73 protein-coding genes and 1 pseudogene are annotated in these 81,750 nt (G+C 57.7%); 45 read left to right on the forward strand and 29 right to left on the reverse strand.

Going from position 1 to position 81,750, the window contains the following annotated elements:
• Window positions 1-244 precede the first annotated feature (244 nt).
• Together rhtA and IEQ42_RS25055 are read left to right on the forward strand one after the other, a co-directional pair.
• Window positions 245-1,132 carry a threonine/homoserine exporter RhtA gene (gene rhtA / locus IEQ42_RS25050; RefSeq protein WP_210705889.1) on the forward strand — a complete coding sequence of 296 codons (888 nt, stop codon included), beginning with the start codon at window positions 245-247 and terminating at the stop codon, window positions 1,130-1,132.
• A 168-nt stretch (window positions 1,133-1,300) separates the two neighbouring features.
• Window positions 1,301-1,582: a hypothetical protein gene (locus IEQ42_RS25055; RefSeq protein WP_042560187.1), complete on the forward strand. Its 282-nt coding sequence runs from the start codon at window positions 1,301-1,303 to the stop codon at window positions 1,580-1,582.
• 1 nt (window position 1,583) lies between these two features.
• Here IEQ42_RS25055 and IEQ42_RS25060 read toward each other — a convergent pair whose 3' ends face one another.
• Window positions 1,584-2,147: a TetR/AcrR family transcriptional regulator gene (locus tag IEQ42_RS25060; protein WP_210705890.1), complete on the reverse strand. Its 564-nt coding sequence runs from the start codon at window positions 2,145-2,147 to the stop codon at window positions 1,584-1,586.
• 92 nt (window positions 2,148-2,239) lie between these two features.
• Here IEQ42_RS25060 and IEQ42_RS25065 point away from each other — a divergent pair, with 92 nt between their 5' ends.
• Together IEQ42_RS25065 and IEQ42_RS25070 are read left to right on the forward strand one after the other, a co-directional pair.
• Window positions 2,240-2,968, forward strand: coding sequence for an SDR family oxidoreductase (locus IEQ42_RS25065; RefSeq protein ID WP_150593217.1), 729 nt, complete (start codon window positions 2,240-2,242; stop codon window positions 2,966-2,968).
• A gap of 37 nt (window positions 2,969-3,005) precedes the next feature.
• A complete protein-coding gene (locus IEQ42_RS25070) occupies window positions 3,006-3,602 on the forward strand; it encodes a 2-hydroxychromene-2-carboxylate isomerase (protein WP_210705891.1) in 597 nt (198 codons plus the stop codon).
• A gap of 47 nt (window positions 3,603-3,649) precedes the next feature.
• On the opposite strand, the gene IEQ42_RS25075 is transcribed toward IEQ42_RS25070, so the two are convergent.
• The 5 genes from IEQ42_RS25075 to IEQ42_RS25095 all read right to left on the reverse strand — a co-directional run bounded on the left by IEQ42_RS25075 (window position 3,650) and on the right by IEQ42_RS25095 (window position 8,385).
• On the reverse strand, window positions 3,650-5,458 hold the full coding sequence (locus IEQ42_RS25075; RefSeq protein ID WP_210705892.1) for an aminopeptidase P family protein: 1,809 nt from the start codon (window positions 5,456-5,458) through the stop codon (window positions 3,650-3,652).
• 54 nt (window positions 5,459-5,512) lie between these two features.
• Window positions 5,513-6,679, reverse strand: a complete 1,167-nt coding sequence (locus IEQ42_RS25080) for an aminotransferase class V-fold PLP-dependent enzyme (protein ID WP_210705893.1) — start codon at window positions 6,677-6,679, stop codon at window positions 5,513-5,515.
• 205 nt (window positions 6,680-6,884) lie between these two features.
• Window positions 6,885-7,499, reverse strand: a complete 615-nt coding sequence (locus IEQ42_RS25085; protein ID WP_210705894.1) for a LysE family translocator — start codon at window positions 7,497-7,499, stop codon at window positions 6,885-6,887.
• Window positions 7,500-7,598: 99 nt separating this feature from the next.
• On the reverse strand, window positions 7,599-7,868 hold the full coding sequence (locus tag IEQ42_RS25090) for a hypothetical protein (RefSeq protein ID WP_210705895.1): 270 nt from the start codon (window positions 7,866-7,868) through the stop codon (window positions 7,599-7,601).
• 151 nt (window positions 7,869-8,019) lie between these two features.
• Window positions 8,020-8,385 (reverse strand): antibiotic biosynthesis monooxygenase, encoded by a 366-nt coding sequence (locus tag IEQ42_RS25095; RefSeq protein WP_150603411.1) that lies wholly within the window; start codon window positions 8,383-8,385, stop codon window positions 8,020-8,022.
• 93 nt (window positions 8,386-8,478) lie between these two features.
• On the opposite strand from IEQ42_RS25095, the gene soxR reads away from it, so the two are divergent.
• The 10 genes from soxR to IEQ42_RS25145 all read left to right on the forward strand — a co-directional run bounded on the left by soxR (window position 8,479) and on the right by IEQ42_RS25145 (window position 16,106).
• Window positions 8,479-8,931 carry a redox-sensitive transcriptional activator SoxR gene (gene soxR, locus IEQ42_RS25100; RefSeq protein WP_210705896.1) on the forward strand — a complete coding sequence of 151 codons (453 nt, stop codon included), beginning with the start codon at window positions 8,479-8,481 and terminating at the stop codon, window positions 8,929-8,931.
• A 112-nt stretch (window positions 8,932-9,043) separates the two neighbouring features.
• Window positions 9,044-9,502 carry a VOC family protein gene (locus IEQ42_RS25105; RefSeq protein WP_210705897.1) on the forward strand — a complete coding sequence of 153 codons (459 nt, stop codon included), beginning with the start codon at window positions 9,044-9,046 and terminating at the stop codon, window positions 9,500-9,502.
• A gap of 340 nt (window positions 9,503-9,842) precedes the next feature.
• Window positions 9,843-11,042, forward strand: coding sequence for a PepSY-associated TM helix domain-containing protein (locus IEQ42_RS25110; RefSeq protein WP_210705898.1), 1,200 nt, complete (start codon window positions 9,843-9,845; stop codon window positions 11,040-11,042).
• Entirely contained in the window at window positions 11,039-11,581 is a 543-nt protein-coding gene (locus tag IEQ42_RS25115; protein ID WP_210705899.1) for a thiamine pyrophosphate-binding protein, read from the forward strand. The genes IEQ42_RS25110 and IEQ42_RS25115 overlap by 4 nt, the downstream gene beginning before the upstream one ends.
• Entirely contained in the window at window positions 11,578-11,919 is a 342-nt protein-coding gene (locus IEQ42_RS25120) for a hypothetical protein (protein WP_047302285.1), read from the forward strand. Before IEQ42_RS25115 ends, IEQ42_RS25120 begins: the two co-directional genes overlap by 4 nt.
• Window positions 11,916-12,491: a DUF6162 family protein gene (locus tag IEQ42_RS25125; RefSeq protein ID WP_210705900.1), complete on the forward strand. Its 576-nt coding sequence runs from the start codon at window positions 11,916-11,918 to the stop codon at window positions 12,489-12,491. The genes IEQ42_RS25120 and IEQ42_RS25125 overlap by 4 nt, the downstream gene beginning before the upstream one ends.
• Window positions 12,492-12,526: 35 nt before the next feature.
• Entirely contained in the window at window positions 12,527-13,456 is a 930-nt protein-coding gene (locus tag IEQ42_RS25130; RefSeq protein WP_210705901.1) for a metal ABC transporter substrate-binding protein, read from the forward strand.
• Complete coding sequence (locus IEQ42_RS25135) at window positions 13,453-14,301, forward strand: metal ABC transporter ATP-binding protein (RefSeq protein ID WP_228732038.1); 849 nt, start codon at window positions 13,453-13,455, stop codon at window positions 14,299-14,301. The genes IEQ42_RS25130 and IEQ42_RS25135 overlap by 4 nt, the downstream gene beginning before the upstream one ends.
• Entirely contained in the window at window positions 14,301-15,200 is a 900-nt protein-coding gene (locus tag IEQ42_RS25140) for a metal ABC transporter permease (RefSeq protein WP_007917717.1), read from the forward strand. Before IEQ42_RS25135 ends, IEQ42_RS25140 begins: the two co-directional genes overlap by 1 nt.
• A complete protein-coding gene (locus tag IEQ42_RS25145) occupies window positions 15,201-16,106 on the forward strand; it encodes a metal ABC transporter substrate-binding protein (RefSeq protein ID WP_210705902.1) in 906 nt (301 codons plus the stop codon). It abuts the gene before it with no gap.
• A 198-nt stretch (window positions 16,107-16,304) separates the two neighbouring features.
• Here the strand turns inward: IEQ42_RS25145 and IEQ42_RS25150 are convergent, their stop codons facing one another.
• The 5 genes from IEQ42_RS25150 to IEQ42_RS25170 all read right to left on the reverse strand — a co-directional run bounded on the left by IEQ42_RS25150 (window position 16,305) and on the right by IEQ42_RS25170 (window position 20,757).
• Window positions 16,305-16,529, reverse strand: a complete 225-nt coding sequence (locus IEQ42_RS25150; protein ID WP_042560205.1) for an MbtH family protein — start codon at window positions 16,527-16,529, stop codon at window positions 16,305-16,307.
• An 83-nt stretch (window positions 16,530-16,612) separates the two neighbouring features.
• Complete coding sequence (locus IEQ42_RS25155) at window positions 16,613-18,025, reverse strand: aspartate aminotransferase family protein (protein WP_210705903.1); 1,413 nt, start codon at window positions 18,023-18,025, stop codon at window positions 16,613-16,615.
• A 143-nt stretch (window positions 18,026-18,168) separates the two neighbouring features.
• A complete protein-coding gene (locus IEQ42_RS25160) occupies window positions 18,169-18,654 on the reverse strand; it encodes a GNAT family N-acetyltransferase (RefSeq protein WP_210705904.1) in 486 nt (161 codons plus the stop codon).
• Between the two features lie 100 nt (window positions 18,655-18,754).
• Complete coding sequence (locus IEQ42_RS25165) at window positions 18,755-20,077, reverse strand: ATP-binding protein (protein WP_210705905.1); 1,323 nt, start codon at window positions 20,075-20,077, stop codon at window positions 18,755-18,757.
• Complete coding sequence (locus tag IEQ42_RS25170) at window positions 20,077-20,757, reverse strand: response regulator (protein ID WP_042560210.1); 681 nt, start codon at window positions 20,755-20,757, stop codon at window positions 20,077-20,079. The genes IEQ42_RS25165 and IEQ42_RS25170 overlap by 1 nt, the downstream gene beginning before the upstream one ends.
• Window positions 20,758-21,030: 273 nt before the next feature.
• On the opposite strand from IEQ42_RS25170, the gene IEQ42_RS25175 reads away from it, so the two are divergent.
• From IEQ42_RS25175 to dsbG, 4 genes are all read left to right on the forward strand, one after another.
• Entirely contained in the window at window positions 21,031-21,720 is a 690-nt protein-coding gene (locus tag IEQ42_RS25175) for a hypothetical protein (protein ID WP_210705906.1), read from the forward strand.
• Between the two features lie 95 nt (window positions 21,721-21,815).
• A complete protein-coding gene (gene dsbD, locus IEQ42_RS25180; protein ID WP_150686740.1) occupies window positions 21,816-23,549 on the forward strand; it encodes a protein-disulfide reductase DsbD in 1,734 nt (577 codons plus the stop codon).
• Complete coding sequence (locus IEQ42_RS25185; protein WP_210705907.1) at window positions 23,549-24,430, forward strand: prolipoprotein diacylglyceryl transferase family protein; 882 nt, start codon at window positions 23,549-23,551, stop codon at window positions 24,428-24,430. Before dsbD ends, IEQ42_RS25185 begins: the two co-directional genes overlap by 1 nt.
• A complete protein-coding gene (gene dsbG, locus IEQ42_RS25190) occupies window positions 24,406-25,176 on the forward strand; it encodes a thiol:disulfide interchange protein DsbG (RefSeq protein WP_210705908.1) in 771 nt (256 codons plus the stop codon). The genes IEQ42_RS25185 and dsbG overlap by 25 nt, the downstream gene beginning before the upstream one ends.
• A 70-nt stretch (window positions 25,177-25,246) precedes the next feature.
• Here the strand turns inward: dsbG and IEQ42_RS25195 are convergent, their stop codons facing one another.
• Both IEQ42_RS25195 and IEQ42_RS25200 read right to left on the reverse strand, forming a co-directional pair.
• On the reverse strand, window positions 25,247-26,068 hold the full coding sequence (locus IEQ42_RS25195) for an alpha/beta fold hydrolase (protein ID WP_210705909.1): 822 nt from the start codon (window positions 26,066-26,068) through the stop codon (window positions 25,247-25,249).
• Between the two features lie 158 nt (window positions 26,069-26,226).
• Window positions 26,227-39,225: a non-ribosomal peptide synthetase gene (locus tag IEQ42_RS25200; RefSeq protein WP_210705910.1), complete on the reverse strand. Its 12,999-nt coding sequence runs from the start codon at window positions 39,223-39,225 to the stop codon at window positions 26,227-26,229.
• A 366-nt stretch (window positions 39,226-39,591) separates the two neighbouring features.
• On the opposite strand from IEQ42_RS25200, the gene IEQ42_RS25205 reads away from it, so the two are divergent.
• Complete coding sequence (locus tag IEQ42_RS25205; RefSeq protein WP_042560216.1) at window positions 39,592-40,146, forward strand: RNA polymerase factor sigma-70; 555 nt, start codon at window positions 39,592-39,594, stop codon at window positions 40,144-40,146.
• A gap of 111 nt (window positions 40,147-40,257) precedes the next feature.
• Here the strand turns inward: IEQ42_RS25205 and IEQ42_RS25210 are convergent, their stop codons facing one another.
• From IEQ42_RS25210 to IEQ42_RS25220, 3 genes are all read right to left on the reverse strand, one after another.
• The gene (locus IEQ42_RS25210) at window positions 40,258-41,271 is read right to left on the reverse strand and encodes a GNAT family N-acetyltransferase (RefSeq protein ID WP_210705911.1); all 1,014 of its coding nucleotides are present in this window, start codon (window positions 41,269-41,271) and stop codon (window positions 40,258-40,260) included.
• A gap of 86 nt (window positions 41,272-41,357) precedes the next feature.
• Complete coding sequence (locus IEQ42_RS25215; protein WP_210705912.1) at window positions 41,358-42,155, reverse strand: substrate-binding periplasmic protein; 798 nt, start codon at window positions 42,153-42,155, stop codon at window positions 41,358-41,360.
• A 92-nt stretch (window positions 42,156-42,247) separates the two neighbouring features.
• Window positions 42,248-42,871 (reverse strand): TetR/AcrR family transcriptional regulator, encoded by a 624-nt coding sequence (locus IEQ42_RS25220; RefSeq protein WP_042560220.1) that lies wholly within the window; start codon window positions 42,869-42,871, stop codon window positions 42,248-42,250.
• A gap of 183 nt (window positions 42,872-43,054) precedes the next feature.
• Here IEQ42_RS25220 and IEQ42_RS25225 point away from each other — a divergent pair, with 183 nt between their 5' ends.
• From IEQ42_RS25225 to ppnP, 8 genes are all read left to right on the forward strand, one after another.
• Window positions 43,055-44,845, forward strand: a complete 1,791-nt coding sequence (locus IEQ42_RS25225) for an acyclic terpene utilization AtuA family protein (protein WP_210705913.1) — start codon at window positions 43,055-43,057, stop codon at window positions 44,843-44,845.
• Window positions 44,846-44,857: 12 nt separating this feature from the next.
• Window positions 44,858-45,727, forward strand: coding sequence for an SDR family oxidoreductase (locus tag IEQ42_RS25230; RefSeq protein ID WP_210705914.1), 870 nt, complete (start codon window positions 44,858-44,860; stop codon window positions 45,725-45,727).
• 3 nt (window positions 45,728-45,730) lie between these two features.
• Window positions 45,731-47,347 (forward strand): acyl-CoA carboxylase subunit beta, encoded by a 1,617-nt coding sequence (gene atuC, locus IEQ42_RS25235; protein WP_210705915.1) that lies wholly within the window; start codon window positions 45,731-45,733, stop codon window positions 47,345-47,347.
• Window positions 47,348-47,377: 30 nt separating this feature from the next.
• Entirely contained in the window at window positions 47,378-48,535 is a 1,158-nt protein-coding gene (gene atuD / locus IEQ42_RS25240) for an acyl-CoA dehydrogenase family protein (RefSeq protein ID WP_210705916.1), read from the forward strand.
• Entirely contained in the window at window positions 48,532-49,329 is a 798-nt protein-coding gene (locus tag IEQ42_RS25245; protein ID WP_210705917.1) for an enoyl-CoA hydratase/isomerase family protein, read from the forward strand. The genes atuD and IEQ42_RS25245 overlap by 4 nt, the downstream gene beginning before the upstream one ends.
• A 109-nt stretch (window positions 49,330-49,438) precedes the next feature.
• Window positions 49,439-51,400 carry an acetyl/propionyl/methylcrotonyl-CoA carboxylase subunit alpha gene (locus tag IEQ42_RS25250; RefSeq protein ID WP_210705918.1) on the forward strand — a complete coding sequence of 654 codons (1,962 nt, stop codon included), beginning with the start codon at window positions 49,439-49,441 and terminating at the stop codon, window positions 51,398-51,400.
• A gap of 70 nt (window positions 51,401-51,470) precedes the next feature.
• Window positions 51,471-52,013: a 3'-5' exonuclease gene (locus IEQ42_RS25255; protein WP_042560227.1), complete on the forward strand. Its 543-nt coding sequence runs from the start codon at window positions 51,471-51,473 to the stop codon at window positions 52,011-52,013.
• A 103-nt stretch (window positions 52,014-52,116) separates the two neighbouring features.
• The gene (ppnP, locus tag IEQ42_RS25260) at window positions 52,117-52,401 is read left to right on the forward strand and encodes a pyrimidine/purine nucleoside phosphorylase (protein ID WP_003183665.1); all 285 of its coding nucleotides are present in this window, start codon (window positions 52,117-52,119) and stop codon (window positions 52,399-52,401) included.
• 72 nt (window positions 52,402-52,473) lie between these two features.
• Here ppnP and IEQ42_RS25265 read toward each other — a convergent pair whose 3' ends face one another.
• On the reverse strand, window positions 52,474-53,280 hold the full coding sequence (locus IEQ42_RS25265; protein ID WP_210705919.1) for an MOSC domain-containing protein: 807 nt from the start codon (window positions 53,278-53,280) through the stop codon (window positions 52,474-52,476).
• 193 nt (window positions 53,281-53,473) lie between these two features.
• Window positions 53,474-54,409, reverse strand: coding sequence for a chemotaxis protein CheV (locus tag IEQ42_RS25270; RefSeq protein ID WP_042560229.1), 936 nt, complete (start codon window positions 54,407-54,409; stop codon window positions 53,474-53,476).
• A 453-nt stretch (window positions 54,410-54,862) separates the two neighbouring features.
• On the opposite strand from IEQ42_RS25270, the gene IEQ42_RS25275 reads away from it, so the two are divergent.
• The 3 genes from IEQ42_RS25275 (at window position 54,863) to IEQ42_RS25285 (ending at window position 57,366) form a co-directional block, all read left to right on the forward strand.
• Window positions 54,863-55,333 carry a hypothetical protein gene (locus tag IEQ42_RS25275; RefSeq protein ID WP_210705920.1) on the forward strand — a complete coding sequence of 157 codons (471 nt, stop codon included), beginning with the start codon at window positions 54,863-54,865 and terminating at the stop codon, window positions 55,331-55,333.
• Between the two features lie 486 nt (window positions 55,334-55,819).
• Window positions 55,820-56,713, forward strand: coding sequence for a sensor histidine kinase (locus IEQ42_RS25280; RefSeq protein WP_210705936.1), 894 nt, complete (start codon window positions 55,820-55,822; stop codon window positions 56,711-56,713).
• Window positions 56,710-57,366 carry a response regulator gene (locus tag IEQ42_RS25285; protein ID WP_210705921.1) on the forward strand — a complete coding sequence of 219 codons (657 nt, stop codon included), beginning with the start codon at window positions 56,710-56,712 and terminating at the stop codon, window positions 57,364-57,366. The genes IEQ42_RS25280 and IEQ42_RS25285 overlap by 4 nt, the downstream gene beginning before the upstream one ends.
• On the opposite strand, the gene yegS is transcribed toward IEQ42_RS25285, so the two are convergent.
• Window positions 57,350-58,267 carry a lipid kinase YegS gene (yegS, locus tag IEQ42_RS25290; protein ID WP_210705922.1) on the reverse strand — a complete coding sequence of 306 codons (918 nt, stop codon included), beginning with the start codon at window positions 58,265-58,267 and terminating at the stop codon, window positions 57,350-57,352. The genes IEQ42_RS25285 and yegS overlap by 17 nt on opposite strands.
• 311 nt (window positions 58,268-58,578) lie before the next feature.
• On the opposite strand from yegS, the gene IEQ42_RS25295 reads away from it, so the two are divergent.
• Window positions 58,579-58,878: a hypothetical protein gene (locus IEQ42_RS25295; protein WP_210705923.1), complete on the forward strand. Its 300-nt coding sequence runs from the start codon at window positions 58,579-58,581 to the stop codon at window positions 58,876-58,878.
• A gap of 61 nt (window positions 58,879-58,939) precedes the next feature.
• Here IEQ42_RS25295 and IEQ42_RS25300 read toward each other — a convergent pair whose 3' ends face one another.
• Together IEQ42_RS25300 and moaB are read right to left on the reverse strand one after the other, a co-directional pair.
• On the reverse strand, window positions 58,940-60,166 hold the full coding sequence (locus IEQ42_RS25300; protein WP_210705924.1) for a molybdopterin molybdotransferase MoeA: 1,227 nt from the start codon (window positions 60,164-60,166) through the stop codon (window positions 58,940-58,942).
• Entirely contained in the window at window positions 60,150-60,689 is a 540-nt protein-coding gene (gene moaB, locus IEQ42_RS25305) for a molybdenum cofactor biosynthesis protein B (protein WP_042560237.1), read from the reverse strand. The genes IEQ42_RS25300 and moaB overlap by 17 nt, the downstream gene beginning before the upstream one ends.
• An 81-nt stretch (window positions 60,690-60,770) precedes the next feature.
• Here moaB and mobA point away from each other — a divergent pair, with 81 nt between their 5' ends.
• Both mobA and IEQ42_RS25315 read left to right on the forward strand, forming a co-directional pair.
• The gene (gene mobA / locus IEQ42_RS25310; RefSeq protein ID WP_210705925.1) at window positions 60,771-61,373 is read left to right on the forward strand and encodes a molybdenum cofactor guanylyltransferase MobA; all 603 of its coding nucleotides are present in this window, start codon (window positions 60,771-60,773) and stop codon (window positions 61,371-61,373) included.
• A 78-nt stretch (window positions 61,374-61,451) separates the two neighbouring features.
• Window positions 61,452-61,673 carry a YgdI/YgdR family lipoprotein gene (locus tag IEQ42_RS25315; protein ID WP_016770600.1) on the forward strand — a complete coding sequence of 74 codons (222 nt, stop codon included), beginning with the start codon at window positions 61,452-61,454 and terminating at the stop codon, window positions 61,671-61,673.
• 80 nt (window positions 61,674-61,753) lie between these two features.
• Here the strand turns inward: IEQ42_RS25315 and IEQ42_RS25320 are convergent, their stop codons facing one another.
• The 3 genes from IEQ42_RS25320 to IEQ42_RS25330 form a co-directional block, all read right to left on the reverse strand.
• Window positions 61,754-62,644 carry a pseudouridine synthase gene (locus IEQ42_RS25320; protein ID WP_150593173.1) on the reverse strand — a complete coding sequence of 297 codons (891 nt, stop codon included), beginning with the start codon at window positions 62,642-62,644 and terminating at the stop codon, window positions 61,754-61,756.
• Between the two features lie 71 nt (window positions 62,645-62,715).
• The gene (locus IEQ42_RS25325; protein WP_042560239.1) at window positions 62,716-63,033 is read right to left on the reverse strand and encodes a transcriptional regulator; all 318 of its coding nucleotides are present in this window, start codon (window positions 63,031-63,033) and stop codon (window positions 62,716-62,718) included.
• Between the two features lie 111 nt (window positions 63,034-63,144).
• Window positions 63,145-63,381, reverse strand: coding sequence for a glutaredoxin family protein (locus tag IEQ42_RS25330; RefSeq protein ID WP_042560240.1), 237 nt, complete (start codon window positions 63,379-63,381; stop codon window positions 63,145-63,147).
• Window positions 63,382-63,588: 207 nt separating this feature from the next.
• Between IEQ42_RS25330 and IEQ42_RS25335 the strand changes: the two genes are divergently transcribed.
• On the forward strand, window positions 63,589-65,301 hold the full coding sequence (locus IEQ42_RS25335) for a cation:proton antiporter (protein WP_200616714.1): 1,713 nt from the start codon (window positions 63,589-63,591) through the stop codon (window positions 65,299-65,301).
• Here IEQ42_RS25335 and IEQ42_RS25340 read toward each other — a convergent pair.
• Window positions 65,298-66,506, reverse strand: coding sequence for an ammonium transporter (locus IEQ42_RS25340; RefSeq protein ID WP_210705926.1), 1,209 nt, complete (start codon window positions 66,504-66,506; stop codon window positions 65,298-65,300). The two genes, IEQ42_RS25335 and IEQ42_RS25340, sit on opposite strands and share 4 nt — an antisense overlap.
• A 307-nt stretch (window positions 66,507-66,813) precedes the next feature.
• Here IEQ42_RS25340 and IEQ42_RS25345 point away from each other — a divergent pair, with 307 nt between their 5' ends.
• The 8 genes and pseudogenes from IEQ42_RS25345 to IEQ42_RS25380 all read left to right on the forward strand — a co-directional run bounded on the left by IEQ42_RS25345 (window position 66,814) and on the right by IEQ42_RS25380 (window position 75,422).
• Entirely contained in the window at window positions 66,814-67,128 is a 315-nt protein-coding gene (locus IEQ42_RS25345) for an ElaB/YgaM/YqjD family protein (RefSeq protein ID WP_042560243.1), read from the forward strand.
• A 2-nt stretch (window positions 67,129-67,130) separates the two neighbouring features.
• A complete protein-coding gene (locus IEQ42_RS25350; RefSeq protein ID WP_042560244.1) occupies window positions 67,131-67,517 on the forward strand; it encodes a phage holin family protein in 387 nt (128 codons plus the stop codon).
• Entirely contained in the window at window positions 67,514-67,852 is a 339-nt protein-coding gene (locus IEQ42_RS25355; RefSeq protein ID WP_210705927.1) for a hypothetical protein, read from the forward strand. The genes IEQ42_RS25350 and IEQ42_RS25355 overlap by 4 nt, the downstream gene beginning before the upstream one ends.
• Before the next feature lie 123 nt (window positions 67,853-67,975).
• Window positions 67,976-69,139 (forward strand): EAL domain-containing protein, encoded by a 1,164-nt coding sequence (locus tag IEQ42_RS25360; RefSeq protein WP_210705928.1) that lies wholly within the window; start codon window positions 67,976-67,978, stop codon window positions 69,137-69,139.
• Window positions 69,140-69,209: 70 nt separating this feature from the next.
• A complete protein-coding gene (locus IEQ42_RS25365; protein WP_042560247.1) occupies window positions 69,210-70,538 on the forward strand; it encodes a deoxyguanosinetriphosphate triphosphohydrolase in 1,329 nt (442 codons plus the stop codon).
• Window positions 70,539-70,927: 389 nt separating this feature from the next.
• Entirely contained in the window at window positions 70,928-71,554 is a 627-nt protein-coding gene (locus tag IEQ42_RS25370) for a response regulator transcription factor (protein WP_047302336.1), read from the forward strand.
• Window positions 71,555-71,562: 8 nt separating this feature from the next.
• A pseudogene (locus IEQ42_RS25375) lies at window positions 71,563-73,767 on the forward strand (transporter substrate-binding domain-containing protein); the annotation flags it as partial.
• 59 nt (window positions 73,768-73,826) lie between these two features.
• Window positions 73,827-75,422, forward strand: a complete 1,596-nt coding sequence (locus tag IEQ42_RS25380) for a recombinase family protein (protein ID WP_078473470.1) — start codon at window positions 73,827-73,829, stop codon at window positions 75,420-75,422.
• Window positions 75,423-75,484: 62 nt separating this feature from the next.
• Here IEQ42_RS25380 and IEQ42_RS25385 read toward each other — a convergent pair whose 3' ends face one another.
• Complete coding sequence (locus tag IEQ42_RS25385) at window positions 75,485-77,038, reverse strand: EAL domain-containing protein (RefSeq protein WP_210705929.1); 1,554 nt, start codon at window positions 77,036-77,038, stop codon at window positions 75,485-75,487.
• A 22-nt stretch (window positions 77,039-77,060) separates the two neighbouring features.
• Between IEQ42_RS25385 and IEQ42_RS25390 the strand changes: the two genes are divergently transcribed.
• The 3 genes from IEQ42_RS25390 (at window position 77,061) to IEQ42_RS25400 (ending at window position 80,341) form a co-directional block, all read left to right on the forward strand.
• On the forward strand, window positions 77,061-77,297 hold the full coding sequence (locus tag IEQ42_RS25390) for a hypothetical protein (RefSeq protein ID WP_210705930.1): 237 nt from the start codon (window positions 77,061-77,063) through the stop codon (window positions 77,295-77,297).
• A 23-nt stretch (window positions 77,298-77,320) separates the two neighbouring features.
• A complete protein-coding gene (locus IEQ42_RS25395) occupies window positions 77,321-79,108 on the forward strand; it encodes a hypothetical protein (protein WP_210705931.1) in 1,788 nt (595 codons plus the stop codon).
• Between the two features lie 213 nt (window positions 79,109-79,321).
• The gene (locus tag IEQ42_RS25400) at window positions 79,322-80,341 is read left to right on the forward strand and encodes a replication initiation protein (RefSeq protein ID WP_210705932.1); all 1,020 of its coding nucleotides are present in this window, start codon (window positions 79,322-79,324) and stop codon (window positions 80,339-80,341) included.
• A gap of 112 nt (window positions 80,342-80,453) precedes the next feature.
• Here the strand turns inward: IEQ42_RS25400 and IEQ42_RS25405 are convergent, their stop codons facing one another.
• The 3 genes from IEQ42_RS25405 to IEQ42_RS27825 form a co-directional block, all read right to left on the reverse strand.
• Window positions 80,454-80,714 (reverse strand): hypothetical protein, encoded by a 261-nt coding sequence (locus tag IEQ42_RS25405; protein WP_210705933.1) that lies wholly within the window; start codon window positions 80,712-80,714, stop codon window positions 80,454-80,456.
• 74 nt (window positions 80,715-80,788) lie between these two features.
• Window positions 80,789-81,085 carry a hypothetical protein gene (locus IEQ42_RS25410; RefSeq protein ID WP_210705934.1) on the reverse strand — a complete coding sequence of 99 codons (297 nt, stop codon included), beginning with the start codon at window positions 81,083-81,085 and terminating at the stop codon, window positions 80,789-80,791.
• Window positions 81,086-81,317: 232 nt separating this feature from the next.
• Entirely contained in the window at window positions 81,318-81,722 is a 405-nt protein-coding gene (locus IEQ42_RS27825) for a type 4 pilus major pilin (RefSeq protein WP_210705937.1), read from the reverse strand.
• Window positions 81,723-81,750 lie beyond the last annotated feature (28 nt).

The following is an 81,750-nucleotide window of genomic DNA, read 5'->3' on the forward strand; positions in this document are numbered from 1 at the left end:
TGAACTGAAGCGACCCGCTCTCGAAACCTACTTAACTCATTGAATCTCAAGGAGTTTTCCGTTTCGACTGCGCCGGAAGTGGGGCGAATTATAGACGTCTGGAATCTGCCGTCAACCGCTATTTTCGTTTTTATCGAAACTTCCGAAAAACCTGCTTATATATAGACGTCAGAGACATGAATGCGCAATATATTGCCCATTACCTACAACAATACCCCGCTCTTACCTTGGACGATGCCGCGCAATGAATGACCAACCCCGCTCTCTCGCCTCAATGCTATTCCCGGTTGGCCTGCTATTAATAGCCATGGCATCGATCCAGTCCGGTGCATCGCTGGCCAAAAGCATGTTTCCAGTGGTGGGCGCTCAGGGGACGACAACCCTGCGCCTGATTTTCGCGAGCGTGATCATGCTGTTATTGCTGCGCCCCTGGCGAGCAAAGCTGACAGCCAAGTCGCTACGTACGGTGATCGTCTACGGCATGGCGTTGGGAGGCATGAACTTCCTCTTCTATATGTCATTGCGCACAGTGCCGCTGGGCATCGCCGTTGCTCTCGAATTTACCGGCCCATTGGCCGTAGCTATATATGCATCCCGGCGTGCCATCGACTTTCTGTGGATCGGCCTGGCCATAGCCGGCCTGGTGCTATTGATACCGACGGGGGCGACAACCGCGGGAATTGACTTGGTTGGGGCCGGATATGCATTGGGTGCCGGGATCTGCTGGGCGCTATACATTCTGTTTGGTCAGAGGGCCGGTGCTGATAACGGCGTCACGACCGCAGCGTTAGGCGTGATGATCGCGGCGCTGTTCGTGGCTCCCATCGGCATCGTGCATGCCGGCGCAGCGCTATTCACACCCTCGCTGATCCCGATTGCGATCGGCGTCGCCATCCTGTCCACCGCCCTGCCCTACACACTGGAAATGGTTGCTCTCACCCGAATGCCCGCGCGAACCTTCGGCACATTGATGAGTATCGAACCGGCATTCGGCGCGCTGTCGGGCCTGCTGTTTTTGCAGGAATACCTCACGCTGTCACAATGGATGGCGATCATGTGCATTATTCTGGCTTCCGTTGGCGCGACCATGACCATGGGCAGCGCCGCCAAGCCTGCCATAGCGGCAGATTGAAACAGGATTTGACGAAGGTCTGGCAATTGGCGTTCATTTAGGCCATGTTTAGGCTCGCAACCCAATGCCAGATATGGATTTTTTCCGACAGGGATTTCGAAACGCCGAGAGCGCAAGCGAATACAGGCAGACCGGAGCATCAGACTCGCGGCCGCTATAAGGACGGTAATGAAACGAATTTTGATATTGATCGCCGTACTCGCAGTTGCGGGTTGTGCGGCGACCTCGAAGACCCAGGTGAAGCACGGCAAGAAAGGGCTGCACATCAACTGTTCGGGACTCTCGTCCTCTTGGGACAAGTGCTATACCAGCGCAGCCAACTCCTGCGCCCCGAAAGGCTACAAGGTCATCGCCAAGTCAGGGGATTCCGTAGAGGAGCCCGGCGACTATCCATTCGGTCTCAATCCCGCTGGCTACACTAGCCGCAGCATGATCGTCATCTGTAAATAGATCACGGCTGCCGGGAGATCTGACGCCCAATTTCGTCGCGGCTGGATTCCAGCACCTTGCGCTGAACGTCCGGCGTGGCCAGCATTCGCGCCACTACCAACGCGCCAACGCACTGCGACAGAATCGACCACGCTAGGCTGTCGCTCCCAAGTATCTGCGCCCAACTGTCCTGAAGTCTGCAGATCCACATCTGGGCCTGCTCACGCACCTGAACATCCGAACGGGCGATTTCCGCGCCTAACGACGGCAAAGCACAGCCGGATTCAGGTTGTTCTACGTGAGCCATGCTCAAATAGTGTTTGAGGCAACGCTCCAACCGCTCACGATCCTGCCCCCCCTGCCCGCCCAGCCGCTCAAGACTTTGCCCCAACTCCCGCTCGACGATGGCAGTGAACAACGCATCCTTGGATGAGAAATGACTATAGAAAGCGGCACCGCTCAGCCCTATAGCCTTCATCAAACCATCGACGCCGACCGTGGAAAACCCGGAGCGCTTGGCCGACAGCGCACTGCTCTGCAAAAGTTTTTCCTGGGTTTCCTGCTTGTGATTGGCGGAGTAACGCATGTTGTTTGCCCTCGAATTGACCACCTTGACGCTGGCCGAATCCTAGCATAACGTTCGTTCACTTAACGATCGTTTACCAAAGGGATTCACCCATGAATAACAAGAAGGTCGTATTGGTTGTCGGTGCGGGTGATGCCACAGGTGGCGCGATTGCCAAGCGCTTTGCCAAGGAAGGATTCGTTGCGTGCGTCACGCGGCGCAGTGCCGATAAATTGCAGCCGCTGGTAGACGCGATTCAGGCCGAAGGCGGCGAAGCTCACGGCTTTGCTTGCGATGCGCGCAAGGAAGAAGAAGTCATCGCGCTGATCGAAGACATCGAAGCCCGCCTCGGCCCGATTGAAGCTTTTGTCTTCAACATCGGTGCCAATGTGCCGTGCAGCATCCTTGAAGAAACCGCTCGCAAATACTTCAAGATCTGGGAGATGGCTTGTTTCTCAGGTTTTCTCAATGCCCGTGAAGTGGCCAAACGCATGGTAACGCGTAAACGTGGAACCATTCTGTTTACCGGCGCAACTGCCGGACTGCGCGGCTCATCGGGTTTCGCCGCATTCGCCGGCGCCAAGCATGGCATCCGCGCGCTCGCACAAAGCATGGCTCGCGAATTGGGCCCGATGAACATTCATGTTGCCCACATCGTGGTTGATGGTGCCATTGATACGGATTTCATCCGCAACAGCTTTCCCGAGAAATACGCCACCAAGGATCAGGACGGCATCCTCAACCCCGAGCACATCGCCGAAAATTACTGGTATCTGCACAGTCAGCCACGCGATGCATGGACGTTCGAGCTGGATCTGCGCCCCTGGAACGAACGCTGGTAAACCCACCGCCCATAACAATAAATAGAGAGCAGCGAAAATGACCAAAACCGTGGAGTTCTATTTCGACCTCGGCAGCCCTGCCACTTATCTGGCCTACACCCAATTACCCAGAATCTGCGCAGAAACCAATAGTCAGCTGACCTACATTCCGATGCTGCTGGGCGGTGTGTTCAAAGCTACGGGCAACGCTTCACCGGCAATGATCCCGGCCAAGGGTCGTTACATGTTTCAGGATCTGGACCGCTACGCCAAACGCTATGGTGTAGCTCTCAATTTCAATCCGCACTTTCCGATCAACACGCTGCTGTTGATGCGCGCCGTCACCGGCATACAACTGCGCCAACCGGAACGCTTTCAGGCGTTTGTGGATTGCTTGTTCACGGCGTTGTGGGTGGAGGGCAGAAATTTGAGCGACCCGACGATTGTGGCTGCCGTGTTGAGCGAACACGGGTTTGCGCCCGATGACGTCCTGGCGCTGACCAACGACGAAACAGTCAAGGCTGCGCTGAAGGACAACACCGAAACCGCCATCAAACGAGGCGTTTTCGGTGCTCCGACCTTGTTTATCGGCAATCAGATGTTCTTCGGCCAGGATCGTCTCGACTTCGTCGAGGAAGCATTGCGTCAGGTCTAGATCGAAAGAAACACGCGGGCGCTGATTTCAGCGCCCGCACATGCCGATCAGATTGCAACAGTACGCGTATTCAGCCACTCCAGCGCCGCACCGTCGAGCAACGGGCTCAAGCGCTCACGTACCTCAGCGTGGTAGGCGTTGAACCACTGTTTTTCTTCCTGACTCAGCAAGTCTGGCAGCAGACAACGCGTATCGATCGGGCACAGGGTCAAGGTTTCAAACTTGAGGAAATCGCCGAACTCGCTGCTGCCTGCCTCACGGTTCATCGCCAGGTTTTCGATGCGCACGCCCCAACGGCCCGGACGATAAGTGCCCGGTTCGATCGAAGTAATCATCCCCGGTTGCATCGCGGTCTGTGGTGCCGGCGCTGCCTGATAGGCAATCACTTGCGGGCCTTCGTGCACATTGAGGAAGTAACCCACGCCGTGACCGGTGCCGTGGCCGTAATCCACGCTTTCAGCCCAGATCGGCGCGCGCGCGATGGCATCGAGCAGTGGAGACAGAATGCCTTTCGGGAACTGTGCCCGCGACAGCGCAATCACGCCTTTCAACACGCGAGTGCAATCGCGCTTCTGTTCTTCAGTCGGCGTACCGACCGGCACCATGCGCGTGATGTCGGTCGTGCCGCCGAGATATTGACCACCGGAGTCGATCAGCAACAGACCGTCCCCCTCGATCACCGCGTGCTCTTCTTCAGTAGCGTGGTAATGCGGCATCGCGCCATTGGCATTGAAGGCAGCGATGGTATTGAAACTCAGCGACACATAATCCGGACGACGCTCGCGGGCAGCGGTGAGTTTCTCGTCGATGGTCAGCTCGGTAATGCGCTCACGACCCCAGGCCGATTCCAGCCAGGCGAAGAACTCGCAGAGTGCCGCGCCGTCCTGCTCCATCGCTTTACGAATATGCGCGGCGTCGGCTTCACTTTTTTGCGATTTGGCCAACGTGGTCGGGTTCAAGCCTTCGACCAGTGTTACGCCATTGTCGAGGTTATCCAACAGACCGCTGGTGACACGCGCCGGGTCCACCAGAAGGCTCGCGCCGCTCGGCACGGCGCGCAAAGCTTCGGACACTTCGCTGTAGTCGCGCAGTGTCACGCCGTCCTGTTCCAGCACTGCACGCAACGGCGCATCAACTTTGCTCAACGCAACGAACAGCGTCGCTTGTTGCTGATTGATCAGAGCGAAAGAGACGAACACCGGGTTGAACGACACATCGCCGCCGCGCAGGTTGAACAGCCATGCGATGTCGTCGAGGGTGGCGATGAAGTGCCAGTCGGCGCTGCGCTCCTGCAGGGTTTCACGCAGTTTGGCGAGTTTTTCGCCGCGGCTTACAGTCGCTTGTGGTGGTAGATGTTGATAAATCGGCGCGTTTGGCAGAGTTGGCCGGTCGCTCCAGACTTCCTCAAGCAGATCGATATCGGTACGCAGACTCGCGCCACGTGCTTCGAGCTTGCCGCTCAACGTACGCGCCGAAGCCACGGCCATCACAGCCCCGTCTACTGCAACCACGCCACCTTCAGGAGTCTGTTCAGCCAGCCAGTCCAGCGGACTCGGCTGCCCTGGTTGCAGCTTGACCAGTTCGATACCGCTGCCATTGAGTTCCTTGGTCGCCTGCTCCCAGTAACGACTGTCGGCCCAGACACCGGCGAAATCGAGGGTGACAATCAGTGTGCCGACCGAACCATGAAAGCCCGACAGCCACTGCCGTCCCTGCCAGTAACCCGGCAAATATTCCGACAGATGCGGGTCGGCAGAAGGCACCAACAACGCATGAATGCCTTCACGGCGCATCAGTTCACGGGTGCGCGCCAGGCGCTGGGGCACCGATCCTTCGGTCAAGGTCTGGGTACTCATCATGTCTCCTGCTAATCACTTATTCGTTATTGTTCGTAGCCATCGTTCGGCTGGTTAAAGCCCTGTCGCCCAGAATGCCGGAGCACTGGCGCAGGCGGTCTTGATCAATTCGCAAGCCTTGTCGACATCTTCTGCGGTGGTGAAACGGCCGAGGCTCAAGCGAATGGTACGTCCCGCCAGCCGCGCGTCATGCCCCAAGGCCAGCAGCACGTGGGATGGCGCGTTGCTTGCGGAGTTACAGGCTGAGGTCGCGGAAAACGCGATCGAATGGCTCAGCGCCGCGCTGTTGAATTCGCCCTCGCTGAACGTCAGGCTCAAGGTGTGCGCAATGCGCTGACTGGCACTGCCATTAAGACGTACGCCGGGCAGACTCAGCAATTGTTCGAGCAAACGTTCGCGTAACGCGACGATGGATTTTTTCTCTTCATCGAAAACGCCTGCAGCCAAAGCGAATGCAGCGCCCATTCCGGCAATCTGATGAGTCGCCAGCGTCCCGGAGCGCAAACCGCTTTCGTGTCCGCCACCATGAATCTGTGCCTGCACGCGTTGTTGCGCCCGTGGGCCGACGTACAACGCGCCAATGCCTTTGGGGCCGTAGAGTTTGTGCGCCGAGAACGACATCAGATCCACTGGCCACTGCGCCAGGTCGATCGCCACTTTGCCGGCGCCCTGAGCCGCATCGACATGGAAGAGCGCCTCGCGACCGCGGACGATTTCACCGATGGCCGGGATGTCGTTGACAGTGCCGAGCTCGTTGTTGACCAGCATCAGCGAGACCAGAAAGGTGTCATCGCGCATCGCCTCGCTGACCGCCTTCGGCGTGATCAAGCCATCAGCGTCCGGCACCAGATAGGTCACGGCAACGCCGGCGTCCTGCAACTGGCGGGCGGTATCGAGGATGGCTTTGTGTTCGATCTGGCTGGTAATGATGTGGCCGCCGCAGACACCGCGCGCCTGGGCAACGCCTTTCAGCGCGAGGTTATTGGACTCGGTGGCACCGGAGGTCCAGACGATCTGTTCGGCTTGCGCCCCGACCAGTTCGGCGACTTGCCGGCGGGCCTGCTCGACCGTCTGTCGAGCCTGCTGGCCAAACGCGTGGGAGCTGGAGGCCGGGTTGCCGAAATTACCGTGGAACCCCAGACACTCGATCATGACCTGGATGACCCGCTCGTCCACCGGGGTGGTGGCGGCGTAATCAAAATACAACGGACGTGTGTTCATAAAAGACTCGCAGAGCGTGTTCCGGGATCAGGAGGCTCGTGTCTGCAAACGGCACTGCGCAGCCTTGTGGGCTGCGCGTCGGTTCGAGAGCGTCATCAATACCTGATCGGATGCCGTTAAAGAAGAACAACTTCATTTAAAAGTGCGTAGGAACGCTCCTGAAGCCGAGCTTAACAGGCATCGGGTCGGCGGTTGAAGCAACGCGTCAGCTAAAGCTTTCAAGAAGTAACGGATACAACGAAATCACCAGCAATGCCGCCATGCCCCAGTTGAATACGCGCAACCAGCGCGGTTCCTTCAGCACATTGCGCAGCAACGTGCCACACGCGGCCCAGACGCCGACGCTCGGCAAATTGATGATCGCGAACACCGCGGCGATCACCACGACGTTGGTGAAGTATCCCTGCATCGGCGTGTACGTGCTGATGGCACCAATGGCCATGATCCACGCCTTGGGATTGACCCACTGGAACGCCGCGGCGCCCAGGTAGCTGATCGGTTTGGCTTCGCCCTGGGTATTATCACCGACCGGCCCCGAATGGGCGATCTTCCATGCCAGATACAACAGATACGCCGCGCCGACGTAGCGCAGGACCGTATAAAGAATCGGATAGGACTGAAACACTGCGCCCAGACCAAATCCCACGGCGACCACAAGGACGAAGAATCCACAGGTGATGCCGAGCATATGCGGGATGGTGCGGTTAAATCCGAAGTTGACGCCCGATGCCAGCAACATGGTGTTGTTCGGCCCCGGCGTAATCGAGGTGACAAGGGCAAACAGGGCAAAGCCCAGCAGTAAATCAAGCGAGAGGTTCATGGTGCAGTCCGTCAGGGTCATTCAGGTGTAGACCCTACCCCACGCGGCCCGGCAAACCCACGGACAGTTGGCTAATACTTCAAGCAGTACAGTTTGTTTTCAGCTAGGGCGCCCATGCAGCTGTACGGCACGTTCAGCACTCATCTCGCCCTGCTTGTCAAAACCGAAGGCCTTCTGTGGCTGACCAAGTAATCGGGCTTTTTTTGCATGGTATTCGTCAAACGACAAACCGCTGCGGTTCAGTGCCTCCATGGCCAGTTCCCGGGATTCTTCTGCCGAGTAGGGCCGCAATTCCGGAGAAACATGGCTGACACATCCGGCGAGTACGGAGACGGCGAGCAACAGCGAGACAGTCAGTAAATGATTCATGAGAGCGTCCTGGCGAGCAATATGGGGTCGATGGAGAAAGGCTACGCCCCGACACGCATGCGCAGAAATCAACGCTCTCAATAGTGGCTATCAGCAAATCGTCACCAAACCGCATATCTCTCCAAAGTGAGCGCCTGACAAAGCTGTCGATCTAACCGACCAGGTTGCAGTGCAACGCATCGTCGTGACTGCGGGCGATGCTGCTCAGTACCTGAAACGAATTGAAGGTCACTGTTTTCGCCTGATGGGCGCGGATCAACTCCCAGAAATCCTGCTCACCGCTTTCGAAACTGCGGAACGCCGCCTCCCCCGCCTCGCGAGTCTGCCATTGCAGCAAGCTCAATACCCGCCGACCATCGTCGCTGGCTTGCACGCTCGCGCTGACAAAACCCTGGTAGCGCTGGGCCAGGCGTTCAGTCTGCATCGACAGCGCCGAGACCAGTCCCGGTTGCTGCCGAGGCTCGATCTCGAATTCGATCAATTGGGTGAAGCTGCGGTTTTTCGCTGATGCTTGCATGAAATTCCCCACTTGGCTGTAAGGCGAATCTTGCGACTCGAAGAAGCGCAGGGTAAAACCTCTAGTTAAGTCAAGGTCAAGAGCAATTTCACCATGGTCACCAAGGAAAACCTGCACAAGCCCCTCACCGTCGGCGAAGTCGCGGCGCGCAGCGGTGTTGCGGTCACGGCCCTGCATTTTTATGAGTCCAAGGGTTTGATCAAGAGCCAGCGCAATGCTGGCAATCAGCGACGTTATGCGCGCGCCGTGTTGCGTCGAGTGGCATTGATCAAAGTTGCGCAGCGTCTGGGGATTCCGCTGGCGGAGATTGGCGAAGCACTGAAAGTCCTCCCCGACGATCGCGCACCGACGGCGGCGGACTGGAAGTTTCTATCGGAGCAGTGGCGCCGGGAACTGGATGAACGGATCAATCAACTGACGCTGTTGCGCGACCGGCTCAATGGCTGCATCGGTTGTGGCTGCCTGTCGATGGAGGCGTGTCCGTTGCGCAATCAGGGCGATGTGCTGGGTGAGCAAGGGCCGGGGGCGCACTTTTTGGATACGTAATGTGAGCTGCTGCTCGTCGGGCGAAATTCCTGGCCAGGAAGACAGTTCTATAGTGATTTTTCCGGGAATCCGGTGAAGCAACATTTCGGAAAATAAAAACAGGGAGAACGTCATGAGCGTCAAACCCATCCCCGAGGGGTATCACAGCATTACCCCGTATCTCGGCATCCAGAAGGCCGTCGAGGCCATCGACTTCTACAAGAACGCGTTCGGCGCCACCGAGGTCATGCGCCTGGCCATGCCCGATGGCAGCATCGGCCACGCAGAGCTGCGTATTGGTGACAGCGCAATCATGCTCGGCTCGCCGTGCGATCAAGGGCCATTGAGCAATCCGGAGCAAACCGTCTCCGTCGGTTTGCATCTGTATGTGACTGATGTCGACAAGTCATTCCAAAGGGCGCTGGATGCCGGGGCAACCGTGGTGTCCGAGGTCAAGGATCAGTTTTACGGTGATCGCAGTGGAACGTTGAAGGACCCCTACGGGCATTTGTGGTTTCTCGCGACCCACAAGGAGGATCTGACTGAAGAGCAGATCAAACAGCGGGCGATGGAGATGTTCAGCCAAGGCTGAATACATCAGCGTCCGAACCGACTCTTCCGCGAGCAGGCTCGTTCCCACCTTGGAATGCATTTCATATGTGGGAGCGAGCCTGCTCGCGAAAGCTCTTACGAATCCGGCATTGAAGCGGACTGGCACACTCCATCAGCCCGCCCCTCCCACAATACGTTGCGATGTCGAACAGAACGCGAAACATTTACTTTCACATTCCTTATCGGGATTTATCTCGCTCATCCGTCCTATAGAGATGCAGGCCGCTCGCGTAGGCAAAAGCCACGAGCGCCTTTCGGGGATACCCGTGCTGTGAAGCCCGCAGCCACGTGCCCTTTCACCGCTCTCTAGACGCGTAATCATGTCGAAAAAATCCCGTTCCAAACTGTGGTTCCTGATACATAGCTGGCTCGCATTACCGATCTGGTTTTTCGTCCTGATCGTTTGCGTGACCGGAACGCTGGCGGTGGTCAGCCAGGAAATCGTCTGGCTGGCCAATCCACAGATGCGTGCCAGTCAGCCATCGGACGATGCGCCGCTGCTCAGTTATGACCAGATTCTGGCCGCGATCAAAAAAGCCGAACCGCAGACCGTGGTCGAAAGCATCTCCCGCCCTGACGAATCGCACTTTGCCCTGGACGTCGAGGTCAGCTACCCGGATGGGCGCTCGCTGACGGTGTACGTCAACCCATACACCGGGGTGATCCAGGGCACCGCGCCAGCCTTTGACTTCAAGGCTTTCACCCGCGCCTTGCATGGTTGGTGGCTAGTGCCGTTCACCAACGGCTTCAGTTGGGGATGGTATCTGGTGTCATTCCTTGGCGTGCCGATGCTGGTGTCGTTGATTACCGGCCTAGTGGTCTATAAGCGATTCTGGAAGGGCTTCTTGCGCCCGACTCTACGTATTCGCCATGGCGCGCGTATTTTCTGGGGCGATTTCCACCGTCTCAGCGGTATCTGGTCGATCTGGTTCATTGCGGTGATCTCCATCACCGGTGTCTGGTTTTTGATTCGGGCCTTCCTGTTCGATAACCAGATCTCCATCTCCAGCGAGCCGATCATCCCGGCCATGTCCCGTGAAAGCGTGCCGATTTCGGCCGCCGGCACTCCGCCGCCACGTATCAGCCTGGACCGCGCCGTAGAAATCGCTCAGCAAAAGATTCCGGGGCTGGAGGCCAGTTTCGTCAGCCTGCCGGGTAACGCTTACAGTCACATGAGCGTTGGCGGTCGCGGCTGGTATCCATTGATGTTCCAGACGGCGACGCTCAATCCGTACAACGGTGAGATGGCGGCTACACGGCTGCTGTCCGATCGTTCCTCGCTGGAGTTCGTCACAGAATCCATGCGCCCGCTGCACACCGGTGACTTCGGCGGGATCTGGATAAAGTTGATCTGGTTCTTCTTTGGCCTGCTGCTGAGCATGATGGTGCTCAGCGGCTTGCTGATCTGGACCAAACGCACCGCTCTGGCCACCGCCAATGCGCTCAAGCGCGAGGACAAAAAAAACCGGATCAAGGTACAACCGGCCCTCAGCCGTGAGCCTTCGGAGGTCAGCCTGTGAGCAAGTCCACAACGATCACGCCGCCATCGCGACTGGGGCGACTTTGGCACAAATGGCGATTCCACATAAATGTCCTGTTGTTGCTGATCCCGCTTGGTTTCATGCCCAAGTATTTTGCCGACGCTTCACTGTTTCGCGGCGACAGCGGCCTGGGGCAACATGAAATCGGCAATATCCAGGTCGGCCCCTGGAGCCTGCGACTGGCCGAACTGCGCAACGAAGCCCCCACCCTCACGGGCCCGGCCGGCTATATGAAAGATTTCAGCGCGGCCCTGTGCGATGCCTGTGTCGACAAGGTCAAGGCCACTTACCTGCGCATCGGCAAACCGCGCAGCCTGCGCGCAGCCGGGGCGATTTTTTTCGGTACGCCATACCGTATGGGCACGCAACTGCCGATCCCGGAGAAGACCAAACCCGACGCCGAACTGTGGATCACCATGGAAGGCTGGGACGGCAGCATGCATCAGGCCTCGATTCCTTTGAGCCAGGCCTCCCCCGCCACCATCGACTGGCTGAACAAACAAGGAGCCAAACCATGACCTGCTCGCAACGCCCTTTCCGTCTGCGAATCAGCGCCGCGTTGTTGGTGCTGTGCGCCGGCTTCAGTGCAAGCGCACTGGCGCACAACCCGATGTGCGAATGCAAAGCCGTCGATGACGAACAGATCAAATGTACCGGTGGCTTCTCCGATGGCAGCGGCGCACCCGGAGTGACCCTGGATGTGATCGGTTACGACGAAACGATTCTGGTGCCGGGCAAGCTCGGCCCCGACTCGACAGTGACCTTCAAGAAACCCGGCGCCGAGTTCTACGTGCTGTTCGACGCGGGCCCAGGCCATGTGGTGGAAATCGACCAAGCGGATATCGAAGCGCCATGAGTACGCCCACCACACAGATCGTGCGCCCGGCCGGTGCCGGCCATGAAACCCTCAACGTGTTGCTGCTGTGCCTGCTGATCCTGGCGCTGGCAGGTTCCGTGGTGGCATGGCGCGGGGTGTCCCATGAACCGGAACCTGTCGCCAGCAATCAACTGGACGCGCGCCGCGACCTCAGCGCCGCCGAGCAAGGCATCTATGCCGACCTGCGCGTGACGCTGGACGAAATCCGCTTGCTGCGCGAAGAGCAGAAAACCCTGCCGCCCCCCCAAAATCTGGCGGACGAAGGTTTTGCCCCATTCGCTCAGGACGCGAGTTCGGTCGCTCGAGGTGGTCATGCATGGCAGATGCCGAGCGATGCCGCCTACTTCGGTCATAGCCAGACACCCTCCATCGCCGGTTCGTTTCTGATGCGTGTCAGCGCTGATAACCAGGCCGCGCCGGACATCTGGCTCAACCGTGACGCCGCACTCACGGCGCCTCGGGAGCTGACTGACGCCGCCCTGGCCGCCGCCGGCTGGAAACAGATCGTCGCGCAATACGATGCCGGGGTTACCCGCGAACATCGCCATTGATTCCTCGCCCTCACCCGAGAGAAGACCGCTTGCCCATGTCTATTTCATCTACACGCCGTCCCTTGTTGCGTCTGTTTCTGTTGAGCATTTGCACCTGCCTGCTGAGCCCGCTGGTCAGCGCCGATCCAGCCAAACGCCTGCGCATCGGCATTACCCTGCACCCTTATTACAGTTATGTGGCGAACATCGTCGGCGACAAGGCCGAGGTGGTCCCGTTGATTCCGGCCGGCTTCAATCCGCACGCCTACGAACCACGGTCCGAGGACATCAAGCGCATCAGTGGTCTCGACGTGATCGTGCTCAACGGTGTCGGCCATGATGACTTCGCCGACCGCATGATCGCCGCCAGCGAAACCCCGAACATCAAGACCATCGAGGCCAACGCAAACGTACCGCTGCTGGCCGCCACCGGTGTGGCTGCGCGGGGTGCCGGCAAAGTGGTGAACCCGCATACCTTCCTGTCGATCAGCGCCTCCATCGCGCAGGTCAACAACATCGCTCGGGAGTTGGGCAAGCTCGATCCGGACAATGCCAAGACCTACACGCAGAACGCACGCGCCTACGGCAAACGCCTGCGGCAGATGCGCGCTGACGCGTTGGCCAAGCTGACCCAGGCGCCGAACGCCGAGTTGCGTGTGGCCACCGTTCACGCGGCTTACGACTATCTGTTGCGCGAGTTCGGGCTGGAAGTGACGGCAGTGGTCGAGCCGGCCCACGGTATCGAGCCGAGCCCGAGCCAGTTGAAGAAGACCATCGACCAACTGCGCGAACTGGATGTGAAGGTGATCTTCTCGGAAATGGACTTTCCGTCTACTTACGTCGAAACCATTCAGAGTGAATCGGGCGTGAAGCTGTACCCGCTGTCGCACATTTCCTACGGCGAATACACCGCCGACAAGTACGAAAAAGAAATGACCGGCAACCTCAACACCGTGGTTCGGGCAATTCAGGAGTCTGGCGCATGACATCCAGAGAAACCCTGATCGCAGAAAACACCGAGTCCCCTGTAGGAGCGAGCCTGCTCGCGAAGGCGCCCGGCCAAGCACCATCATTGTTGAATGACACACCTCAATCGCGAGCAGGCTCACTCCTACAGGTTTGTGGGCCGACCCTGGAATTTGCAGAGGTCTGCCTGACACTGGGCCGCACGACAATTCTCGACAACGTCTCCTTCCAGGTGCAGCCCGGCACCGTGCATGCACTGGTCGGTCCCAACGGCGGCGGCAAGAGTTCGCTGATCAAGACTTTGCTGGGGCAGATGCCGCATCAGGGTCGGTTGAGTCTGCAATGGCCCGGCGAGCCCGGCACCATCGGTTATGTGCCGCAGGCGCTTGAGTTCGATCGCGGCTTGCCGATGACGGTCGATGATTTCATGGCTGCCATGTGCCAGCGCCGCCCGGCGTTTCTCGGTTTGAGCAAGCACTACGCCGGCGCCATCGGCGAAGCGCTGGAACGGGTCGGTATGCAGGACAAACGCAAACGCCGCATGGGCGCGCTGTCCGGAGGTGAACGTCAACGGGTGTTGCTCGCCCAGGGCTTGATCCCTGCGCCACAACTGCTGGTGCTGGATGAACCCATGTCTGCTCTCGATGAGGCAGGGATCCGGGTCTTCGAACGCCTGCTCGCCGACTGGCGCGCGGCGGGCATCACCGTGCTGTGGATCGAACACGATCTGGAAGCGGTCGGCCGTCTGGCTGATCGGGTCACTGGCCTCAACCGTCGCGTGCTGTTCGACGCCACGCCACAACAGGCGCTAACACCGGAACGACTGCTGACCCTGTTCTCGACCCATCCACGGAGCGCTGCCTGATGAGTTACGAAGCCTTTCGGTTGATGGTCCAGGGTTGGGCCTCTTCCGGTTATCTGCCGGAGGCGCTGGCTTACGGTTTTGTGGTCAACGCGCTGCTCGCCGGCCTGTTGATCGGCCCGGTGCTGGGTGGGCTCGGCACGCTGGTGGTGGTCAAGCGCTTTGCGTTTTTCTCCGAAGCGGTCGGCCACGCAGCGCTGACCGGTGTGGCGATTGGCATCCTGCTGGGCGAACCCTACACCGGGCCTTATGGCAGCCTGTTCGGCTACTGCCTGCTGTTCGGCATTTTGCTCAACTACCTGCGCAACCGCACCGGTCTGGCGCCGGACACATTGATCGGTGTTTTCCTGTCGGTGTCGCTGGCCCTGGGCGCAAGCCTGCTGCTGATTCTCGCGGGCAAGATCAACGTGCACATTCTGGAAAACGTATTGTTCGGCTCAGTGCTGACAGTCAACGGCAATGATCTGGCGGTATTGGCCATCGTCGGCTCGCTGGTGATGGCCCTGGCGTTGCCACTGTACAACCGCATCATGCTGGCCAGTTTCAACCCGCAACTGGCGGCCGTTCGCGGCGTGGCGGTGAAGACTCTGGATTACCTCTTCGTGATTCTGGTGACACTGATCACCGTGGCCGCCGTGAAAGTCATCGGCGCAATTCTGGTGGGTGCCCTGCTGGTGATTCCGGCGGCGGCGGCGCGCTTGCTCAGCCAGTCGCTCAAGGGCTTTTTCTGGTGTTCGGTGCTGATTGCCACGGTCAGCACGTTGTGCGGGATTCTCGCGCCGATTGTTTTCGATCTGCCGATCCCGTCCGGCGCCGCGATCATTCTGGTCGCCGGTATTGCCTTCGCCCTCGCCGCCATCGCGCGCGGGGTTGTCCCGAGTCTGAAAGGGAATCTTGGATAAATGCTTTTTTCATTGCGCAACCTGACGTTGGCCATGGCCCTGTGCGGCGTGGTCTCCACACCTTTAATGGCCGCCGAAAGCGCCAAGCCCTTGCGAGTGCTGGCCTCTCTTCCGATCACCTATGGCCTGGGCGAGGTGCTGCTCAAAGGCACCGACGTCAGCCTCGAACGCGCGGCACCGGCGAACCTGCCGGGTAGCCGCCAGACCGCGTACTTCACCGGGCGCGGCGCTCCGGCACTGAATAAACTGGCCACCGGCGCCGATGCGGTGATCGGCGTGCGCTCGCTGTGGGCCGATGACCCGCTGTACCCCTTCGCCCGTCGCAGCAACATTCGTATCGTTGAAGTCGATGCCGCACGCCCGGTCGACGGCGCGTTGCCCGGCATCGCCGTGCAACCGGATTTGAAAGTCGACGGTTTGAACAGCCAGCCGTGGCTGGCGAGTAACAACATGGGGCGCATGGCAGACGTGATGGCCGCAGATCTGGTGCGTCTGGCACCCAGCGCCAAGCCGAAGATCGAAGCGAATCTGGCGCTGTTGAAACAACGCCTGCTCAAACTCAGCGCCGCCAGTGAGGCGCGTCTGGCCAATGCCGATAACCTGAGTGTGATGAGCTTGAGCGATCACTTCGGCTATCTGATCGGCAGCCTGAACCTTGAACTGATCGGGCAGGATCCACGTCCTGATGCAGACTGGACGCCCGAGGATCTGAAAAAACTCACGGCGACACTCAAGGAAAATGATGTGGCAGTGGTGTTGCATCACCGTCAGCCAACGGAAGCGGTGAAAGCGGCGATTGCCGAGTCAGGTAGCCGATTGCTGGTGCTGAGTATCGATGCCGAAGATCCGGTGGCGGAGCTCGAGAGCAATGTGGATTTACTGCTCAAGGGGCTGAGCGGGGCTTAACTTCAGTTGTACCGCGTTATCGTTCATCGCTGGCAAGCCAGCTCCCACAGGGTTTTGTTGTGTTCCACAAATGCGGTACACACCTCAGATCACTGTGGGAGCTGCCAGCGATGAGGTCCTGACAAAAACCCCGTATTCCGGACATGAAAAAACCCGCTGACTGTCTCCAGTCCAGCGGGTTTCTTTTTGCCGGTCAGCTTATTGAGCCGCAGCCAGCCCTTCCATCTTCTGGCGCAGGCTGAGTGGGCGCATGTCGGTCCAGACTTCTTCGATGTAGGCCAGGCATTCCTTTTTCAGGCCGCTCTTGCCCACGGTGCGCCAGCCTTCTGGCACGGCCTTGTAATCCGGCCAGATCGAGTACTGCTCTTCGTGGTTGACCACGACCTGAAAGAGGATGTCCTCACGGTCGAATACTGACGTCATGCTGGTTCTCCATCGTTGTAAGGGTGGGCTGCACGTCGGGTGCAGCCGGGTATGTAGAAAGAACGTTCGGCGCGCTGAAAAATTTACACAGCGGCAGTAGCGGCAGCCAATGCACGACCGAAGATCTCGGCAACGCGGTCGATCTCGACGGCGGTGATCACCAGTGGTGGCAGGAAACGCACGACGGCGCCATGCCGACCGCCCAGTTCCAGAATCAAGCCGCGCTTGAGGCATTCGCGCTGCACCAATGGCGCCAGACGCGCAAACGCCGGCGGATGGCCGAGCGCATCCGGGGTGCCCGTCGGGTCCACCAGCTCGACGCCCAACATCAGGCCACGACCACGGATATCGCCCATCTGCGGGAAATCACGCTGCAGGATGTGCAGGTGCTCGCTCAGGCGCTCGCCCATGGCGGCCGCGTGTTCGCACACTTTGTGTTCAAGCAGATAACGCATCACCGCAGAACCGGCGGCCATCGCCATCTGATTGCCACGGAACGTGCCAGCGTGTGCGCCCGGCTGCCAGGTGTCGAGCCAGTCGCGATAGACCACGACCGCCAGCGGCAGGCTGCCGCCGATAGCTTTGGACAGTACGACCACATCCGGAGTGATACCGGCATGTTCGAAGGCAAACATCTTGCCGGTGCGGGCAAATCCGCTCTGAATCTCATCGACAATCAGCGCTACGCCAGCCTTCTCGGTGATCCGACGCAAGCCGCGCAGCCATTCGATGTCGGCCGGAATCACTCCGCCCTCACCCTGCACCGCTTCGACGATCACGGCCGCTGGCAATTGCACGCCGGCCTCGGGATCGTTGAGCAAATTATCCAGATAGCTCAGGTTGGCCTTCACCCCGTCAGCGCCGCCGATGCCGAACGGGCAACGGTAGTCATACGGAAACGGCATGAACTGCACGCCGTTGCTGAGTAACGCACCCAGCGGCTTTTTCGGCCCCAGGCTACCCATCAGGCTCAAAGCGCCCTGGCTCATGCCGTGATAACCACCGGAGAACGACAACACGGTGCTGCGACCGGTGGCCGTGCGTACCAGTTTCAATGCCGCTTCCACTGCGTCAGTACCGGTCGGGCCGCAGAACTGGATTTTCGCTTGCGACGCCAGTTGTGCCGGCAGTAAGCCGAACAGATCCTGGACAAACTGATCCTTGACCGGGGTGGTCAGGTCCAGCGTGTGCAGCGGCAGCTCATCGGCCAGCACCTGCTGGATCGCTGCGATCACCACCGGATGGTTATGCCCCAGTGCCAGCGTGCCGGCACCGGCCAGACAGTCGATGAACGTACGCCCTTCAACATCTTCGACATAAAGGCCCCTGGCCCGCTTGAGTGCCAGGGGAATGCGTCGCGGATAGCTGCGGGCATTGGACTCCTGCTGTGCCTGACGAGCCAGCAGTGGCGATTCGTTGAATTCATACAACGTTTCCGCTGGCGCCGAGGTGACCCGGGCCGATGACTCTCTGATAAGGCTGGTGGCAACTGACATCTGTCGACCCCTCGATTCGCTATGGATAGTGACCAAAACAGCACACCGGACAGGTGCGCGTTCCAGTCACGGGGCGCACTTGCAGGTTTTCCTGTTCTGGAAACGCTTAAGCGAGGCAAGGATTTAGCCCCTGGAGCGACTGTTCATCCGGACATTGCCAGCGGCTTGGCCATAGGCAGGATCTGCAAGCCGTTATGCGCGAGGGAAGGTGCAGATTCGCGGTAACCCAAATGGCGATAGAACGCTTCGCCGGTGCGCGTGCTGTTGAGGTGGGCGGTGCGCACACCGCGTACCCGCAGCCAGCCTTCCAGATCGTTCATCAGCGCCCTCCCCACGCCACGGCGAAATGATTCCGGTTGTACGTGGCAAAGCACAACGTCGCCATCCAGACGGGCCATGCCGATACCGACCGGTTTGTCCGCCAGCATGGCAATACTCAGATAGAAGTGCGGATTCGCGAGCCAGGCACTGATGAAATCGGCAGACTGCTGCCGGGTCCAGTCACTGACGATCAACGGGTCGTTGCGGTGATCGAGCGCACAACCAAAACGGATCGAGCGTTCGATGATACGGCTGATGATTCCGACGTCGGCCAGAATGGCCGGACGAATGCAGACAGGTGCTTGCATGGCGCTGTTCCCTCAATCCATTGAGTCAAGGCTGGCGCCGACCTTAACGTCAGCGCCGCCGATTAACCAATGCAGAGAAGTTACATTTGATGTGCAGGCGTCAGAGGGATTGCAACGGCATCGTCAGCTCAACGCGCAAACCATCCGGGCGGCTGTCGAAATGCAGGGCGCAGTCGCAACGCTGGACGATCGCCTGGACAATCGCCAGGCCGAGGCCGCAACCGGTGCTCTGACCGTTGCGCCAGAAGCGCTGGGTAAGGTACTGCAAATCATCCGGCGCAATGCCCGGGCCATGGTCGCGTACGACGAAACGTACGCGGTTGCCGATGGTTTCCAGACGCAGCTCGACCGCACAATCCTCGGAGGTATGGCGCAGGGCGTTGTCGAGCAGATTGCGCAACGCGGCGATCGACAGGACCGCAGGCATTTGCAACGGTGCAGACGAGAGTTCGGCGGGCAGGTGCAGTTTGATCCGCAGACGCTCGCCACCCGTAGCGTCGGCAATCGCCAACCTGGCCACTTGCTCGGCGCTGTACTGCGTGCCGTCGTCGAAGGACAGACTGCCCTCGACCCGTGCCAGCAACAGCAGTTGCTCAAGCGTGCGGTGCAAACGGTCGGCGCCCTCCTCGGCCCGCGCCAGCGATTGATCGCGGGCGCTGCCCTCGGTCATGCGCGCCACTTGCAGGTGCGTCTTGATCGCCGTCAGCGGGCTGCGCAGTTCATGCGCGGCGTCACCGGTCAATCGACGTTCACGCTCGATGGTCTTGCCGATGCGCTGGAACAGCTGATTCTGGGTATCGAGCAGCGGCATCAATTCGCTGGGAAACGATTGCAATTGCAGCGGTTCGAGCGAGTCGGCATTACGTCGCATCAAGGCTTCGCGCAGGCGATTGAGCGGGGCCAGGCCTTGCCCGATTCCCAGCCACAACAGGCACAGACAGCCGAGCAACGCCACGCCTACCGGCACCGACGCCGCCAGCAGGATCGACATGTTCAGGGCTTCGCGCTCGATCTGCCGATCCGCCGTGGTAATCCGTACATCGCCCCGGGCGAGGGTGAAGCTGCGCCATGGTGCGCCGTCGATCATCTGATCGTGGAAGCCCATTTTCTCGGCTTCCAGCGCTTGCTCGGGATTGTTATGGCTGCGCGCGAGAATTTCCCCGCGCAACGAGCTGACCTGACAGGCCATGCCGCCGGGAATGTTCAGCTGTTCGGCACTGAAATGCGTGCCCTCGCCTTTGCTCGGCAATGTCGGCAATTGCTCCAGCAACCCGGCCACCATGCGCGCCGAAGCCACCAGACGCTGGTCGAGGGAAAACATCATCTGGTTGCGCAGATCGCTGAGCATCCAGGCCGCTGCCAGCGCCCAGATCAGCGCGAACGCGGCGCCAAGGGTCAGGCTCAAGCGCAGGCGCAGGCTCATCACTTGCCTTGATCTCCACCATCGGCCGGCCCCAGGCGATAGCCCAGACCGCGCACGGTTTCGACGATACCTTTACCGAGTTTGCTGCGCAGGTGATGGATATGGACGTTCAGCGCGTTGCTTTCCAGCTCATCGTTGAAGCCGTAGACGCTGTCCTTCAACTGCTCGGTGGACAGGACCCGACCGCGATTGTGCAGCAGTGCCTGCAACAGCGATTGCTCGCGCCGCGACAGGTCCACCGATTGCCCGGCCAGTCGGGTTTCGCGGCTGCTCGGGTCGTAGGTCAGCGCACCGTGCTCGATCAGGTTGACGCTGCGCCCGGCCACCCGCCGCAGCAAGGTTTGCAGACGCGCAAACAACTCACGCAAATCGAATGGCTTGAGCAAGTAGTCATCAGCACCGGCCTGCAAGCCATCTACGCGATCGGTGACCGAGTCGCGCGCCGTCAGGATCAGCACCGGGATCTCCAGGCCGTGCTGGCGTAACTGCTGCAACAATTTCAGACCATCTTCGTCGGGCAAACCGAGATCAAGCACCATCACATCAAACTCGGCAACCTTGAGCATCGCCCGGGCCTTGGACGCCGTATTGACATGCTCGACGGTCAAGCCTTGAGCCGTGAGACCGGCAACGATGCCACTGGCAATCAGCTCATCGTCTTCGCAAACCAATACGTGCATGGGAGCTCCCTGAGCAAAAACGCGAGTGAAGCAGGTGAGGATTAAGCGGCAATTATGGCTGTCACCGGGGGTAACGGGAAGCCGAGTCAAGAACAAGTCGTGCCTGCACGGCTGCATCGACTGTTTGGAACAGGTAAACAGCGCGCAACTAACGCCCCTACAAACAGCCCGTGAAATAAATCCCGACATATAGCCGCTACAATTTAATAACTACCCGAGATAGCCTGAGCAGGCACTAAAAACTACAGCTTCTTTAAAAGGACTTTAATAAACATGCCTGCATTGAATAACTTTGTTGCGGTCGACTGGCGCTCTGGCGCAGATCGCATTTACTTTTTTTTCAAGGATACCGACACCTATTCCCGGTTCAATATCGGCGGCGATGTTCCGAACGGCTATCCCGCCTCTATCAACGGCAGATGGGACACTTTCACGCCTTACATCCAGAACCTGCGCTTCGGCTTCACCACGACTTCTCTGGGTTTCAACACGCGCAGCGATGAAGATATCGCCTGGCTGTTCTTCTACTACGGCGATACCCCGGCCGTGTGCAAATACGACCAGGATACAGACAACGTTTCGGGCATCTACGCGTTAGCCGACACACTCTGGAAACCGATACTTCCCTACTTTGACAAAATCATTGCCGGCACCTGGACAGAGGTTTCCGGCCACCCTTTCCTGTTCAAATTCATTCTGAACGACGGTCATTATCTGAGCTTCAACTACAAGGCAAAAACACTCACCCGCAATGCCTTTGGTCAGAACCGCCTGGGCGCCCTGGCCCCTTACAAGGACCGGATCATCACGGCGGCCCAAAACGATCGAACTTTCGCCGACAGCTATTGGTATATTTTCCTCACCCATAACCAGTATCTTGTTTACAACATACAGGCCGACAAGCTCGCATCCGGCCCGCACACCATCAACGAAAGCAACTGGCCAGGGTTGTTACGCAACTGACCGGGCCGGCAGCGGCATCACAGGGCGCGGTTAATCATCGGTTAATCGCTACCGCCCATTGTGCCCCCACTTGCACAGGGACAAGGCTCCTCTCCATGCGTCATATTTTTCTACTGTTTGCGCTTCTGATCTCAGGCCTGGCCCAGGCGGGAAACAATCCTTTCGAGACAAAAGCGGATTTTCTGCCGGTCGATAAAGCGTTCGTTCTCACCTCCGAGCGCCTGGAATCCGGTGAAACCCAGCTGTTCTGGCAGATCACCGACGGCTACTACCTGTATCAGAAACGCCTGAAGTTCGACGGTTTGAGTGCTGCACAACAGCCGACGCTGCCCGAAGGCGAATCCCACAGCGACGAGTTCTTCGGAGAACAACCGGTTTATCGCCAAGGGCTGGAGGTAAAGATCCCGGCGACGGCGACCGGTCAAATCAAGGTCAGCTATCAGGGCTGCGCCGATGCGGGTCTGTGTTACCCGCCGCAAACCCGGGTCATTGATCTGGGCGGCAAAGCGGTCACGCCGGCCAATGCGCAAGCACCGGATGAAGCCCTGGCCAACAGCCTTCAGCAACGAGCACTGGGCTGGAGCCTGCTGGTATTTTTCGGCCTCGGCCTGCTGCTTGCCTTCACCCCTTGCACATTGCCGATGTTGCCGATTCTGGCGGGCATGATTGTCGGCAGCGGCGCGACGCCACGCCGGGGTTTCGCGCTGGCAGGCAGTTATGTGATCTGCATGGCGCTGGTGTATGCGGCGATGGGTGTGATTGCTGCGCTGCTCGGGGCGAACCTGCAAGCCTGGTTGCAAAACCCGTGGTTGCTGGGTGCGTTTGCCGCAGTGTTTGTGGTGCTGGCATTGCCGATGTTCGGCTTCTTTGAACTGCAATTGCCGGTGGCCTTGCGTGACCGACTGGAACACGCCTCGCGCAGTCGCAGCGGCGGCAGCCTGGTTGGCGCCGGCGTGCTCGGCGCACTGTCCGGTCTGCTGGTCGGCCCGTGCATGACCGCGCCACTCGCCGGTGCGTTGCTGTACATCGCGCAAAGCGGCAACGCCCTGCACGGCGGGCTGATTCTGTTCTCGCTGGGGATCGGCATCGGTGTGCCGCTGATGTTGCTGGTGACCGTAGGTAATCGCTTCCTGCCCAAACCCGGCGACTGGATGAACCTGCTCAAGGGCGTGTTCGGTTTCCTGTTCCTCGCCACGGCGTTGCTGATGTTGCGCCCGGTGCTGGACCCGTCGTTATGGCTCGGTCTGTGCGGCGCCTTGTTGTTGATCGCCGCCTACTGCGCGTGGAAGCAGTCCGAAGGCTTCGGCCGTGTCGCTCAGTTGTTCGGCGCCACTGCATTGCTGCTTGGGTTATGGGGCAGTTTGCTGATGATCGGTGCCGCCGGCGGCAGTGACGATCCGTATCAACCGCTGCAGGTTTACAGTGGCGACCGTGTCGCCAGTGCTGCGCCGAATGGTCATGATGCGTTCACCACCATCAAGGAACCGGCAGCACTGCAACGCGAGCTGGATGCCGCCAAGGCCCAGGGCCAGTGGGTGCTGCTTGATTACTACGCCGACTGGTGCGTTTCCTGCAAAGTCATGGAAAAGCAGGTGTTCGGCAAGGACAAGGTGATGCAGGCGTTGAGCGACGTACGCCTGCTGCGGCTGGATGTGACGGCCGACAATGCCGCCAGCCGCGAATTGCTCGGCCGCTATAAAGTGCCGGGGCCACCGACTTTTGTCTGGATCGGCGCTGACGGCGAAGAGCGCCGCAGCCAGCGGATCACCGGCGAAGTCGATGCCGATACGTTCCTGCAACGCTGGACCATCACCCGAGACGCCAACTAATGCTGACCTTCACCCTCGGCACCTTTGCCATCGCGCTTAACCATTTGCTGCTGATCAGTGCATTGGCACTGGCGACCTTCGTCGGTTGGCGAGTGGCCAAACGCGGTGGCGATAATCCGGAGTCGGCGCTGTTCAGTCTGTTCCTGATTGGTATGCTCGCGGCCCGCATCGCGTTTGTCGCGATGTACTGGAGCCACTACCGCAATGATCTGTGGCAGATCGTCGACCTGCGCGATGGCGGTTTTCTCGCCTGGCCGGGGGTCATCGTGTTGCTGCTCGTCGCACTGTATCGCGGCTGGCGTCGCCCGGGGCTGCGTCGGCCGCTGGCTTTTGGCGTGGCCAGTGGTGTGCTGTTCTGGGTGATGGCGACACTGTCATTGAACATCTACGAAGAGGGCACGCGACTGCCAGACATCTCCTTGCGTAACGCCGCCGGGGAAACCATCCAGCTCAGCGACTATAAAGGTGGGCCGCTGGTGATCAACCTGTGGGCCACCTGGTGTCCACCGTGCCGGCGCGAGATGCCGGTACTGGAAAGCGCCCAGCAGCAACGCCCTGACCTGACGTTCCTGTTCGTCAATCAGGCCGAAAGCATGCAAAGCGTTGCGACGTTTCTCGAAACCCAGGGCCTGAGCCTGACCAACGTGTTGTTCGACCGCAGCGGTCGTTTGGGTCAGGCCGTGGGTTCCATGGCATTGCCGACTACCCTGTTCTATAGCCCTGATGGTCGCCTGTTGGCCAGTCACCTGGGCGAGTTGTCGAACGCCAGCCTGGCTCGCGCAATGGAAAACTTCGACACCCCCAATTCAAACCCGAACCCGGCCTCCGCACCGGCCACTTCGTCAAGGAAACTGCCATGCCCCGCCTCCGCCACCTGCTGACGCTGACTCTGGGCACTGCCCTGTTGCAACTGCCGTCGGTTCAGGCCGCTGAAGAATTGCCTGCCGCGATCAAGCAGATCGAGGCCAAAGGCGCGAAAATCGTCGGCCAGTTCGATGCACCCGACGGCCTGCGCGGTTACGCGGCGCAATACCAGAACCGCGGCATGGCGCTGTACCTGACCCCGGACGGTAAGCACGTTCTGCTGGGCAACCTGTACGACGCCGACGGCAAAGACCTGAGCAGCGAACCGTTGCAGAAACTGGTGTACGCGCCAATGGCCAAGGAAGTCTGGGCCAAGTTCGAGGCGAGCAACTGGATTCAGGACGGCAACAATGATGCGCCGCGCACGGTGTACCTGTTCAGCGATCCGAACTGCCCGTATTGCAACGTGTTCTGGGAACAGGCCCGCCCGTGGGTCAAGTCCGGCAAAGTGCAGTTGCGCCACATCATGGTCGGGATCATCCGCGAAGACAGCCCGGGGAAATCCGCCGCGTTGCTCGCCGCCAAAGACCCGGCCAAAGCGCTGGAAGATCACGAAAAGGCCGGCAAGGGCAGTTCGCTCAAGGCCTTGAAAGACATCCCGGTAGCCGTGCAGACAAAATTGGCGGCGAACATGCAGTTGATGGACGACCTCGAATTGCAGGCCACTCCGGCGATTTTCTACATGGATGACAAGGGTGAGCTGCAACAGCAACAAGGCGCGCCGACGCCGGACAAGTTGGCGAAGATTCTCGGACCTAAATAAGCAAGATCAAAAGATCGCAGCGTGCCGCACATCCTTATAGGAGCTGCGGCACGCTGCGATCTTTTTCTCATCAGCGCCGCAAGTCGCGCTCAGCCAAAAACTTCAGCAACGCGTCATTCACAAACTGCGGATTCTCCAGATTGGAGATATGCCCCGCCTCCGGCACCAACACCCACGGGCAACCGATCAGCTCGGCCATTTCCTGTGCTTCCGTCGGCGGCCGTGGCTTGTCCTGATCACCGCACAGCACCAGGGTGGTCGCGGCGTTCAGCTCGCCCAGACGTGGCAACAAATCATCGCGACCGAAGGTGATGCGGCCCATGGGCACGATGCTTTCGCGCAGACGTTCGGATGAATACCCCGCGAGTTTGGCGCGCAAGTCCTGATACAGCGCCGATTGTGGATCGATGCCCGGGCGGAAGAAAATCGGTACTACGATGTCGAGCAACGCGTCGGAAATTTCGCCGCTTTCCTCAATCTGCTTGAACAGCGAGAAGTAGTACTGACGGGTTGGCTCAGGTTCGACGCCGACGTAAGTGTCCATCAGCACCAGACCGTTAAGCCGATGCGGTGCCGACAGTGCCAGGCGTACCCCCCACATGCCGCCAACCGACAGGCCGACCAAGGTGATCTGGTCGATATCTAGATGATCGAGCAACGCCTGCGCCTGACGCGCGATGTCATCCAGCGAAGTGGTGTTTTCCGGCAATCGCCCAGACTCGCCGTGGCCCCAGAGGTCCAGCGCAATCACCCGATAGTGCGGCGCCAGCGCGGCGATCTGCGGCGCCCACATGGCCTGATCCCACAGATAGCTGCCAGCCAGCAATACAGCCGGGCCTGTGCCTTGATCAATGTAGTGAAGTGCCTGTCCGTCAACCGTGAAAAAAGGCATCGACTAACCCCTCGTTTGCAAAAAGAGAACCGGCAGACTGAGCTGGCACTGCTCGACAGTCAAATGTCTGAAAGCAAAAAGATCGCAGCCTGCGGCAGCTCCTACAGAGAAATATACGTTTCCCTGTAGGAGCTGCCGCAGGCTGCGATCTTTTGCTGTTAAAGACCCTCCAGCTCCGCCATCAGATCATTCAACCGATCCACCTTCTCCTCTGTGATTTCACTGGCCGCCAGCCCGTCGATGTACTCGGCCAGTTCCTCTACCGTGCTGCATTCGAACATCGCCCGCAGCGGCACGTCGCGTTGCAGGGCTTTCTGTACGCGCGAGGCGATCTGCGTGGCGAGCAACGAGTGACCGCCGAGTTCGAAGAAGTTGTCGCGCACGCCAACCTGCTCGACCTTCAGCACCTCGGCCCAGATATCAGCCAGGGTTTGCTCCAGCTCGTTGCGCGGCGCCAGGTAATCCTGGCTTTGCAACTGACCGATTTCCAGTGCCGGCAAGGCCTTGCGATCAAGCTTGCCGTTGGCGTTGAGCGGCAGTTGCGCGAGCCACAGCCAGTGCAGCGGCACCATGTATTCCGGCAGTTCACTGCGCAGGCGTTGCTTGATGCGCTCCAAGCGTTCGCTCGGGTTTAGCGCAGAATCCGCTGCCACGAGATAGCCGACCAGATGCTTGCCATTGATGCCTTCCTGCACACCGACCGCCGCATCGCGGACTTCCGGTTGTTCGTGCAGACGCGCTTCGATTTCACCCAATTCGATCCGGTAACCGCGAATCTTCACCTGATGGTCGACCCGGCCTACGTATTCCAGCACGCCATCGCTACGGCGTCGCGCCAGGTCACCGGTGCGATACAAGCGTTCGCCCGGCGCGCCGAACGGGTTCGGCACAAACACCGGCGCGGTGCGCAGCGGATCGCTGACATAGCCGCGACCCACACCCGTGCCTGCCACGCACAATTCGCCCACTGCGCCCACCGGCACCAACTCCAGCGCGCCATCCAGCAGGTACAAAACGTTGTTGTCGGTCGGCGTACCGATCGGCAAATAACTGCCGCGAGTCGACGCCATATCGACGCGATAGAACGCCACGTCGTCCGAGCACTCCGCCGGGCCGTAAGCATTGACCAGACCGATGTCCGGGTAACGCAGCAGCCACTGGTGTGCCAGCTCCGGCGGCATTGCTTCACCGGTCGGCAGCATCCAGCGCAGACCGTCGAGGCTCAGACGATCCGAGGCGAGCATGCCCTGAATCAGCGACGGCACACTCTCCAGCACGGTAATGCCCTGGGCCTGCACATGCACCAGCAAACCTTGTGGATCGTGAGCGATGGTATTCGGCACGATGTCGACCCGCGCGCCGAACAGCGGCGCGGCAAGGAATTGCCAGACCGAAATATCGAAGCTCTGCGAAGCGGTTTGCGCGATGACATCAGCCTCCGTCAGATTCAGGTACGGCACCTTGCTCAACTGGTTGTTGAGCATGCCGCGCTGCTCGACCATCACGCCTTTCGGCTGGCCGGTGGAGCCCGAGGTGTAGATCACATAAGCAAGGTTGTCCGGACCACTGTGAATGCCAGGGTTCTGCGTCGATGTCGCCAGCGCTTGCACCTCTTCCCACACCAGCAGGCGTGGGCGGTGAGCACAGCTGAATTCATCGAGCAAAGTCTGCGCCTGTTCACGGCACGCCTCGCTGCACACCAGCACGGGCGTGCGGCTCAGCTCAATGATCCGTTGCAGGCGCTGACTCGGCAGACCCGGATCCAGCGGCAGGTAACCCGCTCCAGCCTTGAAGCTGCCGATGATCATGCCGAGCAGATCGAGGTTACGCTCGGCCAGCAACGCCACCGGTTGATCCAATTGCACCCCGGCTGCGACCAGGGCATGGCCGAGACGGTTGGCATTGTGGTTCAGCGCCTGATAGCTCAATTGAACATTCAGGCAACTGGCGGCAATACGCTCCGGATGCGCCGCGACCTGCGCTTCGAACAGCGAAACGTAGCTCTGCTCCAACGGATAGTCGTGGGCGCTCTGGTTGCAACCGTGGAGCAGGAAGTCCCGCTCGTCACTGCCCAGCAACGGCAGATCGGCCATGTCGCCATGGAAACCGTCAACCAGTGCCAGCAGCAGACGCTTGAACTCGCCGAGCATACGCTCGACCGTCGACTCGTCGAAGTAACGCTGGTCATACGACAGGTGCAGACCGAGGTCATCACCCGGGTAGCACACCGCCGTCAGCGGGAAGTTGGTGTGGGTCCGGCCCGAATCCGAGGTCGCGTTGAGGCTCTGCGCGCGGTCCAGTACCGAGACTTCTACCGGCGCGTTTTCGAACACAAACAGGCTATCGAACAGCGGCTGGCCTTTCGGCAGTTCGCTCTGCTCCTGAATGCTCACCAGCGGCAGGTATTCGTACTCGCGCAGTTGCATGTTGCTGTCGAGCAGACCGCTCAGCCACTGACGCACGCTGGTGCGCTGATCGTCCGCCGGCATCTGCACTCGCAGCGCGATACTGTTGATGAACAGGCCGACGGTGCGTTGCATTTCCGGCATGTCCACCGGACGCCCGGCAACGGTCACACCGAACAGCACGTCGCGATCACCGCTCATGCGCCGCAGCACCAACGCCCACGCCGCTTGAGCGAAGGTGTTGATCGTCAATTGATGAGCCTGAGCCAGTTCACGCAGTCGAACGCCATCCGTAACATCGAGACGGGTGTAGCGGTCACCGACGACCATGCCGCCGCTTTCGCCGGCATGTTCACGCAGGAACGGGCGGTCGCTCGGGATCGGCGTGGTGCGTTCAAACCCTTGCAGGTTTTGCTGCCACCACTGGCGCGCCTCCGCCAGGCTCTGACGTTGCAGCCAGCCGATGTAATCGCGATAACGCGGCGGCACGCTCAGTTGAGCTTCGCGACCTTCGCCAAGCGCGGTGTAGATCTCGAAGAAATCGTTCATCAGCAGCGAACGGCACCAGGCATCGATGAGGATGTGATGGTTGCTCATCATGAACCAGTAGCGCGCCGCGCCGACCTTGATCAGACGCAAGTGGAATGGTGCCTGGCTGAGCAGATCGAATCCGGCCTCGCGCTCGCTTTTCAGCAGGGCTTGCAGCTTGGATTCCTGCTCGGCGTCGCTGATGGCGCTCCAATCCAGATACTCGATTGGCGTGCGACCCGGCGTGTGAATCACTTGCAGCATATCTTCGCCAACGTTCCAGCAGAACGAGGCACGCAACGCTTCGTGACGACCGACCACGGCTTGCCACGCTTGGGCGAAACGCTCGGGGTCGAGTTCGCTGTTGATGCGATAGCGATCCTGCATGTAATACAGACCGGTGCCAGGTTCGAGCAGCGTGTGCAGCAACATGCCTTCCTGCATCGGCGTCAGCGGATAGACGTCCTCGATGTGCGCGGCCGGCACTGGCAACGCATCGAGTTGCGCCTGGGTCAGCTTCGCCAGCGGGAAGTCCGACGGCGTAAGACCACCGGCCTCGTCTTGCAGGCAATGCTCGATCAGGCTTTGCAATTCGCCCAGGTAGGCGTCGGCCAGATCATTGATGGTCTGCGCTTCATAACGCTCGGCGCTGAAGGTCCAGCGCAGCAGCAACTCCCCGCCGTAGACCTGACTGTCGACGCTCAACTCGTTCGGCAACGGCGCCTGCGGATCGTGGGCCGCGCCGACTGGCTCGTCCAACGGACGGAACAGCGCTTCGCTGCCGAAACTCTGGTCGAACTGGCCGAGATAGTTGAAGGTGATCGGCGCATTCGGCAGCGCGGCCATGCTGCGTTGGCTGAGGTCATCAGCCAGATAACGCAGCACGCCATAACCCAGGCCTTTGTGCGGCACGGCGCGCAACTGCTCCTTGATCGCCTTGATCGAAGCGCCCTGCCCTGCGGCCTGTTCGATGTTGTGCGGGGTCAGGCGTAATGGATAGGCGCTGGTGAACCAGCCGACGGTACGGGTCAGGTCGATCTCGTCGAACAGGGTTTCGCGGCCGTGGCCTTCGAGTTGAATCAGCGCCGACGGTTGGCCGCTCCAGCGGCACAGCACACGGGCCAACGCAGTCAGCAGCAGGTCGTTGACCTGCGTGCGATAAGCACTTGGCGCCTGTTGCAGCAATTGTTGGGTGCGCTGGGCATCGAGACGCACGCTGACGGTTTGCGCATGGCGATTCTGCTGGCCACCCTGCGGATTTTCACACGGCAGATCGGCGCTCGGGCCGGCCAGTTGGGTCTGCCACCAGTTCAGTTCTTCGCGCAGTGATTCGCTACCGGCGTAAGCCTGCAGCCGTGCCGTCCAGTCCTTGAAGGCACTGGTTTTCGCCGGCAGTTTCAGCGACTGCCCGGCGTCGAGCTGGCGATATGCGGTTTGCAGATCGTCGAGCAAAACGCGCCACGACACGCCGTCGACCACCAAGTGATGAATCGCAATGAACAGGCGTTGCTGACCGTGCGGGCCATCGACCAACAGGGCACGCAGCAGCGGACCGTGTTCCAGATCAAGGCTGCGTTGAGCATCGGCGAACAGCGCCTCGCACGTGTCCATCGACGCGACGTGCACTGACGACAAAACAACGGCATCCGAGACCGGTTGATGTGCCGCTTGCCACTGACCGCCTACCTCGGTGAAGCGCAGACGCAGGGCGTCGTGCTGCTCGATCACCGCCAGTAGCGCTCGCTCAAGAAGCTGCGGCTCCAGCGCGGTAGTCGGTTCCAGCAACAACGCCTGGTTCCAGTGCTGACGCTCAGGAATATCGGTGTCGAAGAACCAGTGTTGAATCGGCGTCAGTCGCGACTCACCAGCCACCAGACCTTGCTCGGCCGTCACCAACTCGGTGCGGCTGGCCACAGCGGCGAGCGTCTGCACGGTCTGATGCTGGAACAGGTCACGCGGACTGAAATGAATGCCCTGCTGACGCGCGCGGCTGACCACCTGGATCGACAGAATCGAATCGCCACCCAGCTCGAAGAAGTTGTCGTTGAGGCCAACCTGTTCGACGTTGAGCACTTCGCACCAGATCTGCGCCAGGGTTTGTTCGAGCTCGTTGCTCGGCGCCACGTAGTCCTGACGATTCAGTTCGGGGTCCGGCGCCGGCAGTGCGCGGCGATCCAGTTTGCCGTTGGCGGTCAGCGGCATGTTCGCCAGCAAAATCAGGTGGGTCGGCACCATGTAGTCCGGCAGTTGCGCCTTGAGGTGGGCCTTCAGAGCTTCGCGCAGTTGAGCTTGTTCAGCCTCGCTGTGCTCGGCAATCTCGGTGACAAGGTAGCCAACCAGTTGCTTGCCACTCGGCGCATCCAGCGCCAGCACCACCGCTTCGCGGATCGCATCGTGATCAAGAAGACGCGTTTCGATTTCACCAAGTTCGATACGGAAACCACGGATTTTCACCTGATGGTCGATCCGTCCCAGGTACTCGACCAGACCGTCGGCACGCTGGCGCACCAGGTCGCCAGTGCGATACATGCGTCCGCCATCAGCGGCAAACGGGTCAACGACAAACCGTTCGGCCGTGATACCCGGACGGTCGTGATAAGCCTGCGCCAGACCCGCGCCGCCGACAAACAATTCACCGGTCGCGCCTTGCGGCACCAGCGCCAGATCGGCATCGAGAATGTACGCCACGCGAGCGCCGATCACGCTGCCGATCGGTACACTGCCGGCGCCCTCTTCGAGCACGTCCGGGGCCAGACTGGCCAGCGGCATGACCACGGTTTCGGTCGGGCCATAGGCGTTGAAAAACAGGTTCGGCTTGAACGCCGCGCGAATGCGTTGCAGGTGTTCGCCGGTCAGCGCTTCGCCACCGGTGATGATCATCCGCACCGGCAGAATGTCGTTTTGCGTGGCCAGGAACTGCGCCAACTGGCTGCCGTAGCTCGGGGTGAAACCCAGGACGTTGATGCGATGGGTGCGGATCAGCCCGCAGATTTCCTCGGCATCCCACTGACCTTGTGCGCGCAATACAACCTGCGCGCCGCTGAGCAGCGGCACCAGCAAGCGCTCGGTCGCAGCGTCGAAGTTGATCGAATAGAAGTGCAACTCGCAGTCGTCAGGGCGCATGCCGAAACGCTCGATGACGGCTTGGCAATGCATGGCGATTTCGCCGTGGGACACCACCACGCCTTTCGGTTTACCGGTCGAGCCCGAGGTGTAAATCAGGTAGGCCTGATGCTGCGGCAGGCTGATAAATGGCAGTTCGGTGGACGGATACTCGGCCAGTGCGGCGCTGTCCTCTTCCAGGCACCAACTCGCCACGCTCGACGGTAGCTCGCCGAGGGCGTTGAACATCGCGCGATCACTGAGCAGCAGCCCGATGCGGCTGTCTTCAATCATGTAATGCAAACGGTCGAGCGGATATTCCGGGTCGAGCGGCACATAGGCGCCGCCGGCCTTGAGGATCGCCAGCAGGCCGATGACCATCTCCAGCGAACGCTCGAGCGCCAGACCAACGCGCACTTGCGGGCCAACACCGCGCTCACGCAGGGCCCAGGCCAGACGATTGGCGCGGGCGTCGAGTTCGGCGTAGCTCAAGGTCTGGCCGGCAAAGGTCAGGGCTGGCGCATTTTTGCGCAGCAGCGCTTGCTCGGCAAACAGGTGATGAATGCACTGATCGAGACGATGCTCGCCCGGCTCGACGCCGAGGCGGTCGAGCAGTCGCTGTTGCTCCGGCGCGTCCAGCAGCGGCAATTCGCTGAGGCGTTGTTGTGGGTCGGCGATCAGCGCTTCCAGGAGGTTGCGCCAATGTCCGGCCATGCGCGCGATGGTCGGCTCGTCGAACAGATCGGTGCTGTACGTCAGGCAGCAGCCCAGGCGATGGTCGAGGTCGGTGACCTCCAGGTTGAGATCGAACTTGGTCGCCCGCGCATCGTTGGCCAGGTACTCGACGGTCATACCGGCGAGCATACGGCTCTGCTGGAATTCCCAGCGCTGCACGTTGCACATCACCTGGAACAGCGGGTTGTAAGCGGCGCTGCGCGGTGGCTGCAAGGCTTCAACCAGATGATCGAACGGCAGATCCTGATGGGACTGCCCATCGATCACGGTGTGGCGCACCTGCTCAAACAATTCGTCGACCGACATCTGCCCGTCGAGCTGGCAACGCAGCACCTGAGTGTTGAGGAACGCGCCGATCAGCCCTTCGCTTTCCGGGCGGATACGGTTGGCCACCGGCGCGCCAATGCGCAGATCGGTCTGGCCGCTATAGCGGTAAAGCAGCGTGGCGAGTGCGGCGGTCATGGTCATGAACAGGGTCAGACCGTTTTGCGCATTGAACGCCCGGACCCGCGCAGCGAGGTCATCACTGAGGTCGAAACGGAACAGTTCACCCTGATGGCTCTGCACCGGTGGACGCGGACGGTCGCCCGGCAGTTCCAGCAGCGGATGTTCGCGGCCCAGTTGCGCGGTCCAGTAGTCGAGTTGACGCTGCCGCTCGCCGGACTCTAGCCAGTGGCGCTGCCAGACGCTGTAGTCGAGGTACTGCACCGGCAACGGCTCCAGCGGCGAATCGCGATCATCGACGAAGGCTTCGTACAACGCGCTGAGTTCACGGGCAAAAATATCCATTGCCCAGCCTTCGGTGACGATGTGGTGCAGGGTCAGGACGAAGTAATGCTCATGCTCGGCTGTCTTGACCAGACAGGCGCGCAGCAGCGGACCGGTTTCCAGATCAAACGGCAGATGCGCTTCTGCGTCGGCCAGTTGCTGAACGTTCTGCTCACGCAGGTCAGCCGCGAGTGTCGAGAGATCTTTCCAGCCCATGCGCACGCCAGTCTCGGCATGCACCTGCTGACGGGCCACGCCGTCGACACTCGGAAACGTCGTGCGCAGGGTTTCGTGACGCAGGATCAGCGCTTGCAACGCCGCCTCGAAATGTTCGACATGCAACACGCCACGCAGGCGCGCCATGCCGCCGACGTTGTACGCCGGGCTGTCCGGCTCCATCTGCCAGAGGAACCACATACGCTGCTGGGAGTAGGACAACGGCACTGGCTGGCTGCGGTCGACTTTTTCAATCGGCGGCTGTTGATTGGTGCGACCGCTGACCTGGATCTGGCGAATCTGTTCGGCGAAATCACCGAGTTCGCTGTGCTCGAACAAGGCGCGCAACGGCAATTCGACGTCGCAGCTCTGGCGGGAGCGGGAGATGATTTGCGTAGCCAGCAGCGAATGACCGCCGAGGGCAAAGAAATCGTCGCGCAGGCCGATTTGCGCCAGGCCCAGCACTTCGCGCCAGATCGCGGCGATCTGTTGCTCCAGTTCAGTGACCGGTTCGACATGCTCACGCACTTGCCATTGCGGCTCGGGCAAGGCGCGGCGGTCGAGTTTGCCGCTCGGACTCAGCGGCATTGCGTCGAGGCGCATCAGTTGCGCCGGGACCATGTACTCAGGGAGTTCGGTGGCCAGTGCGGTTTTCAGTCGGGCGATTTGCGCGTCCTCGTCTGCGCTGGCATCGGTCGCCGTGAAGTAGCCGATCAGTTGCGCGCCGGCAGCGGTTTCACGCACCAGCACCACGGCTTGGGCGACACCTTCCTGTGCGAGAAGACGTGCCTGGATTTCTTCCGGTTCGACACGAAAGCCACGCAGTTTGACCTGCTGATCGAGACGGCCGAGGTATTCGATCACGCCATCGTCAGTCCAGCGTGCACGGTCACCGGTGCGGTACAAGCGAGCACCCTGCTCGCCCAATGGATCGACCACAAAACGTTCGGCGGTCAGCGCCGGGCGACCGAGATAACCACGCGCCAGACCGATACCGCTGATGCACAGCTCACCGGGAACGCCCGCAGGTACAGGATTGAGGTCGGCGTCGAGCACGCGACAAATCACGTTGCCCAGCGGTCGGCCAATGGGCGAGCGCTCGCCATCAGCGGCGGTGCAATGCCAGTGGGTGACATTGATCGCGGTTTCTGTCGGGCCATAACGGTTGTGCAATTGCACTGCCGGCAGTTGCGCCAGCACGCGGTTGCGCAACTCGGCTGGCAACGCTTCGCCTCCGCAGAACACCCGGCGCAGGCTGGTGCATTCGGCGCTGAGCGGCTCGTCGATGAACAGCGAAAGCAGCGGCGGCACGAAGTGCAACGTGGTCACGCCATATTGCTGCACAAGCCGGGCGATGCGATGCGGATCACGGTGCTCACCCGGTGCAGCAATCAGCAAACGCGCACCCGTGATCAACGGCCAGAAGCATTCCCACACCGACACGTCAAAACTGATCGGCGCTTTTTGCATCAGCACGTCGGTTTCGTTGAGGCGATAAGTGTTCTGCATCCATTGCAGACGTTCAGCCAGTGCCGCGTGGGTGTTGCCGACGCCTTTCGGTTGACCGGTGGAGCCGGAGGTATAAATCACGTAGGCGAGGTTGTCGCCGTGCAGGTGCAGACCCGGGGCCTGGCTTGGCCAGTTTTCCAGATGCAGGGCATCCATGGCGATGACGCTGACGCCTTCGCGGGCCGGCAAGCGATCGAGCAATTCGGTCTGCGTCAGCAGCAAATCGACGCCGCTGTCACTGAGCATGTAGGCCAGACGCTCGGCCGGGTAATCCGGATCGAGCGGGACATAAGCGCCGCCCGCCTTGATGATCGCCAACAGGCCGATCAGCAGCTGCGGCGAACGCTCGGCCGCGATGGCCACGCAGACATCCGGGCCGACACCTTTGTCGCGCAGGTAGTGCGCCAGTCGATTGGATTGAGCATGTAGCTCGGCGAAATCGAGACTGCCGCCCTCCCACACCAGCGCGGTGCGTTGCGGGGTCAGGCGCAGTTGTTCGTTGAGCAACTCCGGCAGCCATTGCTCAGCCTTGGCGCACGGGGCGCTGCTCCAGTCTTTTTGCTGTTCGCTTTCGCCGGCAGTCAACAGTTGCAGATCACCGATGGCATGGTGCGGACACTCGCAGGCATCACGCAGAAGATTGCTGAAATGCTCAGCCAGACGCTCGATGGTCGCGGCGTCGAACAACTCGTCGGCATAGTCGAAGGACAAGGTCAGGCGACCGTTGCGGTCTTCTTCACTGTGCAATTGCAGATCGAACTTGGCTTCGCGGCTGTGCCACGGCAACTCTTCGGCGAGCAGACCGGGCAGGCGTTTGAGTGCGCTGATGTCACGTTGCTGATGGTTGAACATGACCTGGAACAAACCTTGTTCGCGGGCCTGCGGGAAGGCTTCGAGCAGTTGTTCAAACGGCAGGTCCTGATGGGCTTGTGCGCCGAGTGCAGCCTCGCGGGTTTGTGCCAGCAACTCGGTGAACGACCGGCGTGATTCAACGTCGGCGCGCAGCACCTGAGTGTTGATGAAGAAGCCAATCAGGCCTTGGGTTTCCAGCCGCGGACGGTTGGCATTGGGCACACCAATACGAATATCGCGTTGACCGCTGTAACGGTGCAGCAAGCTCTGGAACGCCGCGAGCAAGAGCATGAACGGTGTGGCATCGTGCGCTTGGGAAGTCTGCCGGATGGCTTCGCTCAGGCTGACGCTCAGACGTACGCTGTGGCGCGCGGCACTGCGAATGCGCTGCGCCGAACGCGGATGATCGGTGGCCAGTTCCAGCGTCGGATGCTCATCGCCCAACTGCGCTTTCCAGTAGGCCAGTTGCCGCTCGCCCTCGCCGTGCGCCAGCCATTGGCGCTGCCAGCTGCCGTAGTCGGCGTACTGGGTTGGCAATGGCGCGAGCTCGGTGCGCTGGCCTTGGGAAGCGGCGGCATACAGGCGCGAGAATTCATCGATCAACACATTCAGCGACCAGCCGTCAGCGATGATGTGGTGCATCGTCACCAGCAACTGGTGATCTTCATCATCAAGGCGAATCAGCGTCACCCAGAGTAGCGGGCCTTTTTCCAGATCGAACCGGGTACGCGCTTCGTCCTCGCGGATTTGCTCAGCGCGTGCTTCACGTTCATTGAGCGGCAAGTCGCTGATGTCGATCAGTTGCAGGTTGAATTCTGCCGCAGCATCGACTTGTTGCAGCGCCACGCCGTCGCGTTCGAAGAAGCGCGTGCGCAGGGATTCGTGGCGTTCGATCAGTTGCTGGAAGCTTGCGCGCAGGGCGTCTTCATCGAGTTCGCCGCGCAGCCGCAGCGCCCCCGGAATGTTGTAAGCGCTGCTTTGCGGATCGAGTTGCCAGGTGATCCATAAGCGATTTTGCGCCAGCGATTGTGGCATTGGCTCCGTGCGCGACAGGGAAGTGATTTCGCCTTGAGCGCTGCCGCCATCCTGTTGGTGCCGGGCCACGGCAGCGGCGAACGCGGACAACGTCGGCGCTTCGAAAAGCACACGCAGGCTCAGCGCCAGACCGAGCTCTTCGCGCACTCGGGCAATCACTTGCGTGGCAGCAATCGAGTTGCCGCCGAGCAGGAAAAAGTGATCGTCGGCATGGACCTGTTTGACGTTCAGTTGCGCAGCCCAGATCTTGCCGATCAGGGCTTCGAGCCCGGAAGCTCGCAGGGTCGATTCGGCACCTTGCGCCTCATCTGACGGGAACACCGCATAGCTGTCGAGGCTGCCATCGGCCAGACGACTGCGGCAGGCCGAACGCTGCAATTTGCCGCTGGAGGTTTTCGGCAATGCACCCGGATTGAGCAGAACCACCACGCTCGGTGCTTGCTGACAAGCCTCGGCCACCGCTTGGCGGATAGCTTTGATCAGCGCTTCTGGCGGCAGAATTTTCTGCACACTGCGGCTGATCTCCGCCGCGATCCCGATGCCCTCTTCGCCGTCCTGAGTCACCGCGAACGCCGCGACCCGGCCCTTGCGCACCACTTCCACTTCGCTCTCGATCGTCTTCTCGATGTCCTGCGGATAGAGGTTATGGCCACGCACGATCAACATGTCTTTCAGGCGACCGGTGATGAACAGTTCGCCGTCACGCATGAAACCCAGGTCACCGGTGCGCAGCCAGGTGCGGCCGGCGTGCTGGACGAAAGTCCTGGCGCTGGCCTCGGGGTTGCGCCAGTAACCGTGCGCGATGCTCGGGCCGGCCGCCCAGACTTCGCCGACGGCATTGTCGGCGAGCTCTTCAAGACGGGTTGGCTCGACGATCAGCACCGCGTGCTCTGGCTGGCTGATGCCGCAACTCATGATCGCGCTGCCATCGCCCGGCTCTGCACGGTTTTGCGCCAACGCCTGATCGTCCACGCGCAGCGCAGGAATACCCTTGCCCCGCGGCGTGCCGGCGACGAACAGCGTGGCCTCGGCCAGACCGTACGAAGCCATGAAACTGTCGGCACTGAAACCACACGCCGCGAATTTTTCGGCGAAGCGTTCGTTGGTGTCGAGACGGATCGGCTCGGAGCCGGAATAGGCCACGCGCCAGCGACTGAGGTCGAGACGTTCAAGCGCCGATTCACTGACCCGCTCGCTGCACAAGCGATAGGCGAAATCCGGTCCGCCGCTGATGGTGCCGCCGTATTGGCTGATCGCTTCGAGCCAGCGCAATGGCCGAGCGAGGAAGTACGCCGGCGACATGAGGATGCACGGCACGCCACTGAAAATCGGCTGCAACAGACCACCGATCAAACCCATGTCGTGGTACAGCGGCAGCCAGCTGACGATGACGTCATCGCGGTTCACGTCGATGCCGAAACCGTGGCGAACCAGCAGCTCGTTGGCGACCAGATTGCCGTGGCTGACCTGCACGCCTTTGGGCAGCGCGGTCGAGCCGGAGGTGTATTGCAGGAAAGCGATGTGATCGGCCGGCAGCGTCGGTTCAACCCAGCGCTCGGCCAAAGCGCTGTCGAGAGTATCGACGCACAACAGCGGCGGTGCGCCTTCGATCTGTTGCAAGGCATCGCGCAAGTCGGCGCTGGTCAGCAGCAGGCGCGGTTCGGCGTCGGCAATGATCGACAGCAGACGCTCTTGATGATGACGGCGGGCCGACTCTGGTGGATAGGCCGGCACCGCGATCACCCCGGCATACAGGCAACCAAAGAACGCCGCAACGTAATCCGGGCCGCTAGGAAACAGCAGCACCGCACGATCAGCAAACTCGGTCTCGGCCTGCAACGCAGCGGCAATGGTGCGCGCGCGTTGGTCCAGTTCGCGATAGCTGAGTACCACAGCCTGCTCTTCGTTTTCGGCAAGAAAACGCAAGGCCAGCCGATCCGGCGTCAGGGCCGCGCGGCGCTGGAGGGCTTGGACCAGGGTGCTGGGGAGTTCGAACGCGTCGGTCATGAGGTTTCCTGCCTGAATTCGGCTTGCTAGTGGAATCGGGTTACTGCGACACGCCCTCGCAGGGCATGCAGGGCGCGGTCTACGCCGACCGCGCAAGGCATTGGAATGCTGTCTGGCCGGGAGTCTTTATCCGGAACCATTCACCAATGAGAACGGATGACGTCTTGAAATAATTAGTCGGCAGGCTGGATCGCTAATGGGGCTGGGGTGCGGCGGCGTGTCGCAGTTCTCAGATCACAATAATTCAATGGATTGTTTCTCTTTCTCATTTGACAATCATTATCATTCAACATAATTTGTCGCTCGATGTGTAGGGCAGCCCGCCCCCAGGCGCCCCACTAACCTATTGGCAGTAAGGTGATTTCCATGACGGAACAAGTATCCACAAGCAGGTGCGATTCACCGCTACTTCAGGCATTCGTCGACAATCGACTGATTCTGGTCAAGATTGCAGCACGCATTACCGGCTGCCGGTCACGCGCCGAAGACGTGGTGCAAGATGCGTTTTTCCGACTGCAGTCGGCACCGCCGATCACCTCGTCGATCAAGGCGCAATTGAGTTATCTGTTCCAGATCGTGCGCAACCTTGCGATCGATCACTACCGCAAACAGGCGCTGGAGCAGAAGTACTCCGGCCCTGAAGAGGAAGGGTTGAACGTGGTCATTCAAGGTGCTTCGCCGGAAATCTCGCACATCAACTTCTCGACCCTGGAAAACATCGCCGATGCGCTGACCGAGTTGCCGAGTCGCACGCGCTATGCGTTCGAGATGTATCGCCTGCACGGTGTGCCGCAGAAGGACATCGCCAAGGAACTCGGCGTATCGCCGACCCTGGTCAACTTCATGATCCGTGATGCGCTGGTGCACTGCCGCAAGGTGTCAGGCAATCGCCGTGATTCGGTGGCTGTGGGTCGTCGTTAAGACCGCGTCGTCCGCACAAAAAAGATCGCAGCTTTCGGCAGCGCCTTCAGGGTTAACGCGAAACCCGTGTAGGCGCTGCCCAAGGCTGCGATCTTTTGCTTTACGGCATTATCAAGCCAACGTGCACCGATCAAAAAACCGCTCACGCCCCAACATCATCAGCGCTGCACGTTTGTGCGGGAAGTCGAATTCTTTTTCGCAGTGAAAGCATTGGTTTTGCATGTAGCCGATCATCTTCGCGTTGTCGGCACGCGGCTCGGCGACAATCCGTTGAGTCCGTGGTTCGTCGAGAAACAGGTAATGCACCAGCGCCGACAACCAACTCGCCACTTTGTGCGGGCCACGGTGCTCCTCCTCCCCCACCAGCATGTGAATGCCACGGTCGTAATTGTCGGCATCGTAGAACGGCGCGATGCGATCTTCCTTGGCCCAATAGGCTTCGAAATAGGCAAATGGCTGATCGTCGAAACAGCCGATCAGGGTCAGCGTGTGCGGATCGGCGTCGAGTTTGCTGAGGTATTCGCGATGCTTTTCGAGACTGCCCTGTTCGTCCCAGAAACTGGCGACTCGCGGGTTGTTCTGCCAGCGATTGAAGCGCGGCAGGTCTGCTTCGATCTCGACCGTGCGCAGGGAAATCCAGCAGCCGAGGCGCGCATCGAAACGTCGATAGACTTCACCGCGCGGCTTCACCGGTCTTAAAGGATGGCGCTTGCCAACACTGATCATCATTTGTTGGGGATAACAGCCAGTCAGCGATGTGCCGAGCCACGGTTGCGGCAATTGCCAGAACAGCGTGCGCTCGCAGCGGTATTCGCCGGCCACTTCAGTGCTCACCAACAGGCCACTGAGCAGGGCTTCGGTTGGCGGCTGGTCGAGTTGCCAAGTCAATTGCTGGCACGCCGGGTCTCGAGCAAACAACCAATAACAGGCTGCCCACAGGGCTTGCCCGGGCGGCAAGGCGAAACGCTCATCGATCTGGATCGGCCCTTTGGCCTCGCGATCAAGGCGCAGGCGAATCAGCGGTTGCCCGTCCAGGCTCAGGCTCAAACGGCTTTCGGTTGCATCGGCTACCAACTGGCTGCCCGAAGGCAGGGCCAGGGCAGTCAGGTCATTCAGATTGGACATGGGTCGGGCTCACGATAATCGTCGACAGTTCAACGATGTGACGTGAGCGGAAAGAGAAAATTTAGGCTAGAGGTGAAATCCCTGAGTCAGTGATCGTGCACTGGCACCACGGCAATCCGGTATGGATCGAAGATCTTCAGCATCTCACCGTTGTCGCGCAGGCCTTGTAGCAACTTGCTGAACGCTTCGCTGGTAATCGGCGCGGTCGGACGCAGGATGGCGTAGTGGTGGTAGACCTGATCGATGCGCTGGGACACCAGCAATTCATCGCGCACCTTTTCGTTGCGCAGCAGGTAATCACTCAGATAAGAACGGGTCACCAGCGCAATATCCGCGCGCCCGCGCAGCACCATCAACAGGTTGCTGTCGTGGGAATAGGTCAGCGTGGCCTTGAAGTTTTGCGCGAGGAATTTCGGGTCGGCATTGAAGTTGGCGAACTCGTAGTGATAGCCACTGAACAGCGCCAGACGCTTGCCGCTGAGGTCGGCAAAATAGTTCTGTTGTCGGCCGTCTTCGCGTTGGGCGACAAAAATCTCGGCGTCCTCAAGCCCCATATCGACGTCGTTGTGAGGGATTTCCTTCCAGCCCCACTCAGGGTTCTCGAAGATCGCCATGTCGATCCGGCCTTGCTTGAAATCACCGAAACGGCGCGGAATCGACGTCGGTACGAGGACGAACTTGTAGTCGCCTTGCAGCCGGTTCAATGCCTCGACCATCTGCGGCAACAGACCGGTGTCGGCACCGTTTTCGGGGCGAACGGTATAAGGCGGAAAGTGCGCGGCACCGACCCGAACCAATTGCGCTGCCTGAGCGGGCAATACCCATAATGCAGCCAGCGCTGCGAGCAATAACCTCGCGGCGGTCCGACTTGGCGAAGACTTCAAAACACCCCACTCCCCGAAAAAATACCGATCAATGCATTCAAGCTAGGCGGTTTCGCCCAGTTAGCCAGTTTCCCGGCCCGATAGAAAGCGCTTCAACGCTCTTCAAGCACCAGAATCAGGGCCTCATCAGCCAACTGATCAAGGCTCAGACTGCCGCCGGCACGGAACCAGGTGGTGGTCCAGGACAGGGCGCCGGTGAGGAAACGCCGAGTGACAAATACGTCGCCGCGAATAAACCCGGCTTCCTTGGCCTCCCCGAGCACCTGTAGCCAAAGGTCTTCATAAACATCGCGCAAGGCGAGGACTTTGGCCTGGCCATCCTCAGACAACGAGCGCCATTCGTAGACCAGCACCGCCATGGCTTCGCCGCTGCCGCCCATGATCGACTGCAATTCACAGCGAATCAGCGCCAACACGCGCTCGCGCACATTGGTCGCATCGGCGAGCGCCGCGCGCATCAAAGCGGTGTTGTAGCGAATGGTTTCCTCCATCACCGCGCGCAGGATTTCGTCCTTGCTTTTGAAGTGATGGAAAATGCTCCCCGACTGAATGCCCACCGCACCGGCCAGATCGCGCACCGTGGTGCGCTCATAGCCTTTGTTGCGGAACAGGTGAGCCGCCACTTGCAGCAGTTTGCCGCGGGCGCTGTCCGGGTCGGTCAACTGGCCTTGGTCGACCAATTCGCGCATGACCCTCAGGGCTTTTTGCTCGTCCACCCGTTCTCTCCTACAGTCGATCAGTCTGTTGCCCCCTGAAACCGCAGGGTTGCGCGCAATTTAAGCCGCCAACGATAACCAAGCAAGCGCTCGGGCAGAAGATATTTCAACTGTTTACAAACCAAGCGCTTGCTTGGTAGCCTCCAGACACTTCTGTCGCAGGTCCCTGAGTCGGAGATAAAAATGCCAACCACCGTCCGCATCGGATGCGCCAGTGCTTTCTGGGGTGACACCTCTACCGCCGCCGCCCAACTGGTGGACGGTGGACGCCTGGATTATCTGGTGTTCGATTACCTGGCCGAGATCACGATGTCGATCATGGCCGGCGCGCGCATGAAGGATCCGCAAGGCGGATTCGCCAGCGACTTCATCGAAGTCCTCACCCCGCTGCTGCCGCAACTGGCCGAGCAGAATATTCGCGTGATCAGTAACGCCGGCGGCGTCAATCCCCAGGCCTGCGCCGCCGCACTGCAAGCCGCCTGCGATACAGCCGGCATCAAGCTGAAAATCGCCGTGCTGCTGGGCGATGACCTGCAACCGCAATTCAAGCACCTCGCCTCTCAGGGCATTAGCGAAATGTTCACCGGTGCGCCATTGCCTGCGATGTGCGTCTCGACCAACGCCTACCTCGGCGCGCCCGGCATTGTCGAAGCGTTGCGCCTGGGCGCCGATATCGTTATCACCGGGCGCGTGGTCGACAGCGCTGTAGTCAGTGCCGCGTTGGTGCATGAGTTCGGCTGGTCGTGGCACGATTACGACAAACTCGCCCAGGCCGCATTGGCCGGGCACATCATCGAATGCGGCGCACAGTGCACCGGCGGCAACTTCACCGACTGGCGCGAGGTGCCGGACTACGAGCACATCGGCTTTCCAGTCGTTGAAGTCAGCGCCGACAGCCAGTTCATCGTCAGCAAGCCCGAGGGCTCCGGCGGGCTGATCACGCCACTGACCGTCGGCGAGCAGATGCTTTACGAAATCGGCGATCCGCAGGCCTATTTGCTGCCCGATGTAATCTGCGATTTCACTCAGGTCAAACTTCAGCAGCGAGGCAAGAACGCGGTGCAGGTGCATGGTGCCAAAGGCCTGCCGCCCAGCGACAAATACAAGGTCAGTGCCACGTATCCGGACGGCTTTCGCTGTACCGCCAGTTGCCTGATCGCCGGCATCGATGCGGTGGACAAGGCCCGTCGCGTCAGCCAGGCGATCATCGACAAGACGTCGGAAATGTTCAGCCAGCGCGGCTGGGCACCTTACAGCGAAACCCACATAGAATTGCTCGGCAGCGAAGCCACCTACGGCCCTCACGGGCAGCGCCACGACACCCGCGAAGTGGTGATCAAACTTGCCGTGCGCCATCCGAACAAGCAGGCGCTGATTCTGTTCTCCCGGGAGATCGCCCAGGCTGCAACCGGCATGGCCCCGGGGCTGACCGGCATCGTTGGCGGACGGCCGACGGTCTATCCGGTCATCCGTCTGTTCTCGTTCCTGATCGACAAAAGCGCCTGCAACCTGCACATCGACATGACCGGTGAAAATCACCCGTGTGCCCTACCCGCGCTGACCGCACTCGACAGCCAGGACTTGCCAATCGCCGAGCAACCACCCAAACCTCAAGGTCGCGCCGACGCCAGCGTCCCGTTGGTGAAACTGGCCGTGGCGCGCTCCGGTGACAAGGGCAATCACAGCAATATCGGCGTCATGCCGCGCAAGCCCGAATACCTGCCGTGGATCGCCGAAGCGTTAACGCCGGCGGTGATCGTCGACTGGATGCGCCACGTTCTGGACCCGATTCACGGCCGGGTCGAACGCTGGTATCTGCCCGGCACCCACAGCCTGAACTTCCTATTGGAAAACGCCCTCGGCGGCGGCGGTGTGGCCAGTCTGCGCATCGACCCGCAAGGTAAAGCCTTCGCCCAGCAACTATTGGAAATCCAGATCCCGGTGCCACAAAGCATCGCCGAACAGTTCGACTAGAGGGTGGCTTGCATGGCTTACGCGTCGATTTTCAATGCCGATTTGTTCCGCGGCCAGACCATCATCGTCACCGGCGGCGGCAGCGGCATCGGGCGCTGCACCGCTCATGAACTGGCAGCGCTCGGCGCCCATGTGCTGCTGGTCGGGCGCAAACCTGAAAAGCTGCAAAAAGTCGCCGCCGAAATTGCCGAGGACGGTGGTTGCGCGCATTGGCAGGCTTGCGATATTCGCGATGAGGAAGCGGTCAGACAACTGGTCAGCGAATTGATCGCTGAACACGGGCCGATCCATGGATTGGTCAATAATGCCGGCGGCCAATACCCCGCGCCGCTGGCTTCGATCAATCAGAAAGGTTTCGAAACCGTACTGCGCACCAACCTGGTCGGCGGTTTTCTGATGGCGCGGGAAGTGTTCAACCAGTCGATGAGCAAACACGGCGGCAACATCGTCAACATGCTCGCCGACATGTGGGGGGGCATGCCCGGCATGGGCCATTCGGGCGCGGCGCGTGCGGGCATGGACAATTTCACCAAAACCGCCGCGTTCGAGTGGGGTTACGCCGGGGTGCGGGTCAACGCGGTGGCGCCGGGCTGGATTGCCTCCAGCGGCATGGACACCTACGAAGGCGCGTTCAAAGCGGTGATCCCGACCCTGCGCGAACATGTGCCGCTCAAGCGCATTGGTACCGAATCGGAAGTCAGCGCGGCGATCGTGTTTCTGCTCAGTCCGGCGGCGGCGTTCATCAGTGGCAGTACCTTGAAAATCGATGGTGCGGCCAGCCTCGGCAGTCGGGCCTGGCCGTTGCACAAGGCGTCTCATAGTGAGTCGTTCAATGGTTTTCACCGGGCCTACCTTCCCGATGTGCTCAAGGACAAGGAGTAAGCCATGACGCAGATCCAGTCCCGACTCGACCCGCACAGCGAGGCGTTCGCCCGCAACCGTGCGGCGATGCTTACCGCCATCGAGCAAGTGCAGCAACTCGAACAGAACCTGCTGAACAAGGCCGCCGAAGCCAAGGCGAGATTCGACAAACGCGGGCAATTGCTGCCCCGCGAACGCCTCAATCTGCTGCTCGACCCCGGCGCACCTTTTCTCGAGCTGGCCAGCCTCGCCGGTTACAAACTGCATGACGACAAGGACGGCAGCGCGGCCGGTGGCGGCTTGATCGCGGGCATCGGTTACGTGTCCGGCATACGCGCAATGGTCGTCGCCAACAACAGCGCAATCAAGGGCGGCACGATCTCGCCAAGTGGCCTGAAAAAATCTCTGCGCCTGCAACAGATCGCCCAGGAAAACAAACTGCCGGTCATCACCCTCGCCGAAAGCGGTGGTGCCAACCTCAACTACGCAGCGGAGATTTTCGTCGAGGGTGCGCGCAGCTTTGCCAATCAGGCACGCATGTCAGCGATGGGTTTGCCGCAGATCACCGTGGTGCATGGCTCGGCTACGGCGGGCGGCGCCTATCAACCGGGTTTGTCGGATTACGTGGTGGTGGTGCGCGGCAAGGCCAAGCTGTTTCTCGCCGGCCCCCCGCTGCTCAAAGCCGCGACCGGCGAAGTGGCGACCGATGAAGAACTGGGCGGCGCCGAGATGCACGCGCAGGTTGCCGGCACGGCCGAGTATCTGGCCGAGAACGACGCCGATGGCGTGCGACAAGTGCGCGAGATTCTGCGGATGCTGCCATGGAACGAGCAACTGCCGTGGCTACCGGAGCCACAATACAAAGAGCCGCTCTACCCTGTCGAGGAATTGCTCGGCTTGATCCCGGACGATCCAAAAAAACCTTACGACGTGCGCGAAATCATTGCGCGGATCGCTGACGAATCGAACTTCCTCGAGTTCAAGGGCGAGTTCGACCAGCAAACCATTTGCGGCCAACTGAAAATCCAGGGTCGCGCCTGCGGCTTCATCGGCAACAACGGCCCGATCACGCCAAAGGGTGCGAGCAAAGCTGCGCAGTTCATTCAACTGTGTGATCAGAGCCAGACGCCGCTGCTGTTCTTCCATAACACCACGGGATTCATGGTCGGCACCGAGTCCGAGCAGCAAGGGGTGATCAAACACGGTTCGAAACTGATTCAGGCGGTGGCCAACGCACGGGTGCCTAAACTGACAATGGTCGTCGGCGGCTCCTACGGTGCCGGCAACTATGCGATGTGTGGGCGCGGCCTCGATCCACGGTTCATTTTCGCCTGGCCCAACAGCCGCACGGCGGTGATGGGCGGCGCACAGGCTGGCAAGGTGTTGCGCATCGTCACCGAAGCCAAACAGCACAAGGATGGTCTGGTGCCGGACCCGAAAATGCTCGACATGCTCGAACAGGTCACCGCGCAGAAACTCGACAGCCAGTCCACCGCGCTGTATGGCAGTGCCAACCTGTGGGACGACGGTTTGATCGACCCGCGCGACACTCGCACCCTGCTCGGGTACTTGCTGGATATTTGCCACGAAGCCGACATTCGCGCACTGCAACCCAACAGCTTCGGCGTCAGCCGCTTCTGACGGCCACGGATCTTACGGAGAACAATAAAAATGATCTTCACACCGGAACACGAAGCACTGCGCCGCACCGTCCGCCAGTTTGTCGAACACGAGATCAACCCGCACGTCGATGAATGGGAAAAGGCCGGACGCTTTCCGATCCACGAAATATTCCGCAAGGCCGGCGACCTCGGCCTGCTGGGCATTTCCAAACCGGAAAAATTCGGCGGCATGGGCCTTGATTACAGCTACTCGATTGTCGCGGCCGAAGAATTCGGCACCATTCACTGCGGCGGTATCCCGATGTCGATTGGTGTACAGACCGACATGTGCACCCCGGCGCTGGCGCGGTTCGGCTCGGATGAACTGCGCGAAGAGTTCCTTCGCCCGGCGATCACCGGCGAGCAGGTTGGCTGCATCGGCGTGTCGGAAGTCGGTGCCGGTTCGGACGTTGCCGGGTTGAAAACCACGGCGCGCAAGGACGGTGACGACTACGTGATCAACGGCAGCAAGATGTGGATCACCAACTCGCCGAGCGCTGACTTCATCTGCCTGCTGGCCAACACTTCGGACGACAAGCCGCACATCAACAAGTCGCTGATCATGGTGCCGATGACCACGCCGGGGATCAGCCTCAGCTCGCATCTGGACAAGCTCGGCATGCGCAGCTCGGAAACCGCACAGGTGTTTTTCGACGATGTCCGCGTGCCGCAACGCAACCGCATCGGCCACGAAGGCGCCGGCTTCATGATGCAGATGTTGCAGTTTCAGGAAGAACGCCTGTTCGGCGCGGCGAACATGATCAAGGGCCTGGAATATTGCGTCGACAGCACCATCGAGTATTGCAAGGAACGCAAAACCTTCGGCAATGCGCTGATCGACAATCAGGTCATCCATTTCCGCCTCGCCGAATTGCAGACTGAAATCGAATGCCTGCGCGCGCTGGTCTATCAGGCTACCGAGCAATACATTCGCGGTCAGGACGTTACCCGACTGGCATCGATGGCCAAGCTCAAGGCCGGCCGGCTCGGCCGCGAAGTCAGCGACAGTTGCCTGCAATACTGGGGCGGCATGGGCTTCATGTGGGACAACCCGGTGGCCCGCGCCTATCGCGATGTGCGGCTGGTATCGATTGGCGGCGGCGCCGACGAAATCATGCTGGGGATCATCTGCAAACTGATGGGCATTCTGCCGGGGAAAAAGAAATGAGTGGCCTGCCCGATTGCCAGACGCTGCTTTTGGAACTGCATGGCGGAGTGCTGCACATCACCCTCAATCGCCCGGACAGCCGCAATGCGATGAGCCTGCAAATGGTCAGCGAATTGCGCGCGGTGTTGGCGGCCGTTCGCGATGACCGTGCTGTCCGCGCCTTGGTGCTCAGCGGTAGCGGCGGTCATTTCTGTGCCGGCGGCGACATCAAGGACATGGCCAATGCCCGCGCCGAGGGTGCCGAGGCTTACCGGGATTTGAACCGGGCGTTCGGCGCGCTGCTGGAGGAAGCCCAGCACGCGCCGCAAGTGTTGATCTGCGTGCTGCAAGGCGCGGTGATGGGCGGCGGGTTTGGACTGGCCTGTGTCAGCGACGTGGCGATGGCTGATCACAAAGCGCAATTCGGTCTGCCGGAAACCAGCCTCGGTCTGCTGCCAGCGCAGATCGCGCCGTTTGTGGTGCAACGCATTGGATTGACTGAGACACGCAGACTGGCATTGACCGCTGCGCGTTTCGATGGTCATCAGGCGCGGCGTTTGGGGGTCGTGCATTTTGTCGAGCAGGATGGGCAAGCATTGGCAGAGCGGCTGGATGAGGTGTTGCAGCATGTCTTGTGTTGCGCGCCGGAGGCGAATGCCGTCACCAAACAACTTCTGCTGGCCAGTGCCGGGCAACCATCGACTGAGTTGCTGGATGAGGCGGCGCAGTGGTTCAGCGAAGCGGTGACAGGTGCTGAAGGCATCGAGGGCACCATGGCGTTCATGCAAAAACGCAAACCGGGCTGGGCCACCTAAAAGCTTCGCGAGCAGGCTCGCTCCCACAAGGGAAAGCATTCCAAATGTGGGAGAGAACCTGCTCGCGAAGAGGCCAGCACATACACCGCAACTTTCGAGGGAACAGCCCATGCCCGCCATCCAGAAGATCCTGATCGCCAACCGCGGTGAAATCGCCTGCCGTATCCAGCGCACCGCACAGGCCCTGGGCTACCGCACCGTCGCCGTCTTCAGCGACGCCGACACCGATGCGCTGCACGTACAAATGGCTGATCAAGCCGTGCCGATCGGTCCGCCCCCCGTGCTGCAGTCCTATCTGAACGTACCGGCCATTCTCGACGCCGCTCGCCGCAGCGGCGCCGATGCGATCCACCCTGGCTATGGTTTTCTCTCGGAAAACGCCGAGTTCGCCCGCGCCTGCGAACAGGCCGGCCTGATTTTCATCGGCCCAAGTGCCGACGCCATCGAATTGATGGGCAGCAAACGCTTGTCAAAAATCGCCATGCTCGACGCCGGCGTGCCGTGCATTGCCGGCTATCAAGGTGCAGCGCAGGACGACGCCACCTTGCTGAGCGAAGCCGAACGCATCGGCTACCCGCTGATGATCAAGGCCAGTGCCGGAGGTGGCGGCCGCGGTATGCGGTTGGTGCACAACGCTGCGAATTTGCCGGCGCAACTTCGCACGGCACGCTCTGAAGCCCTGAATGCATTTGGCAGCGCCGAATTGATTCTCGAACAAGCGCTGATCGACCCGCGGCACGTCGAAGTGCAACTGTTTGGCGATCACCACGGCAACCTGATTTATCTCGGCGAACGCGACTGTTCGATCCAGCGTCGCCACCAAAAAGTCATCGAAGAAGCGCCCTGCCCGGTGATGACCGCCGAGTTGCGCCAAGCCATGGGCGAAGCCGCACTGAAGGCCGGCCGCGCAGTGAATTATGTCGGCGCCGGCACCGTGGAGTTTTTGCTCGACGCGCGCGGGCAGTTCTACTTCCTTGAGATGAACACCCGCCTGCAGGTCGAGCACCCGGTGACCGAGTTGATCACCGGACTCGATCTGGTCGCCTGGCAATTGTCGGTGGCCGAGGGGCGGCCTCTGCCGTTGACGCAAGCGCAAGTCCAACTCAATGGCCATGCCATGGAAGTGCGGCTTTATGCTGAAGATCCTGCACAAGATTTTCTGCCGCAAACCGGGCGCATCCAAGGATGGGAACCCGCGTTGCAGCACGGCGCGCGGATTGACCATGGTTTGCATGAAGGTCAAACGGTCAGCCCGTTCTATGACCCGATGCTCGGCAAACTGATCGCTCACGGTGCCACCCGTGAAGAGGCCCGGCGCAAACTGCTGCGCGCGGTGCAGGACACGGTGTTGCTGGGCGTGCAAAGCAATCAGCGCTTGCTCGAAAGTCTGTTGCAACATCCACAATTCATCAGCGGTGAATTCAGCACTGGATTCATTCCCCAGCATTTCAGCGATCACCAAAGCCTGCATACACACACGCCGAGTGCCGAAGAACTGGCCATCGCAGCCGTGCTGTTTTATCTGGCATCGGCGCAACAACACCGCGCGCCATTAAACGGCTGGCGCAACAACGCCAGCGTGCCGCTGCATTATCGGCTGGGTCTTGATGAACAGAACTGGACCGCGCAACTGCTCAGGTGCGCAGGGGATGTGATTGAGGTGCAAATCGCTGAACGCGTCCTCGAACTGAAACTCATCGATCACAGCGCATGCTCGGTGACACTTGAAATCGATGGCTTGCGCCAACGCCACGCCTATCGCCTCGATGCCGGGCAACTCTGGCTGTTCACCCATCCCGGCAGTCTGCACCTGGAGGATCGAACTCACGCGGTGATCGGCAGTCAGACCAGCGTCAGTTCCGGCACCTTGAAGGCGCCGATGGACGGTGCCATTGTCGACGTACTCGTCAGCGAAGGCAGTGCGGTCAGCAAGGGTCAATTGCTGGTGGTGCTGGAGGCAATGAAAATGGAGCATCCGCTCACGGCCGGCATCGACGGCGTGCTCAAGCGGGTGCAGGTCAAGGTCGGCGATCAGGTAAAAAATCGTCAGGTTCTGTTGCAGGTCGAGTAGTCGCCCGAGCGCATCCGCGGGGTTTGACTACGCTCTGAATTATCAGAACGCGGAAATCAGGAACCCTGCGATGCCACACTGGCTGGTCATTGATCTGGAAGCTACCACCGATGAGGGCGGCTGGCCGGTCACGGAAATGGAAATCATCGAGATCGGCGCCACGCTGGTCGATCGTGCAGGACGTGAGCAAGATCACTTTCAGCGCTTCGTCAAACCGACACGGCGCCCCTTGTTGACGCCCTTCTGTCGCCAGCTCACGCACATCACCCAGGCCAATATCGACGCGGCACAAACCTTGAACGAAGTTTGGCCGGCGTTCGAACGCTGGCTTGCTCAGCATCAGTCACGCCTTGAAGGCTGGGCCAGTTGGGGCGATTACGACCGCAAGCAGTTGTTGCAGGAATGGCAGCGCCTGCAAATCGACAGCGGATTGAGCAAAGTGCCGCACATGAACCTCAAGCAACGCTTTGCCAAAGCCCGGCGTCTGGAGCGGCCGCTGGGGCTCAACGGTGCGCTTGCACTCGCTGGCATGCAGTTCAGCGGCCAGCAACATCGGGCGTTGGAGGACGCACGCAATACGGCGCGGCTGTTGCCTTTGGTATTGCCACTCTAGGGTCAATTCTCGACTTGCCGGACAGGCGCCGGGCAGGTGACGGCGTTGAAAGCCTTGTGCATACTGGCCGCCCCACTTTTTAGCCCTTTTCGAGGAATCGCCCATGTTTAAAGTCAACGAGTACTTCGACGGCACCGTCAAGTCGATCGCCTTTGGCACCGCTGAAGGTCCGGCGACCATCGGCGTCATGGCCCCGGGCGAATACGAATTCGGCACTGCCCAGCGTGAAATCATGCACGTGGTATCCGGCGCACTGACGGTCAAACTGCCAGACAGCACCGACTGGGAAACCTTCGCCGCCGGCAGCCAGTTCAACGTACCGGCCAACAGCAAGTTCCAGCTGAAAGTCGCCGTCGACACGGCTTACCTGTGCGAATACCGCGGCTAAACCGCTGGTTTCGAAGCACCAATGAAAATGCCCGTGTCCAAGGACACGGGCATTTTTTGTTTCAGTGACGGGTTACTCGAGAATCTCGACCGGCATTCCGACCTCAAGACGACCGTTGCTGTCATTCACCAGGTTCTGCCCGAACATCGCACCGTCAGCCTGCGCGCGGGTCTTTTGCAACGTCGCCAGCGGTTCGCGGTCAGCGCTGCGCTCACCGGTTTGCGGGTCGATGGTGGTGAGGATGCAGCGTGAGCACGGCTTGACCACGCGGAACTCGACGTCGCCAATGCGAATCCGCTTCCAGCCATCCTCGGCATAGGCCTCACTGCCTTCTATCACCAGATTCGGCCGAAAACGCAGCATTTCCAGCGGTCGTCCGACTTCCTGCGACAAATGCTGCAGCGATGCCTCACCGATCAGCAACAACGGAAAACCGTCGGCTAACGCGACCTGATCGTCATCCTTGCCAAAACCGGCTTGAGTCATGCGCGCGCGATCCAGAGGCATTTGCACCAGACGGGTCGGTTTACCAATGAAATCACTGACCCATTGCGCCGCCTCATCCCCTGCATCCGGCACCCGCAAGGTGTCTCGCCAAATGGTCACGCCGCGAAGTTCGGCGTCGTTACCGGGCAAGTCGATTTCGATCGAAGCACGTTCTGGCGCACTCAGGGTCAGGCCGCCGTGGGCATTCCACAGCGCTGACAGCTGGCTCATTTTCGCTTCGGCGCGCTGAGTCAGGAAACGGCCGCTGGCTTCGTCCACCAGCATCCAGCGTCGATCGCCATCAAGCCCCAGCTTGTCCAGGTCGATCCCTTGCAGAACCTCGCCCTTGCCGGATTTCAACGGATAACGATAAAGCGCGCTCAGACGCAGCATGGCCAACTCCCTGGTGGGCAAAAAAAGCCACCCTATACGAGCTTCAGCGGGTAATCAAAGACAGAGTTTGGATACTGCTGGCAATCCATGCAGGAGCTGCGGCACGCTGCGATCTTATGACCTGGTTTTTAAAGATCAAAAGATCGCAGCCTCGTTTCACTCGACAGCTCCTACGGAAGTTGTGGTGTTGTGATCAGGCCGGGACTTCATCAAGCATCAGGCGTTGGCGTACCACATCGACCAGTTTGTCCGGCTGGAACTTGGAGAGGAAGTTGTCGCAGCCGACCTTCTTCACCATGGATTCGTTGAAACTGCCGGACAGGGATGTGTGCAGCACCACGTACAGACCGCGCAGGCGTGGGTCATTGCGTATTTCGGTAGTCAGGCGATAGCCGTCCATTTCCGGCATTTCCGCGTCGGTGAACACCATCAGCAGTTTGTCGGTCATGTTCACGCCGGTGTCGGCCCAGGCTTTGAGCATGTTCAGCGCCTTCAAGCCGTCGCTGGCAATGTGCATTTTCACGCCGAGCTGTCCAAGGGTGTCACGCAACTGCGAGAGCGCCACATTGGAGTCGTCCACCAGCAGCACTTCGCGGCCACGGGCGCGCTCCAGGACCGGATCATCGAGTTTTTCGCGCGAGACTTTGGCGTTGTACGGAACGATCTCGGCGAGGACTTTCTCGACGTCGATGATTTCCACCAGTTGATCGTCGACCTTGCTGATCGCCGTCAGGTAGTGCTGACGGCCGGCGCTGGCCGGTGGCGGCAGAATGGCTTCCCAGTTCATGTTGACGATGCGATCTACACCACCAACGAGGAAGGCCTGCACCGAGCGGTTGTATTCGGTGACGATGATGGTGCTCGTCGGGCTCGGCACCAATGGACGCATGCCGATCGCTTGCGAAAGATCGATCACTGGCAACGTCTGCCCGCGCAGGTTGACCACACCGCAGACAAACGGGTGACGCTGAGGCATCAGGGTCAGCTTCGGCAGTTGCAGCACTTCCTGAACCTTGAACACGTTGATCGCAAACAACTGGCGCCCGGCCAGTCGAAACATGAGAATTTCCAGGCGATTCTCACCCACCAGTTGCGTGCGTTGGTCTACCGTGTCGAGAATGCCGGCCATCAATGACTCCTGGGCTTGTTCTGATGAATTCACTAAGAGGGGTTATCGGCTACGAATGCCGAATCTTGATCCCCATGGAAATCGCTTTCAAAATGCCATATCGGGGCATTGATGTCACATTAACATCATGCTTTACTGGCGTTGAGTTTTTCATCTGCTAAAGTCTTTGCGGCGCGACCACGGTTTGCACTGTAGGTTCCCGCGTCTAAGGGATTCCCCTAGTAACAATCAGGCCCAACCTGATATTCGCAATATCCAATAGCCATTAATGTGACGCCATTCTCATTGCATGAACGGAGTCAGGCTATTGTGTGCGATCGCAGTTCAGCGGAAAAAAACCCTCTGGAACCTCTCAGTCTGTGCTCCTGCACGTCTGGGCGCGATCTCCCGACGATCCACGATCGTCGTCACACACGGCATCCCCTCAGTAGCCATGATGTTGTGGAGATAAGCATGCCGATCGACCGTAAAGAGTGGGCGCAACGCTTCCCGGAATTTCTTGTCGAGGCTGAAACGCTCCTGGCCAAGTCCGAAGAATGCCTCAGCCATCTGCAGATGATCAGCAATGACAAAGATGCTATCGACTGCATGCTCAGCACCCTCCTCAAACTCGCAAGCAGGGCTGAAGCTCTGGCGCTTGAGGCGATTTCCGAGTTTTCCCTGCATATCTACGGCCTGCTCGATCTGGCACAGGATCACGTGGATCTGCACGAACAGGCCCTGGATGCGCTTAAGGAATGCTTCACACTGATGGCCTGGCAGCTTGAACTGGTCGATCATAAAACCGGGCAACTGAGCCTCGATAAAACCGAACAGACCTCACTGCTCGAAGCATTTGCCGCTCACGTCGGACAAACTCAGTTTCAACCAGCGCTGAAAACCAACCGCTTGCCATTGCTGAACTATTCGCAACGACAGGCCTGATTCGGCATGACGGTGATCGTCGAGGTTGCCGGACCACACCCTCATTGTCGTAATTGCATAACTCGTATCTGCCAGCGACAAATCAAATAAATATTCACACCGGACAACAGCGTGTATCTCCTGCCGGGCTAGGGGTTTGCCTGTGTCTGAAGAGTTCCAACTTCTGGCAATGCAGATATCAATCCAACTCAATATATCGATATTTCCATTATGGAACTCGCGTCCAACATGCCGTATTTCCTGACCCATTGGACATATATAGCAAACGCGACCAACGGTATCTTAAGTGGTATTATGCCGCCCACTAATTGCTTCCAAGTTAATGGCACAGTGACTCCAGAGAAAGGCATCCACCCGAAGTTGGTGATCCTGTACATTCACTGAATCACGTTGAAATTCTTAGCATTATTGGCACCCTTTACAGACAGAGACCTGCCAGCCACCGGCCGGTCTACCCGCAGCGAACATCCATTGGCTCCATCCGTTATGTACGCCAGCCTCAAGTCAATCACTACATGGCCTCCCTCCCGGGAAAATGCGCGTCGGTTCACACTCATACTGTGCGTCGCGGCAGCCCTTGGCAGCCTGCTGACCTACGGGTTTTCCGCGCAACTTTACCTGGGCGTTCTGTTACTGAACATTGCCGCCACCGCGTGTGTCTGGGTTCAATACCGGCTGTCACGCAAATCGATAAAATTCCAGCCACAGGAACTTGCTGACCGGCTGCTGGAAGTCCAGGAAAACGAGCGTCACCGCCTCAGCCGCGAATTGCACGATGATATCGGCCAATTGCTGACCGCCGCCAAGCTGCAAGGCGAATGGCTCAAACGACGCATGCCGGAAGATTTGCAGGAACACTGCACCACACTTTGCGAAACCCTCGAAGAGACGCTAAACAAAGTGCGCGATGTATCGGCCATTCTCAATCCCCGCCAGTTGACCAGCCTCGGTCTTGAGGCCAGCCTGCGAGCGCATCTGCTCAAGACATTGACCAACACCAGCGTGCACTGGAGTCTCGATTGCCAGCAGCGCCTCAATGGCATTCCGGAAGAAATGGCGGTCGCCGCTTTTCGCATCACCCAGGAAGCCGTCACCAATATTTTGCGTCATGCACAGGCGAAAAACCTGCTGATACGCGTGCAGCGCCTGCCGAAAGGCTTGACGCTGCTGATCAGTGATGACGGTCTGGGGTTCGCCCCGGCAGCCAATCCAGGTCGTGAAGGACAGCGGGGCATGGCCGGGATGGCCGAACGAATCGAGCAATTGGGTGGCACCCTTAGCGTTACCAGCGAGCCTGGCAAAGGCACTCAAATCGAAGCACTTCTCCCCTGGGCGCCGCGGGCACTCGAGCGGGCCAGTACGAATAAGGTTATGCGTTGACTTGCAACTTACTTCTGGTGGATGACCACTCGCTGATCAGGGCCGGCGTTCGCGCTCTGGTGCTGGATATTCCCGGTTACGCGGTTATTGGCGAAGCCAATGATGGCTCGCAGCTGCTCGAAATGGTCGAGCAGCTCAGCCCCGACATCGTGCTGTTGGATATTTCCATGAAGCAAACCGGCGGCCTGGAAGCCCTGCAACGACTCAAACGGGTGCGGCCACAGAGCAAAGTGCTGATTCTGTCGATGCACACCGATCCTGCATTGATCATGCAGGCATTGGAGTGCGGCGCTCACGGCTATCTTCTTAAAGACACCACGGCCACCGAGCTCGAACACGCCCTGGAAGCCTTGCGCAATAACGAGCGTTACCTGAGTCCGGCCATCGCCCACACCGTTATCAATCAGGCACTGACTCGCAATCAGAAGCAGCCGGAAATCGCCGAATCGCACAACCTCACGGCCCGACAACTGGAAATCCTGCGGCTGATCGTGCGTGGGAAATCCACCCGGGAAATTGCCAATGGCCTGGGCTTGAGCATCAAAACTGTCGAGACCCACCGCTCGCAGATCATGAAGCGCCTGCAAATCTACGATGTGGCGGGCCTGGTGCTGTTCGCCGTACGCGAACAGATCATCAGTCTGGACGATTGAGCGCCAGATTTTCGCTCAACAGCGGCGAGTCCTTCGGCAGGTGTATCTGCAACGCCGCCGGGCGCGCCTCGAAGCGCATGCTGTCACCCTCCAGAGGTTCCCCGTCAAGATTGATGTAAAGACCCTCGGCTACCTTGATTTCAACCCAAGGCAAGCGGGTTCGGACAAACATACTGTCGATGCCGAATCCATCGCTGAGCAGGTTTTTCAATGTCCCCACCAATTCTTGCGGCGCTGGCAGGATGCTGATATCCAGCAACCCGTCGTCAGCCATCGCCTGCGGGCATAAAACATGCCCGCCGCCAGCCTGGCGACCATTGCCTATGCCCAACGCCAGCAGCTCGCCACTCCAGTGGAAATCCGGCCCCTGCAGCTCGCCATAAGCGGCGTGCAGTTCGCTGAACCGGGTCAAACCAGTGAACAGATAAGCCGCCCCGCCCAGTACCTTTTTCAGATCCTCTGAAGTATTGGCCGTGACCTGACTGCCAAAACCGCCGGTGGCCATGTTGAGGAAAATTTGCCCGCCCACTTCACCCAGATCAATGTCACGCGGCGGTACATCGAGGAGTTCAAGCGCCTCGGCCGGCTCCAGCGGAATCCCCGCTGCGCGGGAAAAATCGTTAGCGGTACCCAAGGGCAAAAGGACAAGACTGGCTTTCCCCGGGTGGGCCGCAAGGGCTTCGGCGATGTCGCGCAACGTACCGTCTCCGCCGCCAGCGATAATTTTCGTGTACCCGTCCGCCAATGCTTGCTCGACCCAGCGCTGGGCATCCCCCGCCTCCCATGTCAGGCGCACCGCCAATTCCCAGCCTTGCTCGCGTTTGTCCTCGACCGCGGTGCGAACCGCCTCGTTGAGTGCCTGCTTGCCATGCAGAATCAACAGTGCCCGGCGTTCACTCATAGTGTCACTCCCTGAATTGAATCGGTTGAAACATCTTGACCACCGTGGCGCGCAAAAAAGCCCTGAGAATGGCAAATAAATCCTTCGTCTGGCTAAGGCGTCCTACGCAGCGGTATTTTTTCTTACAAAACATGAGGAAACGGCTTAATTGACCCGGCATGACAGTTGGTACACCGTGTGCGAGCGGTATCAATCATCAATCCGACTACACAAGGACGTGCACGTAATGAGAGGTTACTCCAAGGGTTTTAACAATTGGAAAGAGGGCAAATATTGCAGGCAGGGGTTTGAAGCAGCAGATGGATATCTCCATGCCAAGTCGTGAAGCCAGAATGCCAGTGAATCCGATTGCACCCCTCGCCGGATGTCGCGCGAATCACCAGTCCGATTTCAAGAAGACCACTGGAGAAGTTGATATGGAACCTCGTGTGACCGAACTGGAAACCCACCTCAAATATATTCGACGGGACATGGACGAAGTCCGCAGTGACGTCAGAACGATCAAACATCGTCTGGCCTACTCGGCGGGGGCAACCGCCGTAGTGATGGGCCTGCTGGGTTGGGTGGCCAACAGCCGGTTCGACCAGCTGGTTACCCTGCTGAGCCATTGACCGGATGAAACTTTGCAGGCACCGGCTGGATCAGCCCATGCCTGCATCTGCGAAACAGGATTCAGCCCAGGAGATCACTTAGCGGGATGAAGACGACCTCGTCTCCTTCGAGCAGTGTGCGTCCCTCCAGCACTTCCACCAATCCGTCTGCCCATGCGGCGCTGCGCAGCACACCCGAGCTCTGGTTGCGGTAAATAGTCGCCCGCCCCTGCTCAAGACGGCCCCGCAGATATTCACGCCGATTACCGGCAACTGGCCAGACAAAGCCCGCTGGTACCGTGAACTTCAAAGGCTCGACGTCCTGCACCCCCTGACGTCGCAACAGATAAGGCCGAGCCAGTAATGCAAACGTAACCAACGTCGAAGCCGGATTGCCAGGCAACCCGATAACCGGCACATTGCGGAAATGGCCGAATGTCAGCGGTTTTCCGGGCTTGATCGCTAGCTTCCAAAGGGCCAGCTCCCCTTCTTCTCGCAAGGCGATACCAAGAAAATCAGCTTCACCCACCGAGACGCCACCGGTGGAAAGAATCAGATCAACATCCTGCAACTCACCCAAACGGGCCCGGGTGGTGGCGAGATCATCCGGCAGAATACCGGCGTCGATCACTTCGCAGCCCAGACGCTCCAACCAGCTGCACAGCAACACCCGATTGCTGTTGTAGATCTGACCCGGCCCCAGCGGCTGCCCCGGTTCGACCAATTCGTCACCGGTAGAAATCACCGCCACGCGAACCTTGCGCACAACCTTGACGCCGGCACAGCCCAGCGAGGCAACCAACCCCTGCTCTATCGGGCCAAGCCGGGTTCCTGCCGGCAAGATCAACTCGCCGACCGTGGTTTCCTGGCCTTGCGGACGAATGTTCTGGCCAATCTTCATCGGCTGAATGAAGCGCACGCTTGCATCGGCCTGAACCTCAGCGTTTTCCTGCATTTCCACGCAATCGGCACCCGGCGGTACCGGCGCCCCGGTGAAAATCCGCGCGCACGTGCCGGGTTTCAGGGCTTGCGGAGATTGCCCGGCGAACACTTTTTGACTGACCGTCATGGCTTCGCCCGTCCAGTCGACCAGGTTCAGCGCATAACCGTCCATTGCGCTATTCGGCCAGGGTGGCAAATCCAGGGTCGAAATCAGGTCTTCGGCCAACACTCGACCCTCGACCTGCGCCAGCGGCAAATATTCGTGCTCGGCAATCGGTGACGCATCAGCCATTCCCAGCAGACGCGTCAGCGCAACTTCGACGGGCATCAGCGAGCCCGTCTTGCCCGGCTTACCCACGGGATTCACAAGGCGCGGCCTGCTTCAGATGAGTGACAAAATTGCATGGACGGTGACGAGCGTCCAGTTGCTCACCGAGAATGCCATCCCAACCCGTGCGCACGGCGTTGGTCGAGCCTGGCAGACAGCAAACCAGCGTACCGTTGGCCAGACCGGCCAGCGCACGGGACTGCACGGTAGAGGTGCCGATATCGGCCACCGATATCTGTCGGAACAACTCGCCAAACCCATCAACTTGCTTGTCTAGCAGGCACGCCACAGCTTCCGGTGTACTGTCGCGGCCGGTGAACCCGGTGCCACCGGTAATCAGCACAACCTGCACCACATCATCGGCGATCCAGTTGGCGACTTGCGCGCGAATTTTGTAGAGGTCATCTTTAAGCAAGACCCGCGCCGCCAGATTGTGGCCGGCCGCTGCCAGGCGGTCGACAAAGACCTGGCCTGAGGTGTCGGTTTCCAGAGTACGGGTATCACTGACAGTCAGCACCGCGATATTGAGCGGCACGAAAGGTACATCAGCCTTGGCTTTCATAGGCTCGTCCAGTTGTAGGAGAAACGGTGCGGTGTTATATCACAGCGCCCTGTTTTTTCGCCGCCCCTGTGGAGAGCTGCCATGACCTTTGAGACGCAACTGCCGCCCTGCTCCATTCTGCTCCTGGCGGGCGGGCGCGGCCAACGCATGGGCGGCCAGGACAAAGGTCTGGTGCAATGGCAGGGCGAACCGTTGATTGCGCACTTGCAGCGCAAGACCCGTCCGCTGACCGATGACCTGATCATTTCCTGCAACCGCAATCGCGAGCGTTACGCGCCGCTGGCCGATCAATTGGTGGAGGATGACGAAGGCGACTTTCCAGGTCCGTTGGCCGGAATTCGCGCAGGCCTCAAAGCCGCGCGACATTCGCACTTGCTGGTATTGCCTTGCGATGTCCCGCGGATCGACGATGCGTTGCTGCAAAGCATGCGCGAGTCAGCCAATCAGAATCCTGAAAAACCTTTAATGTTGTGGCATGACGAACATTGGGAACCGCTGTTGTGTGTGATTCCGACAGCCCTTTCATCGGCATTCGAAAACGCCTGGGACGCTGGCGAACGCAGCCCCGGTCGGGTCATGCGCGGGCTCGGTGCCATGGCACTGAAATGTCCCGACAACGACCCGCGACTGGCCAACCTCAACACTCCCGAACTGTTAAATGCTCACAACACTGTGTCAGACTGACACTATTCAAGGAACTCTCACGCCTTGTATACGTCTCAAGCTCAGTAACCAAAAGAATTCCCATTCGGAGACACACTCATGACTCAACGGACCCTCGCCACTTTCATGCTCGCACTGGGCCTTGCTACCCTCGCAGGTTGCTCCTCGCCTACAGTGATCACCTTGAATGATGGTCGCGAAATCCAGGCCGTCGACACCCCGAAATACGATGACGATTCGGGCTTCTACGAGTTCCAGCAACTGGACGGCAAAGAAACACGCATCAACAAGGATCAGGTTCGTACCGTTAAAGAGCTGTAAGCTCAACGGCGACGCCGGACACAAAAAAGCCCGCATTGATTGCGGGCTTTTTGATGGGCGCTCGAAAAGTTGCAACGACGTCACCACTGCAAGGTGATACGACTTTCGAACTCGCGCTCCTCGCCAGTGACCGGGTCGATAAAACGCAAGCCTTGCGCCAGAAGCTTCAACGGATGAGCGTAGTCATCTTCAACGTCCTTCAGTGCGTCCGGGTAAAACGGGTCATTGCAGATACTCGCGCCAAGGGCGGTCATGTGTACCCGAAGCTGATGTTTTTTGCCGGTCACCGGGTACAGGCCATAACGCCAAAGGTCGCCGTTCTTTTCCCGAACCTCCACAGCCGTTTCGGTGTTGCTGACACCGGGCCCCTCTTGCATTCGGAAAAACGGTTCGCCATCGACCAGACGGCTTTTGTGCACCAGGGGAAAATCGAGTCCAGGCAATGCCGGGGCAATGGCTTCGTAGCGCTTGTCGATCTGTCGCGTTGGAAACAGCGACTGATAGGCGGAACGGGTTTGCGGGTTGGCCGAGAAAATCACCAGCCCCGCGGTATGCCGGTCGATCCTGTGCAGGGGCACCAGATGGGGATTGTCCAGACGCCGGATCAGCCTGCGCAGCAAGGTTTGCTCTACGTACTCGCCGGCCGGCGTCACTGGTAGAAAATGCGGCTTGTCAGCCACCACCAGGTGCTCATCGGCGTAGAGAATCGACTCGACCACAGGGATCGGTTTTTCGTCCGGCACTTCGCGAAAGTAGTGAATGCGCAGGCCTTCCTTGTAGGGCAAATCCAGCGCAATCGGCTGACCGTGAGCATCCAGCACCCGCCCCCGAGCGATCCGGTCCAGCCACTGCTCGCGTCCAATGGCGCTGAAATGCTCGCACAAGCAATCGAGTACGGTCAGCCAGGCGCCGGGCGGCAGATAAAGCGTGCTGGCCTGATTCTGTGCAGCGGAAAACGTTGATGTGGACATATGAAAATTCGAACCCTCAAGGCAGGCCGGCATTATCCAGCACTGAGGGAAACGAACCTAGCGCAGAATCCTCAGGCCGGAATCGATTTGAGCGCCGCCGCGTCGGTGAACTCCTTGAGCCAGCGCAACACGTCGACAGCTTCCCAACGACCCGGGTCATACAAGGCGTACATCAGGCCCTGATACCCGACCACGTCCAGTTGCTTGTGATAACCGGCGCGCTGAAACAAGGCTTCGATCTCCGCAAAACACGTATTGAAATGCAGCTTGTTGAATGGCGTCTTGCCTTCCGTGACCAGCCCGTCCAGGCGCAATTCCAGAACGGCCTCGCGCACCACGTCAACCGACATCCGGTTCACGCTGTTCTTCAACTGTTCGACATTGACCACGGTTCGTCCCTCTGACCCAATTACTGTATGAACATACAGTAACCGAATAAGCCGGGAAGTGCCAAGGGATGGATTTGTGCTGGCGACCAGCGGGCGCTGCACGGGAACAGGCTAGCTCAGGAAATTCACAACCTCGTCGGCGCTGAATGGCCAGTCCAGTTCCGCTCCGGTGTCGACTCGCCGCAGCACCGGAATCCGCAGGCTATAAGCCTCATACCAGGATTCGTCTTCGGCGATATCCACCAATTCAACCAGCAAGCCGTGTTCGACGAGAGGCATCAGCTCAGCTTCAGCGACTTCACACAGATGACACCCCAGGGTGCCGAACAGCTGACATTCAGGAGGCATGATTGCTCAACCACAAATTAATCCGCCTATTCTAGGCCGCCACTGAAAACCCGTCGAGCCACCGCCGCCCAAAGGCTTGAGCGCATGCGCAACAGTTCGCGCGCAAAACCCTGATGCAAATCAGCGCACGCAAAAGACGATTACGCGATGCTTACGGTTTTTTTGCTTCTACGCTTGAGAAGCCAGAGCCTGACCTCGGAGTGTCCAGTGTTTGCCAACCTGTTGATCATCCTCGCCTCATCCCTAGTGGTGATTGCCCTGTTTCGCCGCCTGCGGCTGCCACCAGTATTGGGCTATCTGTGCGTGGGATTGCTGGTCGGCCCCAATGCATTCGATTGGGTCAATGAGAGTGAACATCTGCCCGACGTGGCGGAACTGGGCGTGGTGTTCCTGCTTTTTTCCCTCGGCCTGGAGTTTTCCCTTTCAAAGATGATCGCCTTGCGCCAATTGGTGTTTCGTCTTGGCAGTCAGCAAGTATTGGTCAGCGCGGCAGTGCTGGGCCTGTTATTGATGCTCTTGGGCATGCCGATAACGCCAGCGTTTCTGCTCGGCGCCGGGCTTGCATTGTCCTCCACGGCGATCGTGACCAAGGAATTGGGCAGCCTCGGTGAGGTGTTCAGCAGCCACGGGCAGAATGCGGTCGGCGTCTTGCTGTTTCAGGATGTGGTCGCGGTGTTGCTGCTGACGCTGGTGCCGGTTTTTGCCGGCAGCAGCGATCAGGCCTGGTACTGGGCACTGCCGCTGACGCTGGCGAAAACCGTGGTGTTGTTTGTCGGCCTGTTGCTGGCCAGTCGTTGGTTGCTGCCCCGGCTGTTCCACGAAGTCGCGGCCTCACGCTCGGCAGAATTATTTGTGCTGTTGGCGCTGGTGATTGTGCTGCTTACCGCGTGGCTGACTCACTTGCTCGGCCTGTCTCCCGCCCTGGGTGCTTTTCTGGCCGGCATGTTGCTGGGTGAAAGCCATTACCGGCATCAGATCGAAGCCGATATCCGGCCCTTCCGCGACATTCTGCTCGGGGTGTTTTTTGTCAGCATCGGCATGCTGATCGATTTGCAATTGTTCGTCAGCGACGGCCTGTTGATCCTCGGGCTGACTGTCGGCTTGATGATCATCAAAGGCGTCGTGGTGGCGTTGCTGGTGAAGTGGCGCGGCAGTGACAGTGAAACCGCATGGCGCAGCGGTCTGGCCCTGGCTCAGGGAGGCGAATTCTGCTTCGCGCTGATGGCGCAGATGCAACAGAACAGCATGCTGCCCGAAAAGCTTGGCGCCTTGCTGCTTGCAGCGACGTTCTGCTCGATGCTGCTGACCCCCATCCTGTTACGCGCCGCCCCACGCATCGCCACGGCCCTGCACCGCAAACCCAATGAGGAAGCACAGATCGAGCACATCAGCGCGCTCAACGCCGACCTCGACCAGCATGTGGTGATTTGCGGATACGGACGGGTCGGTCAATCCATCGGCCGCTTCATGCGTAACGCAAAGCAGCCTTACATCGCTTTGGACAATGACCCGGTGCGGGTACAGGAAGCCGCCACCGAAGAAAGTGACGTGCATTACGGCGACTCATCACGCGGTGACTTGCTCACCGCCGTCGGCCTGCTACGCGCAAAACTACTAGTGATTGCGGTGGATCAAACCGACGTTGCGATGCGCATTCTCAAGGAGGCACGTCGCCTCAATGATCAGATACCGATCCTGGTACGCACCCGCGACGACAGCGAATTGGCCGAACTCAAAGCTGCCGGCGCCAGTGAAGTGGTGCCGGAGCTGTTGGAATCGAGCCTGATGCTCGGCTCTCACGCCTTGATCATGCTCGGCTTGTCGGCGCGACAAGTACAAGAGAAAGCCGATCAAGTGCGAAGAGACCGATATCGCCTGCTGCACGGTTTTTATTCCGGAGCCAATGATGAAGAAACCTAATCCTGGCTCACCGCGCCGATCTTGTGCACCGACAGGTCGGCGCCGTAATACTCTTGTTCCTGACTCAGGCGCAGCCCATGCAGCGCCTTGATCACGCCGTAAACGACAAAACCACCGATCAACGCCACCGCCACGCCGAGCGCCGTGCCAATCATCTGGCTGATCAGGCTGACGCCACCAAGCCCGCCGAGCGCGGTCTGGCCGAAAATCCCGCAGGCAATCCCGCCCCACACGCCGCACAAACCGTGCAACGGCCAAACGCCCAGCACGTCGTCGATGCGCCACTTGACCTGCGCCGCCGTAAAGCACCAGACAAACAGCGCGCCGGCGATGGCCCCGGTCACCAGAGCACCGACCGGATGCATCAGATCGGAACCTGCGCAGATCGCCACCAATCCGGCCAGCGGGCCGTTATGCAGAAAGCCTGGGTCATTGCGTCCGACGATCAATGCCGCCATGGTGCCGCCGACCATCGCCATCAACGAGTTGACCGCCACCAGGCCGCTGACGCCTTGCAAGGTCTGTGCGCTCATCACGTTAAAGCCGAACCAGCCGACAATCAGAATCCACGAGCCCAATGCCAGAAATGGAATGCTCGATGGCGCGAAGGCCACCAGTCGTCCGTCGCGATAACGCCCGTTGCGCGGACCCAGCAACAGCACCGCCGCCAGCGCCAGCCAACCGCCCATGGCATGCACCACCACGGAACCTGCAAAATCATGAAACGCGGCGCCGAACCGAGCCGTCAGCCACGCCTGCAGACCATAGTTGCCGTTCCAGATCATCCCTTCGAAAAACGGATAGATGAACGCAACGATCAGCGCTGTGGCGCACAACTGCGGAACGAAGCGCGCGCGTTCGGCAATGCCTCCGGAGATAATTGCCGGGATCGCCGCTGCGAAGGTCAGCAGGAAGAAAAACTTCACCAGTCCATAGCCATGATCGGCACTCAGCACTGCTGCCGGCTGCATGAAGGTCACGCCGTAAGAGATCCAGTAACCTATAAAGAAATAGGCCAGGGTCGAGACAGCGAAATCGCTGAGAATCTTCGACAGCGCGTTGACCTGGTTTTTCTGGCGTACCGTACCGACTTCCAGAAAGGCGAAACCGGCATGCATCGCCAGCACCATCACCGCACCGATCAGGATGAACAACGTATTGGAGCTGTGAACCAATGTTTCCACAGCGCTTTGCAGATTTTCCATAAAGAGGCAGACCTGAAAGATAAAAAGGCACCAAAGCAGTTCATGCACACATTTCATGCACCAAGTTACGCCCGCACAGTCATGAACCTGAAGGTCCGATGAACCGCTTTGGCGCACGAGATCGATGTGCTGGCACGAACCGGGATAATTTGCGTCAGGCTTTTGCAGCCTGTACGCCCGGCAACAGCGCACGCCTGACCGCCGACGCACCACGGCACAGCAAAAGTTGTACCAGTCATTTGTACTGAACCTTCACGCAAGGCTCATACTCGAACGATTCAGAAGCCACATATACGGAGATCCACCCATGGCCAGCATCAAGGCAAAGACTGCTCAAGACATCCTGATGAACGACTTCCAGACCCTGGTCGCCGACACCGAGCGGTTGCTCGAGCACACCGCCACTCTGGCCGGTGATCAGGCAGATGAGCTGCGTGCACAGATCCACGACAGTCTGCTGCGTGCACGCGAAACCCTGAAGCTGACCGAAGACACCCTGCGCGAACGCGGTCAGGCGGCAGTCACCGCCACCGAAGACTACGTGTCGGCCAATCCTTGGCAGTCCGTGGGCATCGCTGCCGGTGTGGGCTTTTTGATCGGCCTGCTAGCTACTCGGCGCTGATTATGTCGATCGGTGAATCCGGCCCGGCTGCGGGCACCTCATCCTCCACGCGGCGTCTGGGCGCCGCTGTCCTCGGCTTGTTGCACAGTCATGTCGAGTTGTTCGGCATCGAACTGCAGGAACAGAAAGCACGCACGGTCAGCCTGTTGTTGTTCGCAGGTCTGGCTTTGGTGTTTGCCCTGCTATTGCTTGTCGGCTTGTCGACGCTGGTGTTGATCGTATTCTGGGACACCTACCGCCTGCCTGCGATCATCGGCCTGTGCGTGTTCTATACCCTTGCAGCTGCGTTCTGCGGATTGCGCCTCAAGGCTGCGGTGTTCGATGAATCCTCACCCTTCCATGGCACGCTCGAAGAGCTGGCCAACGACCGGGAGCGCCTGCTGCCATGAGCCTGCCTGAACTTCCACACAACAGCTCACGTCGGGAAATGCGCAAGGCACTGATTCGCCTGCGCATGGAAATGCATCGGCAGGAAATCCGCCACGAAGCCGGGCAAGTGCTGCAACCTCTGCAGCGCATGCGTGGCATGTCGCAAAACCTGCAAGGCGGATTCGGGATCAAACACGCGCCGTTGTGGGGTGTTGCCGCGGTCACGCTGTTGGGTTTTGTCACCGGCAAAGGCGCGAAAAGCGGCGGTGTCGGTGGCCTGACTCGACTGATTCGCCTGGGAACCAGCCTTGGCCCACTGATCAGACTGGTCATGCAGAGTTCTGGCAAACGCTGAACTGACGTATCTGGCTACATTCTTGCAATGTCGGCGGGATTGACCTCTTTACCTGGAGGTTCAATCCCGCGTGCCTACCCGGTCGGCGGGTTCACTCAGAACAACAACGACTAAGGAGGCCTCGTGATCGACGGGCAACCGCTCGCCTGCTTTCAACCTTTCATCGATACCGCCACAGGGCGTATTGCAGGCGTCGAAGCACTTGGCCGTCTGCGCCAGGCTGATGGACAACTGACATCGGTCGGGCCGTTGTTCGCCGATCCGCGTACCCCCGCCATTGCCCTGCGCCGCCTCGACCGCCAGATCCGCGACAACGCCTTGAGCCGTCTGCACGAAGCCCCGGCAGACTGGTTTCTCAGCCTGAACATGTCGCCCCACTGGATCAGCCGTCTGCGCCCCGACCAGGCGCTGCCCAGCCTCAAACAAATGGCGCGACACAATGTCGATCCGCAACGCATCGTGTTCGAGATCACCGAACTTGGCGGTAACAGCCAACGTCTGGCCGAAGTGGTTGGCCGCTATCGCAAGGCGGGGGCGCGAATCGCCATCGACGATTTTGGCGCCGGTCACTCACAGCTCGATCGGGTGCTGGCCCTGCAACCGGACATTCTCAAGCTCGACATGCGCCTGTTTCAGGCCGCAGCCAGGGGCGGGCCAAGCAGCGACGTGGTCAAGGCCCTGGCGCAGATGGCCGAGAAGACGGGGTGCTGGATCATCGCCGAGGGCGTCGAGACCGAAGCACAACTGAATTTTGCCCTGGAATGCGGATCGCGTTATGTGCAGGGTTTTCTGTTCGCGCGGGCGCAAGAGGCGTTCTTTGCCACCGACGCGTTTGTGCAACGTTTTGCCGAACTGCGCCAGCGCTACGTTCAGCAGAAGCTCACCGAGCGAGGACGATTGATGCAGATGCGCCATCAACTCAGTGAATTGATGGCGATCCTGCAGAGCTGGGCACACGCTCGTGCGCCACTCAGCGCATTACCGCAACTGGACGCTTTCCCATGGCTGCTGCGGTTTTACCAATGCGATCGCCATGGCACGCAACTGACCCCCAATCTGGAATGGCGCCACGACGGCTGGGTATCTGATGACCGCTATCTGGGGCACAACTGGTCGTGGCGTCCGTACTTCTACCATTTGCTCGCCGAAGGCTGGGAGGAGCGGCGCCTGACCCTGTCCAACACCTACCGCGATGCCACCAGCAACCAGTATTGCCTGACGGCCGGGCAATTTTTCGACAACGGTGAGCGGTTGCTGTTGATCGACATTGATGCGGCGGGACTGTAGTTCCACTTGCAGGCGCAGACCTGAACCGGGAAGCTAGGGCAATTCATCCATCAGACGGAGAGAATCAGCCTTGGATTGGCAAACCCTGCTCAACCGCGAACGTCTAGGAAAGCCGCTGCACAGCCCGCAGGAACTTGGCCGCAGCCCTTTTCACAAAGATCATGACCGCATCATTTTTTCAGGCGCCTTCCGCCGCCTGGGTCGTAAAACCCAGGTGCATCCGGTTACCAGCAACGATCACATTCACACCCGCCTGACCCACTCGCTGGAAGTCAGTTGTGTGGGCCGCTCGCTGGGTATGCGCGTCGGCGAAACACTGCGCAGTGCGCTGCCGCAATGGTGCGATCCGAGTGACCTGGGCATGGTCGTGCAATCGGCCTGCCTCGCTCATGACATTGGCAACCCGCCGTTCGGTCATTCCGGTGAAGACGCGATTCGCCACTGGTTTCAGCAGGCGGCCGGGCGCGGCTGGCTGGATGGCATGAGTGAAGCAGAGCGCGGTGACTTCCTCAATTTCGAAGGCAATGCCCAGGGTTTCCGCGTGCTCACTCAGCTTGAGTACCATCAGTTCGACGGCGGTACACGCCTGACTTATGCCACCCTCGGCACTTATCTGAAATACCCGTGGACGGCCCGTCACGCGGATTCCCTCGGCTACAAGAAACACAAGTTCGGCTGCTATCAGAGCGAACTGCCGCTGCTGGAGCAGATTGCTCACAAGCTTGGCCTGCCACAACTCGAAGATCAGCGCTGGGCGCGTCATCCGTTGGTGTACCTGATGGAAGCCGCCGATGACATCTGCTATGCACTGATCGATCTGGAAGACGGCCTTGAGATGGAGTTGCTGGAGTACGCCGAAGTCGAATCGCTGCTGCTCGGACTGGTGGGCGATGACCTGCCGGAAACCTACCGCCAGCTTGGCCCGCAGGATTCGCGGCGGCGCAAACTCGCGATCCTGCGCGGCAAGGCCATCGAACATCTGACCAATGCAGCGGCGCGAGCCTTTGTAGAGCAACAGGATGCGTTGCTGGCCGGCACGCTGCACGGCGATCTGGTCGAGCACATGCATGGCCCGGCCAAGCGCTGTGTATTGAACGCCAAGGACATTGCCCGCAAGAAGATCTTCCAGGACAAACGCAAGACGCTGCACGAAATCGGCGCCTACACGACGCTGGAGATCCTGCTCAATTCGTTTTGCGGCGCCGCACTGGAACAACACAATGGACGCACCCCGTCGTTCAAGAGCCGGCGCATCCTCGATCTGCTGGGCAACAACGCACCTGACCCGCAAGGTTCGCTGCACACGTCATTTTTGCGCATGATCGATTTCATCGCCGGCATGACCGATGGCTACGCCAGCGACATGGCGCTGGAAATGACCGGTCGCTCCAGTCACTGACTTCGCCTCATTCAGCTGGCCGGAAATCCCGGCCAGCTGAATGCAAGGGGCTCACTTATCTGCACGATGCCATTAACAACGGCAAACTCTTGTCGATTTATAACGCAATGTAACCGCTAAAGACTACCCGCCAACTCGTCAGATCTCACCAAACTTAAACACTATTGAAAAAGCCAATTACAACCAGCATTTGCAAAAAGAAAAAGGCGAACTATAAGCCAATACGATTCCTGCACTTACTTACGCTTGACCTAGTTCAGCTGTAGTCTTTTTCCTTGTTAAATGTAGGAATTATCCGATAACACGACTGGAGCCATGTCAGCTCATGCGAGCGCTCATTCATCTGAGCTAAGGTGCGCGCTTTATTCGTGCTTGTATGGGATTTGATTATGAACTCCGTTTTTATTGTCGACGATCACCCGGTCATTCGTCTCGCCGTACGCATGCTGCTTGAACATGAAGGTTATAAGGTCGTCGGTGAGACCGATAATGGGGTTGATGCCATGCAGATGGTGCGCGAGTGCATGCCTGATCTGATCATTCTCGACATCAGCATTCCAAAACTCGACGGGCTGGAGGTGCTGGCCCGGTTCAACGCCATGAGTTCACCTTTGAAAACCCTCGTGCTGACCGCCCAGTGTCCGACCTTGTTCGGTGTTCGCTGCATGCAATCGGGCGCCTCCGGTTATGTATGCAAACAGGAGGATTTGAGTGAACTGGTCAGCGCGATAAAAGCCGTACTTTCCGGCTACAACTATTTCCCCAGCCAGGCGTTGAATCCGGTTCGCAGTGACGATGTTCGTTATACGGAACTGGAACTCTTCAAGTCCGTCAATGATCGCGAATTGATGGTTCTGCAATTGTTTGCCCAAGGTCGCACCAACAAGGAAATAGCCAAGGGGATGTTTCTCAGCAACAAAACCGTCAGCACTTACAAAAAACGTTTGATGCAAAAACTCAAAGCCAAATCCCTTGTAGAACTTATCGAGATGGCCAAACGCAACGCACTCGTGTGAGACCCCGCATGCCCAGCCGTTTAAAGGACTATCTAATTGCGTTGAGTGCAGGGTTTTTCCTGAGCGCCAACGTGTTCGCCATGCAGGGCGGCTCACCTGACTACAACTTACTCAGCCGGTCGGCAAACGAGTCGATGCCGGTCGCGTTTGAACAGTCTCAACGACAGTGGCTGCAAACCCGCCGCGAGCTGCTATTGGGCACTTCCGCGCCGGACTATCCGCCTTTCGACATGACCGTCAGTGGCCAGGACTACGAAGGTCTGACCGCCGACTATGCCGGGATTATCGGCGAGGCCACCGGGATGTCGATCCGGATCAAACGCTTTCCCTCCCGGGAGGCCGCGATTCGCGCGCTGGTCGATGGTCAAATCGACCTGCTCGGTACGGCCAACGGCTATGAAGCCGGCAACGCCAACCTTGCGCTGTCCGAACCCTACGCCAATGATCAGCCGGTGCTCGTGACCCGCGAGGACGAAAGCCGGACATTGACCGAAGGCCTGGCAGGATTGCGCCTGAGCATGGTTTATCACTATCTGCCGCTGCATGATGTCAAGGCGCTTTACCCCAAAGCCCTGATTACCTGCTACCCCTCCTACCAGAATGCGATCAACGCAGTCGCGTTCGATCAGGCCGATGTATTTCTCGGCGACACCATTTCCACGCACTACATGATCAACAAGGGCTACCTCAACAACGTGCGCATGGCCAATTTCGGCAAGCAGGAAGCCCACGGTTTCAGTTTCGCCGTACGCCGCGACAATCCGCAGTTGTTGGGCATTATCGACACCGTGCTCAAAGCGGTGCCGCGCAGCGAGCGTGAAAACATCGCCAAACGCTGGAGCGCCGGCAGCGATCTGCTGCTTACCGACAAAAAGCTGCAACTGACCCAACGCGAAGAAGCATGGCGCAACCGGCATCCTGTCGTCAGTGTGGTCGTGAATGAGGCACACGCGCCGCTGACCTTCTTCGACGGCGACGGCAATTTTCGCGGGATCAGCGCCGACCTTCTCGAACTGATCCGACTGCGCACCGGCCTGCGTTTCGAGATCCGGCGCAGTCGTAACGACGCGGAGATGATCCAGCAGATAGACAGCCATCAGGCCGACCTTATCGCCGCCCTCCTTCCGACTGCCGAACGGGAAAAAACCCTGAACTTCAGTCGACCCTATCTGGAAAACTCCTATGTCCTGCTGACGCGCAAGAGCGCCGACAGTCCGACCAATCTGGGCCAGCTCAAAGGCAAGCAACTGGCGATCGCCAAAGGCAATCCGATGGTTGAGTACTTGCGAAGCGAGTATCCCCGCATCCAACTGGTTGAGACGGCAGATACCTTCAGCGCGGTGTCCCTGCTGGCCGAAGGTCACGTCGATGGGGCAGTCAATTCACTGGTGATCGCCAACTACTTCATTTCCTCGCAAATCTTCGAACGAGCGTTGCAAATCACCACTACCATCGGCACCGGGCAGGCTGCGTTTTCGCTGGTAACCGCGCGTGACAACCCGGAACTGAACTCGATCATCAACAAAGCATTACTGAGCATTTCCCCCGAAGAACTGGGCGTGATCAATGGCCGCTGGCGTGGATACTCCACGGCTTCGCAAAATATCTGGCGCAACTACCAACGCCTGTTCTACCAGGTAATCATCGGCGCCTGCCTGCTCCTGCTGCTTTTGCTGGCGTGGAACGCCTACATGCGCCACCAGATCAAACAGCGCAAGGCGGCGGAACGTGCCCTGAGCGACCAGTGCGAATTCATGCGCTCGCTGGTCAACGGCACACCGCACCCTATCTACGTTCGCGACCGCCAAGGGTTGCTGCAAAGCTGCAATGACAGTTACCTCGAAACGTTCAATGCCAAGCGCGAGGATGTCATTGGCAAAAGCGTCATGCAGGGTACCGTGAGCAACGCTTTTGAGGCTCAAGCCTTCCACGCCGATTACCAGCGGGTCGTCGCAGAAGGCAATCCGCTGTTGCTCGACCGGCCGCTGCACATCGGCGGCCGACGTCTGACGATCTATCACTGGATCATTCCCTATCGCGATTCCAGTGGTGACGTGAAAGGCATCATTGGCGGCTGGATCGACATCAGCGAACGCCGTCAGCTGTTCGAAGACCTGCGGGCAGCCAAAGAGCAGGCGGATGAGGCCAACCGCGCCAAAAGCACATTCCTCGCCACCATGAGCCATGAGATCCGTACGCCAATGAATGCAATGAGTGAGGCAAATTGTAGAAAGGGCTAGAATCCAGTACCTACTAGGGGTTGAGAGCATCCATGAGAACAGCAAACCCACTGCCAAGGGCATTTTTCGAGGTGTTCCAAGGTGACGACACAATCAACGTTTATAGCTACATCCGCTTTTCATCCAAGGCTCAGAAGCTGGGCTTCGGGGAGATCCGACAGCTTGAACAGCTTAACCGTTTTTTCGAGCAATACCCCCAAGCAAGGCAGGTCGAACGCTACGAGGATTTAGGTGTTTCCGCCTTCAAAGGCAAAAACCTAAAATCTGGACAACTGGCCAAATTCGTAGAACGAATAAAGGCAAAAGAAATCCTGCCAAACGCCCTGCTATTGGTCGAATCCTTCGACCGCATTAGTCGCATGGGCGGGTATGACGCGCTTGAACTTATAATATCTATCATCCAAGCGGATTGTGCGATTTACACCCTATTTGACAATCGCCTATATTCTCGACGAAAGAAAGACAGCAGTGCAGATATAAGCTTAATTCAGAATATTTTGGAAAGAGCTAATGATGAAAGTCGGTCCAAATCAGAGCGTATTTCCGATGCCAAGGCACGGAACCTTTTAAAAGGTGAAAATGGCGGAGTTATCACCAAGCGCTGTCCTTTTTGGATTAACCTTGTAGACGGTAAATTCACTCTTAATGAGCATGCAAAAGCCGTAAAGCGCGCCACAGAACTATGCTTTGATATTGGGTTTCAGTCTATTGCCAAAGAGCTTAACCAAGAGGGGCATCCTAAAAAATACTCTGCCAAGACCATAGGAAATATTCTTCACCAGCAAGCAATATACGGTTCATATATTGCCATGGAGTGGGAAGCAGGGAAGCCAATACAAATTAAGAAGGAGATCAAGGGCTATTACCCTGCCCTTATCAGTGAATCAGAGTTTCATAGGATAAGCGCGAAGCTTAAAGAACGGCAAGACCCATCACTGGCAGGACGAAGAGCACAAGAATTCAGAAACATTTTGCGTGGCTTGGTCTTTTGCAAATGCGGTTCAACTTTTCGCTATCACGCACAAAAAAGTTTATACGTTGATTTGGTTTGTCAGGCTTCGACCGTAGGACAATGCTCATATGCAACGCCCGGTAAAGGCATCAGGCACCGATATGCATTGGTAGAGTCGATATTCCTGGCATATCAATCGCTCATTCCATTTCATCAAATTATCGTCAAGACGGATGACATTAAAGCGCTTGAAAAAGAGCATGAGGAAGTTTCTGGATTAATAATCTTGAAGGAGAAAGCATTAGGCAATAACTTTGCCATTCTCGAACAATCTTCCGAAAGCGCTCAAAAGTATATTTTGAGTAGGATTGATGAGGTTAGCCAAGAGCTAGACAAGCTTAAGGAAGATGAGCATATGTTAAGCGTGAAAATAAGCTCAATGCATTTGGCGAGCAAGTCTGACTTTAATGTGATGGAGATTTACCGCCTTTTGCTAACAGAAAGAGGGCGCATCAAAATAAATAATTTTCTTCGAGCGCAAAAAATTAAGCTCATTATAAGTCCAATCAAAAAGAAATACTTTGAGCTTGATATTTATCACGCTGACAAACACTTAGATACAATTGACGTAACGCCGGACGGTTACACGGCTCGATATAAACCTCATCTAAAATAACGCATATACAGCCCTAAAACGCACCCAATCAAGATTGGGCACCTTTTAGGGCTAAGTTAAAATCAGTCATGTGCGAAAATCATTGTATTTCCAGAGTCTGCCTGGGATTTGATCGTGGCTGTCAACTCAGCAATTGGTAATGCCTTGCTAAATAACCAGCCCTGCATTAATGCATCAGGGCAAATTTCTAAAATTGCTTTTTTTTGATGCTCTGTTTCCACTCCTTCAAAAACGACTTTAGCATTCAAAGTATGGGCTATTTCATAGACTTTTTTCAAGACAACCGCTGCTGGTGAATCTGTCCCAGCAGCTTGCGTGAAAGTCTTGTCAATTTTAATTACATCAACATTTAGTTTTGCCAAGTAAGCTAGACTTGAATATCCTGACCCAAAATCATCAAGCAAAACCTTGTAACCTGCAATTCGTAAATCATCAATTTTTCGTCCCATTTGACTAATTTCGCAGGTTGAACCTTCAAGTATCTCTATTGCAATTTGCTCTAGCGCCACATTGTGAAGGCTGGCTGTATTTGAAATATGATTAAGCAAGGCGCCATCCACTAAGTCCTTTGTACTCACATTAAAGGCTAAATATATTCCCGGATTGCTAGATAAACCTTTGGAGTATTCCTCAAATGCCTTACTGACAATTAATTCGTGGAGCTTTTTTTCTAAACCGAGCCTTTCAGCTTTCCTGATAAATACGTCAGGAGAAACTGCGCCGAATTTTTTATCGTGCCACCGCGCCAACACTTCAAAGCCTACAACGCCACCTGTTGCACCATGAACAATTGGTTGATAAGCAGTCGAAATTAGACCGTTGTTAATAGCGACTTTTAGTTTATAAGTCAGCGACCCTGTAACTTTACGAAATTGATGGACGGTATAAAACACCATTAACCCTAGCAAAGCCCCCAGCACCGAAATAAATGAGATTAGCCCGAACCTTTTCATGGAGAAAAAATTTGCAACAATATTTGCCTTGATGCAGATATCATATTTATCAGAGCAAATATCTGATGACGCTCCAGTAAATATGCTACTTTTTGTAAATTCTCCAAATGAGCGCCTTGTAATAGATCCGTCACGCGATGTCACAGAGGAACTGAGTCCTTCGGAGGGATGCTCATAAGGAGCAAATGCGGTAGGTGAGGTAACAACGAAGGAGTGCCCCTTTGCTGATATATCTATCTTTGTAGCACTAGGAAAATAACTTGATGCGCTGCGCCAAAGCCTCGCATTATTCTTTGTTAGCTGACCCTCTCCTTCAATATGAAAGGCTGGTGAAATCTTTCCCCACATAGCCGAACATATTACGTTATTACCTATAACCCTTCCTGAATCCTTTATGAAACGATAGTTGTAGGAGATTAATTTCATCGAATCTAAATCTAATGGAGAACATGACTCACTCGTCAATTTGTTTAGCTCGTCAAGAGCTGTGGTGAGGTTTTCTGCTACCATTTCGGCATGGTTTAAAAGAAAGGCTGAATAGGTTTCAATTCTAATATTAGCACTTGCTAGCCATATCACTTGTGAAGCACCAAGCGTAAGCCCCACGCCCAAAACCACGCTTCCAGCTATACAAAGAAGTGTGAATTTTTTATGAATCTCCATTGGCGCCTCCGACCATTCACCTATGAAAGGTTATGTCACATCCATCAAGCCTTGCATAGGGGCAGTGAAAGTATTTACACATCACGCTACGCGTGAGGGCGCTGGACAAATCCAGCGCAAAAAGCAGGCTGGACAAATCCAGCCAAAAGCAAAAAAGCAAAAAAGCAAAAAAGCAAAAAAGCAAAAAAGCAAAAAAGCAAAAAAGCAAAAAAGCAAAAAAGCAAAAAAGCAAAAAAGCAAAAAAGCAAAAAAGCATTGATCCCCAAATGCTAATATTTATGTATGGCTTATTCTAACCCGTTGGGCTTACCACCACACTTTGCTACGCAAAGACGCTTCGCTTGTGGTAGTAAGCACGGGTTCCTTGCCGGAATGGCAGAAGCTAAAAGCGCTCTACTCCAATATAACCATCAATATGAGGACAAAATGAATGGCAAAAAAATAACGTCAATGATATTTAAGACATTGAACTATACAAATGAGATTAAGAAAAAATCAACGAATGGGCACGGCGGTCGCCGTCAGTTATTCAAGAGTCTGCGCCACTCCCTGCGTATACCAGCAAGTCAGCCAAAAAAATTGGAATGGTTCGATGAGCAATCCCATCTTAACCTAATCTGGCTTCCTGAAACTGGCACAACCAGACTTGACGATTACCCGAAAGAACAGAGAGAAGCACTACTTGCAAAAATAACCGATGAGGCGGAAGCGCCAACAGTCGTTAAAGATAATAGAGCCGAACTACTGGAAGCACGCACAAAACTAAAAAACAAAGTCAATAACGCAAGCAAAAAAGAAACTGACGATGGAAGTATCCTCGCTTTTCAAAACATACTCAACGTCAAAGGCATTGCTGATACTGGACAGCTTATGTCTGACTTTGCTTTATTCGACATAAAACGAAAAAATCAGAAACTCGATACGGTGCGAAAATTTCTTGAGTGTCATAACGAGATCGAAAGCGGTCCAAAGCCTATAATAAGAAAAAACCAAGCCGTCATCCAAGAAGCGTTTTTTAAATTCCCATCTAGAAATGAAGTTTCAGGGGTTAGCGCAGAAGGTCGAATTGAATTAATCAAAGGTTTTTACCAGCAGGTGTTTCCTGAATACCCTATTCACTTCATCGTTTTACATGGTGACGAGGATATAAACAAGACAGACCATAGCGACCATCCGCATTTATTCATTTCCACAAAGAACAGTAAAACCGGGCGCTATGACTTGCGTGAGACGCAAATCAAAAAGGTTAACGCCTATCTGAAAAAGCATCGCCCAAGAACAGATCCGATTGGCGAGACGCCTGATTTTTTGGAGTCTCAATTATTGTTCGGGTATTTACAGGACATGTTCTATGCCTACACCAATAACAGACTATTGAAAAATACCCCTTACTACGCAAAAAAACACGAAAAGACCGAAGGGCACATGAATACACTCCGCCACATCAATGGCGAGGCTAAAAAGCCAAAATCAGAACGTGCGTTTAATCTCTATGAATTGGCAAAAATCAAAAGAGAGGAAGCGGAGAACGCTTTAAAACTTGCACAAGGACGAAAGCAGGAAGCCACTCATTATGTCCATAAAGCCCAGCAATACGTTAAAGCTCAGTTGACCAAGGCAGAGGACGCCATAGAACGCCAGAGGCTTGCAGAGGAAGCAACAGCCGAGGAACGTGAACAAGCAGATGCTTACCGCAGGAAAACTCAAAACCACATCAAAAATATTGAGAGTAAAAGTGCCGAGTCAGACCGTATTCAAGGAGAAATAACGGCAAGGATTGCCGAGTTAAAATTATTTAAAACAAACCTTGGTGATCTCATATCTGGTGTAGTCGGCTGGCTTGATGAATTATTCTATGAGAAACGTCAAGATATACAGGAAAAGGCTCTTGAACGAGCAAGACTCGCTTATTTAAGAATTCAGATAAATGATAGGACGGATGGTAGCGAATTCATAAACCAAGCTGATAGAGAAATAGACCAGCATTTGGAGGTTCTTGACGAACATCGTGAAGAACTTCCAGACCTGCCAGACTCAAAAACGATAAAGCAAAAAATAAAGCCAAGGTAATAACGAGGAGACCCAAAAAAACAAACCCCTTAAAATTTGCACTTTAAGGGGTAAATGTTATCTTGCTTGTAAGGAGTAGAAATTAGGGAGCGACCAAGCCTATCAATTTCTACGTTCAACGCTTTGTATATCCAATATACCATTTCAAGTTGATGTAGCAAGAGCCAGTCTCAAATTTTTTCTCCTAAATAACTAAAATAATTAGAGGAGAAAATGAACAATGCCCAATTAAGACTTGAAAACACATTAGAAGTATACAAGTCAAAACTTCCAGCAAAGCCCTACCACACAAACGATTACTACTTCGGAAAGAAGATAGGCGCGTTAAACTCAGCCCTTAAATCACACCATATTCAGCCTAATTCATTAACTCATAAATATTTTATGATATTTGACTTGGATGGTGATATGAGTGTATTGGATTGGGCAGATAAAGGTCTTCCTTCGCCACACCTTATTGTTAGGAATTTAGATAATGGTCGTTCGCACATGACCTATATCCTAAATACGTCAATCAAAAACGATGTAAGTGGTCGTTTAAAGCCTATTAAATACTGTTCTGATATTGAGCATGGGCTAGCTGTCAGGATTGGCGCAGATATGAACTATAACGGGCTTTTAACGAAGAACCCTTTCAAATCGTCCGCCTACAAAGTCTTTTCCTATGAAGATAAACCCTACGATCTCGATTACCTCAATGAATTTGTAGATAAAGACCTCGTTAAAAAACATAGAGACGAAAAAAAGAAAAAGAAAATAGAAGATGGATTCGCCTCTGGTAGAAACTGCACACTGTTTGAAAATCTCCGTTTATGGGCATATGCGAATTGGCACAGATGCCATCAGACAGAGCTACGCTCAAACATCCTTGAACAAGCGATGGTGTTTAATACGTTTGAGTGCCCGTTAGGTACAAGAGAAGTTGAAACCATTGCGAATAGCGTCTATCGGTTTATAAGTCGGAATTTCTCCGTAGAGAGGCTTAATGAGTTGAAAAGCGAGAGAGCTAAACAGTCAAGGCAGAAAAGCTCTGCAAATCTAATCTATGTCGATGGCAAGCCTTGGGAAGAAGAAGGCATCCCGAAACGCACCTACTACTATAGAAAAGAAAATAATGTGGATGCAGAGCGCCCGGTAGAAGCCCAAGATAAGCCTTGGGAGAAAATGAATATGAGCCGTAGAACGTATTATAGAAAGAAAAGCCAAGGGCTAATTGAGGTTGGCACTTTTTAATTTGGCACTAAAGTTGCACTTTTACTATATCAAGGATAATAGCCCCGTAAGGGGGGCGCATCTTGGCAGGACTTTACAGATGTGCAATAAAATAGCCGATACTCTGAATTATCTAAAACCTCCTGCGATCTATCACCCTCTGTATTACTCCTTTGAATGCTCCCCATATAGGAACTTCATATCTAATGCTTTGAACCAATATGGTTCTAGCATATTTTTTATGACTTTCACAAATCTTAGAGATCGCATCCAGCTTTATGCCAATGTCTTGCTGGTTATGCATCGTGGGGTTAAACGAAAGAAGAAACTCCAAGGCTTTAATTCCTTCAAGTTTATCTGTCACTATCAAATCTTCAAGCGCACGCAGGGACATGTGTATTTCATGTATGGCGAGTTCGTAATCGCAACTTCCTTTCATCTCACGCCCTTCCTTGGTCAAAGGGTAACTTATATGTACAATATTTTTTTGATTCTATCCCTGTAAGTCGTCCATACAGGAATTTCTAAGGATATGCTCTGCTCCAAAATAATGCGAGCATGAGGCTCGCACTGCTCATTCAGAATGCGCAAGGCACCAACTTTGATACTTAAATCGCTTTGATCGCATATGCTTGGGTTAAATGATAGTAGAAATTCTAAGATTTTACCTCCTTCAAGCCTGTTTGTTAAAGCTATCTCTTCCAAGGCTTGCATCGCGTCATTAATCCGATTTACTGCACTCTCAAAATCAGTTGCTTTATCCATAGAAGCATCCCTTTTTCGACATGATAAATCTATATTCACTTTTTTCGGTTGTCAAATTTTGATTTACCGATAGCAGTCGCACCAAGTTGGCGCGGACAAATGTTGCACTTTTACTATATCAAGGATAATAGCCCCATAAGGGGAAGTGACTTGGTAAGGCATCCCTCAATATGCATTTATAATTTCAGGCAAACAAAAAGCCCAATCAAGGGCTTGGTTTATTACTTGGCAATTAACTATTGGTATTTGCTCTAACGAAAGCTAGATCTATGGTTCCAGTACCATTTGAGCCACATAGAGCAACAACATCAGTTATTGTGTAATCTTTATCATACGTTACGGTATTGACGCTATCCCAGCCTACCGCTTTTTGTGCTCTGATAATATTGGCACAAACTTCGCCATTTGGAACATGAGTATAGGTTACTGTGAACGAACTAGGACTTTCTCCTGTTATATCAATCGTCCCGCCAAACACGTTGCTAATGCTTGAGCCATCGCTAGATACTTTTACGCTTTTAGGGTAGATACCAAGCTTTAGGGAAGGTCTGAAGTACCCACCGATTTTTGAGGCCCTCGCTGCTTGAGGTTCAAAAAATCCAAGTCGGCCGAAAAACAGACCCTTCTTGTCTTTAATTCACGGCTCTTTCCTCTGATCGTGCTGT

This window comes from Pseudomonas iridis, assembly GCF_017980685.1.
Taxonomy (GTDB): domain Bacteria; phylum Pseudomonadota; class Gammaproteobacteria; order Pseudomonadales; family Pseudomonadaceae; genus Aquipseudomonas; species Aquipseudomonas iridis.

Excerpts from the sequence above, each read along its gene's own strand:
- IEQ42_RS25330 (WP_042560240.1), bottom strand. The coding sequence starts at position 63,381 with ATGCCTCCTGAATGTCAGCTGTTCGGCACCCTGGGGTGTCATCTGTGT.
- ppnP (WP_003183665.1), top strand. The coding sequence starts at position 52,117 with ATGTTTAAAGTCAACGAGTACTTCGACGGCACCGTCAAGTCGATCGCC.
- IEQ42_RS25205 (WP_042560216.1), top strand. The coding sequence starts at position 39,592 with ATGACGGAACAAGTATCCACAAGCAGGTGCGATTCACCGCTACTTCAG.
- IEQ42_RS25405 (WP_210705933.1), bottom strand. The coding sequence starts at position 80,714 with ATGTCCCTGCGTGCGCTTGAAGATTTGATAGTGACAGATAAACTTGAA.
- IEQ42_RS25105 (WP_210705897.1), top strand. The coding sequence starts at position 9,044 with ATGAGCGTCAAACCCATCCCCGAGGGGTATCACAGCATTACCCCGTAT.
- IEQ42_RS25065 (WP_150593217.1), top strand. The coding sequence starts at position 2,240 with ATGAATAACAAGAAGGTCGTATTGGTTGTCGGTGCGGGTGATGCCACA.
- IEQ42_RS25175 (WP_210705906.1), top strand. The coding sequence starts at position 21,031 with ATGCCTGCATTGAATAACTTTGTTGCGGTCGACTGGCGCTCTGGCGCA.
- mobA (WP_210705925.1), top strand. The coding sequence starts at position 60,771 with ATGACCTTTGAGACGCAACTGCCGCCCTGCTCCATTCTGCTCCTGGCG.
- rhtA (WP_210705889.1), top strand. The coding sequence starts at position 245 with ATGAATGACCAACCCCGCTCTCTCGCCTCAATGCTATTCCCGGTTGGC.
- IEQ42_RS25110 (WP_210705898.1), top strand. The coding sequence starts at position 9,843 with ATGTCGAAAAAATCCCGTTCCAAACTGTGGTTCCTGATACATAGCTGG.
- IEQ42_RS25130 (WP_210705901.1), top strand. The coding sequence starts at position 12,527 with ATGTCTATTTCATCTACACGCCGTCCCTTGTTGCGTCTGTTTCTGTTG.
- moaB (WP_042560237.1), bottom strand. The coding sequence starts at position 60,689 with ATGAAAGCCAAGGCTGATGTACCTTTCGTGCCGCTCAATATCGCGGTG.
- IEQ42_RS25275 (WP_210705920.1), top strand. The coding sequence starts at position 54,863 with ATGCCGATCGACCGTAAAGAGTGGGCGCAACGCTTCCCGGAATTTCTT.
- IEQ42_RS25355 (WP_210705927.1), top strand. The coding sequence starts at position 67,514 with ATGAGCCTGCCTGAACTTCCACACAACAGCTCACGTCGGGAAATGCGC.
- IEQ42_RS25280 (WP_210705936.1), top strand. The coding sequence starts at position 55,820 with ATGTACGCCAGCCTCAAGTCAATCACTACATGGCCTCCCTCCCGGGAA.
- IEQ42_RS25055 (WP_042560187.1), top strand. The coding sequence starts at position 1,301 with ATGAAACGAATTTTGATATTGATCGCCGTACTCGCAGTTGCGGGTTGT.
- IEQ42_RS25400 (WP_210705932.1), top strand. The coding sequence starts at position 79,322 with ATGAACAATGCCCAATTAAGACTTGAAAACACATTAGAAGTATACAAG.
- IEQ42_RS25315 (WP_016770600.1), top strand. The coding sequence starts at position 61,452 with ATGACTCAACGGACCCTCGCCACTTTCATGCTCGCACTGGGCCTTGCT.
- IEQ42_RS25255 (WP_042560227.1), top strand. The coding sequence starts at position 51,471 with ATGCCACACTGGCTGGTCATTGATCTGGAAGCTACCACCGATGAGGGC.
- IEQ42_RS25410 (WP_210705934.1), bottom strand. The coding sequence starts at position 81,085 with ATGGATAAAGCAACTGATTTTGAGAGTGCAGTAAATCGGATTAATGAC.
- dsbG (WP_210705908.1), top strand. The coding sequence starts at position 24,406 with ATGCCCCGCCTCCGCCACCTGCTGACGCTGACTCTGGGCACTGCCCTG.
- IEQ42_RS25390 (WP_210705930.1), top strand. The coding sequence starts at position 77,061 with ATGAAAGGTTATGTCACATCCATCAAGCCTTGCATAGGGGCAGTGAAA.
- IEQ42_RS25125 (WP_210705900.1), top strand. The coding sequence starts at position 11,916 with ATGAGTACGCCCACCACACAGATCGTGCGCCCGGCCGGTGCCGGCCAT.
- IEQ42_RS25185 (WP_210705907.1), top strand. The coding sequence starts at position 23,549 with ATGCTGACCTTCACCCTCGGCACCTTTGCCATCGCGCTTAACCATTTG.
- IEQ42_RS25160 (WP_210705904.1), bottom strand. The coding sequence starts at position 18,654 with ATGCAAGCACCTGTCTGCATTCGTCCGGCCATTCTGGCCGACGTCGGA.
- IEQ42_RS25320 (WP_150593173.1), bottom strand. The coding sequence starts at position 62,644 with ATGTCCACATCAACGTTTTCCGCTGCACAGAATCAGGCCAGCACGCTT.
- IEQ42_RS25225 (WP_210705913.1), top strand. The coding sequence starts at position 43,055 with ATGCCAACCACCGTCCGCATCGGATGCGCCAGTGCTTTCTGGGGTGAC.
- atuD (WP_210705916.1), top strand. The coding sequence starts at position 47,378 with ATGATCTTCACACCGGAACACGAAGCACTGCGCCGCACCGTCCGCCAG.
- IEQ42_RS25385 (WP_210705929.1), bottom strand. The coding sequence starts at position 77,038 with ATGGAGATTCATAAAAAATTCACACTTCTTTGTATAGCTGGAAGCGTG.
- IEQ42_RS25265 (WP_210705919.1), bottom strand. The coding sequence starts at position 53,280 with ATGCTGCGTCTGAGCGCGCTTTATCGTTATCCGTTGAAATCCGGCAAG.
- IEQ42_RS25295 (WP_210705923.1), top strand. The coding sequence starts at position 58,579 with ATGCCAAGTCGTGAAGCCAGAATGCCAGTGAATCCGATTGCACCCCTC.
- IEQ42_RS25250 (WP_210705918.1), top strand. The coding sequence starts at position 49,439 with ATGCCCGCCATCCAGAAGATCCTGATCGCCAACCGCGGTGAAATCGCC.
- IEQ42_RS25270 (WP_042560229.1), bottom strand. The coding sequence starts at position 54,409 with ATGGCCGGCATTCTCGACACGGTAGACCAACGCACGCAACTGGTGGGT.
- IEQ42_RS25195 (WP_210705909.1), bottom strand. The coding sequence starts at position 26,068 with ATGCCTTTTTTCACGGTTGACGGACAGGCACTTCACTACATTGATCAA.
- IEQ42_RS25155 (WP_210705903.1), bottom strand. The coding sequence starts at position 18,025 with ATGTCAGTTGCCACCAGCCTTATCAGAGAGTCATCGGCCCGGGTCACC.
- IEQ42_RS25165 (WP_210705905.1), bottom strand. The coding sequence starts at position 20,077 with ATGAGCCTGCGCCTGCGCTTGAGCCTGACCCTTGGCGCCGCGTTCGCG.
- IEQ42_RS25380 (WP_078473470.1), top strand. The coding sequence starts at position 73,827 with ATGAGAACAGCAAACCCACTGCCAAGGGCATTTTTCGAGGTGTTCCAA.
- IEQ42_RS25090 (WP_210705895.1), bottom strand. The coding sequence starts at position 7,868 with ATGAATCATTTACTGACTGTCTCGCTGTTGCTCGCCGTCTCCGTACTC.
- IEQ42_RS25345 (WP_042560243.1), top strand. The coding sequence starts at position 66,814 with ATGGCCAGCATCAAGGCAAAGACTGCTCAAGACATCCTGATGAACGAC.
- IEQ42_RS25350 (WP_042560244.1), top strand. The coding sequence starts at position 67,131 with ATGTCGATCGGTGAATCCGGCCCGGCTGCGGGCACCTCATCCTCCACG.
- IEQ42_RS25135 (WP_228732038.1), top strand. The coding sequence starts at position 13,453 with ATGACATCCAGAGAAACCCTGATCGCAGAAAACACCGAGTCCCCTGTA.
- IEQ42_RS25170 (WP_042560210.1), bottom strand. The coding sequence starts at position 20,757 with ATGCACGTATTGGTTTGCGAAGACGATGAGCTGATTGCCAGTGGCATC.
- soxR (WP_210705896.1), top strand. The coding sequence starts at position 8,479 with ATGGTCACCAAGGAAAACCTGCACAAGCCCCTCACCGTCGGCGAAGTC.
- IEQ42_RS25210 (WP_210705911.1), bottom strand. The coding sequence starts at position 41,271 with ATGTCCAATCTGAATGACCTGACTGCCCTGGCCCTGCCTTCGGGCAGC.
- IEQ42_RS25395 (WP_210705931.1), top strand. The coding sequence starts at position 77,321 with ATGGCTTATTCTAACCCGTTGGGCTTACCACCACACTTTGCTACGCAA.
- IEQ42_RS25075 (WP_210705892.1), bottom strand. The coding sequence starts at position 5,458 with ATGAGTACCCAGACCTTGACCGAAGGATCGGTGCCCCAGCGCCTGGCG.
- atuC (WP_210705915.1), top strand. The coding sequence starts at position 45,731 with ATGACGCAGATCCAGTCCCGACTCGACCCGCACAGCGAGGCGTTCGCC.
- dsbD (WP_150686740.1), top strand. The coding sequence starts at position 21,816 with ATGCGTCATATTTTTCTACTGTTTGCGCTTCTGATCTCAGGCCTGGCC.
- IEQ42_RS25095 (WP_150603411.1), bottom strand. The coding sequence starts at position 8,385 with ATGCAAGCATCAGCGAAAAACCGCAGCTTCACCCAATTGATCGAATTC.
- IEQ42_RS25140 (WP_007917717.1), top strand. The coding sequence starts at position 14,301 with ATGAGTTACGAAGCCTTTCGGTTGATGGTCCAGGGTTGGGCCTCTTCC.
- yegS (WP_210705922.1), bottom strand. The coding sequence starts at position 58,267 with ATGAGTGAACGCCGGGCACTGTTGATTCTGCATGGCAAGCAGGCACTC.
- IEQ42_RS25340 (WP_210705926.1), bottom strand. The coding sequence starts at position 66,506 with ATGGAAAATCTGCAAAGCGCTGTGGAAACATTGGTTCACAGCTCCAAT.
- IEQ42_RS25245 (WP_210705917.1), top strand. The coding sequence starts at position 48,532 with ATGAGTGGCCTGCCCGATTGCCAGACGCTGCTTTTGGAACTGCATGGC.
- IEQ42_RS25120 (WP_047302285.1), top strand. The coding sequence starts at position 11,578 with ATGACCTGCTCGCAACGCCCTTTCCGTCTGCGAATCAGCGCCGCGTTG.
- IEQ42_RS25150 (WP_042560205.1), bottom strand. The coding sequence starts at position 16,529 with ATGACGTCAGTATTCGACCGTGAGGACATCCTCTTTCAGGTCGTGGTC.
- IEQ42_RS25200 (WP_210705910.1), bottom strand. The coding sequence starts at position 39,225 with ATGACCGACGCGTTCGAACTCCCCAGCACCCTGGTCCAAGCCCTCCAG.
- IEQ42_RS25085 (WP_210705894.1), bottom strand. The coding sequence starts at position 7,499 with ATGAACCTCTCGCTTGATTTACTGCTGGGCTTTGCCCTGTTTGCCCTT.
- IEQ42_RS25145 (WP_210705902.1), top strand. The coding sequence starts at position 15,201 with ATGCTTTTTTCATTGCGCAACCTGACGTTGGCCATGGCCCTGTGCGGC.
- IEQ42_RS25070 (WP_210705891.1), top strand. The coding sequence starts at position 3,006 with ATGACCAAAACCGTGGAGTTCTATTTCGACCTCGGCAGCCCTGCCACT.
- IEQ42_RS25370 (WP_047302336.1), top strand. The coding sequence starts at position 70,928 with ATGAACTCCGTTTTTATTGTCGACGATCACCCGGTCATTCGTCTCGCC.
- IEQ42_RS25080 (WP_210705893.1), bottom strand. The coding sequence starts at position 6,679 with ATGAACACACGTCCGTTGTATTTTGATTACGCCGCCACCACCCCGGTG.
- IEQ42_RS25230 (WP_210705914.1), top strand. The coding sequence starts at position 44,858 with ATGGCTTACGCGTCGATTTTCAATGCCGATTTGTTCCGCGGCCAGACC.
- IEQ42_RS25060 (WP_210705890.1), bottom strand. The coding sequence starts at position 2,147 with ATGCGTTACTCCGCCAATCACAAGCAGGAAACCCAGGAAAAACTTTTG.